At 64.4% G+C, this 110,385-nt stretch carries 113 protein-coding genes and 1 tRNA gene (1 of these 114 running past the window's edge); 70 read left to right on the top strand and 44 right to left on the bottom strand.

All coding sequences use genetic code 11. From position 1 onward, the window contains the following. Positions 1 to 169: 169 nt before the first annotated feature. Both JQ616_RS10035 and JQ616_RS10030 read left to right on the top strand, forming a co-directional pair. Complete coding sequence (locus JQ616_RS10035) at positions 170 to 589, top strand: hypothetical protein (protein WP_212014031.1); 420 nt, start codon at positions 170 to 172, stop codon at positions 587 to 589. Next, positions 579 to 1,472, top strand: coding sequence for a VOC family protein (locus JQ616_RS10030; protein WP_212014030.1), 894 nt, complete (start codon positions 579 to 581; stop codon positions 1,470 to 1,472). The genes JQ616_RS10035 and JQ616_RS10030 overlap by 11 nt, the downstream gene beginning before the upstream one ends. A gap of 9 nt (positions 1,473 to 1,481) precedes the next feature. Here the strand turns inward: JQ616_RS10030 and JQ616_RS10025 are convergent, their stop codons facing one another. Then, a complete protein-coding gene (locus JQ616_RS10025) occupies positions 1,482 to 2,645 on the bottom strand; it encodes an OpgC domain-containing protein (RefSeq protein ID WP_212014029.1) in 1,164 nt (387 codons plus the stop codon). Positions 2,646 to 2,887: 242 nt separating this feature from the next. Here JQ616_RS10025 and JQ616_RS10020 point away from each other — a divergent pair, with 242 nt between their 5' ends. Next, positions 2,888 to 3,193 (top strand): ETC complex I subunit, encoded by a 306-nt coding sequence (locus tag JQ616_RS10020; protein WP_212014028.1) that lies wholly within the window; start codon positions 2,888 to 2,890, stop codon positions 3,191 to 3,193. Positions 3,194 to 3,219: 26 nt separating this feature from the next. On the opposite strand, the gene JQ616_RS10015 is transcribed toward JQ616_RS10020, so the two are convergent. Beyond that, a complete protein-coding gene (locus JQ616_RS10015; RefSeq protein ID WP_212014027.1) occupies positions 3,220 to 3,717 on the bottom strand; it encodes an Lrp/AsnC family transcriptional regulator in 498 nt (165 codons plus the stop codon). A 2-nt stretch (positions 3,718 to 3,719) separates the two neighbouring features. Beyond that, a complete protein-coding gene (locus tag JQ616_RS10010; protein WP_212014026.1) occupies positions 3,720 to 4,367 on the bottom strand; it encodes a TetR/AcrR family transcriptional regulator in 648 nt (215 codons plus the stop codon). A gap of 186 nt (positions 4,368 to 4,553) precedes the next feature. On the opposite strand from JQ616_RS10010, the gene JQ616_RS10005 reads away from it, so the two are divergent. The 4 genes from JQ616_RS10005 (at position 4,554) to JQ616_RS09990 (ending at position 10,351) form a co-directional block, all read left to right on the top strand. Continuing rightward, positions 4,554 to 5,726, top strand: a complete 1,173-nt coding sequence (locus JQ616_RS10005) for an isovaleryl-CoA dehydrogenase (RefSeq protein WP_212014025.1) — start codon at positions 4,554 to 4,556, stop codon at positions 5,724 to 5,726. Between the two features lie 85 nt (positions 5,727 to 5,811). Continuing rightward, a complete protein-coding gene (locus tag JQ616_RS10000; protein ID WP_212014023.1) occupies positions 5,812 to 7,416 on the top strand; it encodes a carboxyl transferase domain-containing protein in 1,605 nt (534 codons plus the stop codon). Between the two features lie 14 nt (positions 7,417 to 7,430). Then, positions 7,431 to 9,440 (top strand): acetyl/propionyl/methylcrotonyl-CoA carboxylase subunit alpha, encoded by a 2,010-nt coding sequence (locus JQ616_RS09995; RefSeq protein ID WP_212014022.1) that lies wholly within the window; start codon positions 7,431 to 7,433, stop codon positions 9,438 to 9,440. Then, a complete protein-coding gene (locus JQ616_RS09990) occupies positions 9,437 to 10,351 on the top strand; it encodes a hydroxymethylglutaryl-CoA lyase (RefSeq protein ID WP_212014021.1) in 915 nt (304 codons plus the stop codon). The genes JQ616_RS09995 and JQ616_RS09990 overlap by 4 nt, the downstream gene beginning before the upstream one ends. 238 nt (positions 10,352 to 10,589) lie before the next feature. On the opposite strand, the gene JQ616_RS09985 is transcribed toward JQ616_RS09990, so the two are convergent. After that, positions 10,590 to 10,772 carry a hypothetical protein gene (locus tag JQ616_RS09985; RefSeq protein ID WP_212014018.1) on the bottom strand — a complete coding sequence of 61 codons (183 nt, stop codon included), beginning with the start codon at positions 10,770 to 10,772 and terminating at the stop codon, positions 10,590 to 10,592. 331 nt (positions 10,773 to 11,103) lie between these two features. On the opposite strand from JQ616_RS09985, the gene JQ616_RS09980 reads away from it, so the two are divergent. From JQ616_RS09980 to JQ616_RS09970, 3 genes are all read left to right on the top strand, one after another. Beyond that, a complete protein-coding gene (locus JQ616_RS09980) occupies positions 11,104 to 12,681 on the top strand; it encodes a sensor domain-containing diguanylate cyclase (RefSeq protein WP_349629975.1) in 1,578 nt (525 codons plus the stop codon). 512 nt (positions 12,682 to 13,193) lie between these two features. Next, entirely contained in the window at positions 13,194 to 14,918 is a 1,725-nt protein-coding gene (gene ilvD, locus JQ616_RS09975) for a dihydroxy-acid dehydratase (protein WP_212014796.1), read from the top strand. Then, positions 14,905 to 15,741, top strand: a complete 837-nt coding sequence (locus JQ616_RS09970) for a tetratricopeptide repeat protein (protein WP_212014014.1) — start codon at positions 14,905 to 14,907, stop codon at positions 15,739 to 15,741. Before ilvD ends, JQ616_RS09970 begins: the two co-directional genes overlap by 14 nt. Before the next feature lie 38 nt (positions 15,742 to 15,779). Here the strand turns inward: JQ616_RS09970 and JQ616_RS09965 are convergent, their stop codons facing one another. Both JQ616_RS09965 and JQ616_RS09960 read right to left on the bottom strand, forming a co-directional pair. Beyond that, the gene (locus tag JQ616_RS09965; RefSeq protein ID WP_212014012.1) at positions 15,780 to 17,144 is read right to left on the bottom strand and encodes an MFS transporter; all 1,365 of its coding nucleotides are present in this window, start codon (positions 17,142 to 17,144) and stop codon (positions 15,780 to 15,782) included. Positions 17,145 to 17,172: 28 nt separating this feature from the next. Beyond that, positions 17,173 to 17,937, bottom strand: coding sequence for a GntR family transcriptional regulator (locus tag JQ616_RS09960; protein WP_212014010.1), 765 nt, complete (start codon positions 17,935 to 17,937; stop codon positions 17,173 to 17,175). Positions 17,938 to 18,116: 179 nt separating this feature from the next. Between JQ616_RS09960 and JQ616_RS09955 the strand changes: the two genes are divergently transcribed. Genes JQ616_RS09955 through JQ616_RS09945 form a run of 3 tightly spaced genes read left to right on the top strand, consistent with a single transcriptional unit; the run spans position 18,117 to position 21,166 of the window. Beyond that, the gene (locus JQ616_RS09955) at positions 18,117 to 19,316 is read left to right on the top strand and encodes a mandelate racemase/muconate lactonizing enzyme family protein (protein WP_212014008.1); all 1,200 of its coding nucleotides are present in this window, start codon (positions 18,117 to 18,119) and stop codon (positions 19,314 to 19,316) included. 9 nt (positions 19,317 to 19,325) lie between these two features. Further along, entirely contained in the window at positions 19,326 to 20,093 is a 768-nt protein-coding gene (locus JQ616_RS09950) for a glucose 1-dehydrogenase (protein WP_212014006.1), read from the top strand. 41 nt (positions 20,094 to 20,134) lie between these two features. Then, complete coding sequence (locus tag JQ616_RS09945; RefSeq protein WP_212014005.1) at positions 20,135 to 21,166, top strand: L-idonate 5-dehydrogenase; 1,032 nt, start codon at positions 20,135 to 20,137, stop codon at positions 21,164 to 21,166. Between the two features lie 11 nt (positions 21,167 to 21,177). Here the strand turns inward: JQ616_RS09945 and xth are convergent, their stop codons facing one another. Together xth and JQ616_RS09935 are read right to left on the bottom strand one after the other, a co-directional pair. Continuing rightward, a complete protein-coding gene (gene xth / locus JQ616_RS09940) occupies positions 21,178 to 21,975 on the bottom strand; it encodes an exodeoxyribonuclease III (protein WP_212014004.1) in 798 nt (265 codons plus the stop codon). Between the two features lie 10 nt (positions 21,976 to 21,985). Beyond that, the gene (locus JQ616_RS09935; protein ID WP_212014003.1) at positions 21,986 to 22,390 is read right to left on the bottom strand and encodes a GNAT family N-acetyltransferase; all 405 of its coding nucleotides are present in this window, start codon (positions 22,388 to 22,390) and stop codon (positions 21,986 to 21,988) included. A gap of 276 nt (positions 22,391 to 22,666) precedes the next feature. On the opposite strand from JQ616_RS09935, the gene JQ616_RS09930 reads away from it, so the two are divergent. After that, positions 22,667 to 23,800, top strand: coding sequence for an efflux RND transporter periplasmic adaptor subunit (locus JQ616_RS09930; protein WP_212014002.1), 1,134 nt, complete (start codon positions 22,667 to 22,669; stop codon positions 23,798 to 23,800). 3 nt (positions 23,801 to 23,803) lie between these two features. After that, entirely contained in the window at positions 23,804 to 26,926 is a 3,123-nt protein-coding gene (locus JQ616_RS09925; protein ID WP_212014001.1) for an efflux RND transporter permease subunit, read from the top strand. Positions 26,927 to 26,989: 63 nt separating this feature from the next. Here JQ616_RS09925 and erpA read toward each other — a convergent pair whose 3' ends face one another. Further along, positions 26,990 to 27,319 (bottom strand): iron-sulfur cluster insertion protein ErpA, encoded by a 330-nt coding sequence (erpA, locus tag JQ616_RS09920; RefSeq protein ID WP_021081206.1) that lies wholly within the window; start codon positions 27,317 to 27,319, stop codon positions 26,990 to 26,992. Between the two features lie 139 nt (positions 27,320 to 27,458). Between erpA and JQ616_RS09915 the strand changes: the two genes are divergently transcribed. The 12 genes from JQ616_RS09915 (at position 27,459) to surE (ending at position 40,187) form a co-directional block, all read left to right on the top strand. After that, positions 27,459 to 28,667, top strand: coding sequence for a deoxyguanosinetriphosphate triphosphohydrolase (locus tag JQ616_RS09915; RefSeq protein ID WP_212014000.1), 1,209 nt, complete (start codon positions 27,459 to 27,461; stop codon positions 28,665 to 28,667). 9 nt (positions 28,668 to 28,676) lie between these two features. Next, positions 28,677 to 30,473 carry an arginine--tRNA ligase gene (gene argS, locus JQ616_RS09910; RefSeq protein WP_212013999.1) on the top strand — a complete coding sequence of 599 codons (1,797 nt, stop codon included), beginning with the start codon at positions 28,677 to 28,679 and terminating at the stop codon, positions 30,471 to 30,473. Positions 30,474 to 30,591: 118 nt separating this feature from the next. Then, positions 30,592 to 32,073, top strand: a complete 1,482-nt coding sequence (locus JQ616_RS09905; protein ID WP_212013998.1) for an SPOR domain-containing protein — start codon at positions 30,592 to 30,594, stop codon at positions 32,071 to 32,073. Positions 32,074 to 32,119: 46 nt separating this feature from the next. Beyond that, a complete protein-coding gene (gene nagZ / locus JQ616_RS09900; protein WP_212013996.1) occupies positions 32,120 to 33,142 on the top strand; it encodes a beta-N-acetylhexosaminidase in 1,023 nt (340 codons plus the stop codon). Continuing rightward, the gene (locus JQ616_RS09895) at positions 33,139 to 33,960 is read left to right on the top strand and encodes a segregation and condensation protein A (RefSeq protein ID WP_212013994.1); all 822 of its coding nucleotides are present in this window, start codon (positions 33,139 to 33,141) and stop codon (positions 33,958 to 33,960) included. Before nagZ ends, JQ616_RS09895 begins: the two co-directional genes overlap by 4 nt. Before the next feature lie 22 nt (positions 33,961 to 33,982). Continuing rightward, positions 33,983 to 34,921: an SMC-Scp complex subunit ScpB gene (gene scpB / locus JQ616_RS09890; protein ID WP_212013992.1), complete on the top strand. Its 939-nt coding sequence runs from the start codon at positions 33,983 to 33,985 to the stop codon at positions 34,919 to 34,921. Between the two features lie 147 nt (positions 34,922 to 35,068). Next, positions 35,069 to 35,302: a twin-arginine translocase TatA/TatE family subunit gene (locus JQ616_RS09885; RefSeq protein WP_050400528.1), complete on the top strand. Its 234-nt coding sequence runs from the start codon at positions 35,069 to 35,071 to the stop codon at positions 35,300 to 35,302. Positions 35,303 to 35,478: 176 nt separating this feature from the next. Then, positions 35,479 to 36,000: a Sec-independent protein translocase protein TatB gene (gene tatB / locus JQ616_RS09880; protein ID WP_212013991.1), complete on the top strand. Its 522-nt coding sequence runs from the start codon at positions 35,479 to 35,481 to the stop codon at positions 35,998 to 36,000. After that, positions 35,997 to 36,803 carry a twin-arginine translocase subunit TatC gene (tatC, locus tag JQ616_RS09875; RefSeq protein WP_212013990.1) on the top strand — a complete coding sequence of 269 codons (807 nt, stop codon included), beginning with the start codon at positions 35,997 to 35,999 and terminating at the stop codon, positions 36,801 to 36,803. The genes tatB and tatC overlap by 4 nt, the downstream gene beginning before the upstream one ends. A gap of 199 nt (positions 36,804 to 37,002) precedes the next feature. Further along, positions 37,003 to 38,334, top strand: a complete 1,332-nt coding sequence (serS, locus tag JQ616_RS09870; protein WP_212013989.1) for a serine--tRNA ligase — start codon at positions 37,003 to 37,005, stop codon at positions 38,332 to 38,334. A gap of 16 nt (positions 38,335 to 38,350) precedes the next feature. Beyond that, positions 38,351 to 39,340, top strand: a complete 990-nt coding sequence (locus JQ616_RS09865) for a hypothetical protein (RefSeq protein WP_212013988.1) — start codon at positions 38,351 to 38,353, stop codon at positions 39,338 to 39,340. A gap of 79 nt (positions 39,341 to 39,419) precedes the next feature. Further along, positions 39,420 to 40,187 carry a 5'/3'-nucleotidase SurE gene (gene surE / locus JQ616_RS09860; RefSeq protein WP_212013987.1) on the top strand — a complete coding sequence of 256 codons (768 nt, stop codon included), beginning with the start codon at positions 39,420 to 39,422 and terminating at the stop codon, positions 40,185 to 40,187. 105 nt (positions 40,188 to 40,292) lie between these two features. Here surE and JQ616_RS09855 read toward each other — a convergent pair whose 3' ends face one another. Next, positions 40,293 to 40,670: a response regulator gene (locus JQ616_RS09855; protein WP_212013985.1), complete on the bottom strand. Its 378-nt coding sequence runs from the start codon at positions 40,668 to 40,670 to the stop codon at positions 40,293 to 40,295. A gap of 373 nt (positions 40,671 to 41,043) precedes the next feature. Between JQ616_RS09855 and JQ616_RS09850 the strand changes: the two genes are divergently transcribed. Beyond that, positions 41,044 to 41,700, top strand: coding sequence for a protein-L-isoaspartate(D-aspartate) O-methyltransferase (locus JQ616_RS09850; RefSeq protein ID WP_212013983.1), 657 nt, complete (start codon positions 41,044 to 41,046; stop codon positions 41,698 to 41,700). Between the two features lie 110 nt (positions 41,701 to 41,810). After that, complete coding sequence (locus tag JQ616_RS09845) at positions 41,811 to 43,199, top strand: LysM peptidoglycan-binding domain-containing M23 family metallopeptidase (RefSeq protein WP_212013982.1); 1,389 nt, start codon at positions 41,811 to 41,813, stop codon at positions 43,197 to 43,199. Positions 43,200 to 43,316: 117 nt separating this feature from the next. On the opposite strand, the gene JQ616_RS09840 is transcribed toward JQ616_RS09845, so the two are convergent. Beyond that, positions 43,317 to 44,933, bottom strand: coding sequence for a porin (locus JQ616_RS09840; RefSeq protein WP_212013980.1), 1,617 nt, complete (start codon positions 44,931 to 44,933; stop codon positions 43,317 to 43,319). 906 nt (positions 44,934 to 45,839) lie between these two features. Beyond that, complete coding sequence (locus tag JQ616_RS09835; RefSeq protein ID WP_212013978.1) at positions 45,840 to 46,823, bottom strand: ATP-binding protein; 984 nt, start codon at positions 46,821 to 46,823, stop codon at positions 45,840 to 45,842. 191 nt (positions 46,824 to 47,014) lie between these two features. Here JQ616_RS09835 and yajC point away from each other — a divergent pair, with 191 nt between their 5' ends. Genes yajC through JQ616_RS09810 form a run of 5 tightly spaced genes read left to right on the top strand, consistent with a single transcriptional unit; the run spans position 47,015 to position 51,295 of the window. Beyond that, entirely contained in the window at positions 47,015 to 47,371 is a 357-nt protein-coding gene (gene yajC, locus JQ616_RS09830) for a preprotein translocase subunit YajC (RefSeq protein ID WP_021081225.1), read from the top strand. 40 nt (positions 47,372 to 47,411) lie between these two features. After that, complete coding sequence (secD, locus tag JQ616_RS09825) at positions 47,412 to 49,007, top strand: protein translocase subunit SecD (protein ID WP_212013975.1); 1,596 nt, start codon at positions 47,412 to 47,414, stop codon at positions 49,005 to 49,007. A gap of 10 nt (positions 49,008 to 49,017) precedes the next feature. Then, positions 49,018 to 50,046 carry a protein translocase subunit SecF gene (gene secF / locus JQ616_RS09820; RefSeq protein ID WP_212013973.1) on the top strand — a complete coding sequence of 343 codons (1,029 nt, stop codon included), beginning with the start codon at positions 49,018 to 49,020 and terminating at the stop codon, positions 50,044 to 50,046. 5 nt (positions 50,047 to 50,051) lie between these two features. Next, a complete protein-coding gene (locus tag JQ616_RS09815; protein ID WP_212013971.1) occupies positions 50,052 to 50,435 on the top strand; it encodes an Mth938-like domain-containing protein in 384 nt (127 codons plus the stop codon). Beyond that, complete coding sequence (locus JQ616_RS09810) at positions 50,432 to 51,295, top strand: phytoene/squalene synthase family protein (protein WP_212013969.1); 864 nt, start codon at positions 50,432 to 50,434, stop codon at positions 51,293 to 51,295. The genes JQ616_RS09815 and JQ616_RS09810 overlap by 4 nt, the downstream gene beginning before the upstream one ends. On the opposite strand, the gene JQ616_RS09805 is transcribed toward JQ616_RS09810, so the two are convergent. From JQ616_RS09805 to JQ616_RS09790, 4 genes are all read right to left on the bottom strand, one after another. After that, positions 51,292 to 51,573: a DUF1488 family protein gene (locus JQ616_RS09805; protein ID WP_212013968.1), complete on the bottom strand. Its 282-nt coding sequence runs from the start codon at positions 51,571 to 51,573 to the stop codon at positions 51,292 to 51,294. The genes JQ616_RS09810 and JQ616_RS09805 overlap by 4 nt on opposite strands. Positions 51,574 to 51,664: 91 nt before the next feature. Beyond that, positions 51,665 to 52,768 (bottom strand): serine/threonine protein kinase, encoded by a 1,104-nt coding sequence (locus JQ616_RS09800; protein ID WP_212013967.1) that lies wholly within the window; start codon positions 52,766 to 52,768, stop codon positions 51,665 to 51,667. A 5-nt stretch (positions 52,769 to 52,773) separates the two neighbouring features. After that, positions 52,774 to 54,207 carry a methylenetetrahydrofolate--tRNA-(uracil(54)-C(5))-methyltransferase (FADH(2)-oxidizing) TrmFO gene (trmFO, locus tag JQ616_RS09795; RefSeq protein ID WP_212013966.1) on the bottom strand — a complete coding sequence of 478 codons (1,434 nt, stop codon included), beginning with the start codon at positions 54,205 to 54,207 and terminating at the stop codon, positions 52,774 to 52,776. Positions 54,208 to 54,366: 159 nt separating this feature from the next. Continuing rightward, on the bottom strand, positions 54,367 to 54,519 hold the full coding sequence (locus JQ616_RS09790) for a DUF1127 domain-containing protein (protein ID WP_016846063.1): 153 nt from the start codon (positions 54,517 to 54,519) through the stop codon (positions 54,367 to 54,369). Positions 54,520 to 55,251: 732 nt separating this feature from the next. Between JQ616_RS09790 and JQ616_RS09785 the strand changes: the two genes are divergently transcribed. Beyond that, on the top strand, positions 55,252 to 55,539 hold the full coding sequence (locus JQ616_RS09785) for a hypothetical protein (RefSeq protein ID WP_212013965.1): 288 nt from the start codon (positions 55,252 to 55,254) through the stop codon (positions 55,537 to 55,539). Between the two features lie 290 nt (positions 55,540 to 55,829). Here the strand turns inward: JQ616_RS09785 and JQ616_RS09780 are convergent, their stop codons facing one another. Further along, the gene (locus tag JQ616_RS09780) at positions 55,830 to 56,807 is read right to left on the bottom strand and encodes an AraC family transcriptional regulator (protein WP_212013964.1); all 978 of its coding nucleotides are present in this window, start codon (positions 56,805 to 56,807) and stop codon (positions 55,830 to 55,832) included. Between the two features lie 283 nt (positions 56,808 to 57,090). Between JQ616_RS09780 and JQ616_RS09775 the strand changes: the two genes are divergently transcribed. Next, positions 57,091 to 57,519: a DUF3574 domain-containing protein gene (locus tag JQ616_RS09775; RefSeq protein ID WP_212013963.1), complete on the top strand. Its 429-nt coding sequence runs from the start codon at positions 57,091 to 57,093 to the stop codon at positions 57,517 to 57,519. Between the two features lie 113 nt (positions 57,520 to 57,632). Here the strand turns inward: JQ616_RS09775 and JQ616_RS09770 are convergent, their stop codons facing one another. Further along, positions 57,633 to 58,448, bottom strand: a complete 816-nt coding sequence (locus JQ616_RS09770; RefSeq protein ID WP_212013962.1) for a lytic murein transglycosylase — start codon at positions 58,446 to 58,448, stop codon at positions 57,633 to 57,635. 230 nt (positions 58,449 to 58,678) lie between these two features. Continuing rightward, the gene (locus tag JQ616_RS09765; RefSeq protein WP_212013960.1) at positions 58,679 to 59,590 is read right to left on the bottom strand and encodes a DUF2189 domain-containing protein; all 912 of its coding nucleotides are present in this window, start codon (positions 59,588 to 59,590) and stop codon (positions 58,679 to 58,681) included. A gap of 289 nt (positions 59,591 to 59,879) precedes the next feature. Between JQ616_RS09765 and JQ616_RS09760 the strand changes: the two genes are divergently transcribed. Continuing rightward, positions 59,880 to 60,293, top strand: coding sequence for a DUF3597 domain-containing protein (locus JQ616_RS09760; protein ID WP_212013959.1), 414 nt, complete (start codon positions 59,880 to 59,882; stop codon positions 60,291 to 60,293). A gap of 114 nt (positions 60,294 to 60,407) precedes the next feature. Next, positions 60,408 to 61,199, top strand: coding sequence for a fumarylacetoacetate hydrolase family protein (locus tag JQ616_RS09755; RefSeq protein ID WP_212013957.1), 792 nt, complete (start codon positions 60,408 to 60,410; stop codon positions 61,197 to 61,199). 113 nt (positions 61,200 to 61,312) lie between these two features. Here the strand turns inward: JQ616_RS09755 and JQ616_RS09750 are convergent, their stop codons facing one another. Beyond that, positions 61,313 to 61,585: a GNAT family N-acetyltransferase gene (locus tag JQ616_RS09750; RefSeq protein ID WP_212013955.1), complete on the bottom strand. Its 273-nt coding sequence runs from the start codon at positions 61,583 to 61,585 to the stop codon at positions 61,313 to 61,315. Between the two features lie 100 nt (positions 61,586 to 61,685). On the opposite strand from JQ616_RS09750, the gene JQ616_RS09745 reads away from it, so the two are divergent. The 4 genes from JQ616_RS09745 to JQ616_RS09730 all read left to right on the top strand — a co-directional run bounded on the left by JQ616_RS09745 (position 61,686) and on the right by JQ616_RS09730 (position 65,947). Next, a complete protein-coding gene (locus JQ616_RS09745) occupies positions 61,686 to 62,630 on the top strand; it encodes a tetratricopeptide repeat protein (protein ID WP_212013953.1) in 945 nt (314 codons plus the stop codon). A gap of 184 nt (positions 62,631 to 62,814) precedes the next feature. After that, complete coding sequence (locus JQ616_RS09740) at positions 62,815 to 63,216, top strand: SPW repeat protein (RefSeq protein WP_212013952.1); 402 nt, start codon at positions 62,815 to 62,817, stop codon at positions 63,214 to 63,216. Positions 63,217 to 63,426: 210 nt separating this feature from the next. Next, positions 63,427 to 65,067 carry an acyl-CoA synthetase gene (locus JQ616_RS09735; protein WP_212013951.1) on the top strand — a complete coding sequence of 547 codons (1,641 nt, stop codon included), beginning with the start codon at positions 63,427 to 63,429 and terminating at the stop codon, positions 65,065 to 65,067. A gap of 4 nt (positions 65,068 to 65,071) precedes the next feature. Beyond that, positions 65,072 to 65,947: a PCC domain-containing protein gene (locus JQ616_RS09730; RefSeq protein WP_212013950.1), complete on the top strand. Its 876-nt coding sequence runs from the start codon at positions 65,072 to 65,074 to the stop codon at positions 65,945 to 65,947. Between the two features lie 206 nt (positions 65,948 to 66,153). Here the strand turns inward: JQ616_RS09730 and JQ616_RS09725 are convergent, their stop codons facing one another. Then, positions 66,154 to 66,477, bottom strand: coding sequence for a hypothetical protein (locus tag JQ616_RS09725; protein WP_212013949.1), 324 nt, complete (start codon positions 66,475 to 66,477; stop codon positions 66,154 to 66,156). Positions 66,478 to 66,558: 81 nt separating this feature from the next. Between JQ616_RS09725 and JQ616_RS09720 the strand changes: the two genes are divergently transcribed. The 5 genes from JQ616_RS09720 to JQ616_RS09700 all read left to right on the top strand — a co-directional run bounded on the left by JQ616_RS09720 (position 66,559) and on the right by JQ616_RS09700 (position 70,031). Further along, positions 66,559 to 67,311 (top strand): AAA family ATPase, encoded by a 753-nt coding sequence (locus JQ616_RS09720; protein ID WP_212013948.1) that lies wholly within the window; start codon positions 66,559 to 66,561, stop codon positions 67,309 to 67,311. Between the two features lie 159 nt (positions 67,312 to 67,470). Next, positions 67,471 to 68,010, top strand: a complete 540-nt coding sequence (locus JQ616_RS09715; RefSeq protein WP_212013947.1) for an SRPBCC family protein — start codon at positions 67,471 to 67,473, stop codon at positions 68,008 to 68,010. Between the two features lie 2 nt (positions 68,011 to 68,012). Next, positions 68,013 to 68,951 carry a cytochrome D1 domain-containing protein gene (locus JQ616_RS09710; protein WP_212013946.1) on the top strand — a complete coding sequence of 313 codons (939 nt, stop codon included), beginning with the start codon at positions 68,013 to 68,015 and terminating at the stop codon, positions 68,949 to 68,951. A 191-nt stretch (positions 68,952 to 69,142) separates the two neighbouring features. Next, complete coding sequence (locus JQ616_RS09705) at positions 69,143 to 69,475, top strand: PRC-barrel domain-containing protein (protein ID WP_212013944.1); 333 nt, start codon at positions 69,143 to 69,145, stop codon at positions 69,473 to 69,475. A 184-nt stretch (positions 69,476 to 69,659) separates the two neighbouring features. Next, positions 69,660 to 70,031, top strand: coding sequence for a VOC family protein (locus JQ616_RS09700; RefSeq protein ID WP_212013942.1), 372 nt, complete (start codon positions 69,660 to 69,662; stop codon positions 70,029 to 70,031). 214 nt (positions 70,032 to 70,245) lie between these two features. Here the strand turns inward: JQ616_RS09700 and uvrA are convergent, their stop codons facing one another. The 3 genes from uvrA to JQ616_RS09685 all read right to left on the bottom strand — a co-directional run bounded on the left by uvrA (position 70,246) and on the right by JQ616_RS09685 (position 75,157). After that, positions 70,246 to 73,230: an excinuclease ABC subunit UvrA gene (uvrA, locus tag JQ616_RS09695; RefSeq protein WP_212013940.1), complete on the bottom strand. Its 2,985-nt coding sequence runs from the start codon at positions 73,228 to 73,230 to the stop codon at positions 70,246 to 70,248. A 257-nt stretch (positions 73,231 to 73,487) separates the two neighbouring features. Beyond that, positions 73,488 to 74,147 (bottom strand): outer membrane protein, encoded by a 660-nt coding sequence (locus JQ616_RS09690; protein ID WP_212014794.1) that lies wholly within the window; start codon positions 74,145 to 74,147, stop codon positions 73,488 to 73,490. A gap of 266 nt (positions 74,148 to 74,413) precedes the next feature. After that, positions 74,414 to 75,157: an outer membrane protein gene (locus JQ616_RS09685; protein ID WP_212013938.1), complete on the bottom strand. Its 744-nt coding sequence runs from the start codon at positions 75,155 to 75,157 to the stop codon at positions 74,414 to 74,416. A 447-nt stretch (positions 75,158 to 75,604) separates the two neighbouring features. Here JQ616_RS09685 and JQ616_RS09680 point away from each other — a divergent pair, with 447 nt between their 5' ends. From JQ616_RS09680 to gyrA, 3 genes are all read left to right on the top strand, one after another. After that, entirely contained in the window at positions 75,605 to 76,096 is a 492-nt protein-coding gene (locus JQ616_RS09680; RefSeq protein ID WP_212013937.1) for a single-stranded DNA-binding protein, read from the top strand. A 249-nt stretch (positions 76,097 to 76,345) separates the two neighbouring features. Then, a complete protein-coding gene (locus JQ616_RS09675; protein WP_212013936.1) occupies positions 76,346 to 76,744 on the top strand; it encodes a DUF2306 domain-containing protein in 399 nt (132 codons plus the stop codon). A gap of 213 nt (positions 76,745 to 76,957) precedes the next feature. After that, the gene (gyrA, locus tag JQ616_RS09670; RefSeq protein WP_212013935.1) at positions 76,958 to 79,687 is read left to right on the top strand and encodes a DNA gyrase subunit A; all 2,730 of its coding nucleotides are present in this window, start codon (positions 76,958 to 76,960) and stop codon (positions 79,685 to 79,687) included. Positions 79,688 to 79,926: 239 nt separating this feature from the next. Here gyrA and JQ616_RS09665 read toward each other — a convergent pair whose 3' ends face one another. The 3 genes from JQ616_RS09665 to JQ616_RS09655 all read right to left on the bottom strand — a co-directional run bounded on the left by JQ616_RS09665 (position 79,927) and on the right by JQ616_RS09655 (position 83,390). Beyond that, positions 79,927 to 80,886 (bottom strand): phosphotransferase family protein, encoded by a 960-nt coding sequence (locus JQ616_RS09665; protein ID WP_212013934.1) that lies wholly within the window; start codon positions 80,884 to 80,886, stop codon positions 79,927 to 79,929. Positions 80,887 to 80,984: 98 nt separating this feature from the next. Continuing rightward, complete coding sequence (locus tag JQ616_RS09660; RefSeq protein WP_212014792.1) at positions 80,985 to 82,883, bottom strand: KUP/HAK/KT family potassium transporter; 1,899 nt, start codon at positions 82,881 to 82,883, stop codon at positions 80,985 to 80,987. A gap of 249 nt (positions 82,884 to 83,132) precedes the next feature. Continuing rightward, on the bottom strand, positions 83,133 to 83,390 hold the full coding sequence (locus tag JQ616_RS09655; protein WP_050630591.1) for a hypothetical protein: 258 nt from the start codon (positions 83,388 to 83,390) through the stop codon (positions 83,133 to 83,135). Positions 83,391 to 83,657: 267 nt separating this feature from the next. On the opposite strand from JQ616_RS09655, the gene coaD reads away from it, so the two are divergent. From coaD to queA, 5 genes are all read left to right on the top strand, one after another. Further along, positions 83,658 to 84,155, top strand: coding sequence for a pantetheine-phosphate adenylyltransferase (gene coaD, locus JQ616_RS09650; RefSeq protein ID WP_212013933.1), 498 nt, complete (start codon positions 83,658 to 83,660; stop codon positions 84,153 to 84,155). A 47-nt stretch (positions 84,156 to 84,202) separates the two neighbouring features. Next, entirely contained in the window at positions 84,203 to 84,766 is a 564-nt protein-coding gene (locus JQ616_RS09645) for a peptidylprolyl isomerase (RefSeq protein ID WP_212013932.1), read from the top strand. Positions 84,767 to 84,771: 5 nt separating this feature from the next. After that, positions 84,772 to 85,209, top strand: a complete 438-nt coding sequence (locus JQ616_RS09640; RefSeq protein WP_212013931.1) for a hypothetical protein — start codon at positions 84,772 to 84,774, stop codon at positions 85,207 to 85,209. Then, on the top strand, positions 85,185 to 85,649 hold the full coding sequence (locus JQ616_RS09635; protein WP_212013930.1) for a peptidylprolyl isomerase: 465 nt from the start codon (positions 85,185 to 85,187) through the stop codon (positions 85,647 to 85,649). The genes JQ616_RS09640 and JQ616_RS09635 overlap by 25 nt, the downstream gene beginning before the upstream one ends. Positions 85,650 to 85,721: 72 nt before the next feature. Further along, positions 85,722 to 86,798: a tRNA preQ1(34) S-adenosylmethionine ribosyltransferase-isomerase QueA gene (gene queA / locus JQ616_RS09630; protein ID WP_212013929.1), complete on the top strand. Its 1,077-nt coding sequence runs from the start codon at positions 85,722 to 85,724 to the stop codon at positions 86,796 to 86,798. Between the two features lie 197 nt (positions 86,799 to 86,995). Here the strand turns inward: queA and JQ616_RS09625 are convergent, their stop codons facing one another. The 4 genes from JQ616_RS09625 to JQ616_RS09610 all read right to left on the bottom strand — a co-directional run bounded on the left by JQ616_RS09625 (position 86,996) and on the right by JQ616_RS09610 (position 91,251). After that, a complete protein-coding gene (locus tag JQ616_RS09625) occupies positions 86,996 to 88,033 on the bottom strand; it encodes an aspartate-semialdehyde dehydrogenase (RefSeq protein ID WP_212013927.1) in 1,038 nt (345 codons plus the stop codon). 285 nt (positions 88,034 to 88,318) lie between these two features. Further along, positions 88,319 to 88,942 carry a PepSY domain-containing protein gene (locus JQ616_RS09620; protein WP_249136679.1) on the bottom strand — a complete coding sequence of 208 codons (624 nt, stop codon included), beginning with the start codon at positions 88,940 to 88,942 and terminating at the stop codon, positions 88,319 to 88,321. A gap of 318 nt (positions 88,943 to 89,260) precedes the next feature. Continuing rightward, positions 89,261 to 90,022, bottom strand: a complete 762-nt coding sequence (locus tag JQ616_RS09615; RefSeq protein ID WP_212013925.1) for a TetR/AcrR family transcriptional regulator — start codon at positions 90,020 to 90,022, stop codon at positions 89,261 to 89,263. 95 nt (positions 90,023 to 90,117) lie between these two features. Continuing rightward, complete coding sequence (locus JQ616_RS09610) at positions 90,118 to 91,251, bottom strand: patatin-like phospholipase family protein (RefSeq protein WP_212014788.1); 1,134 nt, start codon at positions 91,249 to 91,251, stop codon at positions 90,118 to 90,120. 254 nt (positions 91,252 to 91,505) lie between these two features. Between JQ616_RS09610 and tgt the strand changes: the two genes are divergently transcribed. Then, entirely contained in the window at positions 91,506 to 92,639 is a 1,134-nt protein-coding gene (gene tgt, locus JQ616_RS09605) for a tRNA guanosine(34) transglycosylase Tgt (protein ID WP_212013923.1), read from the top strand. 6 nt (positions 92,640 to 92,645) lie between these two features. Here the strand turns inward: tgt and JQ616_RS09600 are convergent, their stop codons facing one another. After that, positions 92,646 to 92,867 (bottom strand): hypothetical protein, encoded by a 222-nt coding sequence (locus tag JQ616_RS09600; protein WP_212013922.1) that lies wholly within the window; start codon positions 92,865 to 92,867, stop codon positions 92,646 to 92,648. Positions 92,868 to 93,099: 232 nt separating this feature from the next. Between JQ616_RS09600 and cysK the strand changes: the two genes are divergently transcribed. Continuing rightward, the gene (gene cysK / locus JQ616_RS09595; RefSeq protein WP_212013921.1) at positions 93,100 to 94,074 is read left to right on the top strand and encodes a cysteine synthase A; all 975 of its coding nucleotides are present in this window, start codon (positions 93,100 to 93,102) and stop codon (positions 94,072 to 94,074) included. 18 nt (positions 94,075 to 94,092) lie between these two features. Beyond that, positions 94,093 to 94,332, top strand: coding sequence for a BrnA antitoxin family protein (locus tag JQ616_RS09590; RefSeq protein WP_212013920.1), 240 nt, complete (start codon positions 94,093 to 94,095; stop codon positions 94,330 to 94,332). A gap of 73 nt (positions 94,333 to 94,405) precedes the next feature. On the opposite strand, the gene JQ616_RS09585 is transcribed toward JQ616_RS09590, so the two are convergent. Continuing rightward, positions 94,406 to 95,278 (bottom strand): DMT family transporter, encoded by an 873-nt coding sequence (locus tag JQ616_RS09585; protein WP_212013919.1) that lies wholly within the window; start codon positions 95,276 to 95,278, stop codon positions 94,406 to 94,408. 142 nt (positions 95,279 to 95,420) lie between these two features. Here JQ616_RS09585 and JQ616_RS09580 point away from each other — a divergent pair, with 142 nt between their 5' ends. Then, on the top strand, positions 95,421 to 95,819 hold the full coding sequence (locus JQ616_RS09580) for a RidA family protein (RefSeq protein WP_212013918.1): 399 nt from the start codon (positions 95,421 to 95,423) through the stop codon (positions 95,817 to 95,819). A gap of 11 nt (positions 95,820 to 95,830) precedes the next feature. Continuing rightward, entirely contained in the window at positions 95,831 to 96,037 is a 207-nt protein-coding gene (locus JQ616_RS09575; protein ID WP_249136603.1) for a hypothetical protein, read from the top strand. A 70-nt stretch (positions 96,038 to 96,107) separates the two neighbouring features. Here JQ616_RS09575 and JQ616_RS09570 read toward each other — a convergent pair whose 3' ends face one another. The 6 genes from JQ616_RS09570 to JQ616_RS09545 all read right to left on the bottom strand — a co-directional run bounded on the left by JQ616_RS09570 (position 96,108) and on the right by JQ616_RS09545 (position 99,926). Then, positions 96,108 to 96,662, bottom strand: a complete 555-nt coding sequence (locus JQ616_RS09570; RefSeq protein ID WP_212013917.1) for a hypothetical protein — start codon at positions 96,660 to 96,662, stop codon at positions 96,108 to 96,110. Then, positions 96,607 to 96,966 (bottom strand): hypothetical protein, encoded by a 360-nt coding sequence (locus JQ616_RS09565; RefSeq protein ID WP_249136601.1) that lies wholly within the window; start codon positions 96,964 to 96,966, stop codon positions 96,607 to 96,609. The genes JQ616_RS09570 and JQ616_RS09565 overlap by 56 nt, the downstream gene beginning before the upstream one ends. A 194-nt stretch (positions 96,967 to 97,160) precedes the next feature. Next, entirely contained in the window at positions 97,161 to 97,760 is a 600-nt protein-coding gene (locus JQ616_RS09560) for a formyltransferase family protein (protein ID WP_212013916.1), read from the bottom strand. A 120-nt stretch (positions 97,761 to 97,880) separates the two neighbouring features. Continuing rightward, a complete protein-coding gene (locus tag JQ616_RS09555; protein ID WP_212013914.1) occupies positions 97,881 to 99,170 on the bottom strand; it encodes a hemolysin family protein in 1,290 nt (429 codons plus the stop codon). A gap of 171 nt (positions 99,171 to 99,341) precedes the next feature. Next, on the bottom strand, positions 99,342 to 99,581 hold the full coding sequence (locus JQ616_RS09550) for a hypothetical protein (protein WP_212013913.1): 240 nt from the start codon (positions 99,579 to 99,581) through the stop codon (positions 99,342 to 99,344). A 129-nt stretch (positions 99,582 to 99,710) separates the two neighbouring features. Then, positions 99,711 to 99,926 (bottom strand): hypothetical protein, encoded by a 216-nt coding sequence (locus tag JQ616_RS09545; protein WP_212013912.1) that lies wholly within the window; start codon positions 99,924 to 99,926, stop codon positions 99,711 to 99,713. 558 nt (positions 99,927 to 100,484) lie between these two features. On the opposite strand from JQ616_RS09545, the gene JQ616_RS09540 reads away from it, so the two are divergent. From JQ616_RS09540 to JQ616_RS09510, 7 genes are all read left to right on the top strand, one after another. Beyond that, positions 100,485 to 100,676, top strand: a complete 192-nt coding sequence (locus JQ616_RS09540; protein ID WP_212013911.1) for a hypothetical protein — start codon at positions 100,485 to 100,487, stop codon at positions 100,674 to 100,676. A gap of 136 nt (positions 100,677 to 100,812) precedes the next feature. Continuing rightward, the gene (locus JQ616_RS09535) at positions 100,813 to 101,664 is read left to right on the top strand and encodes a 3-hydroxybutyryl-CoA dehydrogenase (protein WP_249136599.1); all 852 of its coding nucleotides are present in this window, start codon (positions 100,813 to 100,815) and stop codon (positions 101,662 to 101,664) included. Positions 101,665 to 101,961: 297 nt separating this feature from the next. After that, positions 101,962 to 102,222, top strand: a complete 261-nt coding sequence (locus JQ616_RS09530; RefSeq protein ID WP_212013909.1) for a DUF3551 domain-containing protein — start codon at positions 101,962 to 101,964, stop codon at positions 102,220 to 102,222. Positions 102,223 to 102,310: 88 nt separating this feature from the next. Beyond that, a complete protein-coding gene (locus JQ616_RS09525) occupies positions 102,311 to 102,475 on the top strand; it encodes a hypothetical protein (protein WP_212013908.1) in 165 nt (54 codons plus the stop codon). Between the two features lie 46 nt (positions 102,476 to 102,521). Then, on the top strand, positions 102,522 to 102,968 hold the full coding sequence (locus JQ616_RS09520) for a hypothetical protein (RefSeq protein WP_212013907.1): 447 nt from the start codon (positions 102,522 to 102,524) through the stop codon (positions 102,966 to 102,968). Positions 102,969 to 103,048: 80 nt separating this feature from the next. Then, a complete protein-coding gene (locus JQ616_RS09515) occupies positions 103,049 to 103,363 on the top strand; it encodes a hypothetical protein (protein WP_212013905.1) in 315 nt (104 codons plus the stop codon). A 50-nt stretch (positions 103,364 to 103,413) separates the two neighbouring features. Further along, on the top strand, positions 103,414 to 103,608 hold the full coding sequence (locus JQ616_RS09510; protein WP_212013903.1) for a hypothetical protein: 195 nt from the start codon (positions 103,414 to 103,416) through the stop codon (positions 103,606 to 103,608). A gap of 57 nt (positions 103,609 to 103,665) precedes the next feature. Here JQ616_RS09510 and JQ616_RS09505 read toward each other — a convergent pair whose 3' ends face one another. Beyond that, complete coding sequence (locus JQ616_RS09505) at positions 103,666 to 104,115, bottom strand: BLUF domain-containing protein (protein WP_212013902.1); 450 nt, start codon at positions 104,113 to 104,115, stop codon at positions 103,666 to 103,668. A 338-nt stretch (positions 104,116 to 104,453) separates the two neighbouring features. Between JQ616_RS09505 and JQ616_RS09500 the strand changes: the two genes are divergently transcribed. Beyond that, a complete protein-coding gene (locus JQ616_RS09500; RefSeq protein ID WP_212013901.1) occupies positions 104,454 to 104,699 on the top strand; it encodes a hypothetical protein in 246 nt (81 codons plus the stop codon). Between the two features lie 219 nt (positions 104,700 to 104,918). Then, positions 104,919 to 105,164, top strand: coding sequence for a hypothetical protein (locus JQ616_RS09495; RefSeq protein ID WP_212013900.1), 246 nt, complete (start codon positions 104,919 to 104,921; stop codon positions 105,162 to 105,164). A gap of 49 nt (positions 105,165 to 105,213) precedes the next feature. On the opposite strand, the gene JQ616_RS09490 is transcribed toward JQ616_RS09495, so the two are convergent. Then, positions 105,214 to 105,669, bottom strand: coding sequence for a hypothetical protein (locus JQ616_RS09490; protein WP_212013899.1), 456 nt, complete (start codon positions 105,667 to 105,669; stop codon positions 105,214 to 105,216). 211 nt (positions 105,670 to 105,880) lie between these two features. On the opposite strand from JQ616_RS09490, the gene JQ616_RS09485 reads away from it, so the two are divergent. After that, positions 105,881 to 106,252 (top strand): hypothetical protein, encoded by a 372-nt coding sequence (locus tag JQ616_RS09485; RefSeq protein WP_212013898.1) that lies wholly within the window; start codon positions 105,881 to 105,883, stop codon positions 106,250 to 106,252. 905 nt (positions 106,253 to 107,157) lie between these two features. Here JQ616_RS09485 and JQ616_RS09480 read toward each other — a convergent pair. The 3 genes from JQ616_RS09480 to JQ616_RS09470 all read right to left on the bottom strand — a co-directional run. Then, positions 107,158 to 107,520 carry a hypothetical protein gene (locus tag JQ616_RS09480; RefSeq protein WP_212013897.1) on the bottom strand — a complete coding sequence of 121 codons (363 nt, stop codon included), beginning with the start codon at positions 107,518 to 107,520 and terminating at the stop codon, positions 107,158 to 107,160. Positions 107,521 to 107,762: 242 nt separating this feature from the next. Further along, positions 107,763 to 107,838: transfer RNA gene (locus JQ616_RS09475), tRNA-Lys, on the bottom strand. Positions 107,839 to 108,071: 233 nt separating this feature from the next. Continuing rightward, positions 108,072 to 110,385 carry the 3' portion of a glycosyltransferase gene (locus tag JQ616_RS09470; RefSeq protein WP_212013895.1) on the bottom strand. Its footprint extends 515 nt past the window's final position, so only the last 2,314 of its 2,829 coding nucleotides appear in the window; its start codon lies beyond the right edge, outside the window; its stop codon occupies positions 108,072 to 108,074.

Here is a 110,385-nt window from a genome sequence, read left to right as displayed (position 1 = left end):
GCGACAGCCACGGCAACCCCGACAGCCGCCGCATCCGCGCCACGCGACTTGAACGCCGGCTCCGGCGTCTTCCTTGTCGAACAGGTGGAACGTCGCCAGGCTGACGTCGGCGATTTCTTCGTCGCCGAGTGTGATGGCTTGTGTCGGTGCGTATTTTTGAGTCTGCGGCATGTCTGCTGCCGGCACGGTCGATGCCGATGCAGCTCCCACCAGCGAGAAGGTCAATCCGGCTGCGCCCAATGCGGGCACCGCGGCCTTGGCCACGCGCTTGCTGGTGACACGCTTGCTCTTGGGGGCTTGCTTCACTCGTGCCATACTCGCATCCTCCATTCCTGACGTGTTGTCGAATTCAACTCTCGCGCAGTTGTACAATCCGTCGCAGCTGCATGCAAGACACGCTGCGCACACACACTCGCGAGGCGCTGGCGTGTATCAAGTGTTGTCGTTCATCTTCGTTCCTAGGTTCATCTTGATGAACACGATTATTGGCTTGCGTGCGCGCCCGGCCACGTTCGTTAACACTTCGAGAATTTCCATGCTGCATTGCGATCACGCCGGCGCCGAAGCGAGAAATAGCCATGCCGGATGATGGCGCGAGCTTCGCGTGGTACGAGCTGCTGACCACGGATGTGGAGGGCGCGAGTGCCTTCTACCGCAGCGTGCTCGGCTGGGTGACGAAGGATGCGTCGACAGCAGCGCTTCCTTACAGATTGTTCATGTCCGGCGAGCTTGCCCGCAGCGGCCTGATGGAGTTGCCTGAGGAGGGCAGGCGCCAGGGCGCGACCCCGCGATGGATCGGCTATGTCGGTGTCGACGACGTTGATCTCGTCGTCCGGCGCATGCAGGAACGCGGCGGCGCCGTCTACGTGCCGCCGACCGCCACCAATATCGGCCGCGTCGCCATCGTCGCCGATCCGCAGCGGGCGACGTTCGGATTGCTGAGCGGATCAAAGGTCGCCCGGCCGGTTGCTGACGGTCTCGATGCCGTTGGGCGCGTTGGCTGGCACGAATTGCTCGCGGCCGACTGGCGCAAGGCGTTTGGTTTCTACAGCGCGGTTTTCGGCTGGCGGCCGGCCGATGGCGGCAACGCCCCGGACGAGACCTATCAAATGTTCTCGGCCGGCGGGCTGACCGTCGGCGGAATCTTCAACAAGCGCCCGCTGGAGCCGATCGCGTTCTGGCTCTACTATTTCAACGTCGACGACGTCGACGCCGCCATCGTGCGGGTCAACGCCGGCGGCGGACAGGTCTATGAAGGGCCGCTGGAGCTGCCGAGCGGGAGCTGGATCGTCCGCTGCCTCGATCCGCAGGGCGCCACCTTTGCCCTGGAGGGAGCGCGCAGCGCTGACAGCATCGCGAAGGCGCCGGCGGCCGAGTACCGCTGGACCACCAGCTACGATGCATTCACGTCCAAGGGCAGGTGGCGGAGCGACCAGCCTGCCGGCAGGGGACGCCCGCCGGGCAGCAAGTGAGGTGGATCGTCAGCCTGCCTTCGCCGGCGCCGCCGGTTTCGGTGCCGGCGGCTTGATCGGCTTGTCCTGCCGCTTCGACCACGAGATGTAATAGGCCACGATCGTCATGATCGCGATGCCTGAGATGCTGACGAAAATCTGCGCGAACAGCGAGCCCGAGCTCATCGAGAGCTCGAAATGTCCGACAAAGGACAGAAACACGCCGACGCAGAACACCGCGAGCGACTGCTGGCCGCAGACGATCAGCGGATCGAACACCTTCCACTCAAGCGCCGCCCAGTCCTTCGGGACGAAGCGGATCACCAGCACCGTGATGACCACGAAGTGCAGGAAGCGATAGGGCGCGAGGTTGGTCTTGTCGTTCGGGTTGAACGCCGAATACAGCCAGTCCGGGAACTGGGCGCCGAATTCCGGGAAGCGTCCGGCCATCGTCATGACCAGCCCGAAGATCAGATAGGCGATGCAGAACCACAGCGTGTAGCGCGAATTGATGATGTGCATGTTGGCGCGCGCGCCGCCCATCGCGCACCACGAGCCGAACACGAACAGTACCTGCCAGGCGAACGGATTGAAGTACCAGGTCCCGGCCGGGTAGGCGGGCAGGTTCCAGCCCATGTGGCGCGACACCAGCCACAGCGCGAGCGAGGCCAACATGGTCCAGTTCGGCTGCCGCAGCATGATCCACAGCACCGGCGGGAACAGGCCCATCAGCACGATGTAGAGTGGCAGCACGTCGAGATTGACCGGCTTGAATTTCAGGAACAGGCCCTGGCGCAGCGTCTCGGTGGCGTTGTCGACCAGGCCGGCGACGTTGAACTCGTTGATGATCTCGGAATCGCCGAACCGCAGCGCCAGATAGCTGATCGAGGCGATGTAGATCACGAACAGGATGATGTGAGCGACATAGAGCTGCCAGACCCGCTTGGTCAGCCGGGTTGCGCCGACGACGAAGCCGCGCTCCAGCATCATGCGGGCATAGACGAAGGATGCGGTGTAACCGGAGATGAAGACGAACAGGTCCGCGGCGTCGCTGAAGCCGTAATTCCGCGTCGTGATCCAGTTCACGATATTGTCGGGGATGTGATCGAGATAGATCGCCCAGTTCGCGATCCCGCGGAACAGGTCGAGCCGGAGGTCACGTCCTTTATCGGGTAGGTGAGCGTGGATTTCCATGGGGCGCGCCGCTTCTTCGAGGTGATGCTGTCGAGAAGGCCGCGCCGCGGGCCTGATTGTCACAGCGCGGTAGAATGATTATACCGGTCCGGCGAAGGCTACCTCTGGGATCGAGGAATCACCGATCAGTTCGTAGAACGGTGTCTCTATACTATCCCGGCAGTTTCCTTCAAATCGCTTCCAAGTCTACCGTTTCTAAGTCTACCGCTTCCATGTCGCTTATCCCACGGGGCCGACCATCCATGACCGCACGCATTTTTAAGCCCGCCAAAAACGCGATGCAATCGGGACGTGCCAAGACCAAGGAGTGGCAACTGGATTACGAGCCGGAGCAGCCGCGCACCGTGGAGCCCCTGATGGGCTGGACCTCGTCGAGCGACATGAAGCAGCAGCTGACGCTGCATTTCGACACCAAGGAGGAGGCGGTGGCCTATTGCGAGCGCAAGGGCATTGCCTACCAGGTGATCGAGCCGAAGGATTCGGCGCACCGCCAGGTCGCCTATGCCGACAATTTTGCGTTCCGCCGCTGGGAGCCCTGGACGCACTAGGATTGGCCCATTGGGGCCGGCGCTGATCAGCCCGCAGCGCTTGGCGCGGCGAGGGCGCCCGGAATTGGCAGCGGCGCATCCTTGGAGACGCCGAGCACCGGAAAGCTTCGAATTTTACGCACATTGGGTAGCCCTGCGAACTGCAGCAGCTGCTGGCGCATGTCGTCGACGCTCGGCGCGACGCATCGGAGCATGAAGTCGGCATCGCCCGAGATCCGCCAGCATTGCAGGAAGCGCGGCACGGCTGCGACATTAGCCTCGAACGCCTCGATCGCGGTCAGGGTCTGGCTGTCGAGCTGGATCAGGACGAAGGTCGTCACCTCATAGCCGAGCAGCCGTTCGTCGAGCGTGGCACGGATTGCCTGCACCACGCCGCGGCTGCGCAGCGCGCGGACCCGGCGCAGGCAGGGCGGGGCTGTTATGCCGACCCGCTCGGCGAGCTCGTTGATCCTGATCCGTCCGTCCCGCTGCAATTCGGCCAGGATCCGCAGGTCGATGTCATCAAGCTGTGGGCGCTCTGTCACAGTCACGAACCCGCAACCGCGGTCCGCAGGCTGTTGCGAACTGCCTGACCGATCGCGGCCTGCGGCGCGACGCCTGACAGCACCAGCTTCTCATGCGCCGCGATGATGGCATCGCGGGTGAGGCGGCCGCCGGGGCGGTACCAGGTGCAGAGCCCCGTCAACAGCGAGATGATGGCGAAGGTCGCGACCTGGATGTCGACCACCTCGAACACGCCCTCGGCCGCGCCGTCGGTGAGGATCTGCGCCAGCCGCGCCTCATAGGCGCCGCGCAGCGCCACCACGGCGTCGTAGTTCTTCGCATCGAGGCTGCGCAGCTCGGAATTGGCGATGAAGACCTCGCGCTTGCGGGTCATGTGATAGGTGACGTGGAAGGCGACGAAAGCACGCAGCTGCGCGACTGGATCGGCCTTGCCTTCGAGCGCAAGATCAAGCTCGCGCAGCAAATCGTTGATATGGTCCTGCACCAGATCGAACAGCAGGTCCTGCTTGGTTGAGATATGGTTGTAGAGGGAGCCCGCCTGGATGCCGACTTCGGCGGCGAGCTGGCGCAGGCTCATGGCCTCGTAGCCGTGCTCGAAGATCAGGCGCACGCCGGCCTTGCGGATCGCCTCCAGCGTGGTGGGGCCGTGTGAGCCGATCGTGCGTGCCATCGGGGCCTCGGAGGAATGTTGGCTTGAGCACAGGAAACAAGCGAACGACCGTATGTTTATTGCATGAAATCCCAACAGATTCAACGAACTGCGGATTTCATTGCCAAACCTTAGCACGATTGCTTGCGAAGCCAAGAAAAAAACGTATGATCGTTTAATTGCAGAATGAATCTCACGGGAGGGATCATGGCCTCGAACCAGGCGGCAATCTTCAATTTCGACCTTGGCGAGACCGCGGATGCGATCCGCGAGACAGTGCATGATTTCTCGACCAACGAGATCGCGCCGCGCGCAGCCGAGATCGACCGCACCAACCAGTTTCCGCGCGACCTCTGGCCCAGGATCGGTGCGCTCGGCCTGCACGGCATCACCGTCGAGGAGGAGTATGGCGGCTCCGGCCTCGGCTATCTCGAGCACTGCATTGCCGTGGAGGAGATCTCGCGCGCATCGGCCTCGGTGGGGCTGTCCTACGGCGCGCATTCCAATCTCTGCGTCAACCAGATCCGCCGCAACGGCAACGAGGCGCAGAAGCGCAAATATCTGCCGAAGCTGATTTCAGGCGAGCATGTCGGCTCGCTTGCGATGTCAGAGCCCGGGGCGGGCTCCGACGTGGTCTCGATGAAGACCCGCGCCGACCGGAAGGGCGATCGCTTCGTCCTCAACGGTAACAAGATGTGGATCACCAATGGCCCGGTCGCCGATACGCTGGTGGTCTATGCCAAGACCGATCCGAATGCCGGTCCGCGCGGCATGACCGCCTTCATCATCGAAAAGGGCATGAAGGGATTCTCCACCGCGCAGAAGCTCGACAAGCTCGGCATGCGCGGCTCCGACACCTGCGAACTGGTGTTCGAGGATTGCGAGGTGCCGGAAGAGAACGTGCTCTCCGAGGTCGGTCGCGGCGTCAACGTGCTGATGTCCGGCCTCGACTATGAGCGCGCCGTGCTGGCGGCGGGTCCGATCGGCATCATGCAGGCCTGCATGGATGTCGTGCTGCCGTACGTCCACGAGCGCAAGCAGTTCGGCGAGCCGATCGGCTCGTTCCAGCTGGTGCAGGGCAAGATCGCCGACATGTACACCACGATGAACGCCTCGCGTGCCTATGTGTATGCGGTGGCAAAGGCTTGCGACCGCGGCGAGACCACACGCGAAGACGCCGCCGGCGCGATCCTTTACGCCGCCGAGAAGGCCACCCAATGCGCGCTGGATGCGATCCAGCTGCTCGGCGGCAACGGCTACATCAACGACTATCCCACCGGCCGGCTGCTGCGTGACGCAAAGCTCTACGAGATCGGCGCCGGCACCAGCGAGATCCGCCGCATGCTGATCGGCCGCGAGCTGTTCGCCAAGACGGCCTGAGTCTCGCACCCGCCGTCGCGCCCTCGGCGCGGCGGTCCGCTTTCCCAAAATCCTGTCGGCTCCTCCAACGAAACGTGCAACACCGATGCCGCTTCATTCGACGATCGATCCCACATCCCAGGAATTCGCCCGCAACGCCGAGGTGATGCGTGGCCTGGTCGCGGAGCTCCGCGAAAAACTCAACCAGGTGGCCGGCGGCGGCGGCGAGACCTCGCGCAAGCGGCATACCTCACGCGGCAAGATGCTGGCGCGCGACCGCGTCGATCTGCTGGTCGATCCCGGCACCGCGTTCCTGGAGCTGTCGCCGCTCGCCGCCAACGGGCTCTACGGCGGTGACGTGCATTCGGCGAGCGTCATCACCGGTGTCGGGCGGATCGCGGGCCGCGAATGCATCATCGTCGCCAACGATGCCACCATCAAGGGCGGCACCTATTACCCACTGACGGTGAAGAAGCATCTGCGCGCCCAGGACATCGCGCGGCAGAACAATCTGCCCTGCGTCTACATGGTGGATTCCGGCGGCGCCTTCCTGCCGCTGCAGGACGAGATCTTTCCCGATGAGCGGCATTTCGGCCGCATCTTCTACAATCAGGCCCAGATGTCGTCGCAGGGCATCCCGCAGATCGCGATCGTGATGGGCTCCTGCACGGCGGGCGGCGCCTATGTGCCGGCGATGTCCGACGAGAGCATCATCGTGCGCAACCAGGGCACCATCTTCCTCGGCGGTCCACCGCTGGTGAAGGCTGCGACCGGTGAAGTCGTCACCGCCGAAGAGCTCGGCGGCGCCGATGTCCACTCCCGGCAGTCTGGCGTCACCGATCACTATGCACAGAACGACGCCCACGCGATCGGCATCGCGCGCCGCATCGTCGGCACGCTGAAGCAGCCGGCCAAGGCACCGCTGAATATGCGTGCCCCGCAGGAGCCGCTGTTTCCGGCCGAGGAGATCTACGGCGTGGTCTCCGCCGACGGCCGCAAGCCGTTCGACGTCCACGACATCATCGCGCGGATCGTCGACGGCTCCGAGTTCGACGAGTTCAAGAAGCTCTACGGCACCACGCTGATCTGCGGCTTCGCCCATATCTGGGGCTATCCGGTCGGCATCATCGCCAACAACGGCATCCTGTTCAGCGAGAGCTCGCTGAAGGGCGCGCATTTCATCGAGCTGTGCTGCCAGCGCGGCATCCCTCTCGTGTTCCTGCAGAACATCACCGGCTTCATGGTCGGCAAGAAGTATGAGGCCGGCGGCATTGCGCGTGACGGCGCCAAGCTGGTGACGGCGGTTGCCACCGCCGGCGTGCCGAAATTCACCGTCGTGATCGGTGGCTCCTACGGTGCCGGCAATTACGGCATGTGCGGCCGCGCCTACAGCCCGCGCTTCCTCTGGCTGTGGCCGAACGCCCGCATCTCCGTGATGGGCGGCGAGCAGGCCTCGATGGTGCTGAGCCAGGTCAAGCGTGACGGCATCGAGGCCAAGGGTGACAGCTGGTCGGCGGAAGAAGAGGACAAATTCCGCGAGCCGATCCGCGCGCAGTACGAGAAGCAGGGCAATCCCTATTACGCGACCGCGCGGCTCTGGGACGACGGTGTGATCGATCCCGCCGACACGCGACTTGTGCTCGGGCTCGGCCTGTCGGCCGCCGCCAATGCGCCGATCGAGCCGACGAAGTTCGGCCTGTTCAGGATGTGACCCAGGATCTCATTATGGACCGCTCAAAACTGTACCGGCGTTTCCGCTCGCTTCTGATCGCCAACCGCGGCGAGATCGCCTGCCGCGTCATCCGCTCGGCGCGCGCCCTGGGGTTGCGCACCGTCGCGGTTTATTCCGAGGCCGACCGCGACGCGATGCATGTCGCGCTCGCCGACGAGGCCGTGCTGCTCGGGCCCGCACGGGCGCGCGACAGCTATCTCAACATCGAGCGCGTCATCGCGGCAGCCAAGGAAACCGGCGCCGAAGCTGTGCATCCCGGCTACGGATTCCTGTCTGAGAATGCCGAATTTGCGCAGGCCTGCCTTGACGCCGGTTTGGTGTTCGTCGGCCCGACCGCCGAGATGATGACGGCGATGGGCTCGAAGTCCGGCTCGAAGGCGTTGATGGAGAAGGCCGGCGTGCCGCTGGTGCCCGGCTATCATGGCGAGGCTCAGGACGAAGCGATCCTGGCGGAGGCCGCCAACCGGATCGGATTCCCGGTGCTGGTCAAGGCGTCGGCCGGCGGCGGTGGTCGCGGCATGCGCGTGGTCAATTCGGCGGCCGAATTATCGGCTGCGATCACCAGCGCCAAGCGCGAGGCCAAGGCGGCGTTCGGCGACGACCGCATGCTGATCGAGAAATACGTGCAGAACCCCCGCCATATCGAGGTGCAGATCATCGGTGACAGCCATGGTCATCTGCTCTCGCTGTGGGAGCGCGAATGCACGCTGCAACGCCGGCACCAGAAGGTGATCGAGGAGGCCCCGTCGCCAACCCTGAACTCAGCGCAGCGCGACGCCGTCTGCGAGGCGGCGCGCAAGGCGGCCGGCGCGGTCAACTATGTCGGCGCCGGCACCATCGAGTTCGTCTCCGACGGCAAGGACGTGTTCTTCATCGAGATGAACACCCGTCTGCAGGTCGAGCATCCCGTCACCGAGTTGATTACCGGCGTCGATCTGGTCGAATGGCAGCTGCGCGTTGCCTTCGGCGAGGCGCTGCCGCTGAAGCAAAACGAGATCAAGCTGAACGGGCACGCCATCGAGGCGCGCGTCTACGCCGAGAATCCGCAGAAGAACTTCATGCCCTCGGTCGGCCGCATCAAGACCTGGCGGACGCCGCCGGAGGGCGACGGCCTGCGCATCGATGCCGGCTATCGGAGCGGCGATAACGTCTCGCCGTACTACGACGCGATGCTCGCCAAGGTGATCGCCTGGGCGCCGACCCGCGAAGGCGCGATCGAGAAGCTCAATCACGGACTTGAGCAGACCGATGTCCGCGGCATCGTCACCAACATCCCGTTCCTGTCGGCGCTGGTGACGCATCCGGCGACCCGGGCCAATGCGATCGATACCGGCTTCATCGAGCGCGAGCTGAAGAACCTCACCGCCAGCACGGGTGCCGCCGGCGAGTTCGAGCTCTGCGCCGCGGTCGCCGCGATCGTCAACGACGAGCAGAAGGCGGCGCGCGGTGAGGCGAACTCGCCATGGCAGGCGTTCGGCTGGATGCCGGTGGGCCGCCGCCAGCGGGTGTTCTCGTTCCGGCAGGGCCATGAGCCGGCGCAGACCATCACGCTGCACTATGGCAACGGACCGTCGACGCTCTCGGTCGGCGGGCGCGAGCTTGGCTTTGCGATCTCGTCATCCGCCGAGGATGGCTTCGACCTCACGCTCAACGGCCTCAAGTCGCGCGTCGCCTCGGTCATCGACGGCCACGAGCTCTATCTGCGCACCCGCAACGGCCGCTTCGACCTGCACTGGGTCGATCCGTTCGGCGGCGAGAGCGAGGAGCAGGTCGGCGAGGACAAGATCGTCGCACCTCTGCCGGGCACCGTGGTCGCGCTGTTGGCCGAGGAGGGCGCAACCCTCGAGAAGGGCGCGCCGATCCTGACGCTGGAAGTGATGAAGATGGAGCAGACCCTGCGCGCGCCCTATGCCGGCGTGTTGAAGAAGCTCAAATGCAAGGTCGGCGACATCGTCGGTGAGGGCGTCGAGCTCGCCGAGGTCGAACCTGCGGCCGCGTCATGAGCGATCAGATCCACATCGTCGAGATGGGGCCGCGGGACGGCCTGCAGAACGAGAAGACGCCGGTCAGCGTCGAGGCGCGGATCGCCTTTGTCGAGGCGCTGGTGGCGGCGGGGCTCAACACCGTCGAGGTCGGCGCCTTCGTGTCCCCGAAGGCGATCCCGCAGATGGCAAGCTCCGATGCGGTGCTGCGCGGCGTCAGCCACGTCAAGGGCGCCGAATTCCACGTGCTCGTGCCGAACGAGAAGGGCTATGACGCCGCGCGCGCGGCCGGCGCCAAGGTCGTTTCGGTATTCGCGGCGGCCTCCGAAGGCTTCTCGCGCGCCAACATCAATTGCTCGGTCGCGGAATCGATCGAGCGCTTCAAGCCGGTGCTGGCGCGTGCCAAGGCGGATGGCGTCAAGGTGCGCGGCTATGTGTCCTGCGTGCTCGGCTGTCCGTTCGACGGCGAGATCAAGCCGAAAGCGGTCGCCGACCTCGCGGTGAGGTTGTGGGATCTCGGCTGCTACGAAATCTCGCTCGGTGACACGATCGGCGTCGGCACGCCGCTCAAGGCCAGGGAGATGCTGCGCGCCGTCGGCGCTGAGCTCCCGGTGGCCAACCTCGCGATGCACTTCCACGACACCTATGGCCAGGCGCTCGCCAATCTCTACGCCGGGATGGAAGAGGGCGTCCGGGTCATCGATGCCGCCGCCGGCGGTCTCGGCGGCTGCCCCTATGCGCCCGGCGCCACCGGCAACGTCGCGACCGAGGATGTCGTCTACATGCTGGAAGGCATGGGCGTGAAAACCGGCATCGACATGGACAGGCTGCTGGCCACGACGAATGAGGTCGCCGGTTTGCTCGGCCGCCCGCCGGTGAGCCGCGTTGCATCGGCGCTGAACGCGAAGCGGAAGCGGCTCGGCGGATCGTAAATCGTAGGATGGATGGAGCGATGTATTCGCCGTAGTGACCCCGCTCGCAGGTATGCGCTGGGAGGCGCAGATTCAAGGCGCAGAAGTCGCGCCCCTGGCTTGCGCAGTCTGGGCTCCCGAAGCTCGCTTCTTAACCCATATGCATGTTGTGCGGCAGCGCCTCGCGCTGTCGCCGCCCTCTTTGAGGGCGTTTCCTCCCTAGACTTGGGCCGCTTGTTGTTTCGAGCGGCCCTTTTTCTTACGCTGCCGTACCGTCGATCGTCGCGATCACGCTCTTCATATCGATCGCAAGCTCGCGATAGTGCCCGCCCAGCCGTTGGTATAGTTCGCGGTTGTTCCCATCCAGCGTCCTGCTAGCGATCAGCTCGCATTCGTTGGCGAGGATCTCAAATCGTTCCAGCTTTGCTTGAAGGGCAGACATGGCGGGCGCGTCCCTGACTGTTACTGAGGGAGTTGCGACGCTACTCCTCCGACGGCGTCTAGTACAAAATAATTATACGATAGAACTAAATTCTTCGCGACAGCGATATTGACCGATCGGTGGTGGGTCCAACGGCGGTCATAGGACAGCAGGACGGACATCGTTTTGCGGTGCACGCGGTCTTGGTTCCCGATCAATCCCCCCGAAACCGTTCATGGCTTGGTGACTCAAACGTGCTGATGTGAGCGGGCTCGCAAGTGCTCCAGGTGGTCCCGCCATGTCCGGACAGGTGTCAGCTTCCCGCGGCCGAACGTTTTTGGCCGGAAAAATCGTGTTCAATTTCGGTCGGTCGGCCTTTGACTGCACGGTCCGGCAGCTCACCGATACCGGCGCGACCGTGGAACTCGAAAGCGTCGTCGGCATTCCCGACCAGGTCCAATTGTTGATCGTCGCCACCCACCAAGTGAAGCCGTGCAAGCGGCTGTGGCAGTCGGACCGCCAGCTCGGCCTGGCTTTTGAGGAGCCGCATGCGAACGTTGCTGCCCCCGCAGCTGTAGCTCCCGCAGCCACCGCGCCTGCACCGGCCGCCATTCCGGAGCGGCGTAGCGGCGATATCCTGCGCGGGCACATGCTGGCGTTGCGCGCCGCGGTCGACCAGATCCCGGTCGGCATTCTGCTGCTGGATTCCGAGCTGAAAGCCCTGTTCATCAATCGCGCGTTCCGGAACATGTGGGTGCTTCCGGACGCGGTGGCCGACCGCAACCCCAGCTTCACCGATCTGATGCAGCACGGCTGCAAGACCATGGCCTATGAGCTGCCGGCTGAGCAGCTTCAGGCCTACCTTGCCGAGCGGGTCCGCCTCGTCAGCATCGGGGACCCGAGCCCGATCGATCTCAGGCGCAGCAATGGCGATGTGGTGCGGTGCCAGTGCACGCCGCTGCCCGATGGCGGCCGTATGGTGAGCTACACGCCGGTGACCGACATCGTGCGCGCGTCGGACAAGCTGAAGGTGCTGACCGGCGCGCTCGAGAATGTGGAGGACGGCGTCGTCCTGCTCGATCGCGATCTCAACGCGATCTTCCTCAACCGGCGAATGCGCGATTTCTGGGAGGTCAGCGAGGAGGAGGTCGCGCGGCATCCGGCCTATGTCACCTTGCTCACGCGCAGTCGCCGGGCGGTCCCGGCGGGCGCGACGGCGGACCAGGTCAAGGCGTTTCCGGCGAAGCGGATCGCCGAGATCAAGGCGGGCGATCACAAGCGCGACGTCCAGACGCCGGACGGCCGCAACATCAGGATCCATTGCTCGACGATGGCAAACGGCGGCCGCATGCTGACCTTTGTCGACATCACCGATCTGGTCAGGAACGCGCGACAGCTCGAGGTGCTTGCGATCACCGATCCGCTTACCGGACTGTTCAACCGCAGGCACTTCCTGACCACGCTGGATGCGGAGTGGAGCCGGTTCCAGCGCTACTATCGTTCGGTCTCGGTCCTGATGGTCGACATCGATCACTTCAAGAGCATCAACGACCGGTTCGGTCACGCGGTCGGCGATGAGGCCATCAAGGCCGTCGCCGAGATTTGCGTTCGCGGCAAGCGCAAGTCGGACATGGTGGGCCGTGTCGGCGGCGAGGAGTTCGCGGTCCTGCTGCCGGAAACGACCTTGTCACGGGCCCGAATTGTCGCCGAGCGCATTCGCAAGCGGGCGGAAGGGCTGACGCTGAGCGCGGACGATCGTCCGGTGCAACTAACGGTGAGCATCGGCATTGCCGAGGCCATCACAAGCATGCCCGGGGTCGATGCGCTGATGAAGGCCGCCGATGCCGCGCTCTACCAGGCAAAGGAACGCGGCCGCAATCGCATCGAGTGCTGGGGGCCTCCGGCGCCACCGAAGCTGGCGGCGGAGTAAGGTTGCCCCGACTACCTCGTCATTTCCCGATGCGCGATTGCGGATCTGAGGGCGACGCGAAGCGTCGAGCCCGGAATGACGACGGGTGGAAGGTGCGGGTCCGATGCCACTGTGGTCCTACCCCCGAGCTTTCTACCCATTGCACGGTGCGATCTGCGCCCGGCTTCGGCGGGCCCTCTTCAAGGAGAGGGCGACCACCAAGCAACAACTCGGGCGAGCTCTGCTGCGAAACAACAACCTTATGGCTACTTTGGTCAGGCGCCTGTCAGGTTCCCATAAGGACTGGTAATACATGGTTGCCCGGCGGCCACGATTGTTGCGCTACCGCAACACGACTTGAACATTTAACCCTAAAAGCAGCCGGTCCGTAGTCACGCCGCTTTTTGGCCACACCCTGACATGAAAGGATATTCACCTAGCTGAATAGCCAGTGCTCCGACGACGGGACATTTTTACGGGTTCCGGAGTTGATGGAGGAAGAGCGCAGGAAAAAGCGTCGGAACAGGGTCGCGATGGACGGCAAGACGAACATCAAGGGCAGGCTGCCGAGCCGTCACGTGACGGAAGGCCCCGAGCGCGCACCGCATCGTTCCTATCTCTACGCGATGGGGCTGACGACAGCCCAGATTCATCAACCCTTTGTCGGCGTTGCTTCATGTTGGAATGAAGCCGCTCCCTGCAACATCTCGCTGATGCGCCAGGCGCAGGCGGTGAAGAAGGGTGTGGCCTCGGCCGGCGGCACGCCGCGCGAGTTCTGCACCATCACCGTGACCGACGGTATCGCCATGGGCCACGACGGCATGCGCTCGTCGCTGCCGTCGCGCGAATGCATCGCCGATTCGGTCGAGCTGACCGTCCGCGGCCATTCCTATGACGCGCTGGTCGGGCTCGCCGGCTGCGACAAGTCGTTGCCGGGCATGATGATGGCGATGGTCCGGCTCAACGTGCCCTCGATCTTCATCTATGGCGGCTCGATCCTGCCGGGCAATTTCCGCGGCCAGCCGGTCACCGTGCAGGACATGTTCGAGGCGGTCGGCAAGCACTCGGTCGGCGCCATGTCGGACGAAGACCTCGACGAGATCGAGCGGGTGGCGTGCCCGTCGGCCGGCGCCTGCGGCGCCCAGTTCACCGCCAACACGATGGCGACCGTTTCCGAGGCGATCGGCCTCGCGCTACCGTACTCGGCCGGGGCTCCGGCGCCCTACGAGATCCGCGACTCTTTCTGCGCCGCCGCCGGCGAGAAGGTGATGGAGCTGATCGAGAAAAACATCCGTCCCCGCGACATCGTCACCCGGGAAGCCCTTGAAAATGCTGCGGCTGTCGTTGCAGCCTCAGGTGGTTCGACCAATGCTGCGCTGCACCTGCCGGCGATCGCCCATGAGTGCGGCATTAAATTCAATTTGTTCGACGTTGCCGAAATCTTCAAAAAGACTCCTTACGTCGCGGATTTGAAGCCGGGCGGCCGTTATGTTGCCAAAGACATGTTTGAAGTAGGTGGCATTCCGCTGCTGATGAAGACGCTGCTCGACCATGGCCACCTGCACGGGAATTGCCTCACCGTCACTGGCCGAACGATCGCCGAAAACCTCAAAAGCGTGAAATGGAATCCGCACCAGGATGTGGTGCGGCCCGCCGACAATCCGATCACCGTGACAGGTGGCGTTGTCGGGCTGAAGGGTAATCTCGCTCCGGAGGGTGCGATCGTGAAGGTCGCGGGAATGTCCAACCTGAAGTTCACCGGTCCGGCCCGGTGCTTCGACCGCGAGGAAGACGCCTTCGAGGCGGTGCAGAAGCGCTCCTACAAGGAAGGCGAAGTGATTGTGATCCGCTACGAGGGGCCGAAGGGCGGTCCCGGGATGCGGGAGATGCTGGCGACCACGGCGGCGCTGACCGGGCAGGGGATGGGCGGCAAGATTGCCCTGATCACCGATGGCCGGTTCTCCGGCGCCACCCGTGGCTTCTGCATCGGACATATTGGACCTGAAGCGGCCGTCGGCGGGCCGATCGGGTTATTGCAGGACGGCGACATCATCGAGATCGATGCGGTCGTCGGCACTCTTAACGTAAAATTGAGCGACGCCGAGCTCGCAAATCGTAAGACCAAATGGGCCCCTCGGGCGACTAACCACACATCTGGTGCGCTGTGGAAGTACGCCGAACAAGTGGGGCCGGCGGTGGATGGCGCAGTCACCCATCCGGGTGGCGCGTACGAGAAACAGTGTTATGCGGACGTTTAAGCGTACGATATTTGCGTTTGCGTTAGGGGCCATCCCGGTGGCGGGCCCCGGATTCGGATTCGACGGCGCTCCGGTCAGCCCCCAGGATACCGTTCTTCCGGTGGTGTCGCCGCAGCCCGGTGCGGCCGCCGCGCTGAAGCGCGCCGCCACGCCGGTTGCTCCGACGGCGACCTCGCCGACCTCCTCCTTCAGCACGCTGCAATACCAGGCCGAGGGCGGCCATCCCGTGGCGCAGTGGAAGCTCGGCAAGATGTACGCCGAGGGTGACGGCGTCACCCAGGACGACATGCGCGCCTTTGAGTATTTCAGCCGGATCGCCAATGCGCATGCCGAGGATTCGCCGTCGGCGCCGCAGGCCTCGATCGTGGCCAACGCCTTCGTCGCGCTCGGCCGCTACTATCTGAGCGGCATTCCCAATTCCAAGGTGAAGGCGGATACCGAGCGGGCGCGGGAGATGTTCTCTTATGCCGCGTCCTATTTCGGCAATGCCGACGCCCAGTACGATCTGGCCCGGCTGTATCTGAAGACCCCGGACGCCTCGCGGGATGATTTCCGCTATGGCGCGCGCTGGCTCGGTCTGGCCGCCCAGAAGGGTCAGCATCAGGCGCAGGCGCTGCTTGGCCAGATGCTGTTCAACGGCGACCGGCTCCCGCCGCAGCGGGCACGTGGCCTGATGTGGCTGACGCTGGCGCGTGACAGCGCCACGCCGGACGAGGCCTGGATCAAGGAAAGCTATAACCGGGCGATCGCCAAGGCCTCCGAGGACGACCGCGCGATGGCACTGCAGATGCTCGAGCACTGGGTGCAGGGCCGCCGCGATTAAAGGCCGCCGGGACTAATTCCCTGACGGCCCTGATGCCGTCAGTCTTGCTCGTAGCCATAGACCTCCGGCAGGATGAAGATCGCGGCGAGCAGCCCGATCAACGGGAAGATCGCGACCAGCAGCGTCGCGTTGGCCTGTCCGATCGCCTCGAACAGCGACGGGAACAGGAAGATTGCCAGGAACGACGGCAGCTTCACGAACATGTAGGCGAAGCCAGACGCGGTGCCGCGATATTGCGGCTTGGCGACCATGGTCGGGATCGTCATGCAGTTCGAGGCGTCCCAATAATGACCCCACAGCATCGCGGCGGCGGCGAACGGCAGGATGTATTTGTGGCCGGTGTAGAGCGCGGCGGCGGCGACCAGCAGCGAGGCGAGCACAATCGCGAAGCCCGCGATCGCGATACCACGGTGACCGATCTTCGGCGTGAGCAGCGGTCCGACCCAGCCTGACACCGCGGCGAACGTGAATAGCGCCATGGTGACGAGGTTGTTGCCGAGGATCGAGGAAACTCCGACCATCGCGAACAGCACCGGCAGATAGAACGCGAAGGTGGAGAATTCGCTGCCCTGTGCGAAGCAGGCGATCCAGCCGTACAGCGTCGCGCGCCAGCGGATCGGATCCTTGCGCAAGTCGGCAATGAACGCGGACGTACGCGGCCTCGGCATGACCACGTCCTGGTCGGGCAGCATCGCCAGATCGTCGTTGTACATGTGCCGCGCGACCTGCTTGGCCTCGCGGAAGCGGCCACGCTGCACCAGCCACACCGCGGTTTCCGGCACGTCGTGGCGCATGACCAGGATGATCAGCGCGGGAACTGCCCCGAGGCCGAGCGTGACGCGCCACAGCGTTTCGTGGTGCATCTCGGTCAGCAGGAACAGGATGATGACGCCGATCGTCAGCACCTCGCCAACCGCGAACATGAACTGCCAGCGGTTGCCCATGACCTCGCGCTCGCCCTTGGCCATGGATTCCATGATGTAGGTGTAGCCGGTCGAGATGTCGCTGCCGAGCGGAATGCCGAGCAGGAAGCGGATCACGATCAGCCAGGTCACGTTGGGCACCACGGCCTGCGCCAGCGCCAGCACGATGAACATGATCATTGTCGAGATGAACATCACGCGGCGGCCGATCTTGTCCGACAGCCAGCCGCCGATGAGGGCTCCGATCAGTGCGCCGCCCTGCGTGCCGGCCGCGGCGAGCCCCAGCATCAGAGGATCGGGATTGTACTGCTCTTTGATGAAGATCAGCACGAAGGCGATCGAATAGAGATCCCAGGCCTCGACCAGGATCGAGGCCATCATCAGCCAGCCGACCTTGTTGCCCTTCGGGCTATAGTTGGTGACGAGGTGGCGGACCGCGCTGTCGATCGCGCCCTGCTGCGGAAGTGCCATCGTGGTCATTGCTTTGCTCCCGTTGTCCGTTGAAATGTTATGCGCCGAGCAGGGGCTCGATGCTGCAATCGAGCAGCCGCGGATCGATGCCGGCTTCCATGCCCTCGAACATCGTGTCCATGTAATCGATCAGCGCGTCGCTCGCCGCCATCGCACGGTCGACGCGGCGGTTGGCCACCGCGTTGAGGATGGCGAGATGGCTGTCGATGGTGCCAGACAGGTCGGCCTGTCCGGGCATGTAGCTGTGATGGATGAAGCCGATGCGGCGATAGAGTGTGTGCAACGGCCGCAGTGTGTGGGCGAGAAAGGGCTCGCCTGCGGCGGCAAGGATGAGGCTGTCGACGCGGCGGTCGAGGTTGTTGAACTCGTCGAGCCTCAGCGTCGCGCGCTTGTCCTTCATCACACGCTCGATGTGCAGGGCCTGATTGCGATGCGAGAGGCTGGCGCGCTCTGCGGCGAGGCGGATGACGAAGCGTTCGAGATCGCGTCGCAGCGCCAGCAGCAGACGCTCGCGCGCCAGGTCGATCGGCGCGATCTGCAGGCCATGGCGCGGACGAATGATGATCAGCGTGTCGGCGGCCAGCGTGCTGACGGCGTTGTGCACCGGCGTGCGGCCGAAGCCCGTGAGGGTCTGCAGGTCCTGCACGGTGAGGAACTGGCCCGGCCGGAGTTCGCAATTGACCAGCAGATCCTCGATCCGCTGATAGGCAAGCTCAAAAAAGTTGATGCGGTTGCGTCGGCCGGGCGCCGCGTCCCCGTCGCCGGGACGCACGATTTCAAGCGCGCGCTTGCGCCGTACCATTCGCTTCCTCCCGCCGGCCCGCGTCCATCGCGTGAGCCCGATTGATCGTCATCGCTTAAAACATGTTGTGAAATATTACAAGCGGCCGTATCAATGACCCCGCCGGCCTCCACAACGGGGCCGTGTTCGCAATCAAGAACAAGCGCCCGTGCGCATGCGGGTTCCGGGAGAACATCGCGATGAAGATCACCTCGATCGAGACGCTGCGCACGGACGAATTCGCCAATGTCATCTGGGTCCGCATCCACACGGATACCGGGCTGATCGGGCTGGGCGAGACCTTCTACGGCGCCGGTGCGATCGAGGCGCAGATCCACGACACCTTTGCCGGGCGGCTGCTCGGGCGCAACCCGCTGCATATCGAGGCGATCCACCGCGACATGCTCAATCTGCCGATGGCGCAGTCCTCGACCGGCGTCGAGTATCGCGCTGCCTCCGCGATCGACATTGCGCTCTGGGATCTGTTCGGCAAGGTTTGCGGCCAGCCGGTGCACCAGATGCTTGGCGGTCTCTGCCGCGACAAGCAGCGCATCTACAACACCTGCGCCGGGACGAGCTACGTCCGCTCGACCAATATCAGCCCGGTCTCGAACTGGAATCTCGGCCGAGCGCAGGGGCCGTATGAAGACCTCGACGGATTCATGAACCGGGCCGACGCGCTCGCCGAGAGCCTGCTGGAGAGCGGCATATCGGCGATGAAGATCTGGCCGTTCGATCCGGCGGCGCAGGAGAACAAGGGCCTCTATATCACCGCGGCGCAGATGAAGCAGGCGATCGAGCCGTTCGAGAAGATCCGCAAGGCCGTCGGCGACCGGATGGAAATCATGGTCGAGCTCCACTCGCTGTGGAACCTGCCGACCGCAAAGCAGATCGCGCGTGCGCTCGAGCCCTACAAGCCGACCTGGTACGAGGACCCGATCCGCATGAATTCGCCGCAGGCGCTTGCTGAATATGCGCGCTCGACCGACGTCTGGGTCTGCGCCAGCGAGACGCTCGGCTCGCGCTTTCCCTACAAGGACATGCTCGACCGTGACGCCATGCATGTGGTGATGGCCGATCTGTGCTGGACCGGCGGTCTTACCGAAGGCCGCAAGATCGCGGCGATGGCCGAGACCTATCACCGGCCGTTCGCGCCGCATGACTGCATCGGACCGGTCGGCTTCATCGCCGCGATCCACATGTCGTTCAGCCAGCCGAACACGCTGATCCAGGAGTCGGTGCGCGCGTTCTACAAGGGCTGGTACAACGAGCTTGTCACCACCATGCCCGTGATCAAGGATGGCTATGTCTATCCGATGGAAGGGCCGGGGCTCGGCGTCGATCTGCTTCCCGCTGTCTTCGACCGGTCCGACCTGACCGTTCGCCGCTCCAACGTTTGAGGACCTCATATGAGCACCGCCTTGTTCGATCTCTCTGGCCGCACGGCGCTCGTGACCGGCTCCTCCCGCGGCCTCGGGCGCGCCATCGCCGAAGGCATGGCGAAGGCCGGCGCGCGGTTGATCATCAACGGCGTCGATCCGGCCCGCGTGGAGAGCGCAGTCGCCGAGTTTCGCGCGGCAGGCCATAAGGCTGACGGCGCAGCGTTCGATGTGACCGACGAGGCCGCGATCGTCGCGACTTTCGAGCGCTTCGACCGCGAGGGCATCGCGGTCGATATTCTTGTCAACAATGCCGGCATTCAGCGTCGCAAGCCGTTGGTGGAATTCACCACCGAGGAATGGCGCAAGGTGATCGAGACCAACCTCACGAGTGCCTTCGTCATTGGGCGCGAGGCTGCCAAGCGGATGATCGCCCGCAAGCACGGCAAGATCATCAATATCGGCTCGCTCGGCAGCGAACTGGCGCGTCCGACCATCGCGCCCTATACGGCGGCGAAGGGCGGCATCCGTAACCTGACGCGCTCGATGGCCGTGGAATGGGCCCAGAGCGGCATCCAGGCCAACGCCATCGGACCGGGCTACATGCTGACCGACATGAACGAGGCGCTGATGGCGAACCCCGAGTTCAACAACTGGCTGATGTCCCGCATCCCGTCGAAGCGCTGGGGGAAGCCGGACGAGCTCGTCGGCACTGCGATCTTCCTGGCCTCGGAGGCATCCAACTACGTCAACGGCCAAATCATCTATGTCGACGGCGGCATGCTGGCGGCGATGTAGTCGCATCGATCCAATCGGCCACCAATAAAGGGACTGAACACATGCGCGCCGTCGTCATCCACGCTCCCCACGATTTGCGGATCGACAGCTTCGAGAATCCCGCGCCGGCGCCGAACCAGGTGCGGGTCAAGATCGCGGCCGGTGGCATCTGCGGCTCGGACCTGCATTACTATCATCACGGTGGCTTCGGCACGGTGCGGATCCAGCAGCCGATGGCGCTGGGGCACGAGATTTCCGGGACGATTGCCGACGTCGGCTCAGGCATCTCACAACTGCGTCCGGGAATGCGGGTGGCGGTGAATCCGAGTCTGCCGTGCGGGCAGTGCTCCTATTGCCGCGAGGGCATGCGCAACCAATGCACCGACATGCGCTTCCTCGGCAGCGCGATGCGCTTCCCCCATGTGCAGGGCGGCTTCCGCGAATTCATCACGGTCGATGCCTCGCAGGCGATCCCGATTGCTGAAAGCCTGTCGTTCGCCGAGGCGGCAATGGCCGAACCGTTCGCGGTCTGTCTGCATGCCGGCCGCCAGGCGGGCAGCCTGCTCGGCAAGCGGGTGCTGGTTACGGGCTGTGGGCCGATCGGGGCGCTGATGGTTGTGGTCGCGCGCTATGGTGGCGCGGCCGAGATCGTCGCGACCGATATTGCCGAAGCGCCGCTGGCGGTTGCCCGCAAGCTCGGCGCGACGAAGGCGATCAACAGTGCAACGGATGCCGCCGCGCTCGATCCCTACAAGGCCGGCAAGGGCCAGCTCGATGTGTTGTTCGAGGCATCAGGCAATCAGGCTGCCCTGCGCTCGGCGCTTGATCTGCTGCGACCGGGGGCCGTCATCGTGCAGGTCGGACTCGGCGGCGAGGTGACGCTGCCGATCAACACCATTGTTGCCAAGGAGCTGCAGCTTCGCGGCACGTTCCGCTTCGATCCCGAGTTCGAGCTCGCGCTGCGGCTGATGGGTGAGGGGCTGGTCGACCTGAAGCCACTGCTGTCGGCCTCGGTCCCGTTCGAATCCGCGGTCGATGCCTTCGAACTCGCCAGCGACCGCTCGCGCTCGATGAAGGTGCAGCTGGTCTTCTAAGGTCATCCGGATCAGGTGGTCTCGAAATCGAGATCGGCCCAGACCGGAACGTGGTCGGATGGCTTCTCCCAGGCGCGGACATAGCTGTCGATGCCGACATCGATCAGCCGGTCGCTGGCCTGTGGCGACATCAGCAGGTGGTCGATGCGCAGGCCCCAGTTCTTCTGCCAGGCGCCGGCCTGGTAGTCCCAGAAGGTGTACTGGCCGGGCTCATCATTGACCGCGCGCAGCGCGTCGGTCAGGCCGAGGCCGAGCAGCGACTGGAAGGCCTCGCGGGTCGCCGGGCGGAACAGGGCGTCATCGACCCACGCAGCCGGATTGTAGACGTCGCGAGCCGCCGGAATGACGTTGAAGTCGCCGGCCAGGATCAGCGGCTCCTCGGCCTTAAGCCGCTCCCGCGAGTACTCAAGAAGCCGCGACATCCATTTGAGCTTGTAGGGATATTTGTCGGTATTCGCGGGGTTGCCATTGGGCAAATAAAGGCACGCCACCCGCACCACGCCCTGCTTCAGCGTGACCACGCCTTCGAGGAAGCGGGCATGGGCGTCCTCGTCGTCGCCGGCGAGGCCCGATTTGGTCTCGTCGAACGGCAGCTTCGAGAGCAGCGCGACGCCGTTGAAGGTTTTCTGGCCGTGGGTGACGACATTATAGCCGAGCGCCTCGATCTCGAGCCGGGGAAACGCGTCGTCGACGCATTTGATCTCCTGCAAGCAGACGATGTCGGGGGAACACTCCTTCAGCCAGGCGACCAGAAGTTCGATCCGTTGCCGGACCGAGTTGACGTTCCACGTCGCGATGCGAACTGTCATCGGGCATCCTTCATGTGATGGGGCGCACGACCGGGCGCCCCGCTTGGACCAAGCGTTTCCGCATCTCGATGTGTGGGATACCGACCTGCTCGAATTCCACGCCGACCCGCTCGAAACCGACGCGCGCGTAGAACGGCTCCGCCTGCGTCTGCGCGACGAGGATCAATTCGGGATAGCCGAGTTCGGCGGCCTTGGCCATCAATGCGTCCAGCACGCGGGCGCCGATACCCGTGCCACGCGCCGACTTGAGCACGGCCATGCGGCCGATGTGGCCGTCCGGCAGCAGCCGACCCGTGGCGACGGGCGCGCCGTCCTCGGCGAACGCCAGCGCGTGCCAGCTCAAGGCGTCCATGTCGTCCAATTCCAGTTCCGCCGGGACGCCCTGTTCCTCGACAAAGACGCTGGTGCGGATCACATGGGAGCGCTCGCGGGCTTGTTCCCAAGGGCAGATAAGGACTGAGGCCGACATGAGGTAGCGATTCGGAAAGTTCGACGAGGCGACACCTATGCCCGAATTCCCGGCGACGCGCGCGCCGGGACCGGACCAAAGGCCGACTATTTCACTTGGGTGGCATACCATGGGCGGTCCGCCTGTGCTAACCCTCCAGAAACAAGGCGTAACAATTGCCGACGGGGGAGTGACGACGCGTCCCGGCCTTCAAGGGTGGCCGGCGGCGCACGTGCAAAGCATATGAAAAAACGCAATTTGGTCCTGACTATCGCCGTTCTCGGCATTGCCGCCGGGGCGGCTTACCTGACCCGCGCTTCCTGGATGGGTGGCAACCCCGCCACCGCGCAGGGGACCCCGCGGCCACGTGTGGTGTCGGTGGATCTCGCCAAGGCCGAACGCAAATCGGTGCCGGTCGATGTCGATGCGATCGGACAGGTCACGCCGATCTCCAGCGTGGCGCTGAAATCGCGGCTGGAGACCACCATCGTCTCGGTGCATTTCGAGGACGGCGCCAGGGTCAATGAGGGCGACCTGCTGTTCATGCTCGACGCGCGGCAGATCGACGCCCAGATCGAACAGGCCGAGGGCGTGCTGGCCCGCGATCAGGCCCAGCTCGAGGGCGCGCAGCGCGACCTTCGCCGCTACACGGAACTCGTCGGTAAGGGCGCGACCACCCAGGTCAATCTCGACAACGCGAAAACCCAGTCCGACGTCCTGATCGGCACCATCAAGGCCGACCAGTTCGCGCTGGAAAACCTTCGTGTCCAGAAAAGCTACACCGTGATCCGCGCGCCGTTCGCGGGACGGATCAGCGCCGCCAACGTCAAGGTCGGTAACTTCGTCCGCCCTGCCGACACCCAGGCGCTCGCGGTGATCAACCAGATGGCGCCGGTCTACGTCACCTTCGCGATCCCGCAGCGGGCGCTGGTCGATCTGCGCGACGCGATGGGGAAGGGCGATCCCAAGGTGATCGCGACCATTCCCGGCCATCAGCGTTCCGAGAGCGGCAAGGTCGCGATGGTCGAGAACTCGGTCGATGCGACCACCGGCATGGTCACCGTGCGCGGCATCATGAGCAATGCCAGCGAGACGCTGTGGCCCGGCACCATCGTGCAGACCAAGCTGATCATCCGCAGCGAGGACGCGGTCGTGGTGCCGACGGTCGCCGTCCAGCGCAGCCAGAACGGCAATTTCGTCTTCGTCGTGAAGGACGGCGTCGCCAAGATCCAACCGGTCAAGGTCGATCGCACCTTCCAGGGCTCATCGGTCATTTCTGACGGACTGGCGGGTGACGAAAGCATCGTCGTCGACGGCCAGCTGCTGCTGTCGGAGGGATCGCGGGTCGAGTTGCGGGCGCGCAAGGCCGGAGCCTGACCGATGACGCTGTCCGAGCTCTGCATCCGCCGCCCGGTCATGACGACGCTGATCACGGCGTCGATCATCGCTTTCGGCGTGTTCGGCTTCCGCCTGCTGCCGGTCTCGGCGCTGCCGAAGGTGGATTTCCCGACGATTGCGGTCACTGCGACCTTGCCGGGCGCCAGCGCCGACACCATGGCGGCTTCGGTCGCCGGGATCATCGAGCGCCAGCTCTCGACCATTGCCGGCATCTCGTCGATGAACTCGAACTCGTCGCAGGGAACGAGCGTCATCACCATCCAGTTCGACCTCAACCGCAGCATCGACGCCGCGGCCCTCGACGTGCAGACGGCATTGACCATCGCGCAGCGCCGGCTGCCGATCGAGATGACGATCCCGCCGAGCTTCCGGAAGGTGAACCCGGCGGATTTCCCGGTGCTGTTCGTCTCACTGGGCTCGGCGACGCTGCCGCTCTCGGCGGTCAATGAGTATGGCGACATCACGATCGGGCAGGCGCTGTCACAGCTGCCGGGCGTTGCCCAGGTCTTGATCTACGGCGCGCAGAAATTCGCGATCCGGGTCCAGGCCGATCCGGAGGCCGCGGCCGCGCGCGGCGTCTCGATGGAGGATATCCGTGCAGCGGTGTCGCGTGCCAATTCCTCGACCCCGGTCGGTACGCTGAACGGCCCCAAGCAGGACGTCGCGCTGCAGGCCTCCGGCCAGATGGACAAGGCGGCCGACTACCGCCAGATCTACGTTGCCTGGCGCAACGGCTCGCCGGTCCGGCTCGACGAGATCGCCAAGGTCTATGACAGCGTCGAGAACGACAAAATCGCGACCTGGATGAATGACGAGCGCGCGATCGTGCTCGCGATCCAGAAGCAGCCTGACGCCAACACGGTGGCCGTGGTCGATGCCGTACTGGCCAAACTGCCGTCGCTGCGCGCCGCGATCCCACCCTCGGTGACCATGCAAGTCATGATGGACCGCTCGGTCTCGATCCGGCAGGCGGTCAGCGACGTCGAGGAAACCCTGCTGATCGCGATCGCCTTGGTGATCCTGGTGATCTTCCTGTTCCTGCGTTCGGCGTCCGCGACCTTCATTCCGGCGCTGGCGGTGCCGATCTCGCTGTTCGGCACCTGCGCGGTCATGTACGCGCTGGACTACTCCATCAACAACATGACGCTGCTGGCGCTGACGCTCTCGGTCGGCTTCGTGGTCGACGACGCCATCGTCATGTTAGAGAACATCGTCCGCCATATCGAGCACGGCATGAAACCGTTCGAGGCGGCCCTGAAGGGCGCCCGCGAGATCGGCTTCACCATCATCTCGATCACCTTCTCGCTGATTGCGGTGTTCATTCCGGTGCTGCTGATGGGCGGCATCGTTGGCCGCGTGTTCCGCGAATTCGCGGTGACGATCTCGGTTGCGATCATCGTCTCCGGCTTCGTATCGCTGACCCTGACGCCGATGCTCTGCGCCCGCGTGCTGCGTGCGCATGACGCGACCAAGCGGCCGAACATCGTGCTGCGGGCGTTCGAGGCGATGTTCGAGGCCTGGCTGCGCGCCTATGAATGGGCGCTGGACTGGGTGCTGGCCAAGAAGGCCCTGATGCTGGTGGTGACGCTGGCGACGCTCGGCGGCACCATCTACCTCTACATGATCGCGCCGAAGGGGTTCTTCCCGCAGGAGGACACCGGCTTCCTGATCGGCGTGACGGAGGCCGCGACCGACACCTCGTTCGAGGCGATGAAGGTACGCCAGCAGGCGTTGGTCGAGGTGATGCGGACCGATCCGGCAGTCGACTACGTCAACTCCACGGTCGGCTCCGGCGGTCCCAATCCGACCACCAATTACGGCCGGCTGTTCATCGCGCTGAAGCCGCAAAAGGCCCGCGACAACGCGACCGTCGTGATCGGGCGGCTGCGGCAGAAGGCGCGCGAGATCCCGGGCATGCAGGCGTTCTTCCAGAGCGTCCAGAACCTCAACATCGGCGGCCGCATCTCGAAGAGCCAGTATCAGTATGTGATGCAGAGCGGCGACACCGAGTCGCTGTACCGGCTGGCGCCTGACATGCGCGACAAGATCGAGAAGATTCCAGGCCTGCTCGACGTCACCACCGATCTCTACATCAAGAACCCGCAGATGACGGTCGACATCGACCGCGAGAAGGCGGCGGTCTACGGCGTCACCGTCGATCAGGTGCGTAACCAGCTCTACAACGCCTACGGCGCGCGGCAGGTGGGCACCATCTACATGCCGTCGAACGACTACCAGATCATCCTGGAGGTGCAGCCGCAGTTCCGGGTCGATCCGTCGGATCTGTCGAAGCTCTACATGAAGACTGCGAACGGCCAGACCATTCCGCTCGATGCGGTGGCGAAGCTCGTGCCGTCAGTCGGGCCGCTGCAGATCAACCATCAGGGTCAGCAGCCGGCGGTGACGATCTCGTTCAATCTCGCGCCCGGCAATTCGCTGGGCTACGCGGTCGACAAGATCACCGAGCTCGAGCAGACCGCGAATTTGCCGCCGACGATCGCGACGGGATTCTCCGGCACCGCGCAGGTGTTCCAGGATTCGCTGCGCGGGCAGGGCGTCTTGATCCTCGCCGCGGTGTTCGCAGCCTTTGTGATCCTCGGCATCCTCTACGAGAGCTTCATTCACCCGATCACCATCATCTCCGGCCTGCCGTCGGCCGGCATCGGCGCGATCCTGACGCTGATGCTTTTCGGGATGGAGCTGTCGGTGATTGCGATGATCGGCATCGTGATGCTGGTCGGCATCGTCAAGAAGAACGCGATCATGATGGTCGACTTCGCGCTGGAGCGCCGCCGCGTCGGGCTCAGCGCTGAGCATGCGATCCGCGAGGCGGCGCTGCTGCGCTTCCGCCCGATCATGATGACGACGTTCGCGGCGATCTTCGGCACGCTGCCGATCGCGCTCGGCGCGGGCGCAGGTGCCGAGCTGCGTCAGCCACTCGGCGTCGCCGTGGTCGGCGGGCTCTGCGTGTCGCAGCTGCTGACGCTGTTCATCACGCCCGTGATCTACATCTATCTCGACCGCATCGACCGCAGGCTGCGCCGCAAGCTCGATCCGCAGGCGGAGGGCGACGTCGAACGGCCGCAAGTGGTGGCGGCGGAATAGCGTGAGCTCTCCGGCGAACCGGTTACCGGTTCGCCTCGCGAAGCCGCGTCAGATGAGAATGCGTTAGATCGAGAAGCTGGTGCCGCAGCCGCAGGAGGCGGTGGCGTTCGGGTTGACGACGCGGAACGAGGCGCCGATCAAATCGTCGACGAAGTCGACTTCCGAGCCCGCCAGGAACGGGACCGAGGCGGGATCGATCAGCACCACGGCGCTGTCGCGCTCGATCACGAGGTCGTCATCGGCCTGGGTGCGCTCGACGTCGAACTTGTACTGGAAACCGGAGCAGCCGCCGCCCTCGACGGAAATGCGCAGCTTGGCGCCGTCGCCTTCCTTGCTGAGGATCTGCCCGATCCGGCGGGCAGCCCGTTCGCTGACAGTAATGGCAGCAGTCATGGTCGGTCTCCGAAAACCTATTCTCGGCGCGATCTGATCGGATCACGCCCGGCGTCATGCCCAATTCATTTGGTCCGCCGCCTCAGACATAGTTAAGTGCGTCGGACCATGGAATCAAATGGATAAGGACTAAAATACAGTGTCGGTCGGAATGGCTGCCCCCCGTGCGCCTTATGCCTGCGACCCCGACAGCAGCCGTGGCCGGCTGGTCACGGAGCCGCCAAGCCGGACCCGCAGCCCGTTCCGGCGCGATTGCGACCGGGTGATCCATTCCACCGCGTTCCGCCGCCTCAAGCACAAGACCCAGGTCTTCGTCTTCCACGAGGGCGATCACTACCGCACCCGGCTGACCCATTCGCTGGAGGTCGCCCAGATCGCCCGCGCGCTGGCGCGCCAGCTCGGCGTCGACGAGGACCTGACCGAGACGTTGGCGCTGGCGCATGACCTGGGCCATCCGCCGTTCGGCCATGCCGGGGAACGGGCGCTCGATGAGTGCCTGCGGGAGGATGGCGGTTTCGATCACAACGCCCAGGCGCTGCGGGTCGTCACCTCGCTGGAGCATCGCTATCCCGAGTTCGGCGGGCTGAACCTGACCTGGGAATCGCTCGAGGGCATCGTCAAACACAACGGTCCGCTCACCGAACGCAACGGCGCGCCGGCCGGCCGCTATCTGCAAAGCGGCATTCCGGTCGGGATCGCCGATTACAACAAGACCTACGACCTCGAACTCTGGAGCTATGCCTCGCTCGAGGCGCAGATCGCGGCCTTCGCCGACGACATCGCCTATGACGCCCATGACATCGACGACGGCCTGCGGGCCGGCCTGTTTGCGGTCGACGATCTCAAGGAAATGCCGCTGACATCGGAGATCATCGCCGAGATCGACCGGCACTACCCTGATCTCGACGAGGTCCGGCGCGGCGCCGAACTGGTGCGTGAGCTGATCTCACATTTCATCAGCGCTGTTTTCAACGAGGCGAGCCGGCGCCTCGCCGCCGCGCAGCCGCAATCGGCGGGGGATGTGCGCCACCACAATGCGCCGCTGATCGCGTTTCCGCCTGAGGTGGCCGAGCAGGAGGCGGCGATCAAGGCGTTCCTGTTCCGCCGGATGTATCGCCATCCACGGGTGATGCTGGTGATGCGGGAAGCCGAGCAGGTGGTCCGCAATCTGTTCGAGCGCTACCGGCAATCGCCGGGCGACCTGCCGGCGGAATGGATCGAGGGCAGCGTGCAGGAGACCGCCAGCGCGCGGAACAGGCGGATCGGCAATTTCATTGCCGGGATGACCGACCGTTTCGCCCTGATCGAACACCAAAGGCTTTTTGACTCGACCCCGGATTTGCGTTAGCGCCCTGCCATGGCCGACACCACTGCTTCACCACACCTTTTTGCCGACATGCTGACGCGCGTGCACGCGATCTGTGCCGCTGTCGCAGCCGAGGACAATTGGCCTGCGGGCATCGATTTCACGCGTGTCGTGGTGGAGCCGCCGCGCGATGCCAGCCATGGCGACATGGCGACCAATGCCGCGATGGTGCTCGCCAAGGATGCCAAGGCCAAGCCGCGCGAGCTCGCCGACAAGATCGCCGAGCGGCTGCGCGCCGATGCGCTGGTGGCCTCGGTCGATGTCGCCGGGCCCGGCTTCATCAACCTGACCTTGAAGCCGCAGGTCTGGGCGGACGCGCTGCGCGCGGTGCTGGCCGCCGGCTCCGCTTTTGGACGCAGCGACATCGGCAAGGCCGAAAAGGTCAATGTCGAATACGTCTCGGCCAACCCGACCGGGCCGATGCATGTCGGTCACTGCCGCGGCGCCGTGTTCGGCGACGCGCTGTGCAGCCTGCTGCAATTCGCCGGCTTCGACGTTTGCCGCGAATATTACATCAACGACGCCGGCGCCCAGGTCGACGTGCTCGCGCGCTCGGCGTTCCTGCGTTACCGCGAGGCGCTTGGGCAGGATATCGGCGCGATCCCGGAAGGGCTCTATCCCGGCGATTATCTCGTGCCGGTCGGTCAGGCGCTGGCCAAGGAATACGGCGAGAAGCTGCTCGACATGAAGGACGCCGAATGGCTGCCGATCGTGCGCGACAAGTCGATCGCCATGATGATGGAGATGATCAAGGGCGACCTCGCCGCGCTCAACATCCATCACGACGTGTTTTTTTCCGAGCGCTCGCTGATCGCGTCAGGCAACAACAAGGTCGCCGAGACGATCGATTTCCTGCGCGCCAAGGGCGACATTTATGAGGGGCGCCTGCCGCCACCGAAGGGCAAGCCGGTCGAGGATTACGAGGATCGCGAGCAGTCGCTGTTCCGAGCCACCGCCTATGGCGACGACGTCGATCGTCCGCTGATCAAGTCGGACGGTTCATATACGTACTTCGCGTCCGACATCGCCAACCACCGCAACAAGTTCGAGCGCGGCTTCACCAATCTGATCGACGTGTTCGGCGCCGATCACGGCGGCTACATCAAGCGCATGCAGGCGGCGGTGAAGGCGGTAACTGCGGGCAAGGCGACACTCGACGTCAAGATCGTGCAGCTCGTGAAGCTGCTGCGCGACGGCGAGCCGGTGAAGATGTCGAAACGTTCCGGCGATTTCGTCACGCTGCGCGAGGTGGTCGACGAGGTCGGCTCCGACGCCGTGCGATTCATGATGCTGTTCCGCAAGAACGACGCGGTGCTCGATTTCGACCTCGCCAAGGTCATCGAGCAGTCAAAGGACAACGCCGTCTTCTACGTCCAGTACGGCCACGCGCGCGGCCATTCGATCTTCCGCAACGCGCGCGAGGAGGCGGTTCCCGACCTGCCCGTGACCGATGATGCCAGGCTGGCCTATCTGCGCGACGCTGCGGTCGAACGGCTGACCGACCCGGCCGAGCTCGACCTGTTGAAGCGGCTTGCGCTGTATCCCCGGATGATTGAAGCTGCCGCGGTGGCACATGAGCCGCACCGAATCGCTTTTTATCTATATGATTTGGCCAGTGAATTTCATGCGCTTTGGACCAAGGGGCGCGATTTGCCCTATTTACGCTTCATTATCAATAATGATGCAGAGATCACGAGGGCGCGACTGGCAATGGTTCAGGGCGTCGTCTCGGTTCTGGCATCGGGCTTAGCTGTTCTAGGCGTCCACGCTCCGACCGAGATGCGGTAGGCAGGGGCATTAGGCCCTCACGAGTGGGGATTTGTGAGGGCATCTGGCAGGGGCCAACTCGTTCGGACCGGCTGTGCCGGCGATCTTGGCGCTGTCCCGAAGGGGATGCATCATCACAATGGCTGATCGATATCAGGACCGACATTTTTCCGCCGACACGGCTCCCAAGGCCGACAGCGATCCGCTTGCCGAACTGGCACGGTTGATCGGCCAGACGGATCCATTCGGCACCGCCAACAAGCCGCCGCCGCGTCCGTTGCAATCGCGCGCCAATGCACGACCGCAACAGTATGAGCCGCAGGCTGGAGAGGACGATACACCGCCCGCCGGCCCGCCGCCCTGGATGCAGCGCGCGCGGCAGGACGCGGTTGTTCCGCCGCCGGTGCAGCACACCGAATACGACGAGCCTGAGCCGGATGATCTGCCGAAGCCGGTGCATCCCTTGCATCGCTATGCAGCGGCACAGCAGCCGCAGCCTGCGCCCGAGCCGGTCGCAACCTATCGGTCGGTCGAGCCTGCGTATCGGCCGGTTGAGCCTGCTCGGCAGCCCGAGGCGTTTGACGACGAGCCGCATTACGGCACTCAGACCCAGGATCCGTCGCGCTATGACGACGCGCTGTACGGCCAGCTCGAAGCCGGTGAACAGGATCTGCAGCGCGATCCGGCCTATCCGGACGATCCCTACGCCTATGAGGCCTATGAGGAAGAACCCGAACCGCGCAAGCGCAGCAGTGGCTTGATGACGGTTGCAGCGGTCGTGGCGCTTGCGGTGGTGGGCACCGGCGGCGCGCTCGCGTATCGCAACTATGTCGGCTCACCCCGCAGCGGCGAACCGCCGATCATCAAGGCTGACAACACGCCGACCAAGGTGATCCCGGTGCAGGCCGATGCGTCGGCCAAGACGCCGGATCGGATGGCGACGGGTGACGGCGGCGAGAAGATCGTGTCGCGCGAAGAGACCCCGGTCGACGTCAATTCGAAGACCGCCGGACCGCGCGTGGTGTTTCCGCCGCTGAACGCGAACGCCAATCCGCCGCCGGCCGCCAGCGTGCAGACTGCGCAGCCGGCACCGGCGCCGATCACGGCGAACGGCACCTTGTCGAACAGCGAGCCGCGCAAGATCCGCACCCTCGCGGTCAAGGGCGAGACGCCTGACGGCGCGCCGGCCGCGGCGGCGCCGGCCACCAAGCCTGCGGCCGCGGCGAAGCCGCCGGTGTCGCGCGGCAATCCTTCGGCAGCCAATGCCAGCGTGAATGCGCCGATGTCGCTGGCCCCAGGTCAGGTCGATGCGACGCCTGCCGCGCCTCCGACCCGGGTGGCGTCGACCTCGACAGCCTCAGTCGGCGGCGGTGGATATCTGGTGCAGGTGTCGTCGCAGAAGAACGAGGCGGACGCGCAGGCGTCGTACAAGGTGCTGCAAGGCAAGTATTCCGGCTTGCTGGCTTCCCAGCCGCTGGTCGTCAGACGCGTCGATCTCGCGGAGAAGGGGGTGTATTACCGCGCCTTCGCCGGCCCGCTCGGCTCCGCGGAGGAGGCCAACCAGCTCTGCAGCCGCTTGAAGTCGGCCGGCCTGCCGAATTGCTTCATCCAAAGAAATTAGCGGCCGTTTCCTTGACCGGCGTGCCGCATGCGGCCTAATCGGCCGGATGACGAACCGCGCATTCATCACGGGTGTATCCGGGCTGGCCCTCAATGACGCTGAACGCGAATTCATTCGCACTGAGCGGCCATGGGGCTTCATCCTGTTCAAGCGCAACATCGAGAGTCCCGCCCAAGTGGCGGCTCTTGTTGGGGAACTCAGGTCAGCTGTGGGGGCGGCCGATGCCCCGGTCCTGATCGATCAGGAAGGCGGGCGGGTGCAGCGGCTCGGACCGCCGCACTGGCCGGTCTATCCGCCCGGCGCGAGCTTCAGCGCGCTCTACGACATCGATCCCAGGCTCGGGCTTGCTGCGGCCCGGCTCAGTTCGCGGCTGATCGCGGCCGATCTGATCGACCTCGGCATCACCGTCGACTGCCTGCCTCTAGCCGACGTTCCGGTGGCCGGCGCCGATGCCGTGATCGGCAACCGGGCCTATGGAACCGAACCGGACAAGGTCGCTGCGATCGCCCGCGCGGTCACCGACGGGCTGGAACAGGGCGGAGTGCTGCCGGTTCTCAAGCATATTCCCGGCCATGGCCGGGCCACTGCAGACAGCCATTTCCGGCTTCCGACGGTCGATACCGCCAAAGCCGAGCTGGAACGGACCGATTTCGCCGCGTTCCGGCCGCTGGCGGACCTGCCGATGGCCATGACTGCACATGTTGTGTTTAGCGCGCTGGACCCCGTCCATCCGGCAACGACTTCTGCGACAATCATCGAACAGGTGATTCGCGGCCTGATCGGGTTTCAGGGTTTGTTGATGAGTGATGACGTGTCGATGAATGCGCTAGCCGGATCGATTGCCGAACGGACCCGCGCCATCGTCACTGCCGGTTGCGACGTGATTCTGCACTGCAACGGCAATATCGACGAGATGCACGAGGTCGCGCGGGAGACGCCGGAATTGGCCGGCAAGGCGCTTGAGCGCGCCAAGGCGACGCTTGCTGCACGGAAGCAGCCCCAGCCGCTCGACCGGCAGGCGGCGCGGGCTGAACTGGATGCGTTGTTGGATCGGGTAGGGACGGCATGACCGCTGAAATTCTATCGTTTGAGACCGGGCGGCCGGCCGATCTCGCTGATGGCGAACCGGCGCTGGTGGTCGACGTCGAGGGCTATGAAGGCCCGCTCGACCTGCTGTTGACGCTGGCGCGACAGCAGAAGGTCGATCTGGCGAAGATCTCGATCCTGGCGCTCGCCGACCAATATCTTTCGTTCATCGAGGCGGCGCGCAAGATTCGCCTCGAACTCGCCGCTGACTACCTGGTGATGGCCGCCTGGCTTGCGTTCCTGAAGTCGCGGCTGTTGCTGCCCGAACCGCCGACCGCGGAAGGGCCGAGCGCCGAGGAAATGGCGACCGCGCTTGCCAACCGGCTGCGCCGCCTGGAGGCGATTCGCGAGGCGGCCAACCGGCTGATGAACCGGCCCCAGTTCCAGCGCGATATCTTTCCGCGCGGCAATCCGGAATCGATCGCCGAGATCAAGCATCCGAAATTCACCGCGACCCTGTACGACCTGCTGTCGGCCTATGCCACGCAGCGCGCGTCACGCGTGCTGACCACCGTTCATCTGCAGAAGCGCACCGTGTGGTCGCTGGCCGAAGCGCGCGCCTCGCTGGAGCGGCTGGTCGGCCTCGCCGAGGACTGGAGCTGCCTCGACGAGTACCTGATGAACTACGTCGCCGATCCCAAGCAGAAGGCGACGGTGTTCGCGTCGAGCTTCGCCGCAGCCCTCGAGCTGGTTCGCGAAGGCGAGATGGAAATCAACCAGAAGCAGGCGTTCGCGCCGATCTATTTCCGAAAGCGTCAAGCGCAGGCCGCAATGGCGGCGCCGGACCTGTCGGTTGAGTAAGTGGAAGAAGGAGAGCAAGCCCATGGCAAGCTTGGCGGAAGTGCGCAGAGAAGAGCCCGAGGAGGAGGTTTCTCCGATGGATCATCCGGTGGCGCGTCCTGAGGAATTGCGGCTCCTGGAAGCCCTGCTGTTCGCATCGGCCGAGCCGATCGATCAGGCAACGCTCGCGAAGCGGATGCCCGATGGCGTCGATATCAAGCAGGCGCTGGCACAGTTGCAGGCAGAATATGCGCCGCGTGGCGTCAACCTGGTTCGGGTCGCCAACAAGTGGACGTTCCGCACCGCGGGCGACCTGTCGTGGCTGATGACGCGCGAGAGCACCGAGACCCGGAAGCTGTCGCGTGCTGCGATCGAGGTGCTGGCGATCGTTGCCTATCACCAGCCGGTGACCCGCGCCGAGATCGAAGAGATTCGCGGCGTGGTGACCTCGAAGGGCACGATCGACGTGTTGCTCGAGACCGGCTGGATCCGCCCGCGCGGCCGCCGCAAGACGCCGGGCCGTCCGTTGACCTTCGGAACCACCGACGCCTTCCTGTCGCAGTTCAGCCTGGAAGCGCTCGGCGACCTGCCGGGGCTGGAAGAGCTGAAGGGCACCGGCCTGCTCGACTCGCGCCTGCCGACCGGCTTTAGCGTTCCGTCGCCGTCGGATGACGCGACGCTGCGCGAGGACGAGGAGCCGCTGGAGCCCGGCGATACGCTGGAACTGCTGCTGGCGCCAGCCGTTGAACCGGAGGCCGAGGAACCGAAGGCTGAGACCGAAGCGTCGGCCGAGGTTGGGACTGCCGAGGTCGAGACGACCGCCGAGGCTGAAACTGAAGTCGAAGCGGAAGCTGCGACCGAGGTGGACGCGGACGAGCCTGACGCAGGCGAGCTCGACGCCAGTGAAGTCGACGCCGATGAGCCGGACGAGCGCGCCGACGACGCGGGTGACCACGACGGTGCCGAGGAGAAGGGCGAATAGCCCGGAATATTCCCGGTTAAGCCTAGCAATATTACGTAGCCGCGACAGCGATTTGCCGCGGCCGAAGTCCTTGTTTTTGACACCCCGCAGGCCTAACTTCCGGCCATGTTCAGGCCGGTCCGCCGGCCATTTCTGGAGGGTTGCAGGATGGGTTCACTCAGCATTTGGCACTGGATCGTCGTGATCGCAGTGGTCCTGCTGCTGTTCGGACGCGGCAAGATTTCGGACCTGATGGGTGACGTCGCCCAGGGCATCAAGGCCTTCAAGAAGGGCATGCAGGACGACGACAAGGTCGCAGACAAGCCGGAATCTACCAAGGCGATCGATCACAATGCGGCGCCGTCCGCTGCGCGCCAGGACGTCGGCAGCAAGGCCGTCTAACGCGTTCGTATTGACGCATATTTCGACGCTTTTCCTTGCGCGGAACGGTGACGCCGTCGCATAGACGCGCTATGGACGCCGATTGAGAAAAGGCGCCGGCAGCCCCAAATCCTGTTAGGACCGCAAGTTCTATTAGATCATGGGGCCGATGGCGGCGCGCTTAGGCGGAAGAATTCATGTTCGACATCGGGTGGAGTGAACTGGTCGTCATCGCGGTCGTCGCGCTGATCGCCATCGGCCCGAAAGAGCTGCCGGGCGTGCTGCGCATGGTCGGGCAATGGATGGGCAAGGCCCGCAAGATGGCCTCCGAATTCCAGGGTCAGTTCCAGGAGGCCATGCGCGAGGCCGAGATGGCCGACCTCAAGAAGAGCTTCGACGAGGTCCGGGAAGCCGCCACCGGCATCACCAGCGGCAACATTATGACCTCGCTGCAGAAGGACGTCACCGACGCCCTGCAGATCGACAAGCCGGTCGATGCGCAGGTGGCGTCCGCGATCGACGCGCCGGTGACGTCGAGCGACGCACCGGTCACGCCAACGACACCTGCCGAGCCGACGCCGGAAACCTTCGTCGAAGCCGAGACGCATGCCGCGGCCGGCGAGCCGCTCGCCATCACCAATGAGGTGAAGGCGGAGCCTGCGCCGCAGGACGCGACGCCGGTACAGCCCGACGTGCTGAAGGACGCGAGAGCGTCATGAGTGCCGAAGATATCGAGGCCTCCAAGGCCCCCTTGATGGATCACCTGATCGAGCTGCGTTCGCGGCTGATCAAGGCGCTGCTCGGCTTCGGCGTGGCCTTCATCATTTGCTTCTTCTTCGCCAAGCAGATCTACAACGTGCTGGTCTGGCCGTTCGTTTGGATCGCCGGTCCCGAGAATTCGAAGTTCATCTACACGGCGCTGCTGGAATATTTCATCACCCAGCTGAAGCTCGCGCTGTTCGGCGCCGGCTTCATCTCGTTTCCGATCGTCGCCACCCAGATCTACAAATTCGTCGCGCCCGGGCTCTACCGCCATGAGCGCAACGCCTTCCTGCCGTATCTGATCGCCACCCCGGTGTTCTTCGTGATGGGCGCGGCGCTGGTCTATTTCGTGGTGCTGCCGATGCTGGTGCGGTTCTCGCTCGGCATGCAGCAGGCCGGCGGTGCCGAGACCGCACAGATCCAGCTGCTGCCCAAGGTCGGCGAGTACCTCTCGCTGATGATGTCGCTGATCTTCGCCTTCGGCATCGCATTCCAGCTGCCGGTGATCCTGACGCTGCTCGGCCGCGTCGGTATCGTCACCTCGAAGATGCTGAAGGAGAAGCGGCGCTATTTCATCGTCGTCGCCTTCATCATCGCAGCCGTGCTGACGCCGCCCGACGTGCTGAGCCAGGCCTCGCTGGCGATCCCGCTGCTGGCGCTCTACGAGGGCGCGATCATCGCGGTCCGGATCGTGGAGAAGAAGGCCGCCACCGCGAGCTCCTCGTCCGGGGCGCCGTCGGCGACCAACCCGGCCGAGTAGGCTCGTTCTCCCAAAAACAGCCGTCATACCCCGCGAAAGCGGGGTATCCAGTACGCTGCGGCCCCTCCGTCACACACGGACGTCTCTGGAATACTGGATCATCCGCTTTTGCGGATGATGACCGTCGTGGTAGGGAGACGTTCCGCAAAACGTTGACATGCGACGTTTCTGCAAAAAGCGACGTCAGGACTTCCCGACCATGCACGACATCAAAGCGATCCGCGACAACCCCGCAGCCTTCGACGCCGGCCTGAAACGCCGCGGATTGGATGCGCTGTCGCCGTCGCTGCTGGCGATCGACGAGAAGCGGCGTGCGGCGATCCTGGCCTCCGAGCAGGCCCAGGCGCGGCGCAACGCGGCCTCCAAGGAGATCGGCGACGCCAAGAAGGCCAAGGATGAGGCGCGCGCAGCCAGGCTGATGACCGAGGTCGCCGAACTGAAGACCACGATGCCGGAGCTCGAGGCCTCGGCGAAGTCGGCCGATGAAGAGCTGATGAAGCAGCTGTCGTCGATCCCCAATCTGCCGCTCGACGAGGTGCCCGACGGCACCGATGAGCTCGGCAACGTCCAGCACCATGTGTTCAGCAAGGCGCGCGACTACGGCTTTGCGCCGAAGCTGCATGACGATCTCGGCATCGCGCTCGGCTATATGGACTTCGAGGCGGCGGCGAAATTGTCCGGTGCGCGCTTCGTCGTGCTGAAGAAGGGGCTGGCGCGCCTGGAGCGCGCGATCGGCCAGTTCATGCTCGACCTGCACACCGGCGAGCACGGCTACACCGAGATCAACCCGCCGCTTTTGGTGCGCGACGAGGTGATGTTCGGCACCGGGCAATTGCCGAAATTCGAGGACGACCAATTCTGGGCGATCAAGGGCGAATTGCTTGCCGCCCCCAATGCCGATCTGCGCAGCGGACGGCTTGGTCTCATTCCGACCGCCGAAGTGTCGCTGACCAATCTCGCGCGCGAATCCATCCTCGACGAGAAAGAGCTGCCGATGCGGCTCACCGCGCTGACGCCGTGCTTCCGTGCGGAAGCGGGCGCCGCGGGACGCGACACCCGCGGCATGATCCGCCAGCACCAATTTACAAAAGTCGAGCTGGTGTCGATCACGACGCCGGAAGCCAGCAAGGATGAGCTCGAGCGCATGCTGTCCTGCGCCGAGCAGGTGCTGCAGAAGCTCGATTTGCATTATCGCGTGATGACGCTGTGCGCCGGCGACATGGGCTTCTCCGCGCAGAAGACCTACGACATCGAGGTATGGATGCCGGGGCAGGGCGACGGCGGCGCCTATCGCGAGATCTCGAGCTGCTCGGTGTGCGGCGATTTCCAGGCCCGTCGGATGGACGCGCGCTATCGCGGTCCCGACGGCAAGCCGCGCTTCGTGCATACGCTGAACGGCTCCGGCACGGCGGTCGGCCGCGCCTTGATCGCGGTCATGGAGACCTACCAGCAGCAGGACGGTTCGATCGCGGTGCCCGACGTGCTGCAGCCCTATATGGGCGGGCTCAAGGTCATCGAGCACGGCATGTGAGGCGAGGGCCAGTGTGATGCCGCTGCACCGTGACATCCACTGGCTTGGTCGACAATGGGCCGTCACCGGGCATGGTCTGCAGCTGATCAATCAGAAGCAGATGGGCTATTACGACATCGAGGCCGCGCGGCTCTGGGAAGCTCGCGTGGTCGAGGTGCAATCGAAGGCCTGGATCGACAGGCCCGACTTCGACCGGGCGCTGGAGATCGCGCGCGGCAAGTTCGCGCAACTTGCGCCGGCCGATCTACCACCGTCTGACATGGTTGCACCGCCTCCGCCGCCTCCAATCCGGGCGACGCCGCCGGCCGCGCCGCGTGCGCCGCTTGATACCGCATCGGTGCCGTCGATCGAAGAGCTGCTGGCGCGCCTGAAATCGCGATCGGCTGCGGCAGCTCCCATCGCAAATCCAGCCGAGGCGCCCGCACCGGTGGCGCCCGCAGCGCCCAAGGCTGAGCCTCTCCAGGCGGAAGCCGTCGAACTCCCTAAACCGGAGCCTCTGAAACCTCCCAAGCCAGAGCTTCGCCAGTCCGCGCCGCTCACTCCCGAGGCGCCCGCGCCTGAAGGTCGGAAGGTCGACGGGCCGAGGGCTGAGCAGCCCAAGGCACCCGCCAAGCTTGAGCCTGCCAAGCCGGAGCCTGCCAAGCCGGAGCCTGCCAAGGCTGAAAAGGCTGAATCTGCCCAGCGTGAGGCTGCCAAGCTAAGTTCTCCGAAGGTTGAGCCGCTTGGGTCCGAAGCTCCGAAATGCGAAACTCCCGAGGCCGTCGCTTCCAAGGCCGACGCCCCCAAGCTTGAGGCTCCGAAATCCGAAGCGCGTCCGGCCACACCGGTCAAGAAACTCGAAGCCCCGCTGCTGACGCCGGTCATCAAGGTCATCCGGCGGACGACCAGCACGGCCTGGCCGGTATTCGAGCGCAAGATCGCCGGCAGCGGCAAATTCGTCCGTCCGTGGCGCGTCACCTCGGCGCAATGGCGTGGGCCTTCGCCGGGTTTGCCTCCGCGGCCCTAGCCGGTTAAGACGGCCATCGACGTAAAGAACCGCAATTCAAGAAACCCGCGTCGAATCGGAACAAGAGGCACTTTGACGGATGCGAATTCTCTGCACCAATGATGACGGCATCAACGCTCCGGGCTTGAAGGTCATTGAGCAGATCGCGCGCGCGTTGTCCGATGACGTCTGGATCGTCGCCCCCGAGCTCGATCAGTCCGGCGTCTCGCATTCGCTGTCGCTGAACGATCCGCTGCGGCTGCGCGAGGTCAGCCCGCGTCACTTCGCCGTGCGCGGCACGCCGACCGATTGCGTCATCATGGGCGCGCGTCACATCCTCGGGGACAAGCTGCCCGATCTCGTGCTGAGCGGCGTCAACAAGGGCCGCAACGTCGCCGAGGACGTGGTCTATTCCGGCACCATCGCCGGCGCGCTGGAAGGCACCATCCTGGGCTTTCCGTCATTTGCGCTGTCGCAGGAGTTCTCGATCGAGACGCGCAACGCGCCGCTGTGGGACACCGCGCTGAAATTCGGCCCCGACATCATCCGCAAGGTGATCGACGCAGGTGTGCCGAGAAACACCGTCATCAACATCAACTTCCCGTCCTGCATGCCTGACGACGTCAAGGGCATCCGGATCACGCGGCAGGGCAAGCGCAATCAGGGTTTCCTGAAGATCGATCGCCGTCACGACGGACGTGGCAATCCTTATTTCTGGATCGGCTTCGAGCGCGCGGCGATGATGGATACGCCGGCCGAAGGCACCGATCTCGCCGCGCTTGCCGCGCGCTACGTCTCGGTGACCCCGCTGCGGCTCGACCGCACCGATGAAGCGTTCTCGGAAACGCTGACCGCGACGCTGAAGTGATCTTATAGCCCGGATGGAGCGAAGCGAAATCCGGGGCCACTGTCGACGCGGAGACTTAACCGGATTGCGCTGCGCTTCATCCGGGCTACGGCACTGAGCCAGCCGTCAGACCGGCGCGCGCTTCATCGCACTGGAGATCATCTGGGCCAGCGTTTCCAGCTGGAAGGGTTTTTGCAGCGCCGGGCGGTCGCGATATTCCGGCGGCAGACCGGACGAGCCATAGCCGGTCGCGAAGATGAAGGGGCGGTTGCGGGCGTTGATCAGCTCGGCGACCGGGGTGATCACCTTGCCGTTGACGTTGACGTCGAGGATCGCGAGGTCGAATTCGGTGGATTGCGCGAGCTTGACCGCTTCGCCGATCTCGCCGGCCTCGGCCGCCACGGTGTGGCCGAGCTCTTCCAGCATATCGGCGACCATCATCCGGATCATGACCTCGTCCTCCACGAGGAAAACTGAACAGCCCGCCGGCCGTATCGCTGTCATGATGGAATCCTTGCCCGTCCCTGAAATAGGCTCGCAAATAACACTACGAGGCGCAATGCAAACGTTTGGGAATTGGCCCTTTTCCAGCGCGCAACGCCAGCTCGCCACATCGCTCTGACTGGCTCGCAGCACAGGATTCGTCCAGCGTCGGACGAGTGACGGCTCTACCAAAAGCCCCGGTCCGCGCCATCTGGCGTTAACCGCGCATCGCACCGGATTATATGGGAAGCTGCCGCACCGCCGCCAACCCGGGAATCGGCGTGCCGGTTCCTGACCGGGAACAAAGGATGACGGGAAATTTTTCCTTAACGCGGCATTTCGGATTTCAATGGCATCAAGGTGAGCGAGATTCCGCTGCTGCCCAGAGTCGCTGATGAACATGGCCGTAACCCCCGATCCGACCGAGAAGATGATGTTTCAGCTCACCCTGCGGCGACGGGGGGTGAGCGATCAGGCGGTGTTGCGCACCATGGAAGAGGTGCCGCGCGAGGTGTTCGTCGAGCCGCGCGATCGCAATTATGCCTATCGCGACAGCGCGCTTGCGATCGCCTGCGGGCAGACCATCAGCCAGCCCTTCGTGGTGGCCTACATGACCGAGCAGTTGCAGCTGCAGAAGGACCACCGCGTGCTCGAGATCGGCACCGGCTCGGGTTACCAGGCGGCCGTGCTATCCCGGCTGTGCAAGCAGGTCCTGACCATCGAGCGCTACCGGACGCTGGCCGACGGGGCCCGCAAACGGCTCGAGAAGCTGGGCTACTACAACATCGAGGTTCTGCTCGGCGACGGCTTCGACGTCCCGGGCGGGGCGGGCGATTTCGACCGCATCATCGTCACCGCGGCGATGGAGCAGATCCCGGAGAAGCTGCTGGAGCGGCTTCAGCAAGGTGGTGTCCTGATCGCCCCGGTCGGACCGCATCAGGGCACCCAGACCCTGGTCCGAATGGTGCGGACGGCAAACGGCTTCGACCGCAAGGAATTGGTCGACGTCCGCTTCGTGCCGGCGCTGCCGGGAATCGCCCGCGAATTGTAAGTTTGGCGATTTGCTGCTTGGCACCAACGCCTTATTCGCAGGGTTAAGCGGTTATTTACTCGCGACGTGTTTACTCAAAACAGTCTTTTGTTGCGTACGAGTGAGTAACCATGTCTGGGGTTGTTGAGTTGCTTCGCTCGCGTCGCGTGCCGCAGGTTGCGGTGCTGACGCTGATGTCCATGGCTTTTGCCGGTTGCAGCGCCGATATGTCGTCGCGCTTCTCGCAAAACTCCTACTCGCAAAATCCGTTTGCGTTTGATCCGCAGCCGACCGGCACCGTGCAGCAGGCGCCGCCGCCGCGTGAGCTGCCGCAATACGCGCGGCCGCGAACGCAGCCGCAATATTCGCAGTATCAGTCACAGCCGTTGCCGCCGCCGGTCGCTGCACCGCAATCCTATCCGGTTGCCAATGCCAACGCTGGCGTCTCCGGAGGCGGCCGCGGGCTTTCGTCCTACACACCGCCGCCCGCGCGGCCGCAGATCGAGGCCACCGGCACCGTTCCGCATTCGGTCGCCGCAGCGCATGTCGGCCATGGCGGCACCACCATCATCGTCGGCACCAGCGATACGCTGGAGGTGCTGGCGCGCCGCTACAACGTCTCGACCGCCGAGATCCTCCGCGCCAACGGCTACAAGGGACCGCGCGCGCTGTCGCCCGGCCAGCAGCTGATCATTCCGCACCCGACGGCATCGGCCGCAGCGCCTGCGATGGCGGCACCCGCCGCGCGCCCGGTCGCCATGGCGGCGGCGCCTTCCGGCGTCCATTATGTCAACCGCGGCGACACGCTGCACAGCATCGCGCGCCAGCACCACATCCCGGTGGCTGAGCTCGCTCGCGCCAACAATCTCGATCAGTCGGCGAGGCTCAGTCTCGGCATGAAGCTCGTGGTGCCCGGTGCCAAGACCGCGATGGCGGCACCAGCGCCCGTTGCGCAACCTGTTGCTGCCGCGCCGGTCGCGATGGCGGCTCCTGCGCCGGCCGTGGCGGCCCCGAAGGTCGTCGCCACTGCGCTGCCGCAGCAGAGCGCGCGGCTGGTGCAGCCGACCGCAACGGTGGAGCAGCCGGCCGTTGCCACTGAGGCGCCTGTCGCCGCCAAGTCGAGCGAGGCCACCGGCGCATTGCCGACCTTCCGCTGGCCGGTGCGCGGCAAGGTCATCACCGCCTATGGTTCGAAGACCAACGGCAAGGTCAATGACGGCATCAACGTCGCGGTGCCCGAAGGCACGCCGGTGAAGGCCGCCGAAGACGGCGTCGTCGCTTACTCCGGCAACGAGCTGAAGGGCTACGGCAACCTCGTGCTGGTTCGCCATTCCAACGGCTACGTCACCGCTTACGCCCATACGAGCGAAATCCTGGTGAAGCGTGGCGATACCATCAAGCGCGGACAGGTGATTGCCAAGTCGGGGCAGTCAGGCGAGGCGAGCTCGCCGCAGCTTCACTTCGAAATTCGCAAGGGATCGTCTCCGGTCGATCCGCTCCAGTTCCTCAACGGCGCGTAAGTTGCGCGCCGGGACTTCCAAGTCTCACAACAAAGACAACGGGGGAAGCGCAAGCTTCCCCCGTTTTGTTTGCTGCGCGGACGTGTGATCCCGCTTTCGGATGATCGTTATGGGCCGCTAGAAGTCGAACGTCATGCCGGTCGTCACCGCGCTCGCCTTGTTGCCGGCGACCACGTTGTTGTTGGCATCGCGTCCGCACACGCCGTAACCATGACCGCTCACGCCAAGGCAGTAATGCGCGCCGGGGCCGTTACGCAGATAGCTTCCGACGAGATACCAGGTTGCAAACGGGCTGAAGTGGTACTTCACGCCTGCCGCATACTGATCGGCGCTGCTGTCCACGCTGTTGAGTGCAAAGTCGGCCGAGCCGGCCGCCGGAGTGACCGTATAGTTGTTGAACACGCCGGTCCCGGGCGAGCCCGGCGAGGCGTTGGCGTGAGCCCAGGACGCACTGACATCCCACGCGCCGACCGACTGCGTCGCACTGACGAAATAACCGTCACGCGATCGCTCGTTGAAGTCGGCAACGGTGTTCTCGCGCCGCATGATCTCGTAGATGCCGTAGAGCTGCAGCTTGCCGATGCCGTCATTGAAGCCATAGCCGGCGCCGAGCTTCGCAGCCCATTCGTTGGCGATGCCGACGGCGCCCGGTGGCACGATCAACACGCCGCCATTGCTCAGCGGTGTCACCCCTTCGTCGCTGGTGCGGTTGGTGCCTTCGTGCATCTCGTAGGCTGCGACCGCCGTGAATGGACCGTGGTTGTAGGTCAATGACGCGCTGTAGAGATTGCCGTAGGAGCCGTCGGTGCAGCCTTCTGGTGCCGATGTCAGCGGGAAGCCGCTGCCGCTGCCGCGCGCGGAAGTGCCGGGACAATTGAAGTCGCCGAGCGCGAAGTCGCTGTTGTCCTTCGCCGTGTTCTGTCCCGGCGAGGCCATCAAGGTTGCCTGGAAGCCGTTCCAGATCGGCGATTCGTACCAGACCGCATGCGCCGCACGCCAATCGAACTCGGCGCGCAGGTCGCCGCCGGTGTTACCCATGATCGAATTGTAGTCGCCGAGCGTCGCCGAGAACGGATCGAACTTCGCGGTCGATTTCTTGTACGGCGTATCCGATTTGCCGGCCTTGATGGCGCCCCACGGCGTTTCCATTCCGATGAAGCTGTCGCGGGTGCCGAACGCGGCGCGTTCGGTTGGCGTTGCCGCGACTTCGACCAGCGATTCGAATTGGGCGACGGCGGCCCATCCGGCGAAGCCATATGGCTCGAGGTTGTGACGCGCACGCACGCCGAAATAGGTGAGGTTGCTGGACACGCCGAACTTGTTGCCCTGATCAAACACGCCGGCATTGAAGAAGTCGCCCGACAGATCCACGTGCCCGTAAAGGGTGACGGTGGTGTTGTCGACGAAAGCATTGCCGCCCGGCGCCTTGCTGTAGATCGGCGCGCCACCAACGCTGACGACGGCATGTTCGGGAGCTGGTGGTGTCGGGGAGGGCGCAACGGCCGCATGTTGCACCGGGTTGCCCTTGGGCGTCGCGGCCGGAGCCGGGTTGCTCGTGATGTGATTCACGCGATCCCTGAGTTGAGCGTTCTCCTTGGCGAGTTTCGTGTTGTTTCGCTCGAGCGCGTCCAGACGCGCCATGACGTCATCGAGTGTTGCGGCTCGCACCGGCTGTTGCCCGAGCGCGAGGCAGATCGCGGTGTATGCCGTTCCAGCGAGAAGTGCCTTTTTCATCTGTTTCCCCCCTTGCCAATCGCCGCGGCAGGGTGCCGGGCGCCGCAAAGTGGAGGAACGGTAATGTATACCACACACCAAATACCACATGTGCGCGGTGAGCTGCGTCCAAGAAAGTCTCTCTGTGACAAGAATGGTACAATAATACTATTGCACTGCATCAAAATGTCGCATGTCGACATCGGAATAGACCGGAAGCAATGGCTAATACATTGAAATAATTACAATAAGTCAAATGCAGAAATAGGGTGTGACTACTGACATATCTTTGCTGCTCTGCGGCATGGATAGTGTGATTTGGCATATTGGATGCCATCAAGGGACTGTCGCAAAGCGTCGGTTAACCCAATGGAGGTTTTATACTACCTCAACGGATCGCCATCTTGCGCGAGACGCGCGACCATGTCGTGCAGGAATGCCGGCGGTCCGTGCGCGTGCCATTCTCCGTCCGATTGAAGCAGGAGCGGGCGTCGCGTGTCGCGACTGAAGGCCTCGATCCACGCGCGGGCCTTTGCTTTCGGGCGCGCCCCGACGGCGACAGCGACATCCACCGGAAGCGTACGCCAGGTGAAGCTCGCGGGGAGAAAGATGAGATTGGATTGGTCCGGACGCATCCAGTCAGGCAGCGGGCTTGTCGGCGCAAGCCAGCCACAGACAAAATTCCGGCATGGATCGACCGGGCGCTCGTTGTAGATCGAGCATTGGCCCGCGCGGCTGAATGGGCACGGCTGCCCCGGATGGACGTCGTGATCGCGAATCCGGATTTTCAGCCAGCCATCGCAGCAGGCGGTGCACTCGCCACATTGTCTCGCAGTCGGGCTTGGGTCGGCCGGCATGAATAGAGTGTACTCATGCCGCGCCGGATTCAGAAGGCCATCTGCGGGAATGCGCGAAGCGCAATCGGGGCTACTTGCTGCTCAGCCGCACGCCGAGCCGGCCGGCGAGTTCCTGAGTGTACTGCCAGGCGACGCGACCCGAGCGCGATCCGCGGGTGGTCGACCATTCGAGCGCCTCGCGCTCGAGTTCGTCCTCGGCGATCTTGATGCCGTAATGGTCGCAATAGCCCTTCACCATCGCGAGGTACTCGTCCTGGCTGCAGCGGTGGAAGCCGAGCCAGAGGCCGAAGCGATCCGACAGCGACACCTTCTCCTCGACGGCTTCGCCCGGATTGATTGCGGTCGAGCGCTCGTTCTCGATCATCTCGCGCGCCAAGAGATGCCGCCGGTTCGAGGTCGCATAGAGGATGACGTTGTCAGGGCGTCCCTCGATACCGCCTTCCAGCACGGCCTTCAGCGACTTGTACGAAGCATCGTTGCCGTCGAAGGAGAGGTCGTCGCAGAACACGATGAAGCGAAACGTTGAGTTGCGCAGCAGCTCCATCAGGCCGGGCAGGCTCTCGATGTCCTCGCGGTGGATCTCGATCAGCTTGAGCCGGTCGGCCGGCTTGCGGTCGACATTGATGCTGGCATGGGTGGCCTTGACCAGCGACGACTTGCCCATGCCGCGGGCGCCCCACAGCAGCGCATTGTTGGCGGGCAGCCCATCGGCGAAGCGCTCGGTATTCTCCATCAGGATGTCGCGCATCCGGTCGACGCCCTTGAGCAGGCCGATCTCGACGCGGCTGACGCGCGGCACCGGGGCCAGGCGGCCGTCTGGATGCCAGACAAAGGCGTCCGCGGCGCCAAACGACTCGGCCGGATCGGGCGCCGGGGAGGCGGCCGCGAGGTGGCTGGCAATGGTCTCCAGGGCGTTCGCGATCCGCTCGGCGGTCGCGCCGTCGAGCGGCGCTTCCGGGCGTTTTGTCGCGGTGATTGCGGCGCGCTTGGCGGCCGCTTTGGGGGCGGATTTGCGGGTTGTTTTACTGGTGGTTTTTTTGGCTTTTTTCGGCATTTGTCCAGTTCCTGACGGCGCAGCCTTATCGGGCTGGCGGCGGTCCCGCAAGCGCCCTAAATGAAGGCCCGTTAACGTTGCAATTGGGACCGCGGCCGCTATAGTCCGCGCGAATTTGTCCGGACCGCCATACCGCCTCGAAGGTCGAGGGCGCTGCCGGTCCTTTCCCGTCTTATCCGAGGATCGTCCGAATGCTGATTACTCCTGCGTTTGCTCAAGCTGGAGCAAGTGGTGACACCAACAGCATGTTGATGTCGCTGCTGCCATTCGCGCTGATCTTCGTCATCATGTACTTCCTGATTCTGCGCCCGCAGCAGAAGAAGGTGCGCGACCACGCGGACCTCGTGAAGAACATCCGCCGCGGCGACACCGTGGTGACCTCGGGCGGCCTCGTCGGCAAGGTGACCAAGGTGGTCGACGACGACCAGATCGAGTTCGAGATTTCGGACGGCGTTCGCGTGCGGCAGATGCGCCAGATGATTTCGGGCGTGCGGACCAAGGGTGAGCCGGCCAAGGGCGACGCCAAGGATGAGGCGTCCGCGAGCTGATTGCCGCGGAGCCTTTTGCCGAATCTGACAGGTCAATTCGATGTTGTATTTCACGCGGTGGCGAGCGCTGGGGATTATCCTGACAGCGCTGGTGGTCTGCCTGTGCGCCGTGCCCAATTTCTTCCCCGAAGCGCAGGTCAAGACCTGGCCGGCCTGGGCGCAGCGGCGTCTCGTCCTCGGCCTCGATTTGCAGGGCGGCTCGTATCTGCTGCTCGAGGTCGACGCCAACTACGTGAAGAAAGAAAAACTCGAGCAGGTTCGGGACGATACCCGCAAGGCGCTTCGTGACGCCAAGATCCTGTTCAGTGGCGGCGTGCAGATCCGCAACGATGCCGTCGAGGTCAAGATCTCGAAGGAAACCGATGTTCCGGCGGCGCTGACCAAGCTTCGCGAGGTTGCACAGCCGATCGGCGGCTTGCTCGGCTCCAGCGGCCAGCGCGATCTCGACGTGAGCGATGCGGGCGGCGGCTTGATCCGCCTGACCTTGTCGCAGCCCGCGATGATCGAGCGGATGCGCAAGACCATCGAACAGTCGATCCAGATCGTTGAGCGTCGCGTCAACGAGCTCGGCACCGTCGAGCCGGTGATCCAGCGCCAGGGCACCGACCGCATCCTGGTGCAGGTGCCGGGCCTGCAGGACCCGACCCATCTGAAGGAGCTGCTCGGCAAGACCGCGAAGATGGAATTCCGGATGGTCGACACCTCGGTGCCCGCCGACCAGGGCACGGTGCCCCCGGACTCCGAGCGGCTCATGAGCGCATCGCCGCCGCCGGTTCCCTACATCGTGAAGAAGCAGGTGCTGGTGTCCGGTGGCGAGCTTTCCGACGCCCAGCCCGGCTTTGACCAGCGCACCGGCGAGGCGATCGTCAGCTTCAAGTTCAACACGTCAGGAGCGCGCAAATTCGCGCAGGCGACCGCCGACAATGTCGGCCAGCCGTTTGCGATCGTGCTCGACAACAAGGTGATCTCGGCGCCGGTGATCCGCGAGCCGATCACCGGCGGACAGGGGCAGATCTCCGGCAGCTTCACCGTGCAGTCGGCCAATGATCTGGCGATCCTGATGCGGGCCGGCGCGCTGCCGGCGCCGCTGACCGTGGTCGAGGAGCGCACCGTCGGTCCCGGCCTCGGTCAGGACTCGATCGAGAAGGGCGAGCTCGCGGCCTATGTCGGCTCGATCCTGGTGATCGTGTTCATGCTGCTCACCTACCGGCTGTTCGGCGTGTTCGCCAACATCGCCGTGGCCATCAACGTCGCCATGATCTTCGGGCTGCTGTCGCTGCTCAACGCCACGCTGACCTTGCCCGGCATCGCCGGCATCGTGCTGACCGTCGGCATCGCGGTCGACTCCAACGTGCTGATCTACGAGCGCATCCGCGAGGAATTGCGCGGCGGCCGCAACGCGATCTCGGCGATCGACGCCGGGTTCAAGCGGGCGCTGGCGACCATTCTCGACTCCAACATCACCACCTTCATCGCCGCTGCCGTGCTGTTCTACATCGGCACTGGACCGGTCCGCGGCTTTGCCGTGACGCTCGGCATCGGCATCATCACCACGGTGTTCACCGCCTTTACCCTGACGCGTCTGATCGTCGCGGCGTGGGTGCGGTGGAAGCGGCCGCAAACCGTGCCGATCTGAGAGGCCTGTTGTGACTCATACTGTTCTCATTGGCCTTGGCATCCTGATCGCCGTGCTCACCGTCGTCGCGGCGCTCGGCCTGCTGCCGTCGCTGCGCATCGTGCCCGACAATACGCATTTCGATTTCACGCGCTTCCGCCGCATCAGCTTCCCGATCTCGGCACTGCTCTCGATTCTCGCGATCACGCTGTTCTTCACCCATGGCCTGAATTTCGGCATCGACTTCAAGGGCGGCACGCTGCTCGAGGTACGAGCCAAGTCCGGCACCGCCGACATCGCCGCGATGCGCTCGACCTTGAACGGTCTCGGCCTCGGCGAAGTTCAGTTGCAGCAGTTCGGAGGTCCGGCTGAAGTCCTGATCCGTGTCGCCGAACAGCCGGGCGGCGACCAGGCCCAGCAGGACGCAGTGGGCAAGGTCCGCGGCGCGCTCGGCGACAGCGTCGACTACCGCCGCGTCGAGGTGGTCGGACCGCGCGTCTCCGGCGAATTGCTGGCCTACGGCATGCTCGGCCTGATGTTCGCGATCGTCGGCATCCTGATCTATCTCTGGTTCCGGTTCGAGTGGCAGTTCGCGCTCGGCGCCATGATCGCCAACGTCCACGACATCGTGCTGACGATCGGCTTCATGTCGATCACCCAGGTCGATTTCGACCTCACCAGTATCGCGGCGCTGCTGACCATTCTCGGCTATTCGCTCAACGACACCGTCGTCATCTACGACCGTATCCGCGAGATGTTGCGGCGCTACAAGAAGATGCCGATGCCGCAGCTCTTGAACGAGTCGATCAACTCGACGCTGTCGCGCTCGATCATCACCCACGTCACGGTGACCTTGGCGCTGCTCGCGCTGCTGCTGTTCGGCGGCCAGGCGATCCACAGCTTCACCGCAGTCATGATGTTCGGCGTGGTGCTGGTCGGTACCTATACCTCGATCTTCATCGCGGCGCCGATCCTGATCTATCTCGGGGTTCACACCACGCGGGGCGAGGTGCAGGACGCGCCGGCCAAGAAGCCGGACGCGGCGGCAGCCAAGAAGTAGCCGGCATGAGCAACCCCTCGGACGCTCCCCATCTTCCGAGGTCGGCGCCGATCGAGGCTTACGGCAAGGGCGGATTCGCGTTTGCCGATATGTCGCATCGCGGCTCGCTGCTGTGCCTGCCCGACTCGATCTGGGCCTGGCCGGTCACCCGCCCGCAGGAGATCGACGAATATTCGCTGCAGAAGGTGTTCGCATCCGCCAATGCGATCGACACGCTGATCGTCGGCACGGGCACTGACGTCTGGGTGCCGCCAAAGGGCCTGCGCGAGGCGCTGCGCGCGGTGCGGGTGGTGCTCGATGCGATGCAGACCGGTCCCGCGATCCGCACCTACAACATCATGCTGGGCGAGCGGCGGCGCGTTGCGGCGGCGCTGATCGCGGTGCCATGAGCGCGACGGAAGCGCCGAAGGACGGCGCGGCGTTCTGCGCCGATCTGGTGCGGACCCACGATTTCGTCCGCTATGCGTCGACCCTGTTCCTGCCCGGGCCGGAACGCCGCGCGCTGCTCGCGCTCTACGCCTTCAACATCGAGGTCTCGCGCGTGCACGAGCAGGTCAGCCAGCCGCTGCCCGGCGAGATGCGGCTGCAATGGTGGACCGACATGCTGGCCGGCGCCGGGCATGGCGGCGTCGAGGGCAATCCCGTTGCCGCAGAATTGCTGCTGGCAATCCGCACCCATCGCCTGCCTGTCTCGCCATTCTCAGAGCTGGTCGAGGAGCACCAGTTCGATCTCTATAACGACCCGATGCCGTCATTGGCCGCCCTCGAGGGCTATCTCGACGCCACGGCATCTGCGCTGTTCTCGCAGGCCACCCGCGTGTTTGCCCGACCGTCCGAGGCGATCGATCACGTGGCCCGTCATGCAGGCCTCGCCCAGGGCATGGCCCAGGTGATCGCCTCGCTGGGCCGCGACGCGTCGCGGCAGCAGCTGTTTCTGCCACTGGAGCTGCTGCAGCAGCACGGCAGCAGCAAGGAGGAGGTGTTTGCCGGCAAGCCGACGCCGGGCATTCGCGCTGCGATCGATCAACTCGCGAACGAGGCTCAGAGCCATCTCAAGACCGCATTGGGGCTGCTTGCCGATGTACCGTCGGGCGTGCGGCCGATCTTCCTGCCGCTTGCCTGTGTCAGGCGCGAACTGAACCGGACGCGGAGGCCTGACAGCGATCCGTTCCTGCCGCAGCCGGTCTCACGCCTGCGCACGCTCTGGACGTTGTGGCGGGCCGCGCGCACGGAAGAGTTCGGCAGCTAGCTCTGTTCTCTCGCGATGTGCTTGGTGAAGATCCGGATCGTCGCACCTCTTAAAGGGCTGCTGTCATAGATGTCGGATGCGATCTGCTCGACCGCGTCGCGCAACGCGACGAATTGCGCCTGCCGCGCCATGCTCGCGGTTCCACGCGTGCCGGCCAGCTCGTCCATCGCGGCGTCGCTGATCTGGCATTCGATTTCCTGATCGCCGTTCATCATGGTGAATCCGAACGCCAGACGTTCGGAATCATATCCCCCGATACGGCCACGGGTGAGTGGCATTAAATCTGTCCCTTGAGCGCGCTAGCCCTCGCAAAGAGTGGGGCTTCGTGCCGTGTTTGTCGAGGGCCGTGCGCCGCGAACTGCGGGCGCGTTAGCGCGCGGGGCGATCCATCTCGGCCACTTCAAAATTGAAGCGATCACGCAGATTCTTGCGTTGCTCGAGGATGTCCTTGAGGAACTCGCGATCGGCGTCGCTGCGCATCAGCGGCTCGATCAGGTCGACCTGATTCATGGCGACGAGCTGCAGGATTTCGGTGCGCGGCTTGCCGGCCGCATCGCGCGGCAAAGCGTGCACGATCTGGATGTGTTCGGGTGGCTTGACGCCCTTGGCGGATGCAAGCTCGTTGCGCAGCGTCTTTTCCAGCGCGGACTGGTCGGCCTCGACGAAGGCGTAAAGCCCGACGCCGACGCGCCGATCTGCAAAGGCGACGATCGCGGTGTCGCGCACCTCGGGATTCCTGCGGATCAGATCGACCAGCACCGGGGCATCGTTGACCAACCGGCGGCCGCCACCCTCGCGGTCGGTGAAATTGAAGATGCCGCGCGTGATCGCCTGATAGACCTTCTTGCCCGTCTTGAGCCAGACGCTGGCGACCGCGGACTTCTTGGCCAGCACCTTGCGCTCCCTTGGCGTCAACGCCTCCGGCGCGTAGCTGCGCTTGTGCTTCAACAGATGCCGCAGATCCTCGTAGGCTGCGATGCGGAACAGCCGGCTGCGGGTCTTGAAGCAGGCGGCGAGCTGGAAGTCGGTGAGATAGGCACGGCCATCGCGGCCGACCAGCCAGTTCTGCTCCTTGGCCAGATCGTTGTGGCAGATGCCCGCGCGATGCAGTTTGCGCAAGGCTTGCTTGGCGGAGCGGAAGTAGGCGACGTCGCCATGCGGCTTCGCCAGATGCAGCGCCGCGCCGTCTATGAAGCCGCGCACCAGCGCACGCCGGCCGGCCCACAGCAGCTTTGGTCCGACGTCGAGGTCGCGTGCCAGGGTCAGCGCGCGGCGTTCGCGCGAGAACAGATGCAGTGCTACGCCAAATGACCAGAACGGCACCTGATCGAGCCGGCGCAGCACGCCGTCGACCTCGCCGTCATCGGTGCGGAAGCGGCCGCGCTCGACGGTCGAGAACACGTCGCGCTTGAGCAGCACGCCCTGGCTCCATCGCGCCGACAGGGTGGCGTCGTCGTCTTTCGGCAAGCTCATGATGGTCAGGCCGCTGCCGCAACGCGCAGATGCTCTGCGATCCAGTGATCGAGGTCGGCGAGCGCCCGCGCGCTCATCGCCTGCTTCTTGGCGACGGTCTTCTCATTGCCGCGCAGCCGCGAACCGTCCGGCTTCTTGGTCGGAGGGCTGGCCAGCGGCGGGAACAGACCGAAATTGATGTTCATCGGCTGGAACGAGCGCGAACCGGCGTCGATCGTTTCGATGTGGCCGCCGGTGATGTGGCCGAGCAGCGCGCCGAGCGCGGTGGTGGCCGGCGGCGTCGGCAGCGCGGCGCCGCGGATGTCGGCGGCGGCATAGAGGCCGGCGATCAAGCCGACGCTGGCCGACTCGACATAGCCTTCGCAGCCGGTCATCTGGCCGGCGAAGCGCAGCCGCGGCTGCGCGCGCAGCCGCAGTTGGGCGTCGAGCAGCTTTGGCGAATTCAGGAAGGTGTTGCGATGCAGGCCGCCGAGGCGGGCGAACTCCGCATTCTCGAGGCCCGGGATGGTGCGGAAGACGCGCTGCTGTGCGCCGTGCTTCAGCTTGGTCTGGAAGCCGACGATATTGTAGAGCGTGCCGAGCTTGTTGTCCTGCCGCAGCTGGACGATCGCATAGGGCTTCACCGTCGGATTGTGCGGGTTGGTCAGTCCGACCGGCTTCATCGGCCCGTGGCGGAGCGTCTCGTGGCCGCGCTCGGCCATCACCTCGACCGGCAGGCAGCCGTCGAAATAGGGCGTGTTGGTCTCCCAATCCTTGAAGTCGACCTTCTCGCCATCGAGCAGCGCCGTGACGAAGGCATCATACTGATCCTTGGTCATCGGGCAGTTGATGTAGTCGGCGCCGGTGCCGCCGGGGCCGACCTTGTCGTAGCGCGACTGGAACCAGGCCACCGACATATCGATGGATTCCTTGTGCACGATCGGCGCAATCGCGTCGAAGAACGCCAGCGCGCTCTCGTCGGTCAGCTGCCTGATGGCGTCGGCGAGCGGTGCCGAGGTGAGGGGGCCGGTCGCGACGATGACGTTGCTCCAGTCGGCCGGCGGCAGCCCTGCGACTTCCTCGCGGCTGATCTCGATCAGCGGATGCTCGTTGAGCGCCTTGGTGACGGCCGTGGAAAAACCGTCGCGATCGACCGCCAGCGCGCCGCCGGCGGGCACCTGGTTGGCATCGGCCGAGCGCATGATCAGCGAGCCCAGCCGCCGCATCTCGGCGTGCAGCAGCCCCACGGCATTGTTGGCGACGTCGTCGGAGCGGAACGAGTTCGAGCAGACCAGTTCGGCGCAGCCATCGGTGCGGTGCGCTTCGGTCATCCGTTGCGGGCGCATTTCGTGCAGGACGGCGCGGACGCCGGCATTGGCGACCTGCCAGGCGGCTTCCGAGCCGGCGAGCCCCGCGCCCACGATGTGCACGGGTTGGGAAGAGGATTGATGCGGTGTCATCGCGCAGCGTTAGCGCGTTTCGAGACCATATGCATCTGAAACCGCCAAAAGTGCTTTGAAGCGAAGTGGATACCGGTGCGCGTTGGGAAGAGCGCCCCAGACACGACAACGCCCGCTGTGGAAGCGGGCGTTATCCGTCAGCAGATGGCTTGCGGCCGATTAGCCGTTGTAGGTACCGGCGGCAACGCGCGGAATGTCCGAGCGGTCGAGGCCGATATCGGCCAGTTCGCGATCGCTGAGCTGGGACAGTTCGCTGACATTGCGCTGATAATCCCGGAAAGCCTGGATCATGCGGATGAGCGAGAGCAACATGGTAGTCTCCTAGTAATTCAGATTCAGCTTTTCCAAAGCCTCATCGTTGAAGTGAATATAGATGATATAGTGCAGTGCGGTAGTTCCGATGTTGCGATGCAGCTAAGCTCAAAACGCATAGCCGCGGTAAGTTTCGATTAACCGTTCGGCGCTCTCGCAGCCACCCCGTAGTCAGAAGTTTCGGCGCGGTGGCTAACCGTGTAGAAATCTTCCCAATATCAGGTGATTACCGGAATTTGGCGCGTTTGATCGCACTGATCCATGTGGTAATTAAAGACCGCTCAATCAAGCCTCGGCACCGTTCAGATGCGAGGATCACGGCCACGTGTTCCATGCGTGATTCGCATGCACGGGCACGGCATTAAAGTGATTTTAAATTCACTATTTGGTGCTGCCGATGCCCGGACTGCGTCGCGTCAATCAGTCGCATTGACGACGTGGGTAATTCGATCCTGCGGGCGGGGAAGGAATGCGCCGCGGGCGCCGTGTCGCGCGGTTTGCGTTGCTGGTTATCGGAAGTCCATATCGGTTGAAGTGAACCAGCCAGCAAAGCTATCGCGGCGCTGCTTCCTTACTGGCTTGTAATCAAACGACTATGCAACGCATGCGCGATACGCGCGCAGCGCCTATCACATTCGTATCGCGCGAAGTTCATTCTGAACGGTGGCGTGAACAGCGAATAATCGCTGCGCAGATTCCGCAATCACGCTGGTTTCTGTTCAAGAACAGAAAATGGAACGTCTCATGTTCAAGACATTGATCGCAGCAGCCGCTGTGGCTGCCGTTGCTTTCGCCGTCGCGCCCGCCCAGGCCGCTCATCGCCATCATCACATGGGCGTCGGTTGCAGCGGTGAAAACCTCGGCAAGACCGAAGCCGCCGTCGAAGCTATGGCGGACAATGAGGTCAAATTCGGGGCGGAGAAGGAAGTCTCGCTCGCCCAGGACGCGATGCTGAACAACAAGTGGGGCGCTTGCGGCGCACATCTCAGCAGGGCTGCAGAAGCCAGCATGGCGAAGTAAGCTTTGATGATGACGACAGGGGCCGATTGCCTGGGGCAATCGGCCCTTTGATTTGCGGTGGCGTGTGATCGGTTCGGATTGAATCGGGAAGCTGTTCGCAATCAAGCTTTGAAGCGCTTTCCCGACGCGGCCTGTTGCTTGCGGATTGCCAAAGGCGCGGTGTCTCGCCCGCGACAAGCGCTCAATGTCATCGTCCTATTCCGACAGGCGGGCGCCCCCGCGCCGCGCGGGCGCCCCGATCGAATGCTCTTCTCGTGTTCTGGCGAGTGTTTTGGATGGGGTGTCGATGATCACACCCTGCGCGCCGCTTCACGCACGTCCGAGGGCGGCGCTCCGTATTGCCGGCGAAAGGTGCGGTTGAAATACGACACGTCGCCGAAACCAACCTCGAAGGCGACCGCGCTCACGGGCCGATCGGCATAGCGCGGATTGACGAGCAACCGATGTGCTCGTGCGAGACGGCGCCCAAGCACGAACTGTGAGAATGTGGTCCCGTCGTCTTCAAACATCCGTTGCACTTGGCGCGGCGTGACGGCGTGCCGACGCGCTACGGCCGCAACCGTGAGACTGCCGTGATTGAGATGGTCGATGATATCGGCTTTGATGGCACGCAGCCGCGCTGCGCGGACGCCCCGCCCATCGGCAAGAGCCGCGGCATCTCTCGTTGCGCCGAGCGCCACAGCGATCAGATCGTGCACGTGCGAGGCCACGTGGTGCCGTAGCTGAGGCGTGGCAAGCGCATAATCATCCTGCAGCGCCCCAACATAGCTCACCAACAATTTCAGCGCTTCGGTGGAGCGCGCAATAGGCTGCATCACGGAGGAATCGACGCTGCTCACCAGCGGCTCCAGCGCCGACCGTGGCATGTGAAGGCAGAGAATCTTCGCCGGGGCGGGGCAGACCATCGCGACCGGATCCGCCGAGCTGACCAACAGCGCGTCGCCGGCGCTCCACGCGACCTCGCTTCCACGCTGCACCATCATGGCATCGTGCGATCCCATCACCAGGACAAGCCCGTCGTTGCCATCCGCCAACTGTTCGGCACCCCGCTCGTAGCGAAACGCCGACATGCTGGCCGACGTGATGGACAGCCCGGGCAGCATCCGCACGGTTACGTCCGCATGCAAGGAATGATCCGGTAGTGGCGCGAGGTCGGCCTTCAGCACCAGCCGGCCGTACAGATCACGCCACGCGGCCATACGGTCCTGCTCGGCAAAATCTTCCAGGGAAAACCGGGAAAGTGCAACGTCGTTGGCCGTCGAGGTCATCGGGAAACTCAGGCTGTCGCAACAGGTGTCGCCGAATGGACGCGTTTGGTTCACCGAGACGACCGATTCCGCGGCAACAATCGCACGCGAGGCAGGGCCTCTAGGCCGAAGCGTATACAGATTGGGATACCGACCTGCCAGGGTCGTTTTCGTCCAATGCGTTGTCGCGCCTGTCCAAGCCGGCAGGCGGGCAAGTCACTAAAGCCTGTCGCGCAAGATTGGACCGCTCGCAGAAGGATTAAGGGGTGATAGTAGCGCTGCTTTTGCCTGTTGATGTCGCGTCATGCGCGCACTGATCCAAGCCGCAGCGGCGTGGCTTGTCCTCGTTGCGGGAACTAACACCTCCACCGCCGAAGGCGCAGCAACGTCCTGCCAGCTGATCAATGGCAAGTCGATGATGCAGGCCGAACTGCTGTTTGGACGTCGTATCGCCGGACATGGCCGCGTATCGGACGCCCAGTGGTCGGATTTCCTTCTGAAGGAGGTGACACCGCGCTTTCCAGATGGATTGACCCAGCTGAGGGCTTCCGGCCAGTGGCGCGACCCGGATACGGGCCGCATCACGCGCGAGCCGTCCTTTGTCGTGCGCATCATCGCTGCCGAGACCCCGGAGACCTTGTCACGCTTGACCCAGATCGGCGCCGCATACAGGCAGCGCTTTCATCAACAGTCGGTTGGCCTCACGCTCTCGACCACTTGCGCATCGTTCTGACCACGCGCTGCAACCGCAATACCCATCCCCATCGCGCGCGCGACGTTAGTCGCTGGCCAGATGAACGAGGACGACAAACGCTTCGACGGCGAAGTAAATCCTTTGACGTTACCTTATGGCGCCTTCGCAAGCTGGGTGGCGAAGTAGCCGATCGTCTTGGCGTAGACCTCGCTCTTGTTCCACTGCTGGATCACGGCAAAATTCTCGCTGCCGGGCTCCCAGCCTTTGCCCGGCTTCCAGCCGTAGCTCTTTAGGAAGTTCGCCGTCGAGGCCAGCACGTCGGGCACGTTGTGCAGCAGGTCGCGCTTGCCGTTGCCGTCGAAGTCGACCGCGAACTTGATGTAGGACGACGGCATGAACTGGGTCTGGCCGAGCTCGCCGGCCCAGGCGCCGCGCATGTCCTGCGGCGCAAGGTCGCCGCGCTCGACGATACGCAGCGCGTCCATCAGCTCGGCCTTGAACATGTCGGAGCGGCGGCAGTCATAGGCCAGCGTCGCCAGCGAGCGCACGGTCGGAAACTTGCCGGTGTTGACGCCGAAATCGGTCTCAAGCCCCCAGATCGCGACCAGGATTTCGCCGGGCACGCCGTAGGCCTCCTCGATCCGCGACAGCACCGAGCCGTAGCGCTTCATCATGTCGGAGCCGCGATTGAGCCGCGGCGGCACCATGCGGCCGGAGAACTGCTCGAAGGTCTGGCTGAACACCTGCTGCGAATGGTCGCGCGCCAGGATCGCCTTGTCCTGGGTGACACCGTTGAGCCCCGCCTGGATCGCGTTCTGTGAAATCCCCTTGGCCGCAGCCTCTTTCTTGAAATCGTCGAGCCAGGATTCGAACGTGCCCGTGCCGCATTGCGCGGCGAACGCCGACGCGGTCGAGGTCACAAGCCACGCGCCGACGGCGAGGGCGCGGAAGGGAAAGCGAGAGGTCATAGGCAATTCACTCCGGAGTCTGCGATGTCATGGATTGGTCGCGAAACCCGGCGCGTATGTTCGGGGCAACAGCGGCCAAAACAAGGCTCGTGATCGAGCCATCTTTTCAGCTCTTGCTGCAAATGCCACGCCAATTTCACATCCTTTTGACGGCCAGGTACGACAAACCGCCGACCGAACATATCGGCCGGCGGTTGCTTTGGCGTTTACGAGGTCGGGTCTAGCTGGCGCTATCCGTGGTCACTGCGCCGCCATGGAAACAAATTGGCCGGGAAGTCCGCGGCGGGCTTGCGTTCGCGCGGCTCGGGGATCACCGGCCGTGCATTCGGATCCTTGACGATGACCTCGCGATAGAGATGCCAGGTGGCGTGGCCGAGCAGGGGGATAACCACGGCGAGCCCGAGGAAGAACGGGATCGTCCCCAAGACCAGCAGCACCGCGACGATCAGGCCCCAGGCCGCCATCGGCACCGGGTTCTGTGCGACGGCGCGCATCGACGTCACCATGGCTTCGCCGGCGCTTGCGTGGCGGTCGAGCATCATGGGGAAGGCGACCACGCTGATGCAGAGTGCGACGAGCGCGAACAGGAAGCCGACGCTGCAGCCGACCACGATCAGCCACCAGCCTTGCGGGGTGGCCAGCACGCGCCCGGCAAAATCGGGTATGTCGGCTGCAATCGCATAGCCGAACACGGCGGTGTAGATCGCCTGCGCGGTCGCGATCCAGGTCACGAACAGCGCGAACAGCAGCGTTCCGACCCCAAGCATCGCGCCGAACGACGGCGAGCGGAATACCTGAATGGCGTCCCATGCGGATGCTTCCCCGCCGTCCTCACGCCGGCGGCTCATCTCGTAGAGGCCGATAGCGGCAAACGGGCCGAGCAGGGCGAAGCCCGCGGCCAACGGAAACAGCAGGGGCAACACGGAATAGCCGTGCACGGTGCGCGCAAGCACGATGCCGAGCACCGGATAGATCAGGCACAGGATGATGGCGTGGCTTGGCACCGCCTTGAAGTCTTCCCAGCCGAGACGCAGCGCATGATGCAAATCGGACAGGCCGATGGTGCGGATGATCGGCGCAGACGCGGTACCTTGTCCGCCCTGCGTCATCGATGTGACATTGCCTTGGTATGGTGTGGCCATGGTCGTTGTCTCCCTCTGGGGCGGTCGCATTCTGCGCCCGGCACACGGGCACAAACCTACCGCCTCTCGAAGCGATCACGAGCAAGCCAGACGCGAATGACAAAGCAGGGAACTGGCCGTGTCGCGAACTGTGCAGTGAGGGTACTCCCAAACCGCGGCAAAAGCACTCACGCTTAAGTGAATGTCGCATTGGCAAGCTATTGAGGGGGCGATACACTTGAACTGCGACCTCGGTCAGCCGGCGCATTGCCGCGTGGCCATCACATCTCAACTCTCTTGGGAGCGAACGATGAGCATTTTCGGAAAAATCATGGGCGCGATCTTCGGCAGCAGCGCCAGCGCCGCGCCCGCCGGCGGAACGGCGACCAGCGCAGCTCCCGCCGGTGGATCCGGCAGTGCATCGCCGTCTCCCGCAGCGGTGCCCGCCGGTGCGGCGCCGGCGCAGTCGGTCGACGTCGCTCCCATTCTCGACAAGGCGGTGGCCGCGAAGGGCGAGAAGCTCGAATGGCGCACCTCGATCGTCGACCTGATGAAGGCGCTCGACATCGACTCCAGCCTGTCGGCCCGCAAGGAGCTCGCCAAGGAGCTCGGCTACACCGGCGACACCAACGATTCGGCCAGCATGAACATCTGGCTGCACAAGCAGGTGATGACCAAGCTTGCGGCGAATGGCGGCGTGCTGCCCCCGGATATCAAGCACTGATCGGGCGATCGTCCCGCACACGGCCAGGGCCCGCGCCAGCGCGGGCCCTTTTTTGTGGAGCGGCGAGCCTCTATAGATCAGCTAACAAGAAGGAGAACGTCGATGAAAACTCGGATGACTGATCTCGATCGCCGGACGATGCTTGCGACCGGCGCCCTCGCGCTTGCCGGCGCCGCCGCGCAATCCGCACCGGCCCATGCCGAGGCTGCGCCGAAGGCGATGTTTCCGGTCCCGCCGGTGACGATCCCGATCGTCGGGGCCACCGAGGTGTTCCAGGTCCGCCGCATCTATTGCATCGGCCGCAACTACGCCGCGCACGCGCTCGAGCGCGGCTCCGATCCGACCCGCGAACCGCCGTTCTTCTTTCAGAAGCCGACCGATGCGATCCAGAATGTCGCAATCGGCACCGTCGCCGATCATCCCTATCCGTCGCTGACCAAGAACTATCACCATGAGGTCGAGCTGGTTGCCGCGCTGAAATCCGGCGGTACCAATATTCCCGCCGACAAGGCGCTCGACCACGTCTATGGCTACGCGCTCGGGCTCGACATGACGCGGCGCGATTTGCAGAACGGCATGGCCGCGGAGAAGAAGCCGTGGGAGATCGGCAAGAGCTTCGACCATGCGGCGGTGCTCGGTCCGATCCATCCGGCAGACAAGACCGGCCACTTCACGAGGGGCGCGATCTCGCTCGCGGTCAACGGCACGGTGCGGCTGAGCTCGGATCTGAAGAACATGATCTGGAGCGTCGCCGAGCAGATCGCAAAGCTCTCCGAGGCGTTCGAGCTGAAGGCCGGCGACATCATCTATTCCGGCACCCCGGAGAATGTCGGCCCGGTCGTCAAGGGCGACGTGCTGCTGTGCAAGCTCGAGGGCCTGCCCGACATGTCGATCAAGATCGTCTGACGTCGGCGGCGCTAAAGCGCAATGAGATTGGTTTGAATCGTCATCGTGCTTTAGCGCTATGTTTTGAGCATGATCTTTTCGGAAAACCGCTTCGCACTTTTCCGGATCATGCTCTAACCGGCAAGATCCGCGTATTCCGGGTGCTTGTTGAGATAATCGACCACGAAGCCGCAGCCGGCGATCACCTTGTGGCCGTCGGCGCGGATCAGCTCCAGTGCGCCCTTGACCAGCTCTGAAGCGATGCCGCGGCCGCGCAGGGCGCGCGGTGTCTCGGTGTGGGTGATGATCACAGCCGAGGGCGTCCGTCGGTAGTTCGCAAAGGCGAGCCCGCCCTCGGTGTCGAGCTCGAAGCGGTTTTGGTCCCTGTTGTCGCGGACGGCAGCCATCGCAAAATCCCGGTTGATTCACAGGCCTTGATCTAAGCGCGTGAACCCGCCGGTGCAAAGCCGCGACCAACCCGCATATTGGCATTTCTGGATTGACGATATGCGTATTTTGACCTGCCTGACCGCCGCATTGGTCGGCGCCGCCCTGACGCTGCCCAATCCGCCGCAAGCGGTCGCCGCCGATGATCCGAGCTGGCAGACCTGTATTGGTGCTACAACGGCCCCAGGCGACCGCGTGACCGCCTGCACGGCGGTCATCGACGGCAAGACCCAGACCGGCAAGCGGCTGGCCGGGGCCTATTGCAACCGCGGCCATGGGCTGACCGAGAAGCGCGAGCTCGATGCCGCGCTCGCCGACCTCAACGAAGCGATCAAGCTCGATCCCGCCTTTGCCTGCGCCTACACCAACCGCGGCCGGGTCTATGCCTTCAAGAACGATTTCGATCATGCCATCGCCGACTACGACGAGGCGGTCCGCATCGATCCAGCCTTCGCGATGGCCTACAACAATCGCGGTGATGCCTGGTTCAACAAGGGCGATCTCGACCGCGCGCTGGCCGATCTCAGCCTCGCCATCAAATACAATCCGCAGCTCTCCACGGCCTATGGCAATCGCGGCTTCGTCTACTATCGCAAGCGCGACACGACGCATGCGATCGCCGACTTCACCACCGAGATCAAGCTCGATCCCAACGTGCTCGCCTACATCAACCGCGGCAATGTCTATCGCGACGCCGAGCAGCTCGACCGCGCCGCCGCCGACTATGGCGAGGCCGTGAAGCTTGCGCCGACCGATGCCCGCGGCTGGCGCAACCGCGGCCTGGTTCGGCTGTTCCAGGGCGACAACAAGGGCGGGCTCGCCGATTACGACAAGGCGCTGCAATACGATCCCGCCGACGTCAATTCCTGGAACAACCGCGGCCAGGCCAAGCTGCGGCTCGGCGACAAGGCCGGCGCGGCGGCCGATCTCCGCAAGGCGCTCGAGCTGCAGCCCGACCTGCAATCCGCCAAGGCGGCGCTGGCGCGGCTCGGCGGGACGCGGTGACGCGCGGCGTCCGCAGCCGGCGGACCTGCCGCATCGCACACAGTCGGATCGGGCCTTGCGAGCCGATGCAATTCGATTAGGCTTGCCCTGAGACATACGCCCGTGATGCGGCCCGGAAGGTCGTTTGGTGCGGAATGGCAGGATCGGCCGCTGACGTATGCCCCTTGTCGCAAGGAGGTTCGTCATGTCGGAAAGTCGCTTCTTCAACAGACACCGTCCCTGGGAGGACTGGCTCGGCATGCTGCTTGGCGTGCTGATCATGGTCTCGCCCTGGTTTCCCATGCAGGTGAGCGGCGCCGTCGATATCGAGCGCAGCCATCTGGTGCTCAACAGCTTCATGGTCGGCATGCTGGTGCTGGGCGTCTCCCAGCTCGAATATGTCGCGCTGCATCGCTGGGAGGAGGTGGTGAGCATCGTGCTTGGCCTCTGGCTGATGGCATCGCCCCTGGTCTTCGGCTACTCCGAGGACCAGGTGCTGCAGTTCTGGCACATCCTGCTCGGCGCGCTGGTCGCCCTGATCGGCGCGTTGCAGCTCTGGCAGGACTGGAACCTGAGCGAGCAGGACCTGGCCAAGCATCCGCAGTAGCGGTCCGGGCAGGCACGGTCGGGCTGGCTGCCGCCGGCACGCGGTATCATGGCGCCGCGGCGGGCGGGCCTTGCCGAGGCGCGCTGCTTGGCGATAAACCGGGTGGTCCCAACCCCTTGCGGCGCACGAAGACGCCCGGTTCTGACCGAGGAAACCCCCGATGCCTGTCCTGACCTTGCCCTGTCTGTTGTGCGTATCGGCGGGGCGGCAATGAGCGGGCTAGAGGTGACCGCGCCGCGCGGCGGGATCGCGCGGGTGTCGCGCCGGGTGATGAACCTCGCCTACATCCTGACCCAGAACGCCCGCCGCCATGGCGACCGTCCGGGCTTCATCTGGAACGAGAAGGCCTGGTCCTGGCGCCATATCGACCAGAACGTCTCGGCGCTGGCGGCGGCGCTGGCCGCCCGGGGCATCGTCAAGGGCGACCGCATCCTGGTGCATTCCAAGAACTGCGACGAGATGTTCTGGTCGATGTTCGCCGCCTTCCGGCTCGGCGCGGTCTGGGTGCCGACCAATTTCCGCCTGATGCCCGACGAGGTCGCCTATCTGGCGGCAGCCTCCGGCGCCAAGGCGTTTCTGTGCCACACGGACTTCCCCGAGCACGCCAAGGCGGCCGCCAATCCGGCGCTCGAATTCACCTGGCGGATCGGCGAGGAGGGGACGTTCGGCGAGGCAACGGTCGGTGACGTCATCGCCAGGCACGCCAGCGCCGTGGTCGCGAACACGCCGGTCGACTATGACGATCCCTGCTGGTTCTTCTTCACCTCAGGCACCACCGGGCGCTCCAAGGCCGCGGTCCTGACCCACGGCCAGATGGCCTTCGTGATCACCAACCATCTCGCCGATTTGATGCCCGGCACGACCGAGGACGACGCCTCGCTGGTGGTGGCGCCGCTGTCGCATGGCGCCGGCGTGCATCAGCTGGTGCAGACCGCGCGCGGCGTGCCGACCATCCTGCTGCCGTCGGAGAAATTCGACATCGCGGAAGCTTATCGCCTGATCGCCAAGCATCGCGTCAGCAACATGTTCACGGTGCCGACCATCCTGAAGATGATGGTCGAGCATCCCGCCGCCGACCAGCACGACCATTCCTCGCTGCGCTACATCATCTATGCAGGCGCGCCGATGTATCGCGAGGACCAGAAGGCGGCGCTGCACAAGCTCGGCGGCGTGCTGGTGCAGTATTTCGGCCTCGGCGAGGTCACCGGCAACATCACGGTGCTGCCGCCCGGCCTGCACGATCCCGAGGACGGCCCGCATGCGCGGATCGGCACCTGCGGCTTCGAGCGCACCGGCATGCAGGTCGCGATCCAGGGCGACGACGGACGCGAGCTGAAGCCGCACGAGACCGGCGAGATCTGCGTGATCGGTCCCGGCGTGTTCGCCGGCTATTACGACAACCCTGAGGCCAATGCGAAGGCGTTTCGCGACGGCTGGTTCCGCACCGGGGATCTCGGCCATATGGACGAAGAGGGGTTCGTCTACATCACCGGCCGCGCCTCCGACATGTACATCTCCGGCGGCTCCAACATCTATCCGCGCGAGATCGAGGAGAAACTGCTCACCCATCCTGCGGTCGGCGAGGTCGCGGTGCTTGGCGTGCCGGATCCGTTCTGGGGCGAGGTCGGCGTCGCCGTCTGCGTCGCGCGCGAAGGGACGGAGGCCGTCGCCGAGGCGGAGCTTGCGGCGTACCTCGCGCCAAAAGTGCCGCGTTACAAGATGCCGAAACGCTTCTTCTTCTGGGAGGCGCTGCCGAAGTCCGGTTACGGCAAGGTGCCGAAGCGGCTGATCCGCGACGAGCTCGAGGCGCGCGGGCTGCTCGAGGTGATCGCCAAATCGACGGGCGCGTGAGGCGATGCGCAGCATCGCCCAGCCCGGCGCTCCCGTCTCTGAGCGCATCCAATGGGTCGCCGCGCGCGGCCGCGCGTTTTCATTCGTGCTGGAGGCCGGCATTCCCTTGCTCGAAGCCGTGCGCCGCGGTTTTGCCGCCGAGGGTTTTTCCGGCGGCGTGCTGAACGCGACAGCTGGCGCGCTCGGGCCGTTCGCCTATGTGATGCCGGCGCTGTCGAAGGATGGCGTCAACGCGGCGTTCTACAGCGACACGTTCCGTCCCGACGGCGTGACGCGGCTCAAGCTCGCGGCGCTGACCTTCGGCGAACGCGACGGCGCGCCGTTCTTTCATTGCCATGGCCTGTGGACCGAGGCTGACGGCCGCTGCAACGGCGGACACATGCTGCCGGATGAGACCATCGTCGCCGAGCCGTTCGAGGTCAGCGCATTCGGGATCGACGGCGCGACGTTTCTGGCCGAGCCCGACAGCGAGACCAATTTCAAGCTGTTCGGTCCGGTCGCAAGCGCGCCCGCTGGTGCGAAGACCACGAGCCATGCCTTCGCGCTGCGGCTGCGGCCGAACCAGGATTTCGCGTGCGCGCTGGAAGGCTTCTGCCGCCAGCACGGCATTTTGCGGGCGCGGCTGCATGGCGGCGTCGGCTCGACCATCGGCGCGGTCTTCAGCGACGGCCACAGCGTGGTGCCGTTCGCGACCGAGCTTGCGGTGACCGCCGGGCAGATCGCGCCCGACGCCAATCGCCGCCTGCGCGCCAGCCTCGACATCGCGCTGGTCGACTATCTCGGCGGCCTCGCCGAAGGCCGCCTGGTGCGGGGCGACAATCCGGTGCTGATGACGATGGAGCTGGTGCTGGAAGTGCTGGAGGAAGCGGAGCAGCCGTAGGGGATTGCATGCTCTATCCCCGTCGTCGTCCCGGCGAAAGTCGGGACCCATAACCACAGGTTGTGTTGTAGAAAGCAGGCTGTGGCCCCAGCATCGCGCAACAATTCGCAGTCGTGGTAATGGGTCCCGGCCCCCGTGCGCAATTGCGCACTAGGCCGGGACGACGCTGAGTGTGTTGCACAGTCCGCAAATCAACGGCAGCCCACTCACCGCCGCTTGCGCACATGGATGTTGATGTCCAGGTCGATCGCGCTGACGCAGGTCTGCTCGGTGCGGTGCGAGCCGCCCTCGTGCCAGCGGCCCTTGCGCAGGCTGATGTCGCTGACATTGGCGAGCCGCAGGCAACGCCATTGCGGCAGCTTGCCCGAACTCTCGCCGGCGAACTGCCAGGCCAGCACGACCTCTTCGCCGCTCTTGTTGTGGCCGATGATATGCGGGCAGAGCTCGCGCGCCCGGCCGTCATAGACGCAGACCACCTGCTGCTCGGTGCTGACGGCCTTGCGGAAGAGGGCGTAGGCCTTGCTGGGCATGCGCTATCGAGCCACCTAGGATTGCTGCGGGGACTTATCATAAACTGGGCGACCCGCCATTGTTTCCCTGGAACCGCGCAGATGTCCCGACGCAATCGCCCGATCAACATGCCCGCGCCGTATCTGCGGCGGGTCTGGCTCGATCCCGCGCGCATTCCGAACCGCGAGGCCTATCCGTTCGTGCTGCCGCTGCTGCGCGACGAATTTGAACTCCGTTTCGACAAGCGGATCACCATCATCGTCGGCGAGAACGGCACCGGCAAGTCGACGCTGCTGGAGGGTATCGCCGTGATGGCCGGCTATGACGACGCCGGCGGCGGCAAGGGCTACATGCCGGTCGATCACAGCAACGCGGTCGAGAAAATGGGCGGCTCGCTTGCCACCGCGCTCCGCGCGAGTTGGCTGCCGAAAATCACCGAAGGCTGGTTCTTCCGCGCCGAGAGCTTCTTCTCGGTCGCCAGATATCTTGATTCCGTCGCCAGCCCCTATGCCGACTTCCTATCGCATTCCCATGGCGAGGGCTTCCTGCGCTTCTTCGAGGAGCGCTGCCAACGGCAGGGCATCTTCATCTTCGACGAGCCGGAATCCGCGCTGTCGCCGTCACGTCAGATCGAATTCCTCAAGCTGCTGCACCGGATGCACGGCACCGGCCACTGCCAGGTGATCATGGCGACGCATGCCCCGGTGCTGATGGCCTATCCGAACGCGACGCTGCTGCGGCTGAGCAAATACGGGCTCGAACCGGTGAGCCTGCGGGATACCGACCACTACCGGCTGATGCGCGAGTTCTGCGACGACCCGAAGGGGTTCGTCGAGGCCGCGATCGAGGCGTGAATCCGGTGCCCCGGCGGGCTTGTCTCCCGAGGAAGCCGCCGGCTGCGAACTTCGCTCTGGTGCAAGCAGCCTGTCCCCGATCTGGTCTAGAACCTCGAACCATAAACTGCGGCATGCGCCAGGCGGCGGATGGCCGACACACATCGGGAGAGACCAAGGATGAGGCGAACGATCGCGCGAGCTGGCGTCGTGGTGGCGGCATTGGCTGTGTTGGGGGCCGCCTGGGCCCATGGGCCGACCCGCCAGAAGGTGCGCGAATCCATCGAGATCGATGCGCCTCAGGAAAAGGTGTGGGCGGTGATCGGCAATTTCCAGGACATGAGCTGGCTCGCCGGCGTCACCAAGACCGAGGGCGAGAAGGGCAACGAGATCGGCGCTACGCGGCGGCTAACGCTGGGGCCTGGCGCCACCGTCGACGAGGAGCTCTACAAATACGAGCCCGAGATGATGAGCTACTCGTACCGGATCACGGCGGTCGACGTGAAGGTGCTGCCGGTCACCAATTATTCCTCGACGCTGACGGTCTCGCCGGCGCCGGACGGCAAGTCGAAGCTGGAATGGGCCGGCGCGTTCTACCGCGGCTTTCCCAACAACGACCCGCCGCCGGAGTTGAACGATGAGGCCGCGAAGAACGCGGTGAGCGGGCTCTACAAGGCCGGGCTCGAGGCGCTGAAGAAGAAGATCGAGAGCGGCACCTGAGCATGCGTGCGATCGCGTTGGTCGTGCTGCTCGCTGGCCTCGGCGCCGCGCGCGCCGAGGAGGCGTTCGTCACCAACCAGCTCAGCGACGATCTCACGGTGGTCGATCTCGCGACGTCGAAGCCGGTCGCGACGATTGCGATCGGCGGTAAGCCCGCGGGCGTCGCCGTCAGCAATGACGGCCGCTTTGCCTATGTGACGAGCCCGGATGCCAAGGCCGTCAGCGTGGTCGATGCGTCCGCGCGCAAGGTGGTCGGCCGGATCGATGTCGGCGGCGGGCCGCTCGGCATCGCGGTCGCCCCCGACGGGGCGACGGTCTATGTCGCCGACTGGTACGCCGCCGCGGTGCGGGTGATTGACGTGAAAGAGCAGCGGGTCACCGCCAGCATCGCGGTCGGCGCGTCGCCGTCCGGGCTCGCGGTGACGCCGGACGGCCGCCTGCTGCTCTCGGCCGACCGCGACGACGACAGCGTCTCGATCATCGACACGTCAACGCGCGAGCGGCGAGGGACCGTGAAGGTCGGCGCGCGTCCGTTCGGCGTCACCATCGATGCCGACGGCAAGCGCGCCTATGCCGCTAATGTCGGGTCCAACGACGTCTCCGTCATCGACATCGCGACGGCGCAAGAGATCGGCCGCGTCCATGTCGGCCTGCGCCCCTACGCGGTGGCGCTGGCGCAGGGCCGCGGCTTCGTCACCGACCAGTATGACGGCAAGGTCAGCGTGTTCGACCTCGCGACCTTGCAGCCGGTGAAGCGGATCACGGTCGGCGATTACCCCGAGGGCATCGAGGCCACCGCCGACGGCAAGCGCATCCTGGTCGCCAACTGGGAGAGCAATACGCTCAGCGTGATCGATGCCTCCGAGCTGAAGGTGACCGGAGAGGTCAAGGTCGGCGACGGCCCAAGGGCGTTCGGGGCGTTCCTCAGGCGGACGGAGTAGGACAGTGCGTAGGGTGGGTTAGCCGATCACGTCCGCCGTAGCTCAACGAGCGAAGGTGGAAGGCGTAACCCGCCGTTTCGGCCGCACGGATCGGCGGATTCCGCGGCGCTAATCCTCCCTACGATCCCTGCACATTCGGCGCACGCTGGTGCTATAATCCCAGCCGAACAAGGGAAAACAGGGAGGATGCCATGCATCATACCTTGGTGCCCAGTGACCGGGTCGAGCACGTCTGCGTCTTCGGGCGCGATGGCGCGAAGCTCGGATCGATCGAGCGGCTGATGCTCGACAAGGTGAGCGGAACGGTGGCCTACGCCATCATCAAGACCGGCGGCGTGCTGAGCACCCACCACCACTATCCCGTCAGATGGACCGCATTGAAATTCGATCCCGCGCGGCAGGCCTTCGAGGCCGACGTGGCGCTGGAGGACCTGCGCACAGGACCGTCAGAGTTCGATGGCGACGAATTCGACTGGGGCGACCGCTCGCGCTCATACACGCACCCGAATTATTGGGCGGTGTAGCGTGGAGCAAGTAGGGTGAGTTAGCCGACTACGTCCGCCGTAGCTCAACGAGCGAAGGCGAAAGGCGTAACCCGCCGAGCTTGGCGTAAGGGCGGCGGATTATGCTTCGCTAATCCGCCCTTCGCTAACTGCGTTCGTGGTAGCTTTGATCAGCGACGCGTTGTCGTCGCTTCAAAGGCAGAGCATGACCCAATTCAAGCCCGCCGGCTGGCCTTCCGTCATCCCGAGAATTGTCACGAGCGACCTCGCCGGTTTGACCGAATTCCTGAGGGACGTTTTCGATGCGCAAGGCGAAGTTCGCTCCGGAGCGCCAACGGAAATGCGCATCGGAGACTCGATCATCCTGATCAGCGACGGGGGCGGCGCGCGAGAAGCAATGCCGGCCTTTCTCTACGTCTATGTAGGGAACGCTGACCAGACCTATCGGCGCGCGATCGCGGCAGGCGCTGAATCGATCGAGGCTCCTGCGGATACGCCCTATGGCGACAGACGCGCGATGGTCCGGGATGCCTGGGCCAACGTCTGGCAGATCGCGACCTATCGCGGGAATCTGTAGGCTGGGTGGAGCGAAGCGATACCCATCATTCGGGCCGCAGGATAAGTCGATGTTTCGCTTCGCTCGACCCATCCTACGCGCTGAACCAGACAGTGCGGCGAGTTAGCCTAACGAGTCCGCGCGAGGCGCGGCCCGACGGCAGGCTCCGGCGTAACCCGCTGTTATTGCGGTGACAGATCGGCGGATTACGCTTCGCTAATCCACCCTGCGCCAGTTACTCCGCCGCCTCGCTCGCTGAGCTCTTCCTCGGCTTGCTGTTCGCCTTCTTCAGCACCGGCGCCAGGAACTTGCCCGTATAGCTCCTCGGCGCTTTCACGATGTCTTCCGGTGGACCCCAGGCGACGATCTCGCCGCCGCCGTCGCCGCCTTCGGGGCCGAGGTCGATGACCCAGTCGGCGGTCTTGATGACTTCGAGATTGTGCTCGATCACCACGACCGTGTTGCCCTGCGCGACCAGCTCGTGCAGCACCTCGAGCAGTTTTGCGACGTCATGGAAATGCAGGCCGGTGGTCGGCTCGTCCAGGATGTAGAGCGTGCGGCCGGTGGCGCGCTTTGACAGCTCCTTGGCGAGCTTGACGCGCTGGGCTTCGCCGCCTGACAGCGTCGTCGCCTGCTGGCCGACATGGATGTAGTCGAGGCCGACCCGGTGCAGGGTCTGGAAGGTCTCGCGCACGCGCGGCACCGCCTTGAAGAACTCGGCGGCTTCCTCCACGGTCATGTCGAGCACGTCGGCGATGCTCTTGCCCTTGAACAGCACCTCCAGGGTCTCGCGGTTGTAGCGCTTGCCCTTGCAGGTGTCGCATGTGACGTAGACGTCGGGCAGGAAGTGCATCTCGATCTTGATGACGCCGTCGCCCTGGCAGGCCTCGCAGCGGCCGCCCTTGACGTTGAAGGAGAAGCGCCCGGGCTCGTAGCCGCGCGCCTTTGCCTCGGGCAGGCCGGCGAACCATTCGCGGATCGGCGTGAAGGCGCCGGTATAGGTCGCGGGATTCGAGCGCGGGGTGCGGCCGATCGGCGACTGGTCGATGTCGATGATCTTGTCGATATGCTCGAGGCCCTCGATGCGGTCGTGCGGCGCCGCGCCTTCGCTGGCGTTGTTCAGCTTGCGTGCGATCGACTTGTAGAGCGTGTCGATCAGCAGCGTCGACTTGCCACCGCCGGAGACTCCCGTCACGCAGGTGAACAGGCCGAGCGGGATCTCGGCCGAGACGTTCTTCAGATTGTTGCCGCGGGCGTTGATGACCTTGATGGTGCGGCGGTGGTTCGGCGGCCGCCGATCCGGCACCGGCACCGAAAGCTCGCCAGTCAGATATTTGCCGGTCAGCGATTTCGGGTTGCGCATGATCTGGTCGGGCGTGCCTTCGGCGACGATGTGGCCGCCATGCATGCCGGCGCCGGGGCCGATATCGAGCACGTAATCCGCCAGGCGAATCGCGTCCTCGTCATGCTCGACCACGACCACGGTGTTGCCGAGGTCGCGGAGCCGCTTGAGGGTATCGAGCAGGCGGGCATTGTCGCGCTGATGCAGGCCAATCGACGGCTCGTCCAGCACGTAGAGCACGCCGGTTAGGCCCGAGCCGATCTGCGAGGCGAGGCGGATGCGCTGGCTCTCGCCGCCGGACAGCGTGCCCGAGGAGCGCGACAGCGTCAGATAGTTCAGGCCGACGTCGAGCAGGAAGGTCAGGCGCTCGCGGATCTCCTTCAGGATGCGCGCGGCGATCTCGTTCTGCTGCGCGTTGAGCGCCTCCGGCACGGTCTCGAACCATTCGCCGGCGCGCTTGACCGAGAGCTCCGAGATCTCGCCGATATGCTTGCCGCCGATCTTGACGCACAGCGCTTCCGGCTTCAGCCGGTAGCCGTGGCAGCCTTCGCAGGGGACGTCGGAGAAATACTTGCCGAGCTCCTCGCGCGCCCACTCGCTCTCGGTCTCGCGGTAGCGGCGGTCGATGTTGGTGACGACGCCCTCGAACGGCTTCTTGGTGTCGTAGGAGCGGACGCCGTCCTCATAGGAGAACTTGATCTCGTCGTCGCCGGAGCCGTGCAGCAGCGCGTTCTGGACCTTCTTGGTCAGGTCCTTCCACTTGGTGTCGAGCGTGAACTTGTAGTGCTTGCCGAGCGCGGTCAGGGTCTGGATGTAATAGGGCGAGGACGACTTCGCCCACGGCGCGATCGCGCCCTTGCGCAGGGTCAGCTCCTTGTCGGGGATGACCAGGTCCTCGTCGATGTGCTGCTCGACGCCGAGGCCGCCGCAGGCCGGGCAGGCGCCATAGGGATTGTTGAACGAGAACAGACGCGGCTCGATCTCGGGGATTGTGAAGCCGGAGACCGGGCAAGCGAACTTCTCCGAGAACAGGATGCGCTCGGGCCCGCTCTTGTCGTGGATCTTTGCTGTTTTCTTCTTGTCTTCTTTCTTCTCGTCCTGCGCCGCCGCCGGCGCGTCGGCGTATTCGATCACGGCGAGGCCCTCGGCGAGCTTCAGCGCGGTCTCGAAGCTCTCGGCGAGGCGCTGGGCGAGGTCGGGGCGCACCACGATGCGGTCGACCACGACGTCGATGTCGTGCGGGAATTTCTTGTCGAGCGCCGGCGCCTCGGCGAGTTCGTAGAAGGTGCCGTCGATCTTGACGCGCTGAAAGCCCTTTTTGAGGTACTCGGCGAGCTCCTTCTTGTATTCGCCCTTGCGGCCGCGCACGACCGGCGCCAGCAGATAGAGGCGGGTGCCCTCAGGCAGCGCCAGCACGCGATCGACCATCTGCGAGACGATCTGGCTCTCGATCGGCAGGCCAGTGGCGGGCGAATAGGGCACGCCGACGCGCGCCCACAACAGGCGCATGTAGTCATAGATTTCAGTGACGGTGCCGACGGTAGAACGCGGGTTCTTCGATGTGGTCTTCTGCTCGATCGAGATCGCCGGCGACAGGCCGTCGATCTGGTCGACGTCCGGCTTCTGCATCATCTCCAGGAATTGCCGCGCATAGGCCGACAGCGACTCGACGTAGCGGCGCTGGCCCTCGGCATAGATCGTATCGAATGCGAGCGACGACTTGCCGGAGCCGGACAGGCCGGTGAACACCACGAGCTTGTCGCGCGGGATCTCGACGTCGATGTTCTTCAGATTGTGTTCGCGCGCGCCGCGGATCGTGATGGCGCGCGATGAGGAGCCGGCGTTCGGTTGGCGCTTCGCCTTGAGCACTTCATCCATTGCGACAGTTCCGGGCGCATGATCGGGCGCCTTTTGGGCGCGCATCGCCGGTCGAGCCGGGACCTTGCGCCGATGGGGTGTGAAGACTGGAACGTAGGAAGAACGGCCGACAATTTCCAGTGCTGAATAGCCGCCATCAACGGATAGTTTGCCTGTTGGCAGCAGCCGTCAGCAGGAATCGGTTCCGACAACGAAAAAGGCCGGCGCGAGGCCGGCCTTCCGAGACCCTGGGGTCTGTCTTTGGCTTAGTACTTGTCTCAGTACTTGGCGACGATCGGGCCGCCGAAGTGATAGTTCACGCCGAACTGCACGCTGTGCAGGTTGAGGTCCGGCGAGGCGACGCCGAAGTAGGTCTCGCTGCCGAGGCTGCGATACAGGTACTCGCCCTTGATCGACCACTGCGGCGCGATGAACGCCTCGATGCCGGCGCCGACGGTCCAGCCGGAGTGGAAGTTGCTCTGCGAGGCGGTGACGCCGAGCGCGCTGACGCTGATCTTGTTGTCGACCCAGGCGTAGCCGCCGGTGCCGTAGAACAGCACCTTGTCGACCGCGAAGCCGATGCGGCCGCGCGCGGTGCCGAGCGCGTCGATCTTGCTCTTCACGGTGACGCCGGGCGTGCTCACCGAAGCGTCGACGTCAGCCCAGGCGCCGTCAGCCTCGAAGCCGTACACGATGTTGCCGGCCTGCCAGTTGTAGCCGATGGTGCCGCCGGCGAAGCCGCCTTCCATCTTCGGGGTGCCGGAGTCCTCGCTGGCGTAGCCGCCGAAGCCGCCGATGTAGAAGCCGGTCCAGTTGTAGATCGCGACCGGCGGCGGAGCCTTCACGTAGGGGGCGCGAGCCGCCATATCGGCAGCCATGGCCGGTGCAAAAGCGCTCAGTGCAAACATGCCGACCGATGCCAGCAAAACATTCCTGATTTTCAAAGTCCCAGTCCCATTTTCTTGTTGTCCCCTCAGTCGAAGGGAACGTCACCGCAATGTTGCGTGATGTGCGCACGCTTCTACAGAGAAACGCTGGAAGTTGTGTATCCGCGAAACCACAATTCACGGAAAACGCCGCCGCTGAGACGAGGGCGCGCACGCGCGCTTCATTCGCTGCAGTGGAACGGGTTGGATCAACCTCGCAAACAAAAAGGCCGGCGCAAGGCCGGCCTTTCGTCTGAATTAAATCAACCCTCGCGCGATCAGTAGCGCGCGACGACCGGGCCGCCCCACTTGTAGTTCACGCGGACGGTGACGAGGTCGACGTCCTGGCGATCGCGAATGCTGCTGAACAGCGCACCGGTCGGGGTGGTGAGGTTGTAGGTCTTGTCCTGCATGAACAGGTGGTCGTACTCGATGCCGGCGGTCCAGTTCGGCGCGAAGCCGACTTCGATGCCGGCGCCGATGGTGCCGCCCCAGCGGGTGTCGCTGGCGCTGCCGGCGAGCGCGCCGGTCGGCGTGAAGTAGGTGCTGAAGCGGTTGTCGGTCAGCGCCGCACCGCCCTTGGCGTAGAGCAGGACGTTGTTGACGGCGTAGCCGATCTGGCCGGTGAACAGGCCGAACGCGTCGATCTTGGACTGGTTGGTGAACAGGCCCGGGAAGATCGCGCTGTTGTTGCTGCCCTTCAGGTCGGCCCAGTCGCCCTGCGCTTCGAGGCCGAACACCCAGGTGCCGGCCTGCCAGCGATAGCCGATCTGACCACCGGCAACGCCGCCGGTCGCATCATGGCAGCCATCCGATCCGATGAAGGTGCCGCCCGGGACCTGGTCCCAGCAATTGTGGCTCGAGCCCCAGCCGCCGTTGGCGCCGATGTAGAAGCCGCTCCAGTCATAGACGGCAGCGATCATCGGCGGCGCCTTGGTGTAGGGACGCGCCGCGAGATCGGCAGCCGCGGCCGGCGCAGCAAACGCAATCAGAGCAACCGTACCGAGCAAAAACTTCTTCATTTCAAAACTCCCAGCTTCCCGTTCGGCTTCCAAAAGGTCCCGAAGCCGACCTCAGACGCGAGCGCCCGTCTGATGGTTGATAGCTATACGCTGATTCAACCGGAAAGGCCGTCTCCCAAATGCCACACTCGGGGAAGAAGTACGGCGAGAATAAGTTACTGATTTGTTTATTGATTTTCGACGGCGTCGAAGCCGGTCAGCGGCATGAACCGAAATCGGCTGCCGCTCCATTGCCAGCGCCCGCTTCTACGGCTGGTTGTGGCGAACAAAACTGGAACATTCCCGGCCGGGATGCTATATCTGATTATCGTGGATAACCGCGCGACGACGAAGGCGGCGAGCCGGCGCCGGCGTATAGGGTCATCCACGACGCCTGCAATGTAAGTGGCGAAGGTTGAGAGTGGCGGCCGATGTCCGGACGCCCGGTTTTTGAGTGGAGATGATGCGATGGCAGGAAGCGTGAACAAGGTGATCCTCGTGGGCAACCTCGGCAAGGATCCGGAAATCCGGCGGACCCAGGACGGCCGTCCGATCGCCAATCTGTCCATCGCCACCTCGGAAACCTGGCGCGACAAGGGCACCGGCGAGCGCAAGGAAAAGACCGAGTGGCACCGCGTCGTGATCTTCAACGAAGGCCTCTGCAAGGTCGCCGAGCAGTACCTGAAGAAGGGCGCCAAGGTGTACATCGAGGGTCAGTTGCAGACCCGCAAATGGACCGACCAGAGCGGCGTCGAGAAGTACTCGACCGAAGTCGTGCTGCAGGGCTTCAACTCCAACCTCACCATGCTCGACGGGCGGGGCGGTGGCGGCAGCAGCTTCTCTGATGATGGCGGCAGCGATTTCGGCTCGTCCGGTCCGGTCAGTTCGGCGCCGCGCCGCGCGGTCGCCGCCGGCGGCGGCAGCCGCACCAGCGACATGGACGACGACATCCCGTTCTGAGCGCGCGCTCTGGCATTACGTCGGTTGCCGTTCCGTGAAGATCATTTGCCGGAACGGCGGCTCGCTATGTCGCGATAACTTCCTCATGTGAATTATGAGGATAACTCTCTAACCACCTACAATATTTCATCCGGCTGATGACGGTCAGTGCGGTCTCTCCAGACTTTGACACAGGTCAATGTGAATGATATTTACATTGGCCTGCGGCTAGCGAGGCTTGGCCGCGAGGTCAATTCGAGGGCTGCCATCATGAGCCTCGCACCACTGCTCGACGCCGCGCCTGCGATCCCGCTCCATGCCTTTGCCGCGATGGCCGCGTTCGTGCTCGGCTCCATTCAGCTCGCCGCGCCCAAGGGCACGCTGCCGCACCGGACGCTGGGCTGGATCTGGGTGATCCTGATGCTCATCGTCGCCGGCAGCTCGTTCTGGATCCACCAGATCCGTCTGCTCGGGCCGTGGAGCCCGATCCACCTGCTGTCGATCTTCTCGCTGATCATGCTGGTGCTCGGCGTCACCGCCGCGCGGCGCCACAATGTCCGCAGCCACAGATACACGATGATCGGGATTTTCTTCGGCGCGCTGGTCATTGCCGGGCTGTTCACCTTCGTGCCCGGACGGATCATGCATGCGGTGGTTTTCGGTCATTGAATGCGGGCGTGAGGGCGTCGCGGAGGCCGGTTCCGTGAAGCGTCCGTCACCTTGCAATCGCGCTGCGAAGCAAAGCCGTTGCGAGCCTGCAATCTGGCCGGTAAGTGCATGAAAAAACGAAGGGAAAAACGGCTTGCGGGAGCCGTCGAAGGGTGGTTATCAGACCCCCGATGGGCTATATGATTCCCCAGTAAAACTGACCGGATTTCCCCTTTGTCCGAACCCGAAGATGACAAGCCCGGCGAGCCGCCGGTGCCCTCAGATATTCGTCCCGTTTCCATTCTCGACGAGATGAAGAAGTCCTACCTCGATTACGCCATGAGCGTGATCGTGTCGCGCGCGCTGCCCGATGCGCGCGACGGGCTCAAGCCGGTGCACCGGCGCATCCTCTATTCGATGCATGAGCAGGGACACACCCCGGACAAGAAATACGTCAAGTCGGCGCGCGTGGTCGGCGACGTGATCGGTAAATATCATCCGCACGGCGACCAGTCGATTTACGACGCGATGGTCCGCATGGCGCAGGATTTCTCGCTGCGGGTGCCGCTGATCGACGGCCAGGGCAATTTCGGTTCGATCGACGGCGATCCGCCGGCGGCCTATCGATACACCGAAGCGCGGCTGACCAAGGCGGCGCTCGCGGTTCTCGCCGACATCGACATGGAAACTGTCGATTTTCAGCCGAACTACGACAATTCGGAGCAGGAGCCGTCGGTTCTGCCGGCCCGGTTCCCGAACCTCCTGGTCAACGGCGCCGGCGGCATCGCCGTCGGCATGGCGACCAACATCCCGCCGCACAATCTCGGCGAGGTCGTCGACGCCTGCGTCGCGCTGATCGACAATCCGGCGCTCACGATCGACGAATTGATCGACATCATTCCCGGACCGGACTTCCCGACCGGCGGCGTCATCCTCGGCCGCCAGGGGATCCGCTCGGCCTATCATCTCGGCCGCGGCTCGATCGTGATGCGCGGCAAGGTCGCGATCGACACCATCCGCAAGGATCGCGAAGCGATCATCATCACGGAGATTCCGTATCAGGTTAACAAGGCCTCGATGGTCGAGCGCATCGCCGAACTGGTGAAAGAAAAGAAGATCGAGGGTATCGGCGATCTCCGCGACGAGTCCGACCGTGACGGCTATCGCGTCGTCATCGAGCTGAAGCGCGAAGCGGTGCCCGATGTGGTGCTCAACCAGCTATACCGGTTCACGCCGCTGCAGACCAACTTCCCCGCCAACATGCTGGCGCTGGATTCCGGCCGTCCGCAGACGATGAATCTGAAGGACCTGCTCAACATCTTCGTCGCGTTCCGCGAGCAGGTGGTGACACGGCGGACCAAGTTCCTGCTCGGCAAGGCGCGCGACCGCGCCCATATCCTGGTCGGCCTTGCGATCGCGGTCGCCAATATCGACGAGATGATCCGCGTCATTCGGACCTCACCCGATCCGAACACCGCGCGCGAGGCGCTGATGTCGCGCGACTGGCCGGCGCGCGACGTCGAGGCGATGATCACGCTGATCGACGATCCCCGCCATCGCATCAACGACGACGGCACGCTGCGGCTGTCGATGGAGCAGGCGAGGGCAATCCTCGATCTGCGGCTGCAACGCTTGACCGCACTGGGGCGCGACGAGATTTCCGAAGAGCTCGACAAGCTCGCGGCCGAGATCGCCGACTATCTCGACATCCTGCGGTCGCGCGCGCGCGTGCAGGACATCGTCAAGACCGAGCTCGCCGAGGTGAAGCAGCAGTTCGCCACCCCGCGCAAGACCGTGATCATCGAGCAGGAAGGCGAGGTCGAGGACGAGGACCTGATCCAGCGCGAGGACATGGTCGTCACCGTGTCGCATGCCGGCTACGTCAAGCGCGTTCCGCTGTCGACCTACCGGGCGCAGCGCCGCGGCGGCAAGGGCCGCGCCGGCATGCAGACCCGCGACGAGGATTTCGTCTCGCGGCTGTTCGTGGCCTCCACGCACACGCCGGTGCTGTTCTTCTCCTCGCGCGGCCAGGTCTACAAGGAGAAGGTCTGGCGGCTGCCGATGGCAGCACCGAACGCGCGCGGCAAGGCGCTGATCAACATCCTGCCGCTGGAGCAGGGCGAGCGCATCACCACGATCATGCCGCTGCCGGAGGATGAATCGTCCTGGGGCAATCTCGACGTGATGTTCGCCACAACAGGCGGCACCGTCCGTCGCAACAAGCTGTCCGACTTCGTCGACGTTCGCCGCTCCGGCATCATCGCCATGAAGCTCGGCGAGGGCGAGGCGATCGTCGACGTGCAGATCTGCACCGAGCATGACGATGTGCTGCTGACCGCCGCCGGCGGACAGTGCATCCGTTTCCCGGTCACCGATGTGCGCGTCTTCACCGGCCGCACCTCGATGGGCGTGCGCGGCATTGCGCTCGCCGAGGCCGACAGGCTGATCTCGCTGGCGATCCTGCGCCATGTCGAGACCACCTCGGACGAGCGCTCGGCCTATCTGAAGATGCGTCGCGCGGTGGCCGGCGAGACCACGGCCGAGGAGCCGGCAGATACCGAGGGCGAGGAGACGGCGAACGACGCGATCCAGCTGTCACAGGAGCGCTATGCCGAGCTATCGGCCGCCGAGCAGGTGGTGCTGACCGTCTCGGTCAACGGCTTCGGCAAGCGGACCTCGTCCTACGAGTACCGCACCACCGGCCGCGGCGGTAAGGGCATCGTCGCGATGAGCGTCAACAATCGCAACGGCAATCTGGTGGCGTCGTTCCCGGTCGAGGACGCCGACCAGATCATGCTGGTCACCGACAAGGGGCAGCTGATCCGCTGCCCGGTCGCCGACATCCGCGTCGCCGGCCGCTCGACCCAGGGCGTGATCGTGTTCGACACCGCCGAGGACGAGCACGTGGTCTCGGTCGAGCACATTCCGGAAGAGGAAAACGGCGAGAACGGCAACGGCGGCTAGAGCGTTTTCGAGCGAAGTGGCCACCGGTTCGCGTGAAGAAAACGCGTCAAAACGAGAATCTAGAGCCCCGTTCCGATTCCATCGGAACGGGGCTCTAGCGCCGCCGTTGCCGGGAATCCCGTGGCCCGGACGGAGCCCCGGGACGCCGACGGCTACTTTGCATGGGGTTGTTTTCGATGTTTTGGCCGTGCGCCCCCGCGGAGGCAGGCCATCTGCGATAGCCCTGCCTACAAGAACGCCTACGTTTCCCGCTCCAGCTCCATGGTGAGCTTCGGGAGCTCGTCCGGTTTCCCGATCTGCGCGTACCAGCACCAGAGCTCCAGCGTGCAGGCAAGCCGGTAGAGCGCGATCGTGGCCTCCCAGTCCGGCCGTTCGCGCGCGCCATGGCCTTCGAGCAATCCGTCGCGCTTCGGCGCGTCCTTTGGCGTGAAGTAGTACAGCGCCTTGGCCATATCCATCAGCGGATCGCCGGCGGTCGCATTCTCGAAATCGACAAGGCCGCAGAGCTGCGGGCGTCCTCCCCGGTTCACCAGCACGTTTCCGGCATGGAGATCGTAGTGGCAGAGGCGGGGCCTCTCGGCGGCGTCGAGCAGCTGCGCGCGGGCGGCAATGCTGTCCCGCAGCCGCGCGGCCAGTGCCGCGTCGCCACCGCGGGTGCAAAACTCGGTCAGCTTGCGATCGAACTGCGCGGACACGTAGGCGCGGTTGGTCGGGTGCGGTGTCCAGACCCCGTTCGGGCCGATATAGCCGAAGCTGTCGAGGGTGACCTCGTTGATCCTGCGCAACGCCGCGCCCATCTCGGCATAGATCGCAAACAGTTCCTCATCCGTCAGCGTCGGCTCGCGCTGACCGAGCACGATGCCGTCGAGCTTGCTCATCAAGACGAAGCTGAGGTCGACGACCGACCCTGTATCGTCGGCGAGCAGAATGCGGGGGATGGGGATATCGACGTCGCGCAACAGCCCGAGGACATGGACCTCCTTCGCCATCTTCCAGTGTAGCTGTTGCGGATAGACCTTGAGGATGCAGCCTGGTGCGTCCGCCAGCACGATCTCGAGGATCGTGCTGATCTCGCCGCCGCGCAGCTCGGTGACGTTCACGACGCGGGAGCCCGGCACGGCGCGATCGATGATCGCCTGCGCCTGGTCGATCGAGATCGCCAGCCGCGGCTTCAGCTCGAGAGGCGGATCGTCTGACATTCCCGGAATTCACCTGCAACCCGGATTACGCGGAGCCTGTCATCGGGCGCGCGTTCGCGCGCCCCGTTCGCTGCATCCGGGCTACGCAGACACTGCGGTCAGATCTCGATCTCGGTGCCGAACTCCACGACTTGACCGGTCGGCACGCCGAAGAACGCCGCCGACCGCTCGGCGTTGCGTTGCAGGAAGGCGAACAGCGATTCCCGCCATACCCACATGCCTGGAATGTCCTCGCTCGGGATGATGGTCTCGCGGCCGATGTAATAGGTCACGTCGGAGAGATCGATGCCGGGCAGCTTGGCCTGCCGGCAGGCGGTCTTCAGCCCCTCATAGATCGTCGGATACTGCATGAAGCCATAGTGCAGGATGATACGGGTGATACCCGGGCTGATCTCGATCACATCGGCGCGCTCTTCGTCCGAAATCCTCGGGCGCTCCTCGATCTGCACGGTGACCAACAGCACGCGCTGATGCAGCACGTGATTGTGCTTGACGAATTGGGTCAGTGCCAGCGGCACCCCGTTGGGGGCGGAGGCCAGGAATACGGCGGTGCCGGGCAGGCGGGCGCTGCATTTGTTGACTGCGGTCTCGATCAGATCCTCTTCCGGCTGACGCAGCTTGCTGCGCGCCTTCTCGACCAGCTTCACGCCGCTGCGCCAGGTCATCATCAGGAAGGCGACCGCGGCCGCGAGCAGCAGCGGGAACCAGCCGCCCTCGAACAGTTTCTCGGTGTTCGCCGCAAAGAAGATCACGTCGATGATGAAGAAGAAGCCGTTCACCGCGATCACCAGGATCGGCGAATAGCCCCACTGGATCGCGACGAGGGCGGCGAGCAGCGTGGTGATCGCCATCAACAGCGACACCGCGATGCCGTAGGCGCCGGCGAGTGCGTCCGAGGTGCCGAACGCCAGCACCGCGCCGAGCGTGCCGGCCGCGAGCAGCCAGTTCACCAGCGGCACATAGATCTGCCCGATCGCATCGCTGGTGGTGTGGCGGATATGCATGCGCGGCAGGAAGCCGAGCTGGATCGACTGCTGGGTCAGCGAGAACACGCCGGAGATGATCGCCTGCGAGGCGATCACGGTCGCAAGCGTCGCGAGCAGCACCAGCGGATAATGCGCCCAGTCGGGGGCGAGCTGGAAGAACGGGTTGTCGATCGAGTTCGGGTCGTTGATCAGTTCGCCGGCCTGGCCGAAATAGTTCAGCACCAAAGCGGGCAGGCAGACCGCGAACCAGGCGAGCCTGATCGGGAAGCGGCCGAAATGCCCCATATCGGCATACATCGCCTCACCGCCGGTGACGGCGAGGAAGGCGGCGCCGAGGATGGCGAAGCTGACGTGAAAATCCTGATGGATCAGGAAATCGAATGCATAGAACGGACTGATTGCGACCAGCACGCCGGGCGCCTTGACGATGCCGTGGATGCCGAGCGCGGCGAGCACGGCGAACCAGAACAGCATCACCGGGCCGAAGATCTTGCCGATGAAGCCGGTGCCCTGCTTCTGCATGATGAACAGGCCGATCAGGATGACGACGGTGAGCGGCACCACCGCGGGCGTCAGCGAGGGCGCGTCGACCTTGAGACCTTCGATCGCCGACAGCACAGAGATGGCCGGCGTGATCGCGCCGTCGCCATAGAGCAGGGCGGCGCCGATCAGTCCGACGACCAGGAGGTGGGCGCGCCAAGTGCCGGGCGCCGCGTTGCGGGCTGAGAGCAGCGCCAGCAGCGCGACGATGCCGCCTTCGCCGCGGTTGTCCGCGCGCAGGATCAGCATCGCGTATTTGACCGAGATGATCAGGATCAGCGCCCACAGGATCAGCGACACCACGCCGAGCACTGCGCTCGAGGTGAGCGGCCCGCCATGGGCGGCAGCCTTGGCGGCTTCCTTCAGGGCGTAGAGGGGACTTGTGCCGATGTCGCCATAGACGACACCTAACGCACCGAGCGTGACCGCAACCGGGATCGGGCTGGTTGGAGGGTGGCCAGAAGAAACGATGGCGGGCGTACTGGTCACGGCAATCCCCCGATGTCTTGCGCCCGCCGGATCATCCGACCGGGCGCCTTAGACGATAGTCTGCGACGGGACGTCGCAAATTACCATTGGGTTTTGCGTGACGGCCTGACCTTACGTCAGGCTTACGGCTGCTATGCAGCTCCAATCGCGCCGGAGCGGCAACTCTCCGAGGTATGACCTTGTCGCATTTCCTTCACGCGAACCGGTATCGACCTCGGTCGGAAACTTATTCTACGGGGTGCGGTCGGCGGTGACGAGGCGGGCTTCGCGGACCACCGTCTTGTTGCCGGCGCTGCGCAGGCAGGAGGCTTCGAAATTCGGCCAGGCCTGCTGCGAGCAGTCCTTGCCGACCGGGTGAATGTCGAGACGGTCAGCCTTGGCCAGTGGCTGCGGGGTGGAGGCTTCGACCTGCGGCGCAAAGCCCGGCAGCACGGTGAGCGCGGCGGCAATGAACGCGGCAACGGCGATAGCGGAAAGTGCCTTGATCATGACGGTCCCCATGTGATCGGGCCCCCCGGGCCCGTCGTTTCGTTGTCCAATGTCTACCGGCCGCAAGTTTCCTGGTGTCTTCGCCACCCCAGGAAATGGTTTCGTCGCGAGCCGGTTTTGTTTCGTCCGCCAACGGCCGACGAAACATTCACCCTCGTAGACGCTGGCATCCCAGAACTCGTTCACTGGACCAGGCGGAATTTATTTCGCGCGGTCGAGGGAACCCGGGCGGCTTGCCGGGGAGGGCCGGGCGGGTTAGGAGGGACCATGTCCCGTATCGCGATCTACCCCGGCTCCTTCGATCCCGTCACCAACGGCCATCTGGACGTGGTGAGACAGGCCGTCTTCCTCTGCGACCGCCTGATCGTCGCCATCGGCGTCCATCCCGGCAAGAAGCCGCTGTTCTCGACCGAGGAACGGCTGGCCATGGTCCATGAGGTGTTCGGCCCCATCGCCCAGAAGGCAGGCTGCGCCTTCGAGAGCGCGACGTACGACAACCTCACGGTCGCGGCGGCGCGTGCGGCCAAGGCCACGCTGATGATTCGCGGCCTGCGCGACGGCACCGATCTCGACTATGAGATGCAGCTGGCCGGCATGAATGAGGCAATGGCCCCCGAAGTGCATACCGTGTTCGTTCCGGCGTCGGTCGCGGTCCGCCCGATCACCGCCACACTGGTGCGCCAAATCGCCCAGATGGGCGGCGACTTCGCTGCATTCGTGCCGTCATCAGTCGCCGCTAGCCTGAAGGCCAAGTTCGCCGGCTGATCCCGGCCGCCTGCCACATCCCGAACGTCCAGAGATCCGGAGTTTCCATGATCCGCATTCTTGCATTCGTTGCCGCGCTGCTTTGCGTCGTGCCCGCGGTCGCGCAGCCGCTGCCCGCCGGTCTCGACAAGGCCAATGCGATCGTGATCGACAGCACCAAGGGCCGCATCGTCATCAAGCTGCGCACCGACATCGCGCCCCAGCATGCCGAGCGCATCAAGCAGCTGGCGCGCGAGGGTTTCTACAACAACGTGCCGTTCCACCGCGTGATGGACGGCTTCATGGCGCAGACCGGCGACGGCCAGAACTTCAACGGCACCGGCGGTTCGAAGTATCCGAACCTGAAGCAGGAATTCTCGCAGGTGCCGTTCAAGCGCGGCATCGTCGGCATGGCCCGGCGCGGCGACAGCGTCGACAGCGCCAATTCGCAATTCTTCATCATGTTCGCCGACGGACCGAGCCTCAACGGCCAGTACACCGTGATCGGCGAGGTGGTGTCGGGCATGGACGTGGTCGACAAGCTGAAGAAGGCATCTGCGGGTTCGCCCGGCGGCGCCGTCACCGATCCCGACAAGATGGTGAAGGTGCAGGTCGCATCCGACATCAAGTGATCCGAATGGCGGCGCGCAGCAAACCGCTTGCCTGGTTCGCCGCGCCGCTGATCTGCCTTGCGCTGGCCACGCCAGTACGGGCCGAGCCGGAACAACTCAATACGATCAGGGATGTGGTGCTTGCCATCCACCGTTGCTGGCGGCCGCCGCCGGCGGACAAGGCCGGTCCGATCGACATCACAGTCATTGTCAGCTTCAACCGCGAGGGTGCCATCCTCGGACATCCGAGGATCAGCTACGAATCGCAGGAGGCGACCGACAATGACCGGGTCGCATACCGGGTCGCGGTAATGGAGGCGTTGCAACGCTGCACGCCGATGCCATTTACCGAGAGCCTGGGCGGCGCAGTGGCTGGCCGCCCATTCGCGATCCCGTTCAGGAACAAGAAATATCCACCCCGAAGCCAGGAGAAGCGAGCATGGCTGCTACCGAAAATACTCTGATCCTCGAAACCACCCAGGGCCCGGTCACGATCGAGATGCGCCCGGATCTCGCGCCCGGTCACGTCGCGCGGATCAAGGAACTGGTGCGCGAGGGTTTCTATGACGGCATCGTGTTCCACCGCGTGATCGACGGCTTCATGGCGCAGACCGGCTGCCCGCAGGGCACCGGCATGGGCGGAAGCGGCAAGAAGCTGAAGGCCGAGTTCAACAAGGAGCCGCATGTCCGCGGCACCGCCTCGATGGCCCGCGCCACCAACCCGGATTCCGGCGATAGCCAGTTCTTCATCTGCTTCGACGACGCCTCCTTCCTCAACGGCCAGTACACGGTCTGGGGCAAGGTCACCGAGGGCATGGAGAACGTCGACAAGATCAAGCGCGGCGAGCCGGTGCAGAACCCGGACAAGATCGTCAAGGCGCGCATGGCCGCCGACGCGGCGTAAGTCAAACACTCCGTCATTCCGGGCGTCGCGAAAGCGACGAACCCGGAATGACAACGTTGTAGTCATCGCGCCATGCGCACCGATCTCTTCGACTTCGAACTGCCGCCCGAGAGCATCGCGCTACGCCCCGCGAGCCCGCGCGATTCCGCGCGGATGCTGGTGGTGCATCCGGACGGCGTGCTGCGCGATGCCACCATCGCGGACCTTCCGCATTGGCTGGAGCCGGGCGATCAGATCGTCGTCAACGACACCAAGGTGATCGCAGCTCAGCTCAAGGGGCGCCGGATCGGCCGCGAGACCGAGCCGAAGATCGAGGCGACCTTGATCAAGCGGCTCGACGGCTCGCGCTGGCAGGCGCTGGTCAAGCCGGCGAAGAAGCTCAGCCCCGGCGACACCATCCGTTTTGGCAACGAAGGCAAGGTCTGCCTGCTCGGCAATCTCGATGCAGAGGTCGAGGCCAAGGGGCAGGAGGGCGAAGTGACGTTGTCATTCTCGTTCCACGGCCCGGTGCTCGACCAGGCCATCGCCGACGTCGGCGCCACGCCGCTGCCGCCCTACATCGCCTCCAAGCGGACGCCTGACGATCACGACGTCAGCGACTACCAGACCATGTTCGCCACAAATGAAGGTGCGGTCGCCGCACCGACGGCGGGCCTGCATTTCACGCCGGCGCTGGAGGCCGCGCTGAAGAGCCGCGGCGTCGAACTGCACCGCCTGACGCTGCATGTCGGAGCCGGGACGTTCCTTCCGGTGAAGGTGGATGAAACCTCCGAGCACAAGATGCATGCCGAGTGGGGCTGCATCACCGCCGAGACCGCTTCATCCCTGAATGCCGCGCGGGCAAAGGGCGGCCGGATCATCGCGATCGGCACGACGTCGCTGCGGCTGCTGGAAAGCGCTGCCAATGCCGACGGCACCATCCAGCCGTTCGCGGCCGAAACCTCGATCTTCATCACGCCGGGCTATCGCTTCCGCGCGGTCGATATCCTGCTGACGAACTTCCATCTGCCGCGCTCGACACTGTTCATGCTGGTCTCGGCGTTCTCCGGCCTCGAGACCATGCAGAGCGCCTACGCACATGCGATCAGCAACGGCTATCGGTTCTATTCGTATGGCGATGCGTGTCTGCTGTTTCGGGCAGTCGGGTAGTTCAGCGAGCTCAACTCCATCACCGTCACCACCGCGCAACGGCTTTGCCGTTGTCGCTGGAGGTGGCCGCTTCTTCAGCGGCCTCGAAGGGCGACGGCCCGACTGGGGCCGTGCATCCTTCGAGGCTCGCCCAGCGGCGCAAGTGCGCCGCAAGGCTCGCACCTCAGGACGACGGATTTAACAACGACGTCATTCCCTCACGCCATCGCGCGTTCCGGCAGCAGCTCGGCGATCTGCACCGCATTCAGCGCGGCGCCCTTGAGCAGCTGATCGGCCGCGACGAACATCGAGATCGAGTGGCCGGAGGGATCGCTGAGATCCTTGCGGATACGGCCGACCAGCACGTCGTCCTGGCCGGAGGCGTCGATCGGCATCGGGAAGTAGTTCTTGACGCGATCGTCGACGATCTTGACGCCCGGCGCCTGGGCCATGATCGCGCGGACCTGGTCCTCGGTGATCGGCTTCTCGCATTCGAAGGTGATGGCCTCGCAATGCGCGCGCAGCACCGGCACCCGGACGCAGGTGACGCCGATCGCGATCTTCTCGTCCTCGAAGATCTTGCGGGTCTCCTTGATGACCTTGGTCTCTTCGTCGTTGTAACCGGTCTCCGGATCGACCGCCGTGTTGTGGTTGAACAGGTTGAAGGCGTAGGGGTGCGGCATCACCTTCGGGGTGTAGACCTGTCCGTTGAGATTGGCGCGGGTCGATTCGACGAGCTCGTCCATCGCGGCGGCGCCAGCGCCGCTCGCGGCCTGGTAGGTCGAGATGATCACGCGCTTGATGCGGTTCTTCTGATGGATCGGCCACAGCGGCACCAGCGCGGTGATGGCGGCGCAGTTCGGGTTGGCGATGATGCCCTTGTGATCGCGGATGCGTCGGGCGTTGATCTCCGGGATCACCAGCGGCACGTTCGGATCCATCCGGAAGGCCGAGGAATTGTCGACCACGACGGCGCCGGACTTCACCGCGAGCGGCGCGAACTTCTTCGAGATGCCGCCGCCCGCCGAGAACAGCGCGATGTCGACGCCCTCGAAGGCACGCTCGTTGAGCTCCTCGATCACGATTGGTTGGCCGCGGAAGCCGATGGTCTTGCCGGCCGAGCGGGCGCTCGCAAGCGCCTTCAGCTTGCCGACGCGGAAGCCGCGCTTGTCCATGGTGGCGATGAATTCGGCGCCGACTGCGCCGGTGACGCCGACAATCGCGACGACAGGATCGTTACTCACTTTGTCCTCCATTTCAGTCTCGGTTGAGCATGATCTGATCGGAAAACCGGTTCCCACTTTTCCGGATCATGCTGGTGTGCTGCAGACAACAAAAAAGCCCCGGACCTTCATCAGGCGGGGCTTCGGGTAGAGATGATGCGGAACGACCGACTACGCGCGCACGCCTCCCGAGGCCCCAGAGGGCTTGGTGGTTTTGGTGGTGCGTTTGGTCGCGGTGATCATGGTGCGGACTTATGCGGGAGAGATCGGCGTCCGTCAACGGCTTTTGGGCGAAAATCTGGCAACGCCCGCGGCACCTCAGCGCCGGCGCGCGCCCGGCGGCTCGAGGATGACCTCTTTCAGATCGTTGCCGGCGAGCACGACGATGACGAAATTGAGCTTGCCGCGCTCGCGCATCAGGCCGCCCGAGATCGCCTTGCCCGAGGTGGTGTGTTCGGCGACGCGCACCGCATCTGCGAGGCGGTGCCGGAGCGCCCTAAGCACCACGAGGTTGTCGCGGTCTTCGGCGCCGAGCGACGTCAGCGGCGAGGCCGCCTCGCCACCGACCACTTCGCCGGTTGCGGCGTCGATGGCGTGCCGCCAGATGCGGTCCCGCTGCATGGTCTTGACCCGGTAGACCGCGGGAAACGATGCACCATCGAAGCTGATATCGGCGGTGATCGAGCCGGAATGCAGCGCCTCCGCAATCGCCATCGCCTTGCGCAGCGAGATCTGGGCCGCCTGGAAGCTGTCGAGCTCGCGGCGAACCGCGTGCACGTCGAGCCCGCTGTCGCTGTCCTGCGGGGTGAGGGCGGCGGCCGCCGAACTCGTGATCGCGTGGGCCGGCGCCGCCAGGGGCAGGGCCAGCAGCGCGGTGGCAAGCAGTCGCGTTCCGAATGCCCAAGGCCTGAATGCCCAAAGCCCGGATGCCCAAGGCAGCAGTACGCGCAATCGTCCTGTCCTCATCGTCAAACCTGTATCGAACTTATGCTCGCGCGTTGCCCGCGCTTCGGGTCGGCCTCTTGGGCCGGGAAAATGCGGCCGACCCTTGTTAGTCAAAGGCCGGCCGCCGAACGTTCAGACGAAGCGATGGCGGCAGCTCCGTCGTCGACGATCGAAGTTTACAAGGCGGCGCAAAACCCATTGGGGGGCTGATCCGGGTCCGGCGTCTCTTTGCAACTAAACAATACGGTTTCGTTCTGTTTATTCAAGCTTCATCACGGCAACGTGTAAGACGCGGAAACGATCCTATAAATCTTGTCAGCGGGCTGGCCGACGGCGCGCCTTCGCGGCTTCCTTGGCCGCCTCGCGCAGCCGGTCCTTTGGCCCGACGGCGCCGGCGAGGAACAGCCGGATCGACACCTCCATCCGCGTCTCGGCGGCTTTCATGTCGATCGGAATCCCGAACGTTGCCATTCGATGGGTGTGGCCGACCACCATGTTGAGGAAAGTCTCGGCGGCGATCGTGGTGTCTTCGAGGTCGAGGGCACCCTTGTCGACCAGATGGTCGAAGAAATCCGCCGTCGTGGACACGGCCTTCGACCAGCCCTCGTCGACCGCGAGCTTGGCGACTTCCGGGAAATTGATCGCCTGCGCAGTCAGGATCCGGCTGAAGGCGATGGAATCGGCGCTGCAATTCAGCACCAGCAACTGGCGGCCGAGATCGATCAGCCGTTCCTCAACCAAGCCGTCGCAGTTGCCGTCGCCGTGCATTTCGGCCGCCGCGGCGGCGAGCGGGGCGAGCCAGCGGGCGATTTCGCGCCGGAGGACCGCGGCGAACAGACCGCGCTTGTCGCCATACTGCCCATACACCGTGGGCTTGCTGACGCGGGCGGCCTCGGCCACCGCGTCGATCGACGTCGCCTCGAAGCCGCGCTCGAGGAACAGGCGCGTGGCGACCTCGATCAGCCGCTGATCACGCTCGATCGCAGCGTCCCGGGTCGGCCGGCCGCCGCGTGACTTGATCACGCCGCGCTTGGCCGGCTGTTTGGCCCCCTTGGCCTTGGTTGCCGTCAATCCCATTGCCCATTCATCTCGTTGTGCGTCGGACGGGTCGCTCCGGTCTATAACCCGCGCGGTGCGGATTCGTCCATTCGGCGGTACCGGGGGCGGGCCGGTCAGGGCGGCGTCGCGGTCCAGGCCTGGCCTGCGCGGGCCTTCTCGTAGCCGTACTGATAGAGCGCACGCATGTAGCCGGTGTCGAAGCCCTGGGTTTCCGGTGCCGGGTAATCGCGCTCGATATAGGACAGATGGAAGCCCAGCCGGTTGCGCCGGGCGAAATCATAGGTCGACAGGATCACGGAGCGGGTTTGCGCCTGGGTGATCGCGGAAATGCTGCGCGAGGCGACGTCGATCGTCGAGTTCGATACGAGCTCGAAATTGCCCTCGAGCTTCTTGTTGACGAGGATGTAGATGTTCATACGGCCATTGGCGGGCCAGCTGCGTTCGCGGAACATCAGCGCGTCGGGCAGCGTCAGCACCGGCGCGGTGACGCCGCCATCGACATGCATCTCCTGGAAGCGGCGGCCCTGGCCCTCGGCGTCGATCATGATAGGCGGAAACACCAGCGGGATCGAGGCGGAGGCGGCCATCACGTCACGAAACAGCTGCAAGGCTTCCGGCGTTCCGACCGCAGCGATCCGCCCCATGTCCCAGATCACGGTGCGCTGGGTGTCGAGATCGGTGGTGACGATCAGGAGCTTGCGCCCCTTGGCGTTCTCACGCGCCACCTCGCTCAGGATGTCCTGGTCGACGTAACGCGCCACCAGCTCGCGCAGCCTTTTGTTGCCGAACAGGCCGGAGCCGAACAGCACCCGCATCAGGCTCGGGTCCTGCAACAGGGTTTCCGCGATGCCTGAGGTATAGACGTCCTTCAGTGTGTCGTCGTAACGCGGGCCGAGGAATGCAAAGGGCGCAATCAGGCCGCCGGTGCTGACGCCGGACACGACCGAGAAGGTGGGTCGGTTGCCGGCCGCGGTCCAGCCGTTGAGGACACCGACGCCATAGGCGCCGTCGGCGCCACCGCCGGAGAGGGCGAGATAGGTCCTGATCGGGGCGATGTTGTCCTTCTCGAGCTTGAATTTGGACGCCGGCTCGTCGGCATAGCGGCGCAGCCCGTCGAGATCGAGCACCCGCGAGTTGGCGGCGTCGGCGGCCGTGTACGGCGTGCGCGGTATCGAGCTGCACGCCGCCAGCGCGGCGGCGAGCCCGCACAGCAGGGCGATTTGCCGGATCACGCGCGCGGCTGTCATCCGATGGCGGATGCCGTCAGGCCGGGCGCTGGAGGGTGAGGACATCTCGGTCAGTGAGGTTTCGGGCGGGATTGCTGTCGCAGCGGGACGGTCCGCCGCCTTATTGTTGACATAAAACGATACGGTGTCGTTTTGTTTAACGGAGGCGCGGTTCCAGAGCAAGCTTCCGTTTGGCTGTGCGCGTTCACGAAGTCGCGCGGAAGCCGTTACCCGACAGGTTGATTGGGCGTCAGTGACACGCAATAAGCAGCCGCATGACGCTTCCCAATCATTTCGAGCTCTTGGCAACCGACGGTGCCGCCCGTACCGGCCGCCTGACCACGCCGCATGGCCCTGTGCGCACGCCCGCCTTCATGCCGGTCGGCACCGCAGGCGCGATGAAGGGCATGCATTGGCGCGAGGTGCGCGACGCCGGCGCCGATATCGTGCTCGGCAACACCTATCATTTGATGCTGCGGCCGGGCGCCGAACGCATTGCCTCCCTTGGCGGCCTGCAGCGCTTCACCGGCTGGGGCGGCCCGATGCTGACTGACTCGGGCGGCTTCCAGGTGATGTCGCTCTCCGAGCTGCGCAAGGTGACCGAGAAGGCCGTGACCTTCCGCTCGCATATCGACGGTGCCAAGGTCGAACTGTCGCCGGAGCGATCGATCGAGGTGCAGCGGCTGCTCGGCTCCGACATCGCGATGCAGATGGACGAATGCGTGCGGCTGCCGGCGGAGCGCACCGACATCGAGCGCGCGATGCAGCTCTCGCTGCGCTGGGCCGAACGCTCCAAGCGCGCCTTCGCGAGCGCGCCTGACGGCTACATGCTGTTCGGCATCGTGCAGGGCGGCGATATTCCTGACCTCCGTCACGCCAGCGCGCGCGGGCTAACCAACATTGGCTTTCACGGTTACGCGATCGGGGGGCTCGCAGTCGGCGAGCCGCAGGCGGTGATGCTGTCGATGATCGAGGAGACCGCACCAGCGCTGCCGGCGGATCGGCCGCGCTATCTGATGGGCGTCGGCACGCCGGAGGACATTCTCGAGGCGGTGGCGCGCGGCGTCGACATGTTCGATTGTGTGATGCCGACACGGAACGGGCGCCACGGCATGGCGTTCACCCGGTTCGGCCAGATCAATTTGCGCAACGCCCGGCACATCGACGATCCGCGTCCGCTCGATGAAGAGAGCTCGTGGCCGGCTGCACGCGACTATTCACGCGCTTATCTGCATCACCTGGTGCGCGCCGGCGAAACACTTGGGGCAATGCTGCTGTCCGAAATCAACGTCGCCTATTACCAGCAGCTGATGCAGGGCATTCGCGACGCGGTGGCCAACGGCACGTTCGAGGATTTCCGAACGAAAACGCGCGCCGGTTGGGCGCGCGGGGACATCGCTCCGAGATGAGCTTGATCAGTTGCACACGATGGGGATCGGTTTCACCGAGTGCTTGGTGACGAACCCGTAACCGCAGGTGTCGCAGGTCCAGAGATAGCTGATCAAATTGTCGAAAAGGTATGCGGACGCTTCGGCCGCTACCATCGAGTCCGCACACACCGGACAGGTCGGCAAGTGGCTGCCGCGCGGATCGGGCCGAGACGCTGTGGTCGACAGAACTTCAGCAAGTGCCGGCATTTTGCGCCTCCCTTTGCGTTCTGAGCTGCACCTGTCGAAAGTCTATATAGACCCATTTGTTTGACCTTGTCGCAACACAAATGCGTAGCTTTTACGTTATTTGTGCGGGTTCTGATTTTGCGATGCAACGAATTGGCGCTGCGTGGGTTTCTCACTTGCGCGTTATGATGCGCTGCTTCTAATGAGAGAAGACCGCATATTTCCAGCATATCCCGCGACAAGGAGCCGCTTGATGGACGCGCCGTCGACAACGAGTGCAGTGCAACCCGGACGCGGACGCGTCTTTGACTCCATCGTCGATGCGATCGGTTCGACGCCGATCGTGCGGTTGCGCAGACTGCCGCAGGCGGCTGGCGTCAACGCGACGATCCTTGCCAAGCTGGAATACTTCAACCCGGCGGCCAGCGTGAAGGACCGCATCGGTGCGGCGATGATCGTGGCGATGGAGAAGGCCGGCATCATCAATGCCGACACCGTGCTGATTGAACCGACCTCGGGCAACACCGGCATCGCGCTGGCCTATGTCGCCGCGTCGCGCGGCTACCGGCTCAAGCTCGTGATGCCGGAATCGATGTCGATCGAGCGGCGGCGGATGCTGGCGTTCCTCGGTGCCGAGATCGTGCTGACGCCGGCCGCGCAGGGCATGAAGGGCTCGATCGCGACCGCGGAAGAACTGGTGCGCACGACGCCCAACGCAGTCATGCCGCAGCAGTTCAAGAACCTCGCCAATCCCGAAATCCATCGCCGCACCACCGCCGAGGAGATCTGGAACGACACCGGCGGCAACATCGACTATTTCGTCGCCGGCGTCGGCACCGGCGGCACCATCACTGGCGTCGGCCAGGTGCTGAAGCCGCGCAAGCCGTCGCTGCGGGTTGTCGCGGTGGAGCCGGAGGAAAGCCCGGTGCTGTCCGGCGGCCAGCACACGCCGCACAAGATCCAGGGCATCGGCGCAGGCTTTGTCCCTGACATCCTCGACCGCTCGGTGATCGACGAGATCGTCAAGGTCAACAGCGCAACCGCGATCGAGACCTCGCGCGCGCTGGCGCGCAACGAAGGAATCCCCGGCGGTATCTCCTCGGGCGCGGCGATCGCGGCCGCCTTGCAGATCGGCAAGCGGCCGGAAGCTGCGGGCAAGACCATTCTGGCGATTGTGCCGTCATTCTCGGAGCGCTATCTCTCGACAGTGTTGTTTGAAGGAATTTGAGCCACAGGAATCCCAGACATGGCCGACCAGCCGAGACGACCGCGAACCCTGAACGATGCCCGCAGCGAGGCCGAGGCGGCGTTCAAGCGCGCCACCACCAAGGTCGCGGAGGCGGCGCCAAAGACGGTAGCCGTCCCCGGCGTCCGCGAGCAGGTCACGCTGCGGATCGATCAGGACGTGCTGGAATACTTCCAGGGAGGCGGCCCGGGCTGGCAGGACCGCATCAACGCGGCGCTGCGTAAGGCCGCCGGGAAGTAACGCTTCCAGCGCAAAGGAGCCCGGGATGATCCCCGGGCTCTTTGCTGTGATCGGGCAGCGGCGTGACGCGCGTTCACTTCGCCCGTACCGGCGCCTTTCTGCCTGGCGACAGGTTCAAGAGGTTGCCGGCCAGGATCATCGCTGCGCCAAGCACCGTGTAGGCGTCGAGCCGCTCGGAATAGATCAGCCATCCGACGATCGCCGTCAGCGGCACCCGGATGAAATCCATCGGGATCACCACGGTCGCGTCGGCGTGGAGCAGCGCGCGCGCCATGCAATAGTGCGAGAAGGTGCCGCAGAACGCGATCACGGCGAGCCAGCCCCAGGTCGAGAGCGGCGGCCAGGTCCAGACATAGAGCGCGGGCCCGATGCTGGCGAGCGACTGCACCACCAGCATCCAGAACATGATGGTCAGCGTCTGCTCGGTCCGCGTCAGCGACTTGACCACGGTGACCGAGATGCCGAAGCCGACGGCTGCGGCGAGCGCGATCAGCTGGCCCGGATTGATCGCGCCGGTCGGCCGCACGATGACGAACACGCCGACCAGCCCCAGCACGATCGCGACGACCTTCCAGGACGTCATGCGTTCGCCAAGAAAGCTCGCTGCAAGGATCGCGGTCCAGATCGGCATCGTGAACTCGATCGCCACCACCTGGCCGAGCGGGATCAATGTCAGCGCAAAGAACCAGCCGAGCTGGGCGCAGAAATGGATCAGGTTGCGCGCGATGTGGACGTGCACGCGCGCAGTCTTCACGATCGCAAGCCCGCCGTTCATATGGATCAGCGGATACAGCATCGCGAAGCCGAGCACACCGCGCACGGCCATCAGCTGGAAGACGTTGACATCGCGCGTCGCCTCGCGGCCGGCCACCGCCACGATCAGCATCAGCGCGAGCCAGCCGGACATCCACAGAGCGGCGCGAGTCTTTGAGGGTGTGCGATCCATGACGGAAATGAGGTGAGGAGGGATTCCCGGTATCGGCGAGCTGCCGCGAATTTGCAACGCGCAATTCCGCCGACTGGTGGTGCGCCGCCTGCGCGATCTCTGCTAAGCAGGTCGGGAATAATCACATCAGGAGGATCTGCTCATGCGTGTCTTGCAACCGGCCGAATGGTCGAAACCCCGCGGTTTCTCGCACGGTGTCGCGTTCGACGCACCAGGCCAATGGATCGTGCTCGCCGGGCAGACCGGCGGCGACGAGAAGGGCGATTACGCCCCCGACATGGCCGCTCAGGTCGGCACCGCGCTGAAGCGCATCATCACGCTGTTGAACGAGGCCGGCGCCGGCCCGGAGCATATCGTCCGCCTGACCTGGTACCTGACCAGCCGCAGCGAATACGAAGCCGCGGGCGCCGGCATCGGCGCGGCGTGGAAGGAGACGCTCGGGCGCAATTTCCCGCCGTCCACGCTGCTCTATATCGACGGGCTGGTCGATCAGCGCGCCAAGGTCGAGATCGAGGTCACGGCATTCATTCCCGCAGCATAGGACATTCGGCGATGAACAAAAGCAACATGCGAAAGGCGCCTGAACTTCTGACGGGGTTCGCGACCGGCTGGCCGGAGCAACAGCCGGATATCATCGTGATCTCGATGACGACGGACAAAGGCGTGCACGACTTTGCAGTCACCAAGGAGCAGGCGCTATTGATCGCCCGCACCATCCAGCAGACCGCCGAGAATCTTGGCAAGCCGCGCACGGCATAGTGAGCGTATGGCCAACAAAAGACGCCCCTCGAGACTTAGGTCTCGGGGGGCGTTGTTGTTTGAAGGCCGGTTACTTCGTCAGCGTGATGTTGGCGCCGCGGAACTGGCTGTCAGCCCTGATGGTGACGGACTGCTTGTTACCGGCGGTGCGCATCGCGATGTCGGCGTTGAATCCGGGAGCGCTGGCAATGACCTGGAAGTTGCCGCCGCCGCCGCGACCGCGCAGGTCGCCGCTGACATTGCGGCTGGACTCGCTCCAGGAGCCGCTGACCGCGCTGCCTTCAGCCTGTACGTCGGCCGCCAGGTTGAACTTGTAGGCGTCGCTGGCGCAGGTGAGGCCCATGGTCATCCTCGGTCCGCCGACGTGATAGGTCGCACGGCAACGAATCCGTTCGCTGGATCCGTCGTCCAGGGTCACCGTGCCGGCGCCCGACCAGGTGCCTGCCATACCGGCGAAAGGGCCGGACTGCGCATGGCCCGCAGTGCTCGCGAGTGCGGTCATGAAAAACGCGGCGGCTGCAATTGCTGGCCGCCGCGCGATGGCGAAGAAACGCGATACGCTGGTGATCTTACTGACGGGATGCTTCCCATCGGCCGCTGCACGGTACGCCAGCTGATGCCCCATTCCACTTCCCCGATCCGGAGTTGCCACTGAGTTGTCCGTTCGCATATGCACCATTGATCGAGACCCGCACAAGTCCCCCGCTGCCGACGGTGCCGGAGATCGCCGCACCCTGTGCCGAGATCTTTCCTTCGGCCACGGTCACGGTCGAGCTCTGCGACGGCTCGCAGCTTCCGGTCTTGGTGACGACAGTGACGCTCCAAAGGCCGTCATAAGGCTGCTGGGCGGACGCGGGAGCAGCGGTGAGGGCGGCAGCCGAAGCGACCGATGTGACCAAAATCAGGTCGCGGATGCGGATCGAACGCATGAATCAAATCCCTGTAATTTCGTGTGATGACGCGGCTTATCCTGTCACAATGTGTTCAAAATTTGCTGCGTCGCGGGAACCCCCGAATGTTCCTGTGAACTCAAACACATCATGTTGAATCCGGTTCCGGCCCCGGAACGAAAAATTCGTGTCTGCACGTTTCCTTTATTGGTATTTTGATACCTAATCTCGGACTAGTGCTTGCCGGGGCTCAGATTGGGCGCCTTGGTCGCGAATTGCTCATCCTGCGGTTTGGCCGGCAGCGTGCCGTTGACCTTGCCGTAGTCGATGACCTCACCGAGCAGACGCAAACCGAGCGGCGCCAGCGCGCGCTCCCACAGGTCGCGGGCGCTCTCGCCTTTCTTGACGAAGACCCAGTCCTGCGCGGCGATCGCGCCGGCGTCCATGCGGTCGGCGAGGTGATAGATGCTGCCGCCGGCGATCGGATCGCCTTCCTTGATGGTCCATTCCACTGCTGCGATGCCGCGGTGACGCGGCAACAGCGACGGGTGGTATCCGATGCCGCCAAGCTTGGCCACGGCAAGCGCCTCCTTGCTGACGCGAGCGTGGCTGTGGGCGGTGACGATCAGGTCGGTGCCGGGCGCGATCTCGGCGGCGGTCACCAGCTTGGGATCGGCCTGGACCACGACCTCGATACCAACAGCCCGGGCCGCCGTCGCCAGCCGGTCTTCGCCGTCATGGACGACCACCCTGACCAGCGTGACGTGGTGCTCGCGCAGCATGTTCAGGGTCGTCACGCCGAAATGGCGGGAACCGACGAGGGTAATGCGCATGGGATCAATTCCGTGGGGGTTACTTTGGACCTATCGAGGGCTGCCGTTATGCCGATAGCACACAGCGGCCGCCGGTTTTGCTGTCCTGCCCGTTATCAACAGGCCGGCCGGCTGGCAATGTCAGGCCGCCGGCAGCTTGCTCGCCAGAACCTTGTCGATGCGCCGGCCGTCGAGATCGACGATCTCGAAATCCCAGCCCTGCGCGGTGGTTTTCGCGCCGGTATCGGGGATCGCGCCGAACGCATGTAGCAGGAAGCCGGCGGCGGTCTGATAGGGCCGCGGCGAGGGCAGGGTGATGCCGAGCAGCTCGCTGAACTCCAGCGCCGGCATCCAGCCTGAAATCAAATAGGAGCCGTCGGCGCGCCTGACATAGGCCGGCTCGGCCGGGCCCTGCTCGGTGTGGAAGGCGCCGACGATCGCCTCGAGGATGTCGGCGCTGGTGACGACGCCCTGGAACGTGCCGTATTCGTCATGCACGAGGCCGATATGCACGGCGGAGTCGCGCAGGATCGCGACCACGTCGCGGGCGTCGACGGTCTCCGGGATGATCGGCGCGTCGCGCGTCAGCGCGCGGATGTCAGGCGTCTGGCCGGCGAGGTAGACGTCGAGCACGTCCTTGGCCTGCACGATGCCGAGCGCATGGTCGCGGTTGCCGTCGAACACCACGCAGCGCGAGTGATTGCTCTTCTGCAGCGTCGACAGGATCTCGGGCGCGGGAGCTGCGAGGTCGATCAGGCTGACCTCGTGGCGCGGCGTCATCACGGCGCCGACCGGCAGGTCGCCAAGCCGCATCACGCCGGCAATCATCTCCTTTTCGCCGGGCTCGAGCACGCCGGCGTTCTCGGCCTCCACCACCAGCGTCTTGATCTCATCCTCGCTGACGCGGTCTTGCGCATCCTCGCGATGGCCGAGCAGCCACAGCAACGACTTGCCGGAGCGGTCGAGCAGCCACACCACCGGCAGCGACAGTTTCGCCATCACCGTCATCGCCGGTGCGGCCCGCACCGCGATCGCCTCGGGATCGCGCAGCGCGATCTGCTTCGGCACCAGTTCGCCGATAATCAACGAGGCGTAGGTGATGACGCCGACGACAAGGGCGACACCGGCAGCGTCGGCGACGTTGGCCGGCACTCCAAGCTCGAACAGCCATTGCGAGAGCCGCTGGCCGAGCGTGGCGCCCGAGAAGGCGCCCGACAGCACGCCGATCAGCGTGATGCCGATCTGCACCGTGGAGAGGAACTTGCCGGGATCGGACGCCAGCGCCAGCGCGCGGCGCGACCCGCTGACGCCGCGTTCGACCAGCGCCGCGAGGCGCGCCGGACGCGAGGAGACGATCGCGAGCTCCGACATCGACAACAGACCGTTGACGACGATCAAGACCGCCACGATCGCAAGTTCCAGATATAACACGGGAGTCCCCAAAGGCTTCGGCGGCGTTGGCCGCCCGACGATGCCCAATATAGGCATGCCGGAGCAATTTTGCTCTGCCTCGTCGCGCCTCCCTGCACAAGCAGAGGGTGCGTATGGCGCGCATGCAGCAGGAGATCGCGGCATTTTGGCGCGCTGGCAGACGGACGAACGCTAGACGAGGATCCGGAGTTCCGGCCTGGTGAACGTTCTGCCCGACGGCAAGGGCTCGCTCAGCCGTTTGGACGCAGCCTGCAGCTGCACGCGCAAATCGGCGTTGCATTGCTTCATCTGGTTGCGCAGTTCGCGGCGGGAGAAGGCGGTGAGCGAGGGGTCCGCAAGCTGCTGCCAGGCGTTGCGGAGCCATTCCTGCAGTTCACGAATATTCTGATCCAAACCGTCGGGCTGGGTCATGCCGCCAAATCCCACGAAGCGATCAGTTGCAAAGTAACGCTGATTCTCCTCGCTTCACCTAGCGCTATGTTGCGCGGGCGCGTTCATGGCGGGGGAGATCGGATGCGAACAGGCGCGCCGCGGCGCGCGTCAGCGCAGGTTGCGGGGGCCGCTGCGGAGCAAGTCCAGCGCGACCGGCAGCGCGAGAAACAACGCGGCAGTCATCGAGAGATCGCGCGTCTGGTTGGCGGTCAGGCCGAGATCATATTGGGCGAGATAGGCCAGCATGATCGCCGTGTAGGCGGCCACGCAGATCGCGACGGCGATGCCCGCGAAATCGGTCTTGCTGTCGGTCTCGGAGTCCATGGCGGCACCACTGCGTTACGGGAGTGGTGTAGCGTGGCTCGCCTTCACCGACTATGAGCTCGATCACGGGGGATCGCGGCGTCGACTCGACGCCGACCTGGCGATCAAGCGCAGGAAGCGTCGCGGCTAGACCCAGCTTCGGCAATCTGCCTAGCGAGGCGGGCTGCCGCCTTGCGGCTGGCTTTCACGCGGGAGCTTGATCGGGACGTGGGGCGAGGTGCTCACCACACGCGGGCTTCCGTCGGAATGAGTCTGGCCGTTCAGCAATGTCTCAAGAACCAAAAAGAATTTTTCAGCAAGCATGGGCGTAGCCCTCGTCGTCTAATTTCCTTGTGTCGCGGCGCTCCGCGGAAAATTCGATCAACAAAATGCGAGTCGCACCGGCATGGCGATGCTGCGGCGCAGGGTCCTCAATACGCAATCCGGAAGATTACCGGTGCCTGGGCCGTCAACGCACCAAGGCTGCGCGCGAAATAGTTGCCAAGTTCCTAACGATTACCCGCGCTGCACGTGATGGCGCTCACCGTTCCTTCAAGGATGCACGTTAACGATAGGGGTATGGATCGTGACCACGACCTCGACGAGGGATTTGGATCGGCGCTGCGCCGCAGTTACGGCCGGCTGGCCTGGTGGATCGTGCGGCTGAACCGCGTGTTCGAGCCGTCTCGCGCGTCCGAGCCGTCGCGGACCGAGGTGCCGCCACGTCGCGCCGTTCCGCCCCGGCGGCCCGTCCCGCCGCGCCCCGAATAACCCTCACCAGAATACCATCGTCTGCTGTATCGGCGGTTCGGCCGGGCTGCTATTCATGCGCCATCCGCGGACCCCACGGTCCGCCGTTTTTGACGATGCGGCCGTGCGGCCGCGCAAGCTGCGAGGGACGGATACAATGATCGAGACGGTTGGCATTATCGGCGCCGGGACCATGGGCAACGGCATCGCGCAGATCTGCGCGGCGGCCGGGCTCGGCGTCACCATGGTGGATATTTCCGACGCGGCGGTGCAGCGCGGTCTGAAGACGGTCGGGAGCAGTCTAGATCGCCTCGTGTCCAAGGAGAAGATGACCGCAGCCGATCGCGATGCGACGCTCGCGCGGATCGACGCGACCACCGACAAGGGCAAGCTTGCCGCCTGCGATCTCGTCATCGAAGCCGCGACCGAGAACGAGGAGCTCAAGATCAAGATCCTGAGGGATCTCTGCGCCGGGCTGAAGCCGAGCGCGCTGGTCGCGACCAACACCTCGTCGATCTCGATCACCCGCCTGGCGGCCTCGACCGATCGTCCCGACCGCTTCATCGGCATGCACTTCTTCAATCCGGTGCCGGTGATGGCGCTGCTCGAATTGATCCGCGGCTTGCAGACCTCCGACGACACCGTCGCCAAGGCCGAGGCTTTCGCCAAGCGCGTCGGCAAGGTCGCGATCACCGCGAAGAACAGCCCGGGCTTTGCGGTCAACCGCATCCTGTGCCCGATGATCAATGAGGCGATCTTCGCGCTGCAGGAAGGCATCGCGACCGCGGAGGAGATCGATGCCGGCATGAAGCTCGGCTGCAACCATCCGATCGGCCCGCTCGCGCTCGCCGACCTGATCGGGCTCGACACCATGCTGTCGGTGATGGAGGTGTTCTACACCGGCTTCAACGATCCCAAGTACCGGCCGGCGCCGCTCTTGAAGGAGATGGTCGATGCCGGCCATCTCGGCCGCAAGACCGGGCAGGGGTTCTACAGCTACAGCAAGTGATTTCTGCGCGGGCTCGACCCCGTAGTCATCCGGGATGGATCGCGCCGACGAGCTCGCGTAACCACAACACCTGATCCGCCACTGAGGCGGGGGACATCAGACACGAGGCCCGGGCTCCTAGGCACACCGGGCCTCGTGTTTTTTGTATGCCCCAAACCCATTCAGGGCACGTCTCGCGTCCAAGGCGCGCCGTCACGCGCGGGTCACAGCTTCTTGAGCCGGCGGGCGAAAACCTCGCAGATTTGGCCTGCGTACCTACATCAACGGCTGGGTGCCGATTGAGAAGGAAGCAGGATCATGCGCAGCACGAATTGGGCGCCTCTCGCGTTCGCCGCGCTCGGGACGAGCTGGATTGTCGGCGCCGCACAGCCGGCGGCGGCTGACCCTTACGACTATCCCTGGTGCATCCAGGGCAAGGAGGAGGGATATCCTGGCTACTGCGGCTACCAGACCTACCAACAGTGCCAGGCGTCGGCGTCAGGCCGCGCTGCCAGCTGCGGGATCAATCCGCGGGTTGCGTTCAGCCAGCAGCGAGGTGCGCCGCGGGCGTACCGCTGAGCGGGCGAGGCCGGCGGCCATCGGGCGGACAGGCACGATGGTTGCATCGGCTGTGAATGGAGAATTAGCCCCCTGCGTTGGAGAGCACATGGGCGAGATCATCAGGTTCATTTCGAAGTCCGAACTGGAACGGGCGCGTCTGATTCGCGAGGCCCGCGCCAACTACGAGCGCATCTTTCCGTCGACCGATGCGGCCGATGCGCAAGGCGCTGCCGTCGAGGGCGACGGCAGCGAGGCGTCGTCGAAGCCATAGTCGCTGTTATTGCCCGGGACAAGGCGAACACAAGGCAGACGCCGCGATGTGGAAACGGATCTGGCAGGTCTGGACCATCGACAAGCCGGCGGCGCTGGGCGACTGGCTCTGGCAGATCCTGGTCGTCGAGCTTGCGGCCTTGCTCGACCGGCTGACGCTGCGCAAGCTGATCGCGCTGATCCCGGTCGTCATCCTGATCGGCGCCTATTGGCACCGGATTCCGTTGCCGCCCGAGTTGATGCTGGTGGGCGATCTGCTGGCCTATATCGACATCTTCTCGATGATCTTCCTGGTCGGCCTGTTCACGCGTGTTGGGACCGTCATGGCCGTCGTCAGGCAGGCCATCGATGTCGTCGGCGGCGTGCTGCGGCGGGTGCACCGGTTTGGCATTCGTCACCGCCGCGCCAAGGACGGCATGCGGCGCAAGGGGCTGACACGAGCGGAGAGCGACGACGATGACCCCGGCGTCATTGCAGGGCTGGCCTGGGCTTAAGGGATGGCCTGGGCTTAATCCGGGGCGGCCGGACTGCGCCGATGCGAGCTGGAGAGATCTGTCGGAGCCTGCTGGGATCGATGAAACGCAAGACCCATCTGCAAGCTCCAGACGCCGAATACCAATGCACCAGCCACACAGGCGGCCACGAAGGCCCAATCGCGCTTCTTCATCTGGTTCAACAAGGCCAACCCAATGCCGCATCGACCGCGGCCCGCTTTAACGACATGACTGCCAGGCAAGACTTACGCATTCTGGAGCGGTCGGGCGCGCTTGTCGATTCGCACCGCCCGCATCGGCAGCGGTCACGCGGCGGTGATGATCACAGCATGCATCCAGCAACATTGCGAATGCTTCGCTCGGCGCCCGCAACAATCTTGCCAAACTTTCACTAGGTCCCGGGAGCACTGAGTTCGAAGATGCAGAACCAACCGGACGAATCGCAATGACCGAACTTGAGGAGCTTCGCTACTTCGAGCACCAATGCCTGGAGATGGCGGAGCAATCGACGTTGCCGGATGCCCGACGCGCGCTTGAGATCCTGGCGCACAACTACGCCAATGCCGCCGAGATTCTCGAGCGGCGCGCGCAATCCGCCAACACCGCGCTCACGCAACTGTTTCGTTGCTTGAAGCTGTAATGGCGCGGATCTGCATGGCCGCAGCGCCGTGCGCATGTGCGACAGTTGCAGGCATCTCTAGGGACCGTCGAGATCCTGCTGTCTGACGAGATCCGTCATCAGGACGAGCAGTTCGCGGCCCATCCGATCACCGTCGATCTCGGACGGGTTCAAAAGCAAGCCTTCAATTTTCTCAGCCCAGGCCGGGCCGGCGTCAGAGCCGGCATAGGCCATCGACCAAGCGGGGAAGCGCCGCGGTGTCGCCGGCCTGAAGGTCAGAAGGGTGATGTCGCGGTGCCTCGGATCGATTTCGATCGCGCTGAAGATTTCCTCGACGGCAGCCCGCTCGCCTTCGAGAACCTGGCAGAAGTAGCCCTCGCTGAAGAGGAGGGCGCCGGTCACGCCGAGCCTCGCATTCTTCGCGCGCGACTGCGTCAGGATGTTGCGAATGACCTCACTCGCAGAATGGTCGTGCACATTGCTGTTGCTACGGCTGACGTAGATCAACGCATGCTCGGTTGGCGACATTCTTCATTGCCTCAGCACGTCAAAGAGGAAGCGTTCCGCGCTCGACACGCGGCCAAATGAAAAGGGCCGCGTCACGTCACGGCCCCGACCGGCAAATCTGGAAACTGCGAGCTGGATGGAACCAGTCTCGGTTCCCGGCTCGTAGCGCGATTCACGACGAAAGTGGAATCCGGGGAAACACGGGTTCGCAACCGGCTCTGCCGGTCGTGCTCCGCCAGGCCGGTTGGTGACATCGAGTGCGCCACGATGTTGAACAGGCATTCAGGAAAGTTCCGAACTTGTTCCTGCAACATGCGTGGACGCCGATCGTTGTCACGCCGTACTGGAAGGAGGATGTCATGACGAAGTTGACTTACGCACTCGCCGCCGTTGCGGCACTCTCGATCGCGGCCCCGACCATTGCCAGCGCGCAGGGTGTGGGCGTCTATATCGGCGGCGACCGCGGCTACTACGGCGATCGATATGACGGTCGGCGCGTTTATCGGGAATACGATCGCGGCTGGCACCACGGCTGGTACAACCACCATCGCGACTACTATCGCGACCGTGGCGTCGTGATCCGTGGTCATGACTGGGACGACTAGCAAGTCCTGAGCAAATCTGCATCACGCGGACGGCCCCGCTTCGGCGGGGCCTTTCCTTGCCGGCGAGCGCCATAAGCGCCGCCGCCGCACGAACAACGTTTCCTTAACCCGACTCACGCAACCTCGTCCCAGGCCGTCTGGATGGGCCGCTTGCAGAAGGCCGCCACGGGACGTTACGTGGCGGCCTTTTGCGTCTCACCGTGCTGAGGGGAACGAGCGATGGACTACGGCGCCTTCACCGACGCCAGCCTGAAGATGATGTACGAAGCCATCCGCGGCGCGCTGAAAGCCGACGATGAATTCGAGGCCAACGGCGAAGACCCGAAATTCCGTGTCCGCTCGACGCCGGAGTGGAAACGGCACGCCGGCAGTCTCGAGGCCGAGATGCTGAAGCGCGGGCTGCAGCTCGAGATCATCGACTGGACCGGCGGGCAGGGCGAGCTGCCGCTGACGACCGATCCGTAAGCGTGCAGCGCCGCCGGCATTTGCGATGGCGGGTCGCGTGACGCTCAAGCTATCCCTTCGGAATAGGCTTCCCTCCCGCAGGGCCTATCGGCTTGGGACCGGCGAGGGGCGGCGGGCTGATGGATGGAAACGGGATCTGATCGGTTTCGTTGGTTGATTTTTCCGGTCGTTTCCTGGGACTGATCTCATCGTCCAATGACGGGCAAATCTTCTCCCAGCCTTGACCATAGCCCGTGTCGAGAAAATCGATCCGGTCTGTCTCGAAGATCTGCACAATCCGCTGTCGGCTGCAGGCGGAAACGATTGCGCTTTTTGTTTCCTTGCCCATGGGACCTGTCAGCGAATAGCGCAGGGTGACCGGTGCGCCGCAGCGATTGACGACGGTCCACGTCTGCAACGTGCCGTCCTTCGTTTTGGTGGGGCCGGTCAGGCAGCTCTGTGCATTGGCAGCTGCGGCAAGTGCGCAAGGCACAAGCGAAATGGCGACCGCCCTGGCAAGTTTCATGTGCTGGCTCCTAGCACCGCATTCTGCACACGGGAGAGGGGATGACCACCCGCCGGGTGTTGACGAGCGCACGGACGCAGTACGGGATTCTACGGTGGAGAACACCGGACCGGCGCCATCCTTAGAGGCTATTCGGCATTTGGTGGGCGCTCGCCTCGCTCAAACTCAGGAGGTATGCTGCGGCACCCCGTGGGGAGCTAGGAGGGTATCTGTGCGAGTCATACGAGATGGATTTCTATCGCTGCTGGCCTTGGGCGCGCTGACTCTGGAGGGGCACGCGCAAGCTCCGATCGCAGCATTGGAGTGCGATTTTCCAGCCGCCTCAACTGATGACTGGAGCATGGCCGCCTCGACCCTGCAATATTACGTCGATCCAGCGGGAGGTTGGAAAGCGAGCCAGGATTCCTTTTCCTTCGATGGCCCGACAAATATTACGATCGGTGGCAATGATCTCGCCGCTACACTTTCGATCACGATTTCCCGCCAGTCTGGCAAGGCGACCAAGACCCTCTCGTCGGGAGGGAAATCGCTGACTGTCAGCGGGGAATGCAAAAAAATGGCATCCGACGGACGAAAGTTTTAAGCGCGTATATCCCCGATCATTGCAACTCGACCATCCGGCGACCTCAGCTTTTCAATTTTGTCTTCAGCCCAATCTCGATGAGTTGGCGGGTAGCCTCAGGGCGGCCGGGCAGGTCAGCTTGGTTGCGACGCCAGTCTGCACGGCCTACGCCGTTCTGCTGGTTCGCGGCGTAACGAAATCAAAAGGTTGGAGCACTGTTCACGGACGGAGAACCACGGAAACAATCCGTGTGGTGATGTTTGTGCGGATTGCTCGTGCTGTTGCCACGGCGATACAGAGAACCCCGCGCAACGATGCTAACCAACCTCCATCTGAACCAAGATGGGGTTGCGCCGTGTCGGGATCTGATCATTGGAACGGTACGAACAGTCCTTACTCGTCTGCCGAAGCGCCGCAGCAGCGCGATGAGCAGCAGCAGTTCGACCGCTATCACAAATTCGACGATGCCGTCTCGCGGCCGGCGCAGAGTGTCTCGAGAACCGTAATCTGGGATCGCTACAACCCGCCGGTTCGTTGATCTGGTCACCGGTCGGGTGGCCCGATCGGCGACGGCATGCTGTTCTGACCGTCCCGAAAAAGTACGCCGCCGGGCCCGAAATGGTTTGTCCCGGCGGCGCCCTGTTTCAATCTGGGGACTGCAATCCCAGCAGAGAGCGAGATCGCAAGTTCAGTGCCAGTCAGATCTGCCCGGCTCACCGAATCTCAGGGCGTTGCGAGGCGCCACCGCCTCTGATCCGCTTGCCGCGACCGCGCCACAGGCTCCAGCGAATCGAGACGAGCGCCAGCACGCAGATCGCGGTGCGCCGGCCGATCGCGTTGAGCACGGTTAATCGGGCGTCTCAGCCGTTCCTCGATCATTCCCGGATAGCGAAAATCGATCGCGGCGTCGTGACCGTACTGAAAACCTAATTTCCTGGCGATTTCGAATCCTGTTTGCGCCTCTGAGGGGGCACTGCCGATGGCGAGTCCCAGTTATTCATTCTCAAGCAGATGAGGAGTTCGACATAGCTTTGTACTTGCCCTGTCCCCGCCAGCAGCTCGCAACTTTCACGCGGTCCCGCCGGGACAGTCAGCCAGATCGAGTTCAGCTGCTGCCGCGCATCCGTCTCGTCACTCACGCATTTGCTTGCATCCTGGGGGAGCCCCGACGCCTTATCGTCGGCAGAAACATCCGCGCAGAGCGCCTTGATATCAAAGTTGGGAACGTTGTCTGAAACCTGTACGGGCGGTTCGGCAACAAGCGATAGTGCCAGGAGTGCTGCCTTCATCAGATCCTCCCCGTCCGGTATGCCCGGCTCGAAGGGGCTTGAGCAGGGGCTGATGTGGCTTCGCAGGCTGTAGCGGCCAACCTCAGCCCACGACGTTACATTGCCTCTCTTTCCTGATGTCCATCCACCACGAACCGCAATTGCTGCGGCGCGCTACCACTTTTGCGCATGCGATCTGTGGGCAACGTTAGCTTGCCCATCGTGCCGCAAAGCGGCTGAAGTCGGAATTTCAAGTGTGCAACTGGTGAGCGCGGAGGGACTCGAACCCTCGACCCCATGATTAAAAGTCACGTGCTCTACCGCCTGAGCTACGCGCTCACTCACCTGAACATTGGACCCGGACGCAGGCGGTGAACCGCTCCGGATCGTGCTCCAGCCCGCGCTGTGTAGGGGGCAGGGCCCATCGGGTCAATAGCCGATGGGCGGTCAATTGTGCACCGTTGCGGCGGATTTGCCATTCCGGCGCCTGCGGTTAGGGACGTTTCTTGAAGTAGATCTTGTTTGCGCATGATCTATCCGGAAAACCGCTGCGCACTTTTCCGGATCAGGCGCTAGCTGTCGTGGCGGATTTCCGAGCCGGCCGGCTGCTGCGGGGCGGCGACCGAGGGCAGGCTGACCGGGCGCAACCCGATCAGTTCCGCGGTGCGGATCGCGCTGTTACGCCAGAAGGCGAACTCGTTGATCCGCGAATTCTCCAGGATCGCGATCGAAACCGCGGCGAGGAACGGCAGGCTCTGCAACACCAGCACGCCGGCGAAGATGTAGATCTCCCGCACCTGCTTGTAGCCGTTGGTGACGACCAGCACGATCGCGCCGATCAGCAGCAGCACGCCGATCACGGCTTCCCAGAACGCCTGGAATTCGATCGACATCCGCGACAGGCCGCCCTTGGAGGTGCGGGCGAAGGCGAGGTGCTCGGTGATCAGGCCCTGCGCTACCGCCCGCGAGACCGTCCACTGCACGCTCATCGCCGCGATCATGGCGCCCAGCATCTGGCCGGCCTTGATGTTCACCCGCAGCCGGTAGAGCGCGACAAAATGTACCAGCGAGACGACGAAGGAGGCGATGATCGGCAGCGTCAGGATCTTGTCGGGGATCGCGATGTCGGCGAAGGCGACGATCGGCACCCAGATCAGGTTGAGGATCGCGACCACGACGCCGAGGCTCTCGGCTCCGAGCCAGTTGAGCCAGCCGAGCGAGAATTCGCGGCGCTGGTCGGGCGTCAGCCGGCTGGCGCCGGGCAGGAAGCGCCGCCAGTGCTTCTTGACGATCTGGAAGCCGCCATAGGCCCAGCGATGGCGCTGCTTCTTGAACGCCTCATAGGTGTCGGGCAGCAGGCCTTCGCCGTAACGCACATTGGTGTAGTGCGTGAGCCAGCCGGCCTGCTGGATCGAGAGGCCGAGATCGGTGTCCTCGCAGATCGTGTCAGAGGACCAGCCGCCGACCTTGTCCATCGCGGCGCGGCGGATCAGGCACATCGTGCCGTGCACGATGATGGCGTTGAACTCGTTGCGCTGGACCATGCCGATGTCGAAGAACCCGGCATATTCGCCGTTCATGATGTAGTGCATCAGTGAGCGGTCGCCGTCGCGATGTTCCTGCGGTGCCTGCACCAGGCCGACGCGCGGATCGGCGAACGCCGGCACGAGGTCCTTCAACCAGTCCGGATGCACGACATAGTCGGCGTCGATGATGCCGATGATCTCGGCATCGGCCGCGGTGCGGTCCATCGCGATGCGCAGCGCGCCGGCCTTGAAGCCCTGCACCTTCTCGGCATTGATGAACTTGAAGCGCTCGCCGAGCAGCCGGCAGTGATCCTGGATCGGCCGCCAGAAGTCGGGATCGGGCGTGTTGTTGATGATGCAGACGCACTCGAAGTTCGGATAGTCGAGCCGCGACACCGCATCGAGGGTCTGCTTCAGCATCTCGACCGGTTCGAAATAGGCCGGGATGTGGATCGAGACCTTCGGGAACTTGACGCTCTCGCCGATCGTCGCCGGCGCCAGCGGCGCGCTCTTGCCGATCAGCCGGCGCGGGCCACGGCCGAACGCCACTGCCGCGATCTCCTCGATCCGCGCCATCGCGATAAGTACGAGGGGAACAAGGAGCACCAGGCCGAGGCTGAGCGCGAAGGCCGAGCCCCAGACGAAATAGTGCGTGGTCCAGTATGAGAACACCGTCGCAACCCAGGCGCCGACGCCGTTGGCCGCGGCTGACAGCAGCAGCGCCTGCATCACGGTCGGTTGGTCCAGCCTCAGGATCGGCAGCGACATGAACAGTCCGACCAGGACGGCGACCAGCGCGATCTTCCAATAATTCAGGTCGGTGATCGGTCCGGTCCAGGCGAACTTCGCCTCGCGGTCGGCATTGAGGATGCCCCAGTAGGGACCGACGCCGCCTTCGAAGAACTTCCAGGGCTGATCGATGGCTTCGACGATGTTGTAGTCCATGCCGATGGCTTCGGCGCGGGTGACGAAGTTGCGCAGCACGGTGGCCTGCTGGAACGCGCCGGGCTCGGCGTTGCGCAGATTGTAGCCCTGGCTCGGCCAGCCGAATTCGGCGATCAGGATGCGTTTGCCGGGGAAGGAGTCACGCAACAGATTGTAGCGATCGACCGCCTGGTCCACCGCCTGCTTGTCGGTGAAGTTTTCCCAGTAGGGCAGCACGTGGGCGGCGACGAAGTCGGCCGAATTGGCGAGTTGCGGATGGTCGCGCCAGATGTTCCAGATTTCGCCGGTCGTGACGGGAACGTTGACCGACTTCTTGACCCGCTGAATCACCTTGACGAGCCGCTGCACGTTGTTTTCGGCGATCGCCCATTTCACGGCTTCGGCCCGCTTGTCCTCGGGCTGCGCGTCGGCGTCG

Origin of the sequence: Bradyrhizobium tropiciagri, assembly GCF_018130545.1 — a bacterium.
GTDB lineage: Bacteria > Pseudomonadota > Alphaproteobacteria > Rhizobiales > Xanthobacteraceae > Bradyrhizobium > Bradyrhizobium tropiciagri_A.
Note: the sequence above shows the minus strand (reverse complement) of the source record. Positions and strands in the feature narration are given on the sequence as shown.

Excerpts from the sequence above, each read along its gene's own strand:
- JQ616_RS10035 (WP_212014031.1), top strand. The coding sequence starts at position 170 with ATGTCTGCTGCCGGCACGGTCGATGCCGATGCAGCTCCCACCAGCGAG.
- JQ616_RS10030 (WP_212014030.1), top strand. The coding sequence starts at position 579 with ATGCCGGATGATGGCGCGAGCTTCGCGTGGTACGAGCTGCTGACCACG.
- JQ616_RS10025 (WP_212014029.1), bottom strand. The coding sequence starts at position 2,645 with ATGGAAATCCACGCTCACCTACCCGATAAAGGACGTGACCTCCGGCTC.
- JQ616_RS10020 (WP_212014028.1), top strand. The coding sequence starts at position 2,888 with ATGACCGCACGCATTTTTAAGCCCGCCAAAAACGCGATGCAATCGGGA.
- JQ616_RS10010 (WP_212014026.1), bottom strand. The coding sequence starts at position 4,367 with ATGGCACGCACGATCGGCTCACACGGCCCCACCACGCTGGAGGCGATC.
- JQ616_RS10005 (WP_212014025.1), top strand. The coding sequence starts at position 4,554 with ATGGCCTCGAACCAGGCGGCAATCTTCAATTTCGACCTTGGCGAGACC.
- JQ616_RS10000 (WP_212014023.1), top strand. The coding sequence starts at position 5,812 with ATGCCGCTTCATTCGACGATCGATCCCACATCCCAGGAATTCGCCCGC.
- JQ616_RS09995 (WP_212014022.1), top strand. The coding sequence starts at position 7,431 with ATGGACCGCTCAAAACTGTACCGGCGTTTCCGCTCGCTTCTGATCGCC.
- JQ616_RS09990 (WP_212014021.1), top strand. The coding sequence starts at position 9,437 with ATGAGCGATCAGATCCACATCGTCGAGATGGGGCCGCGGGACGGCCTG.
- JQ616_RS09985 (WP_212014018.1), bottom strand. The coding sequence starts at position 10,772 with ATGTCTGCCCTTCAAGCAAAGCTGGAACGATTTGAGATCCTCGCCAAC.
- ilvD (WP_212014796.1), top strand. The coding sequence starts at position 13,194 with ATGGACGGCAAGACGAACATCAAGGGCAGGCTGCCGAGCCGTCACGTG.
- JQ616_RS09970 (WP_212014014.1), top strand. The coding sequence starts at position 14,905 with ATGCGGACGTTTAAGCGTACGATATTTGCGTTTGCGTTAGGGGCCATC.
- JQ616_RS09965 (WP_212014012.1), bottom strand. The coding sequence starts at position 17,144 with ATGACCACGATGGCACTTCCGCAGCAGGGCGCGATCGACAGCGCGGTC.
- JQ616_RS09960 (WP_212014010.1), bottom strand. The coding sequence starts at position 17,937 with ATGGTACGGCGCAAGCGCGCGCTTGAAATCGTGCGTCCCGGCGACGGG.
- JQ616_RS09955 (WP_212014008.1), top strand. The coding sequence starts at position 18,117 with ATGAAGATCACCTCGATCGAGACGCTGCGCACGGACGAATTCGCCAAT.
- JQ616_RS09950 (WP_212014006.1), top strand. The coding sequence starts at position 19,326 with ATGAGCACCGCCTTGTTCGATCTCTCTGGCCGCACGGCGCTCGTGACC.
- JQ616_RS09945 (WP_212014005.1), top strand. The coding sequence starts at position 20,135 with ATGCGCGCCGTCGTCATCCACGCTCCCCACGATTTGCGGATCGACAGC.
- xth (WP_212014004.1), bottom strand. The coding sequence starts at position 21,975 with ATGACAGTTCGCATCGCGACGTGGAACGTCAACTCGGTCCGGCAACGG.
- JQ616_RS09930 (WP_212014002.1), top strand. The coding sequence starts at position 22,667 with ATGAAAAAACGCAATTTGGTCCTGACTATCGCCGTTCTCGGCATTGCC.
- JQ616_RS09925 (WP_212014001.1), top strand. The coding sequence starts at position 23,804 with ATGACGCTGTCCGAGCTCTGCATCCGCCGCCCGGTCATGACGACGCTG.
- erpA (WP_021081206.1), bottom strand. The coding sequence starts at position 27,319 with ATGACTGCTGCCATTACTGTCAGCGAACGGGCTGCCCGCCGGATCGGG.
- argS (WP_212013999.1), top strand. The coding sequence starts at position 28,677 with ATGGCCGACACCACTGCTTCACCACACCTTTTTGCCGACATGCTGACG.
- JQ616_RS09905 (WP_212013998.1), top strand. The coding sequence starts at position 30,592 with ATGGCTGATCGATATCAGGACCGACATTTTTCCGCCGACACGGCTCCC.
- nagZ (WP_212013996.1), top strand. The coding sequence starts at position 32,120 with ATGACGAACCGCGCATTCATCACGGGTGTATCCGGGCTGGCCCTCAAT.
- JQ616_RS09895 (WP_212013994.1), top strand. The coding sequence starts at position 33,139 with ATGACCGCTGAAATTCTATCGTTTGAGACCGGGCGGCCGGCCGATCTC.
- scpB (WP_212013992.1), top strand. The coding sequence starts at position 33,983 with ATGGCAAGCTTGGCGGAAGTGCGCAGAGAAGAGCCCGAGGAGGAGGTT.
- JQ616_RS09885 (WP_050400528.1), top strand. The coding sequence starts at position 35,069 with ATGGGTTCACTCAGCATTTGGCACTGGATCGTCGTGATCGCAGTGGTC.
- tatB (WP_212013991.1), top strand. The coding sequence starts at position 35,479 with ATGTTCGACATCGGGTGGAGTGAACTGGTCGTCATCGCGGTCGTCGCG.
- tatC (WP_212013990.1), top strand. The coding sequence starts at position 35,997 with ATGAGTGCCGAAGATATCGAGGCCTCCAAGGCCCCCTTGATGGATCAC.
- serS (WP_212013989.1), top strand. The coding sequence starts at position 37,003 with ATGCACGACATCAAAGCGATCCGCGACAACCCCGCAGCCTTCGACGCC.
- JQ616_RS09865 (WP_212013988.1), top strand. The coding sequence starts at position 38,351 with ATGCCGCTGCACCGTGACATCCACTGGCTTGGTCGACAATGGGCCGTC.
- surE (WP_212013987.1), top strand. The coding sequence starts at position 39,420 with ATGCGAATTCTCTGCACCAATGATGACGGCATCAACGCTCCGGGCTTG.
- JQ616_RS09855 (WP_212013985.1), bottom strand. The coding sequence starts at position 40,670 with ATGACAGCGATACGGCCGGCGGGCTGTTCAGTTTTCCTCGTGGAGGAC.
- JQ616_RS09850 (WP_212013983.1), top strand. The coding sequence starts at position 41,044 with ATGAACATGGCCGTAACCCCCGATCCGACCGAGAAGATGATGTTTCAG.
- JQ616_RS09845 (WP_212013982.1), top strand. The coding sequence starts at position 41,811 with ATGTCTGGGGTTGTTGAGTTGCTTCGCTCGCGTCGCGTGCCGCAGGTT.
- JQ616_RS09840 (WP_212013980.1), bottom strand. The coding sequence starts at position 44,933 with ATGAAAAAGGCACTTCTCGCTGGAACGGCATACACCGCGATCTGCCTC.
- JQ616_RS09835 (WP_212013978.1), bottom strand. The coding sequence starts at position 46,823 with ATGCCGAAAAAAGCCAAAAAAACCACCAGTAAAACAACCCGCAAATCC.
- yajC (WP_021081225.1), top strand. The coding sequence starts at position 47,015 with ATGCTGATTACTCCTGCGTTTGCTCAAGCTGGAGCAAGTGGTGACACC.
- secD (WP_212013975.1), top strand. The coding sequence starts at position 47,412 with ATGTTGTATTTCACGCGGTGGCGAGCGCTGGGGATTATCCTGACAGCG.
- JQ616_RS09815 (WP_212013971.1), top strand. The coding sequence starts at position 50,052 with ATGAGCAACCCCTCGGACGCTCCCCATCTTCCGAGGTCGGCGCCGATC.
- JQ616_RS09810 (WP_212013969.1), top strand. The coding sequence starts at position 50,432 with ATGAGCGCGACGGAAGCGCCGAAGGACGGCGCGGCGTTCTGCGCCGAT.
- JQ616_RS09805 (WP_212013968.1), bottom strand. The coding sequence starts at position 51,573 with ATGCCACTCACCCGTGGCCGTATCGGGGGATATGATTCCGAACGTCTG.
- JQ616_RS09800 (WP_212013967.1), bottom strand. The coding sequence starts at position 52,768 with ATGAGCTTGCCGAAAGACGACGACGCCACCCTGTCGGCGCGATGGAGC.
- trmFO (WP_212013966.1), bottom strand. The coding sequence starts at position 54,207 with ATGACACCGCATCAATCCTCTTCCCAACCCGTGCACATCGTGGGCGCG.
- JQ616_RS09790 (WP_016846063.1), bottom strand. The coding sequence starts at position 54,519 with ATGTTGCTCTCGCTCATCCGCATGATCCAGGCTTTCCGGGATTATCAG.
- JQ616_RS09785 (WP_212013965.1), top strand. The coding sequence starts at position 55,252 with ATGGAACGTCTCATGTTCAAGACATTGATCGCAGCAGCCGCTGTGGCT.
- JQ616_RS09780 (WP_212013964.1), bottom strand. The coding sequence starts at position 56,807 with ATGACCTCGACGGCCAACGACGTTGCACTTTCCCGGTTTTCCCTGGAA.
- JQ616_RS09775 (WP_212013963.1), top strand. The coding sequence starts at position 57,091 with ATGCGCGCACTGATCCAAGCCGCAGCGGCGTGGCTTGTCCTCGTTGCG.
- JQ616_RS09770 (WP_212013962.1), bottom strand. The coding sequence starts at position 58,448 with ATGACCTCTCGCTTTCCCTTCCGCGCCCTCGCCGTCGGCGCGTGGCTT.
- JQ616_RS09765 (WP_212013960.1), bottom strand. The coding sequence starts at position 59,590 with ATGGCCACACCATACCAAGGCAATGTCACATCGATGACGCAGGGCGGA.
- JQ616_RS09760 (WP_212013959.1), top strand. The coding sequence starts at position 59,880 with ATGAGCATTTTCGGAAAAATCATGGGCGCGATCTTCGGCAGCAGCGCC.
- JQ616_RS09755 (WP_212013957.1), top strand. The coding sequence starts at position 60,408 with ATGACTGATCTCGATCGCCGGACGATGCTTGCGACCGGCGCCCTCGCG.
- JQ616_RS09750 (WP_212013955.1), bottom strand. The coding sequence starts at position 61,585 with ATGGCTGCCGTCCGCGACAACAGGGACCAAAACCGCTTCGAGCTCGAC.
- JQ616_RS09745 (WP_212013953.1), top strand. The coding sequence starts at position 61,686 with ATGCGTATTTTGACCTGCCTGACCGCCGCATTGGTCGGCGCCGCCCTG.
- JQ616_RS09740 (WP_212013952.1), top strand. The coding sequence starts at position 62,815 with ATGTCGGAAAGTCGCTTCTTCAACAGACACCGTCCCTGGGAGGACTGG.
- JQ616_RS09735 (WP_212013951.1), top strand. The coding sequence starts at position 63,427 with ATGAGCGGGCTAGAGGTGACCGCGCCGCGCGGCGGGATCGCGCGGGTG.
- JQ616_RS09730 (WP_212013950.1), top strand. The coding sequence starts at position 65,072 with ATGCGCAGCATCGCCCAGCCCGGCGCTCCCGTCTCTGAGCGCATCCAA.
- JQ616_RS09725 (WP_212013949.1), bottom strand. The coding sequence starts at position 66,477 with ATGCCCAGCAAGGCCTACGCCCTCTTCCGCAAGGCCGTCAGCACCGAG.
- JQ616_RS09720 (WP_212013948.1), top strand. The coding sequence starts at position 66,559 with ATGTCCCGACGCAATCGCCCGATCAACATGCCCGCGCCGTATCTGCGG.
- JQ616_RS09715 (WP_212013947.1), top strand. The coding sequence starts at position 67,471 with ATGAGGCGAACGATCGCGCGAGCTGGCGTCGTGGTGGCGGCATTGGCT.
- JQ616_RS09710 (WP_212013946.1), top strand. The coding sequence starts at position 68,013 with ATGCGTGCGATCGCGTTGGTCGTGCTGCTCGCTGGCCTCGGCGCCGCG.
- JQ616_RS09705 (WP_212013944.1), top strand. The coding sequence starts at position 69,143 with ATGCATCATACCTTGGTGCCCAGTGACCGGGTCGAGCACGTCTGCGTC.
- JQ616_RS09700 (WP_212013942.1), top strand. The coding sequence starts at position 69,660 with ATGACCCAATTCAAGCCCGCCGGCTGGCCTTCCGTCATCCCGAGAATT.
- uvrA (WP_212013940.1), bottom strand. The coding sequence starts at position 73,230 with ATGGATGAAGTGCTCAAGGCGAAGCGCCAACCGAACGCCGGCTCCTCA.
- JQ616_RS09685 (WP_212013938.1), bottom strand. The coding sequence starts at position 75,157 with ATGAAGAAGTTTTTGCTCGGTACGGTTGCTCTGATTGCGTTTGCTGCG.
- JQ616_RS09680 (WP_212013937.1), top strand. The coding sequence starts at position 75,605 with ATGGCAGGAAGCGTGAACAAGGTGATCCTCGTGGGCAACCTCGGCAAG.
- JQ616_RS09675 (WP_212013936.1), top strand. The coding sequence starts at position 76,346 with ATGAGCCTCGCACCACTGCTCGACGCCGCGCCTGCGATCCCGCTCCAT.
- JQ616_RS09665 (WP_212013934.1), bottom strand. The coding sequence starts at position 80,886 with ATGTCAGACGATCCGCCTCTCGAGCTGAAGCCGCGGCTGGCGATCTCG.
- JQ616_RS09655 (WP_050630591.1), bottom strand. The coding sequence starts at position 83,390 with ATGATCAAGGCACTTTCCGCTATCGCCGTTGCCGCGTTCATTGCCGCC.
- coaD (WP_212013933.1), top strand. The coding sequence starts at position 83,658 with ATGTCCCGTATCGCGATCTACCCCGGCTCCTTCGATCCCGTCACCAAC.
- JQ616_RS09645 (WP_212013932.1), top strand. The coding sequence starts at position 84,203 with ATGATCCGCATTCTTGCATTCGTTGCCGCGCTGCTTTGCGTCGTGCCC.
- JQ616_RS09640 (WP_212013931.1), top strand. The coding sequence starts at position 84,772 with ATGGCGGCGCGCAGCAAACCGCTTGCCTGGTTCGCCGCGCCGCTGATC.
- JQ616_RS09635 (WP_212013930.1), top strand. The coding sequence starts at position 85,185 with ATGGCTGCTACCGAAAATACTCTGATCCTCGAAACCACCCAGGGCCCG.
- queA (WP_212013929.1), top strand. The coding sequence starts at position 85,722 with ATGCGCACCGATCTCTTCGACTTCGAACTGCCGCCCGAGAGCATCGCG.
- JQ616_RS09625 (WP_212013927.1), bottom strand. The coding sequence starts at position 88,033 with ATGGAGGACAAAGTGAGTAACGATCCTGTCGTCGCGATTGTCGGCGTC.
- JQ616_RS09615 (WP_212013925.1), bottom strand. The coding sequence starts at position 90,022 with ATGGGATTGACGGCAACCAAGGCCAAGGGGGCCAAACAGCCGGCCAAG.
- JQ616_RS09610 (WP_212014788.1), bottom strand. The coding sequence starts at position 91,251 with ATGACAGCCGCGCGCGTGATCCGGCAAATCGCCCTGCTGTGCGGGCTC.
- tgt (WP_212013923.1), top strand. The coding sequence starts at position 91,506 with ATGACGCTTCCCAATCATTTCGAGCTCTTGGCAACCGACGGTGCCGCC.
- JQ616_RS09600 (WP_212013922.1), bottom strand. The coding sequence starts at position 92,867 with ATGCCGGCACTTGCTGAAGTTCTGTCGACCACAGCGTCTCGGCCCGAT.
- cysK (WP_212013921.1), top strand. The coding sequence starts at position 93,100 with ATGGACGCGCCGTCGACAACGAGTGCAGTGCAACCCGGACGCGGACGC.
- JQ616_RS09590 (WP_212013920.1), top strand. The coding sequence starts at position 94,093 with ATGGCCGACCAGCCGAGACGACCGCGAACCCTGAACGATGCCCGCAGC.
- JQ616_RS09585 (WP_212013919.1), bottom strand. The coding sequence starts at position 95,278 with ATGGATCGCACACCCTCAAAGACTCGCGCCGCTCTGTGGATGTCCGGC.
- JQ616_RS09580 (WP_212013918.1), top strand. The coding sequence starts at position 95,421 with ATGCGTGTCTTGCAACCGGCCGAATGGTCGAAACCCCGCGGTTTCTCG.
- JQ616_RS09575 (WP_249136603.1), top strand. The coding sequence starts at position 95,831 with ATGAACAAAAGCAACATGCGAAAGGCGCCTGAACTTCTGACGGGGTTC.
- JQ616_RS09570 (WP_212013917.1), bottom strand. The coding sequence starts at position 96,662 with ATGGGGCATCAGCTGGCGTACCGTGCAGCGGCCGATGGGAAGCATCCC.
- JQ616_RS09565 (WP_249136601.1), bottom strand. The coding sequence starts at position 96,966 with ATGCGTTCGATCCGCATCCGCGACCTGATTTTGGTCACATCGGTCGCT.
- JQ616_RS09560 (WP_212013916.1), bottom strand. The coding sequence starts at position 97,760 with ATGCGCATTACCCTCGTCGGTTCCCGCCATTTCGGCGTGACGACCCTG.
- JQ616_RS09550 (WP_212013913.1), bottom strand. The coding sequence starts at position 99,581 with ATGACCCAGCCCGACGGTTTGGATCAGAATATTCGTGAACTGCAGGAA.
- JQ616_RS09545 (WP_212013912.1), bottom strand. The coding sequence starts at position 99,926 with ATGGACTCCGAGACCGACAGCAAGACCGATTTCGCGGGCATCGCCGTC.
- JQ616_RS09540 (WP_212013911.1), top strand. The coding sequence starts at position 100,485 with ATGGATCGTGACCACGACCTCGACGAGGGATTTGGATCGGCGCTGCGC.
- JQ616_RS09535 (WP_249136599.1), top strand. The coding sequence starts at position 100,813 with ATGATCGAGACGGTTGGCATTATCGGCGCCGGGACCATGGGCAACGGC.
- JQ616_RS09530 (WP_212013909.1), top strand. The coding sequence starts at position 101,962 with ATGCGCAGCACGAATTGGGCGCCTCTCGCGTTCGCCGCGCTCGGGACG.
- JQ616_RS09525 (WP_212013908.1), top strand. The coding sequence starts at position 102,311 with ATGGGCGAGATCATCAGGTTCATTTCGAAGTCCGAACTGGAACGGGCG.
- JQ616_RS09520 (WP_212013907.1), top strand. The coding sequence starts at position 102,522 with ATGTGGAAACGGATCTGGCAGGTCTGGACCATCGACAAGCCGGCGGCG.
- JQ616_RS09515 (WP_212013905.1), top strand. The coding sequence starts at position 103,049 with ATGAAACGCAAGACCCATCTGCAAGCTCCAGACGCCGAATACCAATGC.
- JQ616_RS09510 (WP_212013903.1), top strand. The coding sequence starts at position 103,414 with ATGACCGAACTTGAGGAGCTTCGCTACTTCGAGCACCAATGCCTGGAG.
- JQ616_RS09505 (WP_212013902.1), bottom strand. The coding sequence starts at position 104,115 with ATGTCGCCAACCGAGCATGCGTTGATCTACGTCAGCCGTAGCAACAGC.
- JQ616_RS09500 (WP_212013901.1), top strand. The coding sequence starts at position 104,454 with ATGACGAAGTTGACTTACGCACTCGCCGCCGTTGCGGCACTCTCGATC.
- JQ616_RS09495 (WP_212013900.1), top strand. The coding sequence starts at position 104,919 with ATGGACTACGGCGCCTTCACCGACGCCAGCCTGAAGATGATGTACGAA.
- JQ616_RS09490 (WP_212013899.1), bottom strand. The coding sequence starts at position 105,669 with ATGAAACTTGCCAGGGCGGTCGCCATTTCGCTTGTGCCTTGCGCACTT.
- JQ616_RS09480 (WP_212013897.1), bottom strand. The coding sequence starts at position 107,520 with ATGAAGGCAGCACTCCTGGCACTATCGCTTGTTGCCGAACCGCCCGTA.